Below are 101,179 nucleotides of genomic sequence, written 5' to 3' on the forward strand. Positions count from 1 at the left end.
ATGACAGTGGCGGGTGGCTCGTCACCGTGTAATACGCCGATACGTGGTTTCAACCCCTCCTTTTTGCGAATCGCAACATCCGAGCGCTCGTAAATATGGCAGTCAGGAAATTCGCTACGCAGCGCGGTGACCAGGTTATCGCGTTGGGCATCCGCGCCGGCGCTCAGCAATTGGCACACTAGGTAGTTATCGTATTTATCCACGGTAATGCCGGGCACACCGTCTGACTCGGCGGCCAATAGACGGTAACCGGTTAAGCCATCACGCTCGGCGAGCATGGTACGCAGTGGCTTAGCCGCACGAATACGGGCGAGGAAAAAGTCACTGTCGATGACGGTTTTCTCAAAGCACCACATGCGTACCCGAATTTGTGATTGCGGCGAGAATGCCCCTAGGCCTAAAAATTCGCCTTGATGATCACAAACAGTGACAGTGTCACCTAATCCGGGCTTGCCTTCAACGCGGGTGATTCCTCGCGAGAAAATCCAAGGATGGCGGCGTTTGATTGATTTATCGCGGCCTTTGGCGAGATACACAGTGGCAGTCATGATGGTTCCTAACAATGGGTGGTGCAAAACACGTCAAAATGCTGAGTGAGGCACCTGCATCATGACGTGACTTGCGGATAAAGCAAAAAGGGCGGGTATTGTCGAGCAAGGCTGACGGCATTGCAATAAAAACGCGCCCAGAGTAGGGCGCGCGATAAGGGGAATAATGGAATCAAGCTATGGCGTTAGGTGCGAAGCCCTGCCACTAAGGTTTTAAGCTGGTGGGCTTGTGCGCCAAGTTCGCTCACTTCGGTAGCGGAATCACGCAGCATTTGGGCAACCTGGGTAGACTGGCTGCGTACTTGCTCCACATCTTGCGAAATCGTACCCGCAACATTACCTTGCTGCTCAGCAGCGGCGGCAATTTCGGTGCTGCGATCGGCAATGGTGCCACTGCGCTCAGCGATTTGGCTGATCTCAGTATCAATCTCTTGCACCGCCGCTTCACTGGCTGACGCATTTTCAACCGTGCCTTCCATCACCCGGCGTAGCTCGGCGGTGTGCGTTTGCAGTGACTCAATCATAGATTGAATATCAACCGTCGATTCCTGGGTGCGGCTAGCCAGTGTGCGCACTTCGTCTGCGACCACGGCAAAGCCACGACCTTGTTCGCCGGCACGCGCGGCTTCAATCGCGGCGTTGAGCGCCAGTAGGTTAGTTTGTTCACTAATACCGTTAATGGTGGTTACCACGGTACCGATTTGCTCGGCGTTTTTGCTCAGCTCGCTGACTTTATCTGCCGCTTGAGCTATCTCGCTGGCAAGACCATTAATCGCGGTCATGGTTTGCTGAACTTGCTGACGCCCCAGATTTGCAGCTTCTGTGGCTTCTTGTGTTTGGGTTGATGTCTCGGTGGCATGCGTTGCGACCTCCCGAATTGAGCTCGCCATTTCTTCGGTCGCGCTGGCCAGCGAATCAAGGTACTGACGCTGGCTCTCGCCCACAGCTTCGCTTTCATTGCTGCGCTGCTGCAAACTTGCGGACAGGCCGTCCATCATCTCTGCGCTTTCCTGGATCGCTTTTACCAAACTCTGTTCACGCTCGAGCACTTGATCGATAGTAACGGCAATTTGGCTAAACTCATCACGGACCGGGATAAAGTTCATCCGGTAACTTAGCTCACCATCTGCTAGCTTTAATAAAGCTTGGTTCATGGTGTACATGGCGCCGCCGATAAAGGTCATGATGTAGTAAATCAGCACTGCAATGACTAACACCATGCCAAGCAGCAGGCTCCAATCGGTGGCGCTCATATGGCTAAATAGCGAGCCGTCGAGCTGATAGATAAGCTCATTACCATTGAACGTAAAACCGGTTTGCTGGCTATTGAGCAGGGTTTGCACCTCGCCTTTCGGGAGGTCGTATTTTTCAACCATGGCTTGAATGGCTTGTCCTTCCGCTTCCATCTTGTGTGCCACACGGGTATCCGAGGCTGCATCTAAGGTAAGCGCAATCACAACCATTGCGAGTAAGGGGAGGAAAAAGATAAGGTAAAATTTCTCTTGGAGCCGAAGGTGGATGAAATATTTATCAATCCATCGAAACGCAACTTCTTTCATGACGTAATCCTGTCAAACGACTTGTCTCATGTAGCGTTATACAGGTGTCGTTTTGCAATGGGAATACAGTAGAGGTGACCGATGTCTCAAAAATGTATTAGGGCCTATGTCACAGGTCACGTTCAGGGGGTTGGCTTTCGTTATCAGACCGCCCATGAAGCGATAAAGCTCTCATTGACCGGGTATGCGAAGAACTTACCGGATGGGCGTGTTGAGGTACTGGCATGTGGCCGCAATGAATCGGTGGATGCCCTCATGGCGTGGTTAGATAAAGGGCCGCCTACCGCGGGTGTTGATCAGGTCGATAAAGAAGACGTGGAGTGGCGCGCCGTAGATGGCTTCGCAATACTATAGCGACTCGATAGGACCATGTCGTCTAGGTAACAAGTCGTGTTTAGCTAAAAAACAGCGCCTAGGTAACAAATAGCAATTAGCTAAAACATGTAAGCGCCGCGGTGGGTAGTGCGGCGCTTATAGGCTGGCCATCGGTACTAAAGACATTTAGCCGGCTTAGGTAAACCTGCCAGTTTTGTTGCCTGTTTAGCGGGACCTTTCGGGAACAGCTTGAACAAATACTTGCTGTTGCCTTTTTCTGGGCCGTATTCTTTTTCCATCGATTTAACCAACAAACGCACCGCCGGTGAGGTGTTGTATTCTTGGTAAAAGTGGCGGACAAAGTGAATCACTTCCCAATGGGCCTCGGTAAGGGCAATGCCTTCTTGCTCTGCAAGCATGGGAACTAATGCTTCGTGCCAGTCGTCCACATTTTTTAAATACCCCTGCGCATCCGTCGCAATGGTTTCACCTTCATACACCAGCATAGTCTTACCTTTGTTCGTCATCTGATCGGACGTTATCGCTGTTATTAAAGCTGCAAAGCATAGCGAGCAGGGAGGGCGAGTGCAACTGGCGTTCAACCGTGACTCCGTGCTGCGCGCCGCACTGAGTGGGTGCGCCATTTAACGACAAAAAAGCCGGCGCGTGCCGGCTCTTTGTGTTTGTTACTGACTAAACCCTGGGGGGTTAGTCGTCGTTCATAAAGCCAAGAATGCTCAGCATATGAACGAAGATGTTGAAGATGTTCAAGTACAGCGACACGGTGGCGCGGATGTAGTTGGTCTCGCCGCCATTAATGATGTTGCTGGTGTCATACAGAATAAAGGCTGAGAAAATCAGTACCGCGATGGTGCTAATTGCCAGGCTCAACGCTGGGATCTGCAAGAAAATATTCGCGACCATTGCCACTAATAGGGCAATCACACCGGCAACCAAGAAACCACCCATGAAAGAGAAGTCTTTCTTAGAGGTAATGGCATACGCCGATAGGCCTAGGAACACCATCCCTGTGGTGGCAAGCGCCTGCATCACAATGCCTGGGCCGCTAGAAAGGCTCAGGTAGTAAGTCAGGGTTGGGCCGAGTGAGGCACCCAGCAAGCCGGTGAAGACGAATGTCCACACAATACCGGCAGAAGAGTTCATGGTGCGTGGTAGCACAAAGAACACGATCGCCAACGCACCTAGGGTCATACCTAGCGACATCATTGGGCCGATGCCGACAGCGATAGCGATAAAGGCCGCGATAGCACTGGTGATCAGTGTCATCGATAGCAGTGCATACGTGTTACGTAGCACCTTGTTTGTAGATAACGCACTCTGCTGTGACTGGCTGTGCGAAACGATACGATCGTTCATAACGTTCTCCCGGTTGGGTTAACAATCCATTTTTATATACGACAGTTATGCGGGCAGTCGTTCACTTTTTCAAGCTGCCCACGTCCTTAATCTAAACCACGACTGGCTTTTATAGGGTTAATAATACCTTATCCGCGCCTAACACCGATGGTGAAGTTGTAAAGGGATGTTAACCCAGCCCTTAAAGCGCGAACAAGGTAAAGTTTTTTACATCAACCACTTCCACCAGACGAACACGGCCAAGAAACCAAACAAATAGACCAGCCCGGTGATTGCCAATGCGCGCATCGCCTTGCTCATGGTCACTTCGGGTGGTAAACGGTGCTTGGTCACCAAAATATAGTTCAATAGCGCGAAAAAGGGCGTGGTGACAAATGCCGCGACCATGGCAAAATCAAGCATGGTCAGCAGCGCCCCAGTCCAAAATGCTACGATAGCCAGTGCCAACACAGCGATCAGTACCATCCAGCCTTGTGTAACTGCGGGTTTTGCTTCTGCTTCTGTTTGCTCGCGTAATAACCGTTGCGATTCGGACACCACCCGCGCATAGCCATCGATTACCGTGATGGTGCTGCCGAAGATACAGAAAAAGGCGACCACCGCAATCAAATAACGTGACCACTCGCCAATGGTGGCGGCATACAAACTCACCAATTGATGAGAAAAGCCAATACCGGATTGTTTCAGTTCCACCCCGCTGCCGTGCAGAAGCAGGGCACCCAGTGATAAGAACACAATCGCCAATAGCGCGGTGCCAATGTAGCCGACGTTAAAATCAAACAGCGCCGCTTGGGCATTGATTGGCTCAGATTGCGCTTTGCGCTTGAGCCACACCGACGTAATACTAGAAATTTCAATCGGGGCGGGCATCCAACCCATGGTGACCACGATAAAGCCAATCGCTGCTACGGACCAAATCGACGGCGCATTAAAACTAGGCTCGACCGCGACTGGGTTACCGACCGCAACTGTAACCGCGACCAAAGTGGCGCAAGTTAGCGTTGCCATGATTACTTTAGCAAGCAGATCCAATGCCTTGTAGTGGCCAGCAATTAATATCACCAGGCAAGTGATCACAATAATGGTCGACAACACCGTTAGTGACAGATCAAACGGCACAAAATAGCTTAATAAGCTGGCGCTAAATAAGGTCAAGGCAGCGGTGTTAATAACACCAGACACGGCACTCAGTGCAACAAACAGCCACAAGTAAGGGCGGCCTAAGCGCGCATAGCCTTCTACCAGCGTTTCGCCAGTGCCTGCGGTATATTGTACGCCTGCTCGAAAAAAGGGGTATTTAAATAAGTTAACGAGCAGGATCAATGCTGCGAGTTGCCAGCCATAAATAGCACCGGCTTTGGTAGACGCAACAAGGTGAGATCCGCCTACTGCCGCCGCGGCCATCATTATCCCTGGCCCTAAAGCGCGTAGGCGTTGCATCACCGACAAGCTGGGCGCTGTCTGGTGCGAAGAGACGGTTTGCATGGTTGTTTCCTTTATAATAATTGCGTTGTTGTGTTTGCTTAATTTTATGATTTAACGCTATTGCTTTTATATTTTACGCGTAAGGCCGATTTTTATCGTTTTTCCTTCAGTGTTTGTGTCAATAGCTACCCATGAATAGCATATGAGTTAAACGTGTCAACCAGTCTTGCCATATTTATTCAGCATAGGCGTCACGCTGGGTGCGAATGACCAACACCGCTAACCTGACATAAATATAAAGCGATAAACATCCGACCATTGTCTGAGAGAGCAGACAGCGCCGGAAAAGATCTTAGCAGGGTGCAATCAGGGCTGAATAAGTGTGATCTAAGATCAAATTCTGCTGGAAATGAGACTCCAATCACAATAGAATGCTCGCCCAACATGCGCTCTTTGCTCAGTGATAGGCAAAGAGTGGCTGTGTCGCGATTCGCGGCTGAAGAAAAAGCGTCCAAGGTAGGGCCCACCTTCACCGAACCCGCGGTACGATGTAACGCATGATGGAACCTCTTGCCTCCCCGGCAGCGTGTCGTACTCATCCGTACCGCAAGTGCAATACAACACGGCAAGGTAATCTATTTATGCAACTCCTCTATAGTGCGGCAGGTCTCGTCGCTCTGGTTCTGTGCGCGTGCGCATTTTCCACTAACCGTAAAGCCATCAATTGGCGTACCGTGCTCGGCGCGTTTGGTTTGCAAGCCGGTTTCGCGGCGTTAGTGCTCTATATCCCCTTTGGGCAAGCCATGCTGGGCTCAATGAGCAATGGCGCGGCTAAGTTGTTATCGTTCGCCAACGAAGGCATCGAATTTGTATTTGGTCCGCTGGCCAATGATGGATTTATCTTCGCTGTTAAAGTTTTGCCGTTAATCATTTTTATCAGTGCGCTGATTTCTCTCCTTTATCATCTCGGCATTATGCAGTGGGTTATTAAATTGCTCGGCGGGGGCATACAGCGATTACTCGGCACCAGTCGAGCTGAATCGCTGGTAGCCACCAGTAACATCTTTCTTTCTCAGGGCGAATCTCCTTTGGTGGTTCGCCCTTTTCTTAGCAAAATGACTCGCTCAGAGCTATTTGCGGTGATGGTCGGCGGTATGGCCTCGGTGGCCGGTAGTGTGCTTGGCGGTTATGCCGCGATGGGTGTAGATTTAAAATACCTGATTGCGGCGAGCTTTATGGCGGCACCGGGTGGGCTATTGATGGCCAAAATCATCGTCCCAGAGACCGAAACACCGGCCGAGCAAAGCCAGGTTGAGATCAGCGATAGCGACCAAGCAAACGCGATTGATGCATTGGCTAGCGGTGCGATGAACGGCATGAAAGTCGCGGTTGCGGTCGGCACCATGCTGGTGGCCTTTATCAGTGTGATTGCGATGCTAAACGCCGGGCTGAGTAGTTTAGGGGAGCTGGTCGACATTGACGGCTTAAGCCTAGAAATGTTGTTTGGTTACCTGTTCTCTCCCCTGGCGCTGCTTACCGGTGTACCCGTGCATGAAGTGTTTGATGTCGGCAACCTCTTGGGACAGAAGATTGCGCTTAATGAGTTTGTCGCCTTCTTATCCTTTGCCGATATTAAAGCCAACCTGTCGGTGCAAAGCCAGGTGATTGTGACTTTTGCCTTGTGTGGCTTTGCCAATATCGGCTCGATTGCCATTCAACTTGGCTCGATTGGTGCCATGGTGCCAGAGCGCCGCAAAGATGTGGCAAGCTTAGGCGTGCGTGCGGTGATTGCTGCCACCTTTGCCAACCTAATGAGTGCGGCATTGGCGGGTATTTTTATCGCGCTATAAACATTGCGCGGTAACGAGACTCGGTTAAAGTATCTCAGTAAAAGCAGGGCGATTGGCGGCAAGCTAATCGCCTTTTGCTAACATATTCGCCAAGCTGATCACAGCTTGAGCGAACAGACAAGAAGCGGTAAATAAAGGGTTTACAAGCCACAGCGAACCCAATAATATATGCCGCGTTCCGGAGAGATGGCTGAGTGGTTGAAAGCACCGGTCTTGAAAACCGGCAAGGGTTAATAGCCCTTCTAGGGTTCAAATCCCTATCTCTCCGCCACATATAGAAAAGCCGCTGCCCAGTCAGCGGCTTTTTTGCGTTTATCCCCCCACAAACTCCCAAACCCTGACCGCGCCAACATTTTAGACCCCTTTGCCTAAACACACTGCCCAGCATCTGATAACCTAGCCCGCAAAAAATCGCCCTGTAAGGCCTTTTGGACGCCGCTAACCAGAGGGCGGTAGCGTGGGGGCAGCCGAGCCTATCACTTCGTTCCCACGCTCCTGCGTGGTAACGCGTTATGGGTTAGGTGGTACTGTTTCGGGATAATGTGAACGCTTCAACCATGATAGGCGGCATGCACACTTTCGCAGACGAGTTGATTGCTTCAAGGATTAAAAGTATGTTTAATAACAGAAAGTTACATAAAAAACCGTATAACGGCTTTGACAAATCGAGCGCGCGCACTAATACAATGTTAGAACTATGATCGAGCGTATGACTGAGCAAGGTACTCTCTGCCATATCCATCGGCCCAAAGATTCCGGCCAAGTTGGCTTCGTATTTATCTGCCCCGGCCGCTTTGAGGAGAGAGAAGGACGGCCTTGTGCTGGCCAGACGGGAAGGGTGCTGGACGACGGATTGTGTCACCTCGTACAAATGCGAGGCGACCTTTTTACTTCTCGAAATCGGTACGATTACCTGATCACAAATGCATGGCCACAAGTCGAATATAAGAAAAGTACAAACAGGTCGGTGCCAAATTGTATTGAAGTTACGTCGAAACAGAACATTCAGCGGTTGTTTTCTGAAATTAATGGGCTCTCCCATGTCGTAGCATGCGGTGAACTGGCACACCTTGCTGTGCGCATTTGCGTTGAATTTTTGAACTTTTCGGGAAACGTCGCCTATGTCAAACACACATCTCGTCAGTCTATGGGCTGCCCAACGAAAGAGCAGTACGACAGCACAGTCAGGGATTGGGCAAAAAGTGTTATTCAACAGTTCTAACAAGGCGCAGCAGTTCGCGGCCGATGGCCGCCGGACGCCCTTTACGTGGCTCCTTCGTCGCCACTCCAAGGTCGCCGCTGTGCTTCGGCGTTAAGTGCCATGAGGAAATAAAATGAATTGCAAACTTTGCGGGAAAGAAAGCGTACTGCAAAAATCCCATATAATTCCCAAATCGTACTTAAAAGGGTTAAAAAAGGGTGTCGGTCAATTGGTGTCTGTCGTGTGTGATGAAGCGACTGCCCCTAAAAAAATCAATTCAGATACTAAGGAGAGGCTACTGTGCCGAAACTGCGAACAATTTCTAAGTGACAACTATGAAAAGTATGGGACTCGGTTGTTTAAAAGTAGTCGAGGAGTTAAAAAAGCTAGAAACTACATTGAATTCAATGGCTTCAAATATACAGAGTATTACCTTTTTCTAATTAGTATCCTTTGGCGTGCTTCGGTTTCAACATTAGACGAATTTTCTAGTGTTCAATTGCAAGAGAAATTTGAAAGCATTTTAGCTTCATCTATAAAAAGTAAATCAATTAAACTGCAAACATCTTTAAGGCTTGACCACTTCATTCGTATATCTGTGCTTCGTGTCGTTGACTCAAAAAATGGTATCAGTGATGACGTTATACGTAATGTTCTGCTGCATTTTGGTGTTGAGCATGGTGAAACTGCGCAAGATGGTATGGTTTATTACTTCATGATTAGTGGTTTCCTAATCTGCTACTTTTTTAGTGTTGGTAAAGACATTCACGATGTGCGTGTGAAGCGTATTGGAGGACAGTTAGTGAATCGTACACAAATTAAAATTCCTAAAGTCGAACTGAGTGACTTAAAGCAAGTGCATGATGGTTTCAAGGTTATTCATGAAAAGGCTCAATCGCATACGTTGTAAAGGCACTTAACAAACGAGTATGTCGTCAATCCTAAATTTTAGCGAGATTTTTATCCCACATCACGCCGTCTCTGAGCATCGAATTTAAGATCACTACCATCTTGCGCACACAGGCAATAGTGGCGATTTTTTAGTCATTCATCGCGTGAGTCTAAAAGTAGTGCTTAGCGAGATTAACGCTAAAAAAGAATGAGTAAATATAGCTACCTCCGGTATTAAAAGTCGCACCTCAGTGTGGAAGATATTCAAGAGGGTAACCCTGTCATTCGTTATACATTTAGATAGAGTAGTGCTAATGAAGTTTAAAATAGCAGATAAAAGAACAAGAAATTTGTATATAGGGCCGCTTAGTGTTTTTATGTTTTGGCCTTCTTTGATGTTTTTGGGTTCATGGTTTATGGGTGATGTAATTAGTCTTGAGCATCTCCTTTATGTTTGCCTGTTTTGCTCTGTTCCTGCGCTATTAAACTATAAAGGAAGATGCGATTTTAAAAACTACGCTGAAAATCATGCCATTGAAGTTTCAGACAAGGGATTAATTTCTTATGAGCCTGACACCCAAGAGATCATGGAGTGGGAAAGCGTTAAAACGATCAAGGTTAAGCGTTCAAAGGAAAAGGTAAAATCTATAAAAATCTTTGGTAACCATGGGTTAACGGCTGATTTGTCAAGATACGAAGGTTTAGATAGGCTCTATGATGAACTGAAAAAAGTGATAGAGGCAGGGCGTTGGAGATAGGTGTATAGTGGGTTAATTGGACTCCCGCTCTAAACAAACCACTCTTTAGCTGATTGATTAGTAGCGGGGATAACAAGAGTCGCAATACGATTGTCGGGTTTTATTTAGCTACCGAACCTGCTGATTATTCTTTGGTTTTGATCGTATTATTGCCCGAGGTATTATCTCTACGGCTATTCATTGCTATTCTGAAATTCAGGGTATTGCTCAAGAAACTCAACCATATCGAAAGGCATGACTTTTGGTTGTCGTTTGTACCAATTTACAAGCGGTTTTACATCCAATGCATGAAAATCACGTTTAAAGTCACTACTCCGATATACATTCGATAGCTCGATCCACTCGTCTAAATACTGGGTGTCTTTAGATTCAGAAGTATACGCTAATAAAGCAGAGTTGTAGGAAGATAGCTCTTTTCCCCAGCAATCATTTTCTGCTAGATGTTTAATATAACCAGTTGCTGCTACTTTTTCGCTTCGACTGAGATTAACAAACCAGCTTTCCTTGATTGGCTCTAATGGTTGACGATTTTTACGGCAATTACTTGCTTTTTCTTCTAGTGCAGAATAAGTGCTATCCATTTCGGACTTTAAAAATTCTTCCCATGTAAGGGCATGGCCTACTATAGGAAGGCTTATCAGTAAAAGTAAGGTGGTTTTTCTACAGAGCATTAGAAACACATCTCCAAAATTCGTAATCTTTTCCTGTTGCATTTAGTGCTGTCATATCAGCGTGATCTTGCAGTCTACGGCGCCGAATAATCCCTACACTTTTAAATGCATCAGCGAAACCTTTCCAGTCATATATACTAATATTAATACCTGTGGATACTACTGATGCTGAACCCTCAATAATAACTGAACCATTTGCACTTCTTGATGCAAATAGTTGAAATAGTGGAACACCAGATAAGACTGCTTCAAGTACATTGGCAGTATCGATTATCCTGTTCATTTCCTTGATTCCATCAAGGGTCTGAGCGCTAGGCTCAAAGCTATCTATATTGCAAAAATCACCTTTAAAGCTTGAAACCGGCATACTTGTTCCCTGAGAGTCATTATCTAGGTATTTAAAAGTAAATACTTACAATAGTCACAGAAAGCCTTATGATATTGGAGCATTATCACGTAAATATCAATTTTTGGGATACCCCATGCACCTGACTTTCCGTCCCATCAATCTTGAAACCGATTTTGCTAATTGCGTAGCTGCACGTCGGGATGCTTTTGTGTGTAGCTTTGGATCCGATGCGGGGTTTGAAGACTTTCTGGCCGGCTATTTTGAACGAGTAAGCGAACGCATGAATCAGCCCGAATGGTTTTATCGGCATATCTTTGTCGATGGAGAATGGGCTGGGCAGCTTGAATTTCGCAGCACGTCGCCAGAGCCTGAGACGGGTTATGTGCATCTCATCTACCTTGCACCTGCCTTTCGTGGGCGCGGGTTTGCCCCTTTGCTGCAGCGTTATATCGAAACTACCTTAACAAACGCGGGGTGCCGCCGAGCAATGCTTTCTGTAAGCCGTGATAACCATCGTGCGTTAGCCTTTTATCGCCAGCACGGCTGGGAATTTGTTCGCGCTAACCCCAAACATGCGAAGACCGATTTTTATCAGTGTTGGTTGCCGGCGTAGATACTTATTCGCGCCAATATGCGATTATTACGCGATAGAATGTTTCAGTAGGCGAGTGGTTTATGACTCTGATATGCCGGTCAAAAAGGCTCACTGTGCGACAATTTACACTCGACGATGCGCCGTTTATTGTGGAGCTGCTTAATGATGCGTCGTTTATACGCTATATCGCGGATAAAAAGGTGCGTACTGAACAAGATGCAGTCGAGTATCTCCGTCACGGGCCGCTCGCGAGTTATCAAGCATATGGCTTCGGTTTAAATCTGGTAGAACGGCGAGAAGATGGTGAGCCCATCGGCATGTGCGGCGTGCTCAAGCGTGACGAGTTGGCATATCCAGATTTAGGCTACGCGTTTTTATCGCGTTATACCGGGCAAGGATACGCCACAGAAGCCGCCGAGGCGGTGCTTGAAGCAACTCTGTTAGCGAGCGGACTGAATACCGTTCAAGCAGTGACCTTACCGGACAACCAACCCTCCAATCGCTTGCTCGAAAAGCTCGGGTTTCAGCGACAACACCCAATCATGCTTTATGGGCATAGCAACAATCTGTATGAATATACCCGTACCTGAGCGCCGTCAGGTGTTACTGAGCACTGTCACCCTGAACCGTGACGCGGTGCAATCGTCTGGGCGTGTCGCCATAATCGGTTACTGCGTAGTGTTGGGTGGCGCGATTGTCCCAGATTGCCACCGAGTGTTTTTGCCAGCGAAAACGAACGTGATATTTCGATTGGCGTGCTTGACTGAACAGTGTCGCAAGCCGTTGTTGGCTGTCAGCCTCTGGCCAGTCGGCAATCGCGCGAGTAAATTGCTCGTTAATAAATAGTACTTCTTGGCCGGTTTCTGGGTGGGTTTGCACCATGGCACGGCGAATGGGTGGGTAGTCTTGAGCGCGTTTCGAGACCACACTCTGGCCGTCGGCGTCTTGATGATCGTAACGACTGCCTTCAAAGGCGTGCAGTGCGTGAATGGTGTCGAGCTCGCGTAGCTCGATTTTTTCTTTGTCGGTTAGATCGGCCCATACTGCTGCCATGTCACACCAAATCGTATCCCCGCCATGTTCTGGTACATACTGCGCGTGTAAAACCGAGCACTTGGGCGGCACCGCTTGCCATGTCATGTCGGTGTGCCAATAGCTTTGGCTGGGTGGATTACCGCGGCTGGTTTCAATCACGACCACTTGGTCGTTGTCGGGTAGGTGCGGAAAAAACGGGTGAGGTGGCTCAAGCTCGCCGAAGCGTTTTGCCAGTGCGACATGGTCGTCGGTCGAGAGGGGCTGCTCGCGAAAGAAAAGCACTTTGTAGCGTAAAAATGCTTGGTATAGCGCCGCAAACTCAGTGTCTGACAGCTGGGATAAATCGATATTATCGACTTGCGCCCCTAACGTATTGCCTAAAGGGGTTATCTTCATTTGAACCATACCTTACCGCCAATGAATTTGTAGGCTGGTGTGCCTCGCATTAGGGTGTCACGCGCAAAGGGCTGTTGGCACTGAGGGCAGTGACACGGCGTGGTGGTGGCATCCTCAACAATCCTTTCTTTAAAGCACTTTACCAAAGCGCCTTTACCGCCTTTGCGATATTTAAATAGTGGCGCATTACAGCGTTTACAGAAAATATCGATGGTTTTAGTGGGGCCTTTTTTATTCGGTTTTGCCATTTTGATTGCTCGAGCGTCACTACATGCCGAAAGCTTGATAGTGACGAGTCGGGCGTAGGCTGTCAATCAGCTATCGTTTAATGACGCTTTACGTTATTAACGCTTGGCAACCATAAACAAAAGCCAACACGGGTGATCGTGCTGGCTATCGTTCCCGCCTCACAGCCAATGAATGTAAGTGCAAAGGGCTTTTTTTGCTTAGTTCGCGATTTTCACGCGGATTTTGCTCTTTGCAACGCTGGCCAAGTTCAGTGCGGCAATTGCAGCGTTGGCCTGGGCATCGTCAGGCATAGTCACAAAAGCAAAGCCTTTGGATTCGCCAGTCTCTTGATCCAGCACCAGATTGCAGTCGGTGACTTCGCCGTGTTCAGAAAACAGCTGACGGAGTTCTTGTTCGGTGGTGGTGCGTGCAAGGTTGCGAGCTAAAAGTTTCATTGTTGTACGTTAATATCGAGGTAACAACACCGATTGTCTCAGTAAAGGATGCCACGACCAAGTAATAGTTTGGCTTTCTTATCGATACGTTAGCCTTGAGTGCTGCTCAGCCGACGTTTATGCGTCACTTTCTCCTAAGTCATGATTGATTTTATCCAGCAGCGCAATAAGTTGCTGGGCTTGCTGATCATCAATGCTAGGAAACTTACAACGAATCTTTTCAGGAATTTCCGCTGCTTGGTGCTGCAGCTCAATGCCTTTGCCCGTCAATGTTACCCACCGCTTTCGTTTATCGTCTTCGTCTTTCACTATGGTGAGCAAGCCTTTATCGCCCATCTTTTTCAAAATCTGCGTCATCGCGCCACCATCAATGCCGGTTTTCTCAACCAGATTTGCGATCGCGAGTCGGTCAGTTTCCCACAGCGCCATCATCACTACATATTGCGGGTAGGTGAGATCAAGCTCGCTCAACCAGGAACGGTAGGCACGCGAAATACCGTTGGAGGCCTTGTATAAGCGGTGACAGATTTGGCTATTGAGCTTCAATTGGGGATAGGTCATGGGTTTTCATTTTCAATGTGTCTGAGAGCTATTTTATTTTGTGCGCAAAGTATTTGCAATGCTGGGTCATGCGATCTAGTATTTTGCATGCAAAATAAATAAACCTGATGCAAGCGGCTTTACCGTACTTGCTGAGTGCGAAGCAGTGAGCCGCAAGCGGACTGGAACACAGGAGAGTGAAATGAAAGAGCTACAAAGTGTTGCCTATACAGCAAAAGCCACCGCTACCGGAGGCCGCGAAGGGTCTGCAAAATCCGATGATGGGCGTTTAGATGTTGCGCTTTCAACCCCTAAAGGGCTCGGTGGAAACGATGGCGAAGGCACCAACCCTGAGCAGCTTTTTGCTGCCGGCTATGCGGCGTGTTTTATTGGTGCGCTGCGTTTGGTGGCCGGTAAAGCAGGCGTGACCTTGCCGGAAGACACTCACATTAACTCAGAAGTGTCGATTGGCCCTATTGATGGTGGTTTTGGTATTGCCGTGAAGCTGGCAGTGTCTGTTGGCGATCTGGATAAAGAGACCGCGCAGTCATTGGTTGAGCAAGCGCACCAAGTATGCCCGTATTCCAATGCGACACGTGGCAATATTAAGGTCGAGCTGTCAGTTATTTAACATCGCTAGCACGCTATGATAGGGAGCGCTGTCAATCAGGGCTCCTTTTTTATGTCCGCTCTTTAAGGGAGCAGCGCGTTGTTGGGTGCTCCCTGAATAGAAGTGCTGAGCATTGACCGCTCAGACTATTGACCACTAAAACTAGCGCACAAGACCTATACCAATAACAAGGATGATGAGAACTGGTATGTCAGAAACCACCACTAGTCAGCTCACCAAGATAAGCGTCGTTCCACTGACTGATCAGGATATCGACGGTGTTCGCCAGGTATCGTTGCCTGATCAACAAGTAAAGTTTGCGGGGACCGCTGACGAATTTCTTGCTGAGCCCTGCGAGACTATTCACCGCCATGTGATCAAGCGAGCGGGCAAGACGGTAGGCTTTTTTAAACTCGATACTGACTATGCGTCTCAGTATGACTTTTGCCCGCCAAAGACGTTGGGTCTGCGCATGTTTGTAGTGGATGCGCGTTATCAAGGGCAGGGCCTAGGCACCGGTGCGGTTAAAGCCTTGCTTGAGTATTTTCCCGTTGCTTATCGTGATTTCAATTGGGTGTATCTAACGGTGAACTGTCAAAACCCGGCCGCTAAAGCCTGTTACCAACAAGGCGGCTTTACTGATACAGGCGAGCTGTACTGGGGCGGCGCGGCAGGGCCTCAGCATATTATGTATGCTGCGATTGACGCCGATAATAAGGGCAAAGCGCAATGAGAAAGGGCAGAACCACAACGTTTGGTCATACGCGACAATGGCTTAGGGCAGGCTTAGACTTGCACACGATGTGCCAACAGACAGCTCGAATCATGAGTGTGTTGTTTGTCGGGGGGCTATCAACGGGGGCTTATGCGCAAGGGTTGGATTTTCGTGTTGAAACCGGCGGGGTGACGTTTAGCAAAAATGATGTCAGCATCCCCGGAGATACTGGCACTCGCTTTGATATGACCGATTTAACCGGCCGATCCGCAACGCCTTACTTGCGTTTGTATGGCACGTATCAGTTCAATCCCCAGCACGCGGTGCGCCTAACCTTTGCGCCTCTATCTGTCGATGGTCGTGGCACGCTGTCAAAAAGCATCCAGTTTCAGGATCAGCGCTTTGCCGATGGGCAAGCGATTGACGCGGATTATCAATTCAATACCTATCGTGCGACATACCGCTGGACGTTTTACGATCATGGCCCTTGGCAGTGGGGCGTTGGTGCCGCAGCCTTGGTGAGAGATGCTGAAATCACCCTCGCGCAAGGTGAAACAAAAGCAACGAAATCCAACGTTGGTGTAGTGCCCTTGCTGCATGGGTATGGGCAATATCGCCTGTCCGATCGCGCGGCGTTGATCTTGGATGTGGAAGGCGCGTGGTCACCCATGGGACGTGCGGTTGATGCGGCGCTGATGTTGGAGTATCACCTTGGTGATGGCTGGTATGGCGCTCTGGGATATCGCACCCTAGAAGGTGGGGCGGACAACGATGAAGTCTATAACTTTTCTTGGCTTCACTATGGCCTAGCCAGCCTCCGGTACCGGTTTTAAAGATTCAAGCCTGATTGTGGGCACGAGTGGGCTATGTCTGGTAGTTTAATGATCATGAGGCTGGCTGAAAAGTAAGCGTGAAGGTCAGGCCGCCTTGGGCGTTGGCTGCAGCTCGTATTTTACCATTTATATCCCGCACGTTATTGGCTGTGATTGCTAATCCTAACCCAAGTCCCTCACCGATTTTCTTCGAGGTGACAAACGGCTCGAACATGGTCTCCAAAGCCTCTTCTGACGCCCCGCAGCCGTTGTCACTCACCGTCAGTTCGACTGCCTTTTTGGTGGGCGTGACCACAAACACCAAAGTCGGCGAAGCGGTATTTGCCATCGCATCGCATGCGTTAGATATCAAGTTTCCTAGGATTTGTAATAACCTTTGTCCTTCACCGAGTATCATGGGGGTGTCGTGAGGCATACGCACCCGCACATCAATGTCTGCCAACTGAGCTTGATGCACACGCAAGGTTTCGTTGAGGGCATCGGGTAAAGAAACGGCATGCAGGTGGTGCGGTTTGTTGTAGGCGAAGGTTTTGAGTTGGCTGGTCATATTAGTCATACGATCAATCAGCTTTTGCACCAGCTGGTTATTGGCTTTAACTTTTTCCGTCTCGCCGCGTTCAGCGAGCAAGGTATTGGTGGTAAGTAAGGTGCGAAGGCCGGTGAGTGGCTGATTAAGCTCATGAGTAATAGCACTGGACATTCTCCCTAAGGCGGCCATTTTGCTGGTCTCAATCAGTTGCGCTTGTGCTTGTTGCAGCGCTTGGGTGCGCTCTTCCACGCGCTCGGTGAGTGCTTGGTTCATCTGCTGGAGTGACTGTTCGGCTTTTTTGCGTTTGCTAATGTCAATCAACGTCGCTAGGTAGTATTGCTCATCATGCCAAGGGAAACGGGTGAGTGAGAAAAGCGCAGGAAAGACGCTACCGTCGCTGCGACGTGCCATGGTTTCAACCGCATTGAGCTCAGCCAATTCATCGTGCTTGTCGAGATTTTTCAGCAAGGTGAGGGTGGTGGAGTGTGGATTGCCGGTATCAAACAACTCCCAAGCAAAAATGCGGTGATGATTGTTTTCTGGCAAGCCAAATAGCCGCTTGGCCATCGGGTTAAGATCATACAGCGAGCCTTGTTCGTCAATGAGCAATAAACCGACTTGGGTTTTATCAATCATTTGTTTCAGTCGGCGCTGCGACTCTTGTAATAGGCTTTGAATTCGCTGCTGGTGACGGTGTTTCTGCCGTCGTTGTTGGCCGATGATCAACAATAGAATGACGACAAGTAAGACGGTTGCCACTCCCCATGCGAACAAGTTTGCGGTGTCTTTTATCGGTTTATAGGGGGTCAGGTAACTCACTGACCATTTAAGATCGTCCAATTTTACCGTGTGGCCCAAAAAAGGGGTGGCATTGAAGCGCCACTGGCTAATGGCGGTACTGTCGTAGAGGTAGCGCGTTTGTCTCTTCACTGTTTGTTTATTGTCTTGCGTTGATGCTTGTGACCCGTTCAGTCGGGCTGCGTTCAGTCGGGCTGCGTTCAGCTGGGCTGCATTCAGCCAGTCTGCACTGTACTGGCTGCTGCTTGAGAGGAAAAACCGCTGTTGCCGATTTTGCAGCAGAATGAGGTCATCACTGGCGATGGGTTGCTCAGTAAGGAAGCTAAGGTCAATTTGTACTACCACAATGCCGGCGATGTTGAGGTCATCAAAAACAGGGGCAGAGAGGTAATAAAGCGGCCCATAGCCTTTGGTTTTATTCACCAATGACACACCTTCACCTTGACGTAGCACTTGCTCGACGATTGCCAACCGGTCGGGACGGCTAAAGCGCTCATCAATTAGGCTAGAAGCGAGCACGTCACCTGATGTTGAGAGCAGTGTCCAGCCTTCGGTATTGGCCGCTTTATCGAGCTGTGTCAGTTTCACTTGAAAGGCGGCGGTCTCGTGGCGCTCTCCTTTCACAATTGCCAGGGTATCAGGATGGTTGGTCAGCAAATAAGGCAGATGATAAAAGCGCCTTAAGGCACGGCGAACGTCACCGATATAGTTTAAAAGCTTGTTCTGTACCTCGGCGTGTGTTTGCACACTTAATCCCTGATAGGCTGCTTCGCGGCTGATCCCATAAAAGAAAAGCACCAACACCCCAGCGAGCAACAGCATTGCCCAGGTTCTCTTGCTGTCTTGGTGGGTGCGGTGATGATTCTGCATAGTGTGCTCTGCTCTGACTTCCGCTTTAGACTGCGGTGAATAGCAAAAATGTTAAAGCAGTGTGATGAGAAAGTGAGAGCTAGCTCCTTTTCTGCTGCGTGGCTTTTGCTACCGTAATGAGTCACTTATCACGGATGGTTTCCTCATGACGGTACAGACACTCCCGCGCATTGCCTTGATTGAAGATGACGATATTGTTCGTCACACCACCTGCCAGTGGTTAGAGTTGGCAGGCTTTGAGGTTGAGTCATTCAGCACGGGCCAAACAGGGCTACAAGCTGTATTACAGTATCCGTTTGATGCCGTGGTCAGTGACGTCAAGTTACCGGATGTTGACGGCTTATCTATTCTTACCGAGCTAGACCAGCATCAGGTCGCGACACCTGTGCTGTTTATTACAGGACACGGTGATGTTGATATGGCCGTAGGGGCGTTGCAAAACGGGGCGTTTGATTTTATTGAAAAGCCTTTTGAGCCCGAGCGTTTGTCTCAGCGCGTGACTGAGGCCGTCGACAGCTACCGCCAACATGCCTCGACACAAGAGCGACAAGCCTATTTATCGCGTATTAGTGGATTGGAGAAGGTACTGATTGGCCAAAGCCGAGTGATGCAACAACTTCGTGAGCAGGTGGCGAAGCTGGCGCGTATCGACACCAATGTGATCATTTATGGGGAAACGGGGTGTGGCAAAGAGCTGGTGGCAACCAGTTTACACAATGAAAGTGCGCGACAAGCCCAGCGTTTTGTGCCGATAAACTGCGGCGCGATCCCGGAAAACTTATTTGAAAGTGAGCTGTTTGGCCATGAGTCAGGGGCATTTACCGGCGCCAATCAGCGTCGTATTGGTAAGTTCGAATATGCGCACAAAGGGACCTTGTTTTTTGATGAAGTCGAGAGCATGCCGGCAAGTATGCAGGTGAAAGTGTTGCGCGCGCTTCAAGAGCACACCATTGAAAGAGTGGGAGGGAACCAGTCGATAGCGATCGATACGCGGGTGATTGCGGCCGCTAAAGCCGACCTCAATGACCATGAAACCTTCCGACAAGATTTGTACTACCGTTTGAATGTGGCACAAATCCACCTTCCATCCTTAAGAGAACGTGAAGATGATGCGTTGATCTTGTTTGAGCACTTTACCCGTCAGACCAACCCGGAGACACGCCTGGCCAGTGAGGCGGATCGGCACGCCATTTTGTCTTATTCCTGGCCGGGTAATATTCGTGAGCTGCGCAACGTCGCAGTACGGTTTGCCTTGGATGATGGTATTTCAGTGATGGAAATACTGTCCAATCGCCCTTCATCGACCATGGAAGCCGTTCAATCGAATGTTCCGCTTTTAATCCAGCTACATAACTTTGAACGCAAGGTACTACACGAATGCTTGGTGGCACATCAAGGGCGTATTCATGAAGTGATGCTGGCGCTCGATTTACCTCGCCGTACCTTGAACCAAAAAATGAAAAAGTTTGGCTTACACCGTGCTGACTATACCTAAGTGAATCGGCAAAAAATTGCTCAAGGCGAAACGCGCCGCGTTTAAGCGTTGATCACACTTTGGTTACATTTTGTGATAGCTGACTGCCTAGTGAGGCGCTATCATCAGCAAGATTTTGCTTATTGACCCAGCCATAAATGAGAAAAATCTTGCTGATTATCCATGGCCTCTTCTTATATTTCCTTTTATAACAGGGGTATAAGATTTGGCATTCCCTTTGCTATCCATGCTTTGCTGTTAAATAATTTTGTAATTTATGTAAACCAATAATACAGCCCTACATGGAGAGTAAACATGAAGATCAATCAGCTATTTAAAGCACTGACGTTTGCCGCGGCCTCGTTTAGCCTCGCCTCGACCGCTGTCGCAGAAGACCGAAGCTATATCCTCGCAACGGCTTCAACCGGTGGCACCTACTATCCCGTTGGTGTCGCGCTGGCGACGCTGAGTAAGGTCAAGCTTGCCCCTAAGCACCATTTTTCGTTGTCGGCAATCAGCTCCGCTGGCTCCGGCGAGAATGTGAAACTGCTCAATGAAGACGAAGCGCAATTTGCGATTTTACAGGGCTTGTATGGTGCGTGGGCCTGGTCCGGCGAGGGGCCGTATGCAGAAAGTGGCCGCCAAGATCAACTGCGCTCTGTGTCTATGCTTTGGCAAAACGTTGAGCACTTTATTGTGCGCAGTGAGCTGGCAGAAACAGGCACCGTGAGTGATTTGAGTAACCTTGAAGGTGAAAAATTTTCGATTGGTAAGAAGAATTCAGGTACCGAAAACTCAGGTCGTCAGATTATGAAGGGACTAGGCGTGGATCCGGAATCCTTTAATTTGGCTTACATGGGTTATGGTGGCAGTGCCAGCGCACTACAAAATGGCACCATTGATGGCATGAATACCCCAGCGGGGGTGCCGGTTGGCGCAGTTACCCAAGCGTTCGCCGCACTGGGGAATGATATCTCTATCCTGTCTTTTACTGACGAACAAATCAAAGCGGCTAACGGTAAATACAACCTTTGGACCAAGTACGAAATTCCTGCTAATACCTATCCTGAGCTGGATAAGCCGGTCACCACCATTGCTCAACCTAACTTCTTGGCCGTGCGTAAAGATCTTTCCGATGAGGATGTGTATCAGCTCACCAAGGCTATTTACGAGAACTTGTCTTTCCTTCAAGGCATTCATAAAGCCACCAAAGCGATGGCGATTGAAAAAGCGATCGCTGATTTGCCTGTGCCGCTGCATCCAGGTGCAGCACGCTATTACCAAGAAGTGGGTATCGATATCCCGTCTGAACTGGTAATGGAATAACGCGATAGCGCTCCGGGATAGCTCGGAGCGCCTATCGAGATCAAATACTGCATGGAAACGCGGATACTGCTTGGAGTAAAGGGATGAGCGAGCCAAGAGAGCACGAGCCTGTTGAGCAAGGACCTGATGAAACAGCGCTGGAGAAATTTGAATTACCCACGCGCGATGATTTTCCGTGGGTGACCACCACCATCACTGTGCTGGGCGTGGTGTTGTCTGTATTGCATATTTGGTTCAATACGCTATCAACACTACCGGAGTTATGGATTTCGGCGACCCACTTTGCGGGGTTTGCGGTGATTTGTGCACTGTGGTACCCGGCACATATCTCTTTGAAGCGGAATAAAATAGCGCTGGCGGTCGATATTTTTATCGCGTTAGGTGCAGTGGCTTGTCTGCTGTATATCCCTTATGCCGAAGATGCGTTATATGCGCGTGGGGTAAAATTTGTCACTGCCGATTGGGTGTTCGCCAGCTTAGCGATCATCATTGTGGTGGAGCTGATTCGTCGTACCATGGGGTGGTTTATTCCCATTCTGATTATGGTGTGTTTGAGCTATGTCGTGCTGTGGGGCGAGTGGGCGTCGGGGATTTTTCACTTTCCCGGATTGAGCCTTGAAACCCTGTTATATCGCAGTTACTACTCCTCGGAAGGCATGTTTGGCGCGATTACCCGGATTAGCTGGACGTTCGTGTTTATGTTCATTTTATTTGGCGCCTTTCTTGTCCGCTCTGGGGTTGGAGATTATATCATCAACGTGGCCCGTGCGGCCGCGGGTAAGATTATTGGCGGGCCGGGTTTTATTGCGGTGATTGGCTCTGGGTTAATGGGGTCAGTGTCAGGCTCGAGCGTAGCGAATACCGTATCGACTGGGGTGATCAGTATTCCTTTAATGCAAAAAGCCGGTTTTCCGTCGCGCTTTGCTGCTGGGGTCGAAGCATCGGCTTCAACTGGGGGGCAATTAATGCCGCCCGTAATGGGGGCGGGGGCGTTTATCATGGCCTCGTATACCCAAATTCCTTACGTGGATATTATTGCCGTATCACTGGTTCCTGCGCTGATCTACTTTCTCTCGGTAGGCTTTTTTGTGCGCATTGAAGCAAAGCGCAGTGGCGTGCAAAAGGTTGTCACCACCGAGGACTCTTTATTGATGGTGCTTCTCCGCGGTTGGCATAACCTTATCCCGCTTGCGGTGCTTGTCACCTTGCTGATTAAAGGCTTCACGCCCACCTATGCTGCGGGTATTTCGATTATCTCTGTCATTTTCGCTTCCTGGTTTTCCAAAGAGCACCGGATGGGGCCGAAAGCGATCATCGAGGCGCTGGCGCAAGGGGCAAAAAATATGGCCACCACCGCTATCCTGCTCGTGGGTATTGGTTTGGTGGTGAATGTGATCAGCACCACGGGGATCGGTAATACTTTCTCGTTGATGATTGATGGTTGGGCGAACGGTGATCTGTTTATGATGCTGGTGCTAATTGCTATCGCCTCGTTAGTGTTAGGGATGGGATTACCAGTGACCGCTGCCTATATCGTACTGGGCACCTTGTCGGCACCTGCTCTGTATAAGCTGATTGCTGAAAACCAATTGTTGGAGCTTTTAGTATCAGGCCAGCTTCCTGAGCAAGCCAAGGCAATATTTATGTTGGCGGCTCCAGACAAACTCGATCTTTTAAATGCGCCCATGACCATGGAAACCGCCAAGCAAATGGTCGCCTTAGTGCCGGCTGACTTTATGGAAACCTTRTTAGAGCAAAGCTTAGGGCTGGAGACGGTCAGTTTGGCTCTGCTCGCCGCCCACTTGATTATTTTTTGGTTATCGCAAGACAGTAATGTGACCCCGCCGTTTTGTTTGACGGCATTTGCGGCGGCCACCATTGCCAAAACGCCGCCGATGCGCACGGGGCTGATGGCGTGGAAAATCGCCAAAGGCTTGTATCTTGTTCCTTTGCTCATTGCTTATACCAGCCTGGTCAGCTGGGATATCGCCTCGGTGTTAGAGGTTGGCTTTTTTGCCATTATTGGCACGTATGCCTTAATTGGCGCGATTGAAGGGTATCTTGAAGGGCCGATTAACTGGCTAAGCCGCCTTTGCTTATTAATGATTGGTGCCTTGTTAGTGTGGCACGATATTCCGCTATGGCTTCGTTTGTTGAGCGTCGTTGGGTTTGTTGGCCTGTTTGTATACAGTGGGCGCAAGTATCAGTTGCAACAATCTCAGCTGCCAGTGTCATGAGGCGTGTATGAAATCTGTTTATGATTATGTAATTGTCGGTGGAGGTATTGTTGGCGCGTCTACGGCTTGGCAGTTAAAGCAGCGTCGTCCCGATTGTGCTGTGCTGCTGGTGGAAAAAGAGGCGAGTGTTGCCCAACATCAAACCGGGCATAACAGTGGCGTGATCCACGCGGGTGTCTATTATCCACCAGGCAGTTTAAAAGCCGATTTCTGTAAACGAGGAGCGGCGCTGACCGTTGAATTTTGTGCCAAGCACGATATTGCAGTCGAAAACTGTGGCAAGCTATTGGTCGCCACCAACGAGCAAGAGATGGCTCGGATGCAGGCGCTCTATGAACGTTGCTTAACCAATGATATCGACGTGCGCTGGCTGGATGCGGCGGAGCTTCATTCGCAAGAGCCCAATGTTAAAGGTTTAGGTGCCATTGCGGTGCGCGCGACCAGCATTGTTGACTATCGGCGGGTGACTGAGCAAATGGTGTGTGAATTTGAAGCGCTCGGTGGTGTCACCCAACTCAGTACAGAAGTGATTGGAGCCAGCGAAGCGGCTGAGCAAGTGACCTTGCACTGCCAAGCAAGCGGGGAGCCGCTAACGATTCATTGTCAGTTTGTGGTGACATGCAGTGGGTTGATGGCAGATAGAATGACCCAAATGATGGGGATCCCAACCGCGTTTCAAATTATCCCTTACCGCGGTGAGTACTATCAACTTGCGAGCCAGTACCAAGGCTTTGTGAATCACCTTATCTATCCGATTCCCGATCCCGACTTACCTTTTTTAGGCGTCCATCTCACGCGGATGATAGACGGCTCCATTACGGTGGGACCTAACGCGGTGCAAGGCTGGAAGCGAGAAGGCTATGGCAAGGTCAATCTCAGTCTAGAAGATACCTGGCAAATGCTAACGTTTGCGGGCTTTTGGAAAGTGACCATCAATAACTTAAAGACTGGCTTGGTCGAGCTGAAAAACTCGTGGTGGAAGCCGGGCTACGTCAAACAAGTAAATAAATACTGCCCGACAATCAAAGCTAAGGATTTGAAGCCTTATCCAGCGGGGATCCGAGCTCAAGCCGTGCTAAATGACGGCACCTTGGTACACGACTTTCTGTTTGCCGAAAGTGCGCGGAGTTTACACGTGTGCAATGCGCCATCGCCAGCCGCGACCTCTGCGATGCCGATTGGTGAATACATTTGTGACAAGGTGACGCAAAAACAGCAGTGGCTCAGTAGTGAGGCTGATTAGCGTTACATACTGGAAAGTGAAAGCCAGCGCCTACTCGTGGCCGCTGGCTCTTACTTTGATTATTGGTAACCCACAGTAAATGCTTGTTGCAAATGCTTAGGGATTTCGGCTTCATCAAGCATGGCGACCGCGAAGTCTTCCATCGAAATGCGAGATTGTCCGTCACTATCTGTCACTAAGGTGTCTGTCCCCAATGTGTACTGACCGGTGCGTGTGCCAGGTGCGATCATGGCGGCAGGTGAGAGGTAACTCCAAATCACATCTTGGCTGGTGAGGCACWGCTCATATTGCACTTGGCACGCGCGCGCAATCTCAACCGCTGAAGCAGGGAGAAATCCTTCGGCGTTTAACACGGTTTCACCGTCAGTGCCCGGAATCATCAGTCGAGCGGCACCGCCGACAATCAGAACGCGCATTTGATGGTGGGCTGCGCCTTGAACGACTGCTTGGGTTAACACAGGTAATTGCGCTTCTTCGCCTGTCGGTGGACGTAACGCCGTAATGGCAAGATCATGACCAGTCATCACCGATGCCACATTGTCCGCATCGCTCAAATTGGCGGCGACAGGTTTTACGCCGTCGGGTAGCCTGCTTAATGCTGCCTCGTTACGTGTCACTGCCGTGACCTTATGGCCGCGTTGCAACGCTTCCGACACAATTCGACTGCCAATATCGCCCGTGGCACCAAATACGATTATATTCATTGCGTTAGTCTCCATGTTATGAGTCCTGTGTGTCCTTTTGCCGCGCAATAGCCAGTAAAAAGGTGGCTGTCATACGCTTTTGGTTAAACCATGCTGAACTGATTAAGTTGTGATTAATTATTTATCTTGATGTAAAGATAAATACCAAAAGTCTTCACGTCAAGATAAATATGTGGATGTTTTTTTATTGAAGAAGACAGAGGGGAGCCAATGGAGATAGCGATCCGGCAAGGATGGCCGCTTGAGCAAGCACAAAACGTCGCTGAGCTCTATGAGCAGGCGTTTGGGATGAAGTTCGCACGGGCAATTCCTAATCAGGCAGCACGCGTGGCGGTGTTGTCTCAGTGTTTTGTCCCAGACTTTTCGTTTGCCGCTATGCAAAACGGCAAGGTGGTGGGGTTGGCTGGGTTTCAAACTCAAACCGGCGCACTGACACAGGGCATGGGCGCGAAACAGTTGATCGATAGTTTGGGGACCATCAAAGGCATTTGGGCCTGCGCGATATTGGCGCTGTTTGAGCGTAAAGCGGCACACAATGAATTGGTGATGGATGGCATTGCTGTTGATAGCGCGATACGAGGTCAGGGGATTGGCTCCCAATTATTGGATGCCATTATGGATTATGCCCAAGCGCATGGCTTTGAAAGCGTTCGATTAGATGTCATTAATAGCAACCCCAGAGCCCGCAAGCTTTATCAAGCCAAAGGCTTTGTCGCCACTAAAGAAGAGCGTTTTCCGCACCTAAAATGGCTGGTTGGCTTTTCAGGCGCCACCACCATGGTCAAGGCGCTGAACTAAAACAACAAGAGAGACAAGGATGTTTATTTCTCAATATCAATGAGATAGCCTAGTTCTATGATAGGAATAGGAACAAGCACATGGAATTAGTCGTCACCACACTCAATCACCAAGCAGCCTTTACGCGCTTTTATGATGATTTTGCTCAGTTTGATCCCGAGAATGCCGATTACTATCGGCCGGGAAAAGATGATTTCGCCACTTACGTGACTCGGTTAACGGATGAGTCATTGGGTAAAAACCTTCGTAAAGGTTATGTGCCGTGTAGTCATTTTTGGCTGCTTGATGCTGAGCAACAAATCATTGGCGCGATTCGGATCCGCCATCACATCAATACGCCATTTCTATCTCAAGAAGCCGGACATATTGGTTACGATATTGCGCCGTCATATCGTGGACGTGGATATGGCAAGCAAATGTTAGCCTTAGCGCTGCCCAAGGCGAGCGAGCTAGGGATCACTCGCGCCCTAATTACCGCGAATGAAGACAATATGGCATCGCGCAAAGTAATTGAAGCTAATGGCGGCACGTTGGAAAACATCATTAATGGCGAAGTGTTCAATGAATCATTGGCGCGGTACTGGGTGGACATTAATGGATGATTCCCCGCGCGTGGACCAACTGGACAGTGACCGTCTGTTGCTGGTGGCGCCTAATATGGCACATCAGCCTTTAATTTTAGAAGCCGTGTTGGAAAGCCAGCACACCCTTGCTCCTTTTATGGATTGGCTGCCGCACGCGCTGACCGAATCGAGCTCGATTGAAAACACCCAACAAGCGATTGATGACTTCGACATGTTTATTAATGAGCTACGCTACTCGATTTTTGAAAAATCGACGGGGCAACTGGTGGGTGTGATCAGTCTAATGATCCGTAATATCGCGATTCCTTATTTTGAAATAGGCTATTGGCTGCGGAGCTCCAAAGAAGGCCTTGGCTATATGAGTGAAGCGGTGCGAACGCTAGAGCGGTATGCGTTTAATGACCTTAATGCCAAGCGTGTCGAAATCAAAACCGCCTACGAAAACACCCGCAGCCGCGCGGTAGCCGAGCGTTGTGGGTATCATCAAGAAGCGATGCTTACCAACGACCGTATCCTACCTAGCGGCACGATTTCTAGTACTGTGGTATACGCCAAAGTGGCGGCATGTGAAGTCGAGGAGAAATGATGATCCCAGTGAATACCTCTGTGGTTTCTGGCGTGGCGCTCTCTCGTATTGAGGGAGAAATAAAAATGCTGCTGATGAAGCGAGTGAAAGGTGGCTTCTGGTGCCATGTTGCGGGCTCGATTGAAGCGGGTGAGACCGGAGTGGACGCCATCGTCCGTGAGTTTAGCGAATAGACCCAGATTACGGTGGCTGACTTGTATAACGCGCAGTTTTTGGAGCAGTTTTACGAAGCGTCAGTGAATGTGATCGAGCTTATCCCTGTGTTTGTGGTGATGTGTGATGATAACCAAGCCATCACGCTTAATGATGAACACACCGAGTTTCGCTGGTGCTCACTCGATGAAGCAAAAGCCTTGGCGCCGTATCCAAATCAGCATGCGGTATACGACCATGTGTGGGCTTATTTTGTTGACCGGCCCATCAACCCGTTATATCGCGTCAACTTACCTAACCGTCAGGAATGAATGATGAGCATGGAACGCTTTTTTACCCAAGATGACATTATGTTGCACGGTGACACGGTTTCCTTGGTACCTTTGTCTGCATCGCATGCGGAGGCTTTGGCCGAAGCCGCCGCGGATGGAAAGCTATGGGAGCTCTGGTATACCTCCGTCCCGAACGCTGAATCAGTGGAACACTATATCGCTAGCGCCTTGGACGAGAAAGCGAAAGACAAAGCATTGCCGTTCGCCGTGGTTGAGAAAGAATCGGGGCGAGTGATTGGGTCAACGCGATTGGCCAATGCGGATGCCGCTAATAAGCGCGTGGAACTTGGTTACACTTGGTACGCTAGCCGTTATCATCGTTCGTCGGTGAACACCGAGTGCAAGCGATTATTACTCGCTTATGCATTTGAAATCTTGGGGGTTATTGCGGTTGAGTTTCGCACTCACTGGTTGAATCAGGCATCACGCGCGGCGATTGCTCGCTTAGGGGCCAAACAAGATGGTGTGTTGCGAAACCACAAGATCGTTAATGGTGTGTTCCGCGATACGGTTGTGTTCTCGATTATCGAAAGCGAATGGCCGGCGATTAAGCTAAACCTTGATTATAAGCTGGCGCGCTACCGGTGTTGATCTCGCCTTTTTTTTCATCGTCACGTAAAGTAGCGCTTTTATTGGCTAGCGAGGCTAGTCGTGTACGTTGTGCGCCCAACCAAAACGTGAGAACGAGTATGCAAGAACAACCGAATAACCCACTTCACGGACTTAGCTTACAAACCATTTTAACGCGACTGGTAGAACACTATAGCTGGTCCGGTCTTTATCAGCGTATTCGTGTGAATTGCTTTCATAATGACCCATCTATTAAATCATCGCTTAAATTTTTGCGCAAAACGCAGTGGGCGCGAGATAAGGTCGAAGGCTTGTATATTGATACCTTTTGCTAAGGGTAAAATCGATAACGCCGAGTGAATGTGCCTCGGCGTTTTTGTTTATCGCCCGATAACGGGTATGCTCATTAAGATGCCGCTTGTCGCTGCTGGAAGCGCGTTGCGTGCTCGACTAGGCCCTTAAACAGCGTACGCTGACAGCCAAGGTAAAGCAAAAATTCTGGATGCCACTGTACGCCCAGTGTATAAGGGCGGTTGGGCGACTCTATCGCTTGTACAATACCATCTAAATCACGTGCGCTTACCGTTAAATCCTCGCCTAACGCGTTAATCGCTTGGTTGTGTAGGCTGTTTATTTTGCGTCTGCCTTGCCCCAATCGTTGCTGTATATGGCCGTTAACATCACGCAATATACACAAGGTTTTCATCGGGAATATTGTCCAGCGATGAGAGGTTTTCTTGCGCTGTTCGCGTAAGCTTTGGTGCAAGGTGCCGCCTAAGCAAATGTTGAGAAGTTGCGCACCACGGCAAATGCCCAAAAGCGGCTTTTGACTGGCTAACGCGCTTTTGATTACTGCGCTCTCTAGTTCATCACGTTCGGGATCGTAGTTTGGTTTCACTTCGGGCTCAGCAGCATACAGCACAGGTTCAACATCGTGGCCGCCTGTGATCACCACACCGTGATAATCATCAGGCTTAAATATTGAACCTGGCCGCAACTGTAGGGGCTGCCCGCCATAAAGACGCACCGCGGTGGCAACGAAAAAACGCGGTAAGAAGGCACCTTTGTCGGGGCCGGTTATTGCGATAACGGGTCTACCCATAGCGTATTCACTTTCTCCGCCCAGTTATTGGTAATGCGTGATAATGGATCGTTTAAGTGAGCAAGATAAGCATCACAGCAAGCTGTCAGTCGTTTTGGATCTGCGGCAAGTTTCTCTACTTCTACCCAATCATTCCATGCCTCATGGATCCCCCATTGTGGACGACTTACTTTGCTATCCGGTAAACGATAGTGAAACGTGGGGCGCGCTTTTGTCAGGCCATCATTGAGCGCCTGATTCACTTGTTTCTCATCGAGGTGAGTGAAGAGTGGCAGCATATCTAGCGCACGATTACGCGTCGGATTATCAGCAAGGTAATCTGCAATCAAGGTGTCGCGATCGGGCCAATAATCGTGCGCGAGAACACGCGTGATATACGCTTTTGGAAACGGATCGACATAGCTTGTGAGACGACGGGATAAATCAATATCGGCACGTTTAATTAGCCAATCATACAAGCATAAAAATGCTTTCAGATGCGCGTTAATAGTGTGAGCGGATAAGTCGGGCAGTTCGGGATTAAGCTGCATCCCAAATGCATAGACAGGGCTGTCCTCTGTGCCTTCTGCACCTTGTTGTCGCAGAAACTCAATCAGTCTATCGACGTCTTGAAGTCGATCAAGCGGAAGCGGTGGGCTGACTATTTCGACCGGTACGACCATTTTAGCTGCCCAAGCTAAAACTTCTTCCGCGGATTGGTCAATTTGATTGGCGAGAGTCTTCTCACTTCGATCGTTCCGTCCAAGGCGTTTTAGCTTGGCGTAATCAAGCTCTATGATCCAATCACCCGCATTGTCACCGGTTAGTTTTCGGTCGTAACGGCCGCCATGCTCAACCGTCAGGGATAAATGTTTTGCAACGAGCTGTGCAATGGTGTCTAGCTCCATACCACTCAATTCAAGTTCAACACCGACGCAGCGCGTTTCTCCCTCTGCATTGGTGGTATGAGGGGGTGTTTTTAACGGTGAAGGGGACGCATTCATCAATGGAGCCTCACTTATCGGATAAACATATGAAATACATGGGGGTCACGATGCGCTGATTAAAGGGAAATCGCCTCGATTTGTTCGGGAATTAGCCTAAACAAATCGCAAATATAATGCTCTTTGGCTTTCATCAGCCAATACGATCTGCCGCCCAGCTTGTTAAAGCCATTCGTTTTACATCGGCAATGGCTTCATCTGGCAGTGAGCTTTTTATCCCGACTTGAATGGTGTCGTCATGATAAAGATAAAGCCGAGAGAGAAACTGCTCAAAAGGTAGCGACGCTTCGCCGTATTGTTCGCCTTTTCCTTGGGTGGAAACAACCACTTCATTCCCCCAATCTTGGCCACTGTCGTTATTCGGGTTATAAAAATAGACCCGCATCACGTTGTCTTGGTCGAATGCGACACGAATCAAAGTAACAGCGTGCCATCCAATAAATCGCCCCTGACTGCTTGTCACTGCAATTCCAACGGGTTGAGGATGAATGACAGGAATGTTGCCATTGTATAAAGGATGATAGCTACGATAAAAACGCTCGATAAAGCAATCGAAATCTTTGAGTAGGCCTGTTTTAACGTCAACCGCAATCATAAATTCGCGCCCGACATACCAGCCGTGAAATTCGGGGTTTATCCATTTGTGGGGATCTTGCTCTCGACTGACGCAGCAACGGCCCATTTCAATATAAAGCTTGTCGAGATGAGGGACGAGGACCACGGACACAGGATCGGTGTCAAACGGCAATGCTGTGCTTAGGCCTTGTAGCAACGTGTGTGAGTCCAATGTTTTACCTTCAAAGTGCATGCGTAAGCTTGTATTACAGGCGACTTGAACGATACAGTTGAGTAGATAATCGGGATCATTATAGGCCCACATTGAGATGGCTCGAGCAGATTGGCAAGTTGGATTGTTTCCTTGTGCCACACCAAGCGGTTGACCAAGCACTGACATCACGCCTGCAAGAAGATGTACCCGCGCCGGCAGTTGATCGCCAAACGCGAGGGTTAGGCTGGCGGCAACATCCGGATGTAAATTTAAATAAATTTGCCGCCATAGACTCGGTGCGACGGGCGCGTCAAACAATACCCCACGCTCAAGCAGCATCGCCAGCCCATAGACTGCTTGTGCGGTCTGCGGATAGACAGCTTCTTGAATTAATGTGTGGACCAATTGACGATAGGTCACGAGACAATCTACCCCTGTATTACTGAGCCCTAGCGCGGTGGGGAGTATATCACTGCCTTGGTTGTCGAGTAGCCAGCGTAAGAAGGTGGCGTGATAGTCAGACGCCAAGCCGACATCGTGCATCGCGCGTGCAAAGCCCATCGCCTCCTGTTGGAGGGAGTTGTTATCCATGGCGTTTAGTCGTTGGCAATAGGCATCGAGCCCCGGATCGTCATAGCAACCTTGAGTCGGGCCATATAGCGCGCTTACCAGACGGTCAATCCCGAGTTTTGCTTCACCAAGGTTGACTTGCTCTTGAGACACGAGAATGGATATCTGGGTGATCATCGCTTTTATCGGATTGACCTGAATAGGGCGTTGGGCGAGAACGCGCCAGACTTCATCAACTAACTCACTAAGAATGGTTTCGTAGCCTAAATGCGTGAGAAGAAACCGGTATAGTGAACTGATAGCGGGTGCCATCTCACCAAGGCGGATACGACTAGTTTCGTCGGTGATCCCCATGATGAGTGACAAATTAAGACTGAGTACTTTGGCAAGAAACTGATGAGCCTCTTGGGCTGAGAAAGTCGAAGGGGGGCTCTTACCCTCAACAATAGCTAGCATTCTTAATTGGCTGAGGCAATCTAGTAGAACGGTGGCTTTGTCCGCATGTGCGAGTGTTGCCGGCACTAAATTGGGTAATAGGTATTCTGGGTGATCCCAGTCTGTACCTTCAAAGAGACCAGCTGCATTGAGCGTATGGATACGCGTATATAGAGCGCTAATGCCGTCCTCTTGCGTCAGGACTTGCTCACAGATATCAATCACGTGAAACTGGCAGCTTGGTTTATCAATTGAACTTGCCTGATCAAGCTGCACCACAGCATGATCAAGGTTTTTTAGTAAGCTCGACATATCAATGATGTTCTTTCCTGCGCTGTATCAGTGGCGCTTGCCAGCCCATGGATAGGCATGTGTTAACTACCTTCACCTGGGTTGGTCGTCAGCCTACAACGTCCTTTTGTGCCTGATTATAGTCAAACTACTATTACACACTTCAGAGAAAATAGTAACCATAAGCCCCCTTGACCACTATCGCTACTGGCGCAAAGCTTGTAACTTAAGGGTGAAAATTCAACAGTTTTAACAACAAAACAAAAAATAACATCATTCAGGGAGTGAAGTATGACGAAGCAGGTCGTGGTGTTAGGGGCCGGAATGGTCGGTGTATCCGTGGCTTGGCATTTACTTAAACGAGGGTATGCCGTCACCTTGATCGATCGCGTGCCTCCAGGGCAAGAAACATCGTTTGGCAATGCAGGCATTATTCAACGTGAAGCCGTTCGGCCCTATGCCTTTCCGCGTGATCTCACCACTTTGCTGCGGGTGTTGCCGAACCGTGCGGTGGATATTCGCTATCGTCCTAGCAGTGTGATTCGAGCGGCTCGCGCGTTATTGCAATATTGGCATTACTCCAGTGATAAGCATTATCGAAAGCTTGTCCCTGAATACGCAGCCTTGATAATGCAATCACTCGATACGCATGATGAGATGATACGGTCTGCGGGGGCGGAAGCGTTAATTCGCAAAGCCGGTTACCTTAAACTGTTCCGTACCCAAAAAGCGCTTGATGAAGAACTGACAAAAACAGCGTCTGACAGCGCGCTATTCGGTGTTGAGTTTGATGTGTTAAACCGTCAACAGCTTGCACAGCGAGAGCCGAGTTTGTCTCCGTCTATTGTGGGGGCGATTCATTGGAAGCAGCCTTGGACCGTCACCGATCCCGGCGCTTTGGTCGAAGCTTACGCCGCGGATGTAAAATGCAAAGGAGGAGCCATTAAACATGCTTCGTTAACAGGCTTAACACGGCAAGGCTCGGGATGGCTCATTCAAACCACCAAAGAAAGCCTACACGCTGACCAGGTGGTGATGGCGATGGGGCCTTGGTCATCGTATTGGTTGGATCAATTGGGAATTCAGGTGCCTTTGTTTGCTAAACGCGGCTACCACATGCACTATGCATGTAATAAAAAAGTACCACTGAATCATTGGCTTATGGATGCGGAAATCGGGTACCTCTTGGCGCCGATGCGCGCTGGTGTTCGCCTGACGACAGGCGCGGAACTGACAGCAGTGGATGCGCCGGTTAATGAGAGCCAACTTAATGCCGCTGAACAGGTCGCGCGTTCGCTTTATCCGCTTGGTGAACGTCTTGATGCATCCCCTTGGAAAGGTGGGCGTCCTTGTCTACCCGATATGAAGCCCATGATCGGCCCGGCGCCAGACCAAAAGGGGCTGTGGTTGGCATGCGGTCATGGTCATCAAGGTTTTACCTTGGGCCCTGTGACCGGAAAATTGTTGGGACAAATGATAGATGAGGAGCACACGGATATTGATATGCATCCGTATCGTGTCGATCGCTTTTAGTGGTCGGCTGCTGAGTTTGTCATCATTCCCACGCCATGAGGGATCGAAAACGCTTAAGTCGACGTAAACCCGTTTGCTTTACAGGCTGATACTGTAAGACAATGAATAGCTTGGCGAATCCTTTTTTGAGTGACAATGACGATAAATAGGGTTCAGCCATTGATGTGACGTGAACGTTTAGATAGGACCACTGATGCACCAGGCGTTTTTCTCCAAAACTAAGCCCGCCATTGTCGTGCGCGGCCCAGAAGACCAGTCATTTATCGCGCTACTCGAAGCTCGGCTGCGAGATCACGGCTGCGATGTGACTGTGATTGGCCCTGATGATCCAATGCCCGATTGGGATGCTGTGCAATTGATTAGCTGGGTGCCTGAGGGAGAGGCGCAAATGACAACCTTGCGCTGGTTGAGCGAGCAGTGCCCGTTTATTGCTTTAATGGCAAGTCAAGCGGCGGCTGATCGCGTGGCCGCGCTGAATTCTGGGGCGGAAGATGTGCTATCTGCCCCTATTGATATTGATGAGTGTATGCTGCGCACCGCGATTGCGATGCATCGCCGCCATGCGATGGTGGTGATCAAAGAGTCATCAGGCCAGCTGCAAGTTGATAATCTCTGGATGCACCAAGACACATACCAAGTCAGAGTGGATGACCAAGCGGTCAAATTAACACCCATACAATTCGAACTCTTGTGGCTTCTTGCGCAGCATAAAGATACTACGTTAAGTAAGTCACTCCTTTATCGTCAGGTGCTTAAAAAAACGTTTACGCCTGATGATCGCAGCCTCGATATGCATTTAAGCCGTGTTCGGAAAAAACTCGCTGACGCTGGACTGCCGCCTGAGCGCTTGCAAACCGACCACGGCAAAGGCTATTGCTTTATTTAATGGCGTTTAAGCTGAGCGTGACAGCGCAAGTCGCCAGCGACCAGGATGGGGTAAGCGAGGCAACAGCAAGCCGGCAACAACAATCGCAATCCCTAATACTTGGATTTGGCTGACCGCTTGTCCCATCAAGAACGCGGTGAGTACTGCAAACACCGGTACAAAGTTAAAGAATAGGGCAGCATTGGCTGAGCCAAGGTGACGTACACCGTTAAGCCAGAGCAAATAGCCCGCGACGGTGCCTAGCACACCGATATAAAGTAATTCTGAAACCGTGATTGGGCTGGCGGTTATCACCTCACCAAAGGGATGTACATTTGGTGTCATCGCACACATCACGCCGATGACCGTGGCGCCACTGAGCATACCCAAAAAGGTATAGGGGATGACAGGCATCCAACGACCAATCCCTTGGCTGAAAAAGGTATAGGCACTCCACGCGAACATGCCGGTGAAAATCATCTGATCACCTTGATTAAAGTTGAGGTTGCGTAAAACATCCCACTGTCCGTCGGTGATCACCAATAATACCCCCGATAAACTGACCACCAAACTGAAAACTTGCCCTTTGCGCGGAAGTGCGCGTATTGCTACGCAGGCAATGAAAGAGGTGACTAACGGGCTGAGCGCCATAATTAATGAGCCGTTGGTGGCTTGGGTATATTCAAGCCCGGTAAACAAGCAAAGATTTAACCCTCCAATGCCTACAGCACTGACGGTAGTTGCCCATAGCCATTGTTTGCCACTGAGATGGGGGATCTTGGCTCGGGTTGCTTTGAGGTACAGACCCAGACAAATGGCCGCGATCCCAAATCGCCAAAAAACAAGCGTGAGTGCACTGACCTCATTCAAAGCATCCTTACCGATGGGAAAGGTGCTGCCCCAAAAAAACGCACATAAAATGAGTAGGGCGATGGCTTTCCAAATCGACGTTGTATTCATATTAATACCTGACTTATTAAACGATGTGCGCTAGTGTATAAGTTTCAAAATTTGAATAAACCGGCAATATTAGAACGGTAAATGCCAATAATGAAACTTAACTATTCGCTAGACGATTTGCGTTACTTTTGTACTGTTGCCCAGTTAGGCAGCTTTAAAGCCGCAGCGCAACAGCTATCGATGCCTCAATCGACCTTAAGCCGGCGAATTCGTCAACTTGAGCAGGATCTGGCCTTGCGGTTACTCAATCGTGATGCCCATCGTATCTCGCTCACGCAAACGGGTCATCGCTATTTCGAACGCGCTGCGAGTCTTTTTGATGAACTGAACGCGGTCAGTGATGAACTCTTGAGCGAAAAGCAGCATCCTAAAGGTAAGATCCGTGTTAGCGCCCCTATTAATGCCGGTAAACAGTTTTTACGCGCTGTTTTGTTTGATTTTATGCGCGCCTACCCAGAGATTCAGCTTGATCTGAGTTTTTCTAACACACTGGTTGATATTGAAGGCGAAGGAATGGATGTGGTGTTTCGGGTCGGTAATCCGGTCGTGGAAGATTGGATCGCACGGCCATTAACCGATATTCACTTTATTGTCTGCGCGAGTCCAGGTAGTGATTATGGTCAGCTTCAATCACCAAAAGAGCTGGTGGGCAAACCTGTCGTGCTGTGTCACCCAATGACCGTTTGGCAGCTAGAGCACGACACAACCGGTGACGCTTATGACTATCAAGCCACGACGGGTATTCGGGCTGAAGTTGACGAAATTCAAATGCTGACCCATGCCGTGCAGGCAGGCTTTGGGATGGGCTACATTCCTGACTACTCCGCATTACCGTTGATTGAACAAGGAGCGCTACAACGGGTGTTGCCATCATGGCGGAGCCAAGCACGAACGCTGTTTTTGTTGTATCGCGATCGGGAGCACGTGCCGCTGCGGGTGCGGTTGCTGGTGGAGTTCGTGCTCGCGCGGTTTGTTGGATAATGAAATCAGGCCACAGTGTTTTGCGCTGTGGCCTGATGTGGGAAGGTTAGGCGTCGTGGTTTGTTTCCGTTGACACCATATGTTCAGTTGGCGTCGACGTAATCGCTTTGGCTAAGAACAAGTACATCGCGGGTACCACGAACAGGGTGAACAAGGTGCCCAGTGTCATCCCACTGGCAATCACTAACCCCATGGCAAAACGCGCGCCTGCACCGGCTCCTGAGGCAATCAAGAGCGGGATCATGGCGAGAACCGTCGCGGCCGTTGTCATCAAGATAGGGCGTAAACGGATCGCTGTCGCTTCTTCAATCGCCTCGCGCTTCGTGCGCCCATCTTGCTGTAACTGATTGGCGAACTCGACGATTAAGATACCATGTTTTGCAATTAGCCCCACCAAGGTGAGCAAACCGACCTGGGTATAGATATTCAGCGTGGTAAAACCAAGGCTGATAAATATCAATGCCCCACACACACTCATGGGGACCGTGACCAAAATAATGATCGCGTTTTTAAACGACTCAAACTGCGCCGCCAAGATTAAGAAAATCACCACCAGGGCAAAGAAGAAGGTGACGACCAGTTGTTGGCCTTCGCTCATAAATTGCCGCGATTGCCCTGCATAATCGACACTGAACCCAGCTGGTAATTCGGTTGCGGCGATCTCTTGTAATACACCTAGCGCTTCGCCTAAGGGGACACCTGGACGTGGGACGCCCGAGATTTTAACCGCATTGAGTTGTTGAAAGCCTCGCAGCGCTTGTGGCTGAACGCTTTCTTCTAAGGTCACTAAGGTCGAAAGTTGGATCAGCTCACCTTCTTGGTTGCGGGTATAAAACTGACGCAGTTGATCTGGCGTAAGACGCTCACTACGCGCGACTTGTGGGATTACACGGTATGAGCGGTTATCCAGTGAAAACCGTCCAGCGTCAGCGCCGGATAACAGTGAGCCCATGTCGGCCGCGAGCTGTTGCATGCTCACACCCATCAAAGCGGCCTTTTCACGGTCGATGTTGACCGTTTGCTTTGGACGGTCGATACTTAGATCGGTATCCACAAAGATAAAGCGTCCACTTTGCATCGCTTTGCCAACGATATTATTAGCGACTTCATTGATGGCTTCATAAGGTTGGGTCGAGCCAATAATAAACTCAACCGGTGTCCCACCGCCTGGAGACGGTAATGAAGGTGGCACCAATGCAAAGCTACTTAAGCCTGGCTGGCTCTCCATAAAGGGCTGAATCTCGTTTTCTAAGATGGCTTGGGTACTGCGCTCACGCTCATCCCAAGGGGCAAGCACAATACCAGCGATGGCATTATTGGTGCCGCCTGAGCCATTAATAATAAAGACATTATCAATTTCTGGCACATCATCAATGAGCCGGTTTAACTCGTCTGTGCTGGCAGATAGCGCGTCCAGTGTGGTTTGGCTATCGGCCTCCAAAATAGAGAAGACGAACCCTTGATCCTCTGCCGGTTCTAATTCAGAGGGGCTGGTGATAAACAAAAAGTAGCAGGATACCAACACAATTGCGCCAAAAGTAAGCACAACGCCGTTAGTATTTAGCAAACTATGTAGGGTACGTTTATAGCGACGGTATAAACGATCAAATTGTTTATCTAACCAATGTTCAAGAGAATTCTCTTTCGCCGCTTTATCGGCTTGATAAGGTTTGAGTACATAGGCACACATCATCGGTGAAAGTGTTAGTGCGACCACTCCCGACAAAATCACCGAGGCGGCGAGGGTAAACGCAAATTCGACAAACAAGACACCGGTTAACCCGCCGACAAAGCCAATGGGCAAAAATACCGCGACGAGCGTCGTCGACATGGTAATAATCGGCCAAGCTAGCTCACGTGCCCCCTCAATAGCGGCCTCTGTTCGACTCTTTCCTTCTTCAATATGGCGGTGGACATTCTCCAGCATGATAATCGCATCATCGACCACCACGCCAATCGCGAGAACCATTGCCAACAAGGTGAGTAGGTTGATGGAAAAGCCTAATAGAAACATCAAGAAGAAGGTGCCGATTAATGACACCGGAATGGCGACCGCCGGAATAATCACCGAGCGCAATGATCCTAAAAAGCCATAAATAACGAAGACCACAATCGCTAAGGCGAGAATAATCGATATCACCACCTCATCAATGGCATTATCAATATACTCGGTGGAATCATAAGCGATATAGGCCGATAAGCCTTGCGGTAGTTGGGGGATAATATCCGCGTCCCAAACCTCATTGACTGATTCAATAACATCAAGGGCATTGGCATCCGGGGACACTTCAATGCCGATAAAGGTGGCATCTAATCCGTTAAAGTTAACGGACGTTTGATAACTTTCTGCACCTAATTCAACCGTCGCGACATCCTCTAAACGTACTACCGATTGGCCATCGCTGCTGATCACCAGATCTTCAAATTGTCTGACGTCATGAATGTCTGTGGCAGCGTTTAAATCTATCGCGACATCTTGGCCTTTGGTGCGTCCAAGCGTTGCCAGAACATTATTATTGCGCAGTGCAGCAACGACATCCGTGCCGGTAAGATCGTATGCAGCGAGCTTGACCGAATCGAGCCAAACCCGCATCGCAAAGCTGCTAGCACCGAGTACATTGGCGCGTTGTACGCCGGGAATCGTAGAAAGTTGCGGCTCAACCACACGCACCAAGTAGTCGGTAATTTGGTTATCACTGAGTACCTCAGAGTAAAAGGCGAGATACATCGCCGCCACGGTTTCACCGACTTGCAAGGTGACCACGGGTTCACGCGCATCTTCAGGCAGCTCAGACCGTACCTTGTTGACCTGTGCGGCAATTTGCGTGAGTGCTTCATTAGGGTCGTAATCAAGACGCAAATACGCCTCGATGGTGCTGACGCCTGCCGTCGACGTCGAAACCAAGTAATCAATCCCTTCTGAGGCAGCAATCTCGCGCTCCAGCGGTGTGGTAATAAATCCTTGAATCAAATCGGCATCTGCACCGATATAGGTGGTCGACACGCTGATAACCGCATTCTTAATTTCCGGGAACTGGCGCACATTCATGTCGGTGATGGCGCGTAAACCTAGCAAGATAATGAACAGGCTAACGACGGACGCTAATACGGGTTTCTTGATAAATACGTCGGTAAATCGCATCGAATAGCTCCTATTGATTCACAACGTTGGGATCAAGATCTTCGCTGGGCTGAACACGCGGATTATCACTGATCTTCACGTTACTGCCGTTGCGCAGCTTGAGCAGTCCGGAAGTCACGATGCGATCGCCGCTTTCCAGGCCACCCTCTATCACAATCATGTCACCGCGGCGTGCGCCGGTTTGAACAAAACGCTGTTGCACCGTCAGTGCATCATCTTGTTCTTGGATCACGAAAACGGCGTTGCCATAGGGGTTAAATTGAATCGCGGTTTGTGGCGCCAGTAAGACATTTTGCGTTTCTTCACCTTGATCAAGACTCACGCGTGCAAACATGCCCGAGCGTAAAATGGCGTCTGGATTGTCAAAGGTGGCCTGAATGTCGACACTGCGGCTCGATTGGGTAACGACAGGAGAAATAGCGGTGACTGTGCCAGTAAACGTTTGTTCAGGTCGCGCCGTGATAGTGGCTGAGACTGTTTGGCCATCTTGCAGGGTACTAAGCTGTTGCTCGGGCAGGGTAAAATTAAGATGAATCGGATTCACTGAGGTCAGGGTTGCGACCACTGAACCTGGAGCAATTAATTGACCAAGACTGACTTTACGAATGCCAATAATGCCATCGAAAGGGGCGGTTAGCGACTTTTGTGCAATGCGCGCTTGTTGGCTATCAACTGCTGCATTTGCTTGTTTAGCCTCACTTTCTTTGCGTTTGAGTTCCGACTCTGATACGTTTTTATCTCTGTAAAGGCGTTGGTAACGTCGCATCTCTAATTGTGCTAGTTCAGCCACCGATTCGAGTCGGCGCAACTCTGCTTGATCAACACTGGCATCGAGTGTCAGCAGCCGTTGCCCTTTTTTTACTGGGGTCGCATTATCAAAGAAAATATCATCGACAATGCCGTTTGCTTCGGTGGTCAACTGGGTTTCATTAATCGCGGCAAAACTACCAATAGTAGTTTGTTGTTCACGCCATGGGTGCGTCGACACTGTGGTGGCTGTGACAGTCGCCGTCGGGGCAGGCATATTGTCAAAAAATTGATTCATAAAATGATCACCCACCATTTTGTAGGCAAAAATCCCACCAAATACGAGCGCACACGCGACTAACATCAGAATTAAACGCTTTGTCATAAAAAGTCCCTGAAAAAAAATCCATCACCGACCGTGGTCAGCGCATAAAACGCAAACGCAAAAAGGTAGGCTTACCTTACAACGGTACGTCGAATTGACTAATACAAACCATATCACTGTTTGGTTCATTGGTTGGGAGTAAATTGATGATTTTGTGGAGCTGTTCAGGCTAGAGTCATAAACCTAAACGAATGAGGAGAAAGCGGATGCTACTCAACGCAAATAGCAACGTGGATGAAGCGACATTGCGTGCGATTGCCCATATGCCGACGCTTAGTCTACCTGTACTGATGGACGCTCATTTTTGCACTAAGTTAACAGATACTGATTTTATGAGGATCGCGGTACGCCTTGCAGAAAAAAGTGCACAAGAAGGCGGCTGTCCCATTGGCGCGGTGATTATTGATAATCACACGCGCCAAATTGTGGGTAAGGGATACAACACGCTGGTGCAAGAAAACCATCCTTATAATCACGGCGAAACAGCTGCAATGCGTGACGCTGGGAGAATCGATTTTAGCCAAACGACCTTATTCACCAGTTTAAGCCCTTGCGATGTTTGCGCCACATTAATCTTTATGCGTGGTTTCGCGCGAGTGGTGGTCGGCGATGTGACCAGTGCGAGCGGTAACGAGACGATGCTGCAAGAGAAAGGCGTGACGATCGATGTGCTAGAAGATCCGCTGGGCATTGCGCTGTATCAGCAATTTAGAACCGAGCACCCCGAACAAGAGTTAGAAGATTGGCAAGGTGTGAGTGCGGTGAACGCAAAGAAATAAGAATTTTGATAAGAGTAGCCTACGAGGATTGGCTGGGCCTTTTTGTGTTGTCGCCGCCATATCGACTTAAGTTGAATAGCGCATGCTCGATGACATGCTAACGTGATCTAGTTATCTAGACACAGTCAGCAAGGAGTGCGTTATGTCATCTAATAATATCTACGATCTTGGCTTGGACAAAAGTCCAGCCAATTATCAAACACTGAGCCCGCTTTCTTTCCTCGAGCGAGCCGCCAGCGTCTATCCAGATTATCCGGCCAGCGTTCATGGCCATTTATGTTGGAGTTGGCAGCAAGTCGATCAGCGTTGTCGTCAATTTGCATCGGCATTGACTCAAGCCGGCATCGGGCTGGGTGATACGGTATCGGTGATGGCCCCCAATCTTCCCGAAGTCTTTGAGTTGCATTTTAGTGTGCCGATGACAGGCGCCGTACTCAATACCATTAATACTCGGTTAGAAGCGGAAACCGTCGCCTTTATCCTCGAACACGCGGAAAGCAAAGTGTTTATCGTCGACAAGGAAATGACGGAAGTGGCTAAGCGGGCGTTAAAGATGATTAAACACCGTCCGTTAGTGATTGCGATTGATGATCCCTTGTATCCGCATGGCGAATGCATCAGTGAAACTACCTACGAGACGTTTTTAGCAAAAGGGGATGGTGATTATCAGTACGCATTGCCAGACGATGAATGGCAAGCCATTTCTCTTAATTATACATCGGGCACCACGGGCAATCCCAAAGGGGTGATGTATCATCACCGTGGCGCCCATCTGAATGCCGTGAGTAATGTGCTGTCTTGGAACATGGATGCGCATCCAGTGTATCTTTGGACGCTACCCATGTTCCACTGTAATGGTTGGTGTTTCCCATGGACGGTGGCCGCAACGGCGGGGGTGAGTGTCAGCCTACGGCATGTGCGGGCCGAGCCTATCTTTGATGCGATAAAAACCCATAAAGTCACTCATTTCTGCGGTGCGCCCATTGTCCTTAATATGATCAACAGTGCTGATCCGGCGTTAAAATCTGGCATTAAGCATACCATCAAGGTCATGACCGCAGGCGCCGCGCCACCTGCCTCTGTGATTGAGGGCATGGAAGCGATGGGCATTGCTGTGACCCATGTTTATGGGCTTACCGAAACCTACGGTCCTTGCGTGGTGTGTGATTGGCAGCATCATTGGGATCACCTCTCCCAACAAGAAAAAGCGCGGATGAAAGCGCGCCAAGGCGTACGCGCGCCGATGCAAGGGGATCTGATGGTCGCCGATCCGGTGACGTTTAAACCGGTTGCAAAAGATGGTGGCACACTCGGCGAGATTTTTGTCCGCGGTAACATCGTAATGAAAGGCTACTTAAAGAACCCCAGCGCGACGGAAGATGCCATGAGTAACGGCTGGTTTCGCACTGGCGATTTAGCGGTGTGGCATGCCGATAATTACATTGAAATCAAAGATAGACTGAAAGATATCATTATTAGTGGTGGAGAGAATATTTCCAGCATTGAAATTGAAGATGTCTTGTATCGTCACCCCGAGATTGATGAAGTCGCGGTGATAGCGATGCCCGATGAAAAATGGGGTGAGGTTCCCTGTGCGTTTGTCAAAACGACCGAAGCATCAGCCGTGACCGAAGCAGACATTATTGCTTTCTGTCGTGACCAAATGGCGCACTTTAAAGCGCCTAAAAAAGTGATCTTTACAACACTCCCAAAAACGTCGACAGGGAAAGTGCAAAAATATGTACTGCGTCGTAACGTGAGTGAAAAGTCAGTGTAATAAAAAACGGTGGCGTCATCCCGTCACCGCTTATTAAATCACGTTCAGGCCGTCAGTTGGGCGAGTTATCGCCTAACATCTGGCAAACCTATAGCTGCTTGAGTACGGCCTCAGCACTGGAAACGTCAAAGCTTTTCGGCGGCTCAACATTAAGCTGGGTGACGGTGCCATTTTCAATGATCATGGCATAGCGCTGTGAGCGAACACCGCCAAACTTACCTGAATCCATTTCTAGTCCTAGCGCCTTGGTAAAGCTCGCATCACCGTCGGCCAGCATATGAATCTGATTGGCATTTTGTGCCTCGCCCCAAGCCTGCATCACAAAGGCATCGTTAACCGATACGCAGGCAATCATATCGACGCCTTTTGCTTTAATCTCATCCGCTTTCACCACAAAACCCGGTAAGTGCGACTCTGAACAGGTTGGGGTAAAGGCCCCCGGCACCGCGAACAGCACAACTTTCTTGTTGGCGAAAAGGGCAGGGATGTCGTGGGTTTGCATGCCCTCAGCGGTGAGTTCACTGAGGGTGGCGTTCGGTAGAGGTTGTCCTTGCTGAATCATGATGACTCCTTTAATCGTTGTATTATATTTCAGTCACAGCATAACACGCGTAAACGTTAGCAAACACATCAGTGCCTATTCGAATTACCTTACAGGCTGAACCTGTTTATCACTGGATGCTTGGAGTAAACTATTCTTAATTCCATTGTATTCAATCAAATGATGCTTATGTCTTCTAATCACTCTTTTGCCAATGTTCACCAGGCTTACCACGCCCATGTCTACTACGAAGCCGACACCGAAGCGCAGGCGGATGTTATCTATCAATCGGCCGCTGCATCGTCACTGCCCATCGACCTTGGCCGTTTTCATCGCAAATGCGTCGGTCCACACCCAAAGTGGAGTTTTCAGATCGCCTTTGACAACGCCGCGTTCGATGAGGTGATGGCATGGCTTGAAGCGCATCGGGGCGATTTAACCGTCTTTTTGCATGGCGTGACGGGCGATGATTACATTGATCATACCGATCATGTGGGTTGGTTAGGGAAGTCAGTGGCACTCAAACTTGATATATTTAAGCCCAAGTCATGACCACGTATATCAACTATCCTGCGCTACTGATTTGGCAAGGGGATGACGAACTATCATACGCGCCAGACTCGGCGTCGCTCGGTCGACTGAGTGAAAACGTGATCACAGAAGATGATCGGCTGGTGGATAGCCAAGGCGTTTGCTGGTTGAGTCAAGACGGTGGTCAGCACTGGCAGCCAAGCGGGCAGACCATGCCGCTTGTTCAGCTCGTGACACATATCCAAGCGCATTATGCGCAGCTTGGTCAATGCTGTGTGGGAAAAATGCAATTTAAAGATAGGGCCGCCGCCATGGCTAGTTTGGCGGTGCACTAGATTCGTGCCATCCGGCAAGGAGTGATTGATGAGATTAAGATTAGGGTTCGTGTTTCTGTTATCGACGATGTTAACCGGCTGCCTTGGTATGCCTAAAGATGTGACGCCGGTAACCAATTTTGACCTCAACCGTTATTTGGGAACATGGCACGAAGTGGCAAGACTTGATCATTCGTTTGAGCGCGGCTTATCCGATGTGACGGCAACTTACTCGTTGCGTGAAGACGGTGGCGTCAAAGTAATCAACCGAGGCTTTAGCCGCGAAGAGGGCAAATGGCAAGAAGCAGAGGGTAAAGCGTACTTCGTTGAAAATGATAAGACGGCGTATCTGAAGGTTTCGTTCTTTGGGCCTTTCTATGGTTCTTATGTAGTGTTTGAGTTAGATGATGACTACCAGTATGCCTTTATTTCAGGCCCTGATCATGACTATCTTTGGCTGCTCTCTCGCACGCCGACCGTACCTGAGTCTGTCAAAGAACGTTTTATCTCTGAAGCCAAACAGCGAGGCTTTGCCACGGAAGAACTGATTTTTGTTGATCACTCCCGCACTGATCCTAAGCAGCCAGTTTCGAGTGATTAAACTGGATAATCTGATGGCGACAAACAATCTTCTGGAGACCAAAAAGAGATAATAATGCGAAAAACCGATAAAAAATACGACAATGCTATCCGCGAAGCACTGACTGAGGTGTGTGAGCAGACCATGAAACAGGTCGATGGTTTTGAATGGCTAACGCATGAGGTGAATTATCAACGTTTTCCGCAAAGTGTGATGATCCGTTTGATGTTTACGGATCGGCAAAGGATCGCAGATTTTAAAAACAGTCATGAATACAATGTGGCGTTAATGGCGATCCAATCACACTTATCAGCGGCAGGGATCTCACTGAAAAATATAGCAAACCATGTGCAACTTAACACCGCGTAGTTACCCAAAGATGTAAGCTAGAATCAACACCACGGAGGAAGTATGGAAGCAAGGATTAGCATCATTACATTGGGAGTTGCCGATTTATCACGTTCGTATGAATTTTATCGCCAACTAGGGTTTCCGACCCATAATCACCCCGAAGAAGGGATAGTGTTTTTTAGTACAGCGGGAACGCGTTTAGCGTTATATGCAATCGACGCTTTAGCCGATGATATAAAGCCCGGAATGCCTGTTAGCGACGCTGGTTTCAGTGGGATTACGCTTGCGCATAACACGCGTTCAAAAGAAGAGGTCGATGAGGTGCTTGCGCTGGCTAAAGAATGCGGCGGTCGAATTGTCAAACCTGCTCAAGATGTTTTTTGGGGCGGCTATAGTGGTTACTTTGCTGACCCTGACAACTATTTGTGGGAAGTTGCCTATGGAGAGGCTTGGCAGTTTGATGACAATGGCAGCTTAGTGTTGGACTAAACATACTCTTAGTATTGGACTAAACATACATTGTGATGCAAACGTTTGAACGAACACTGGCTCAGTTGATTGCAGCATCTGTGTGAGCGAAACTCAAAAAGAAAAAGGCGCTTTATGGCGCCTTTTTACGTTGTGAGAAGCGAGCGAGTCATTTATGCCGTTGCTAGCGTCTGCGCTTGACGGTTGGCATGCCAGACTAAACCAAAGCCGATAATCACCACCGCGCAGGTTGATAGCATCACGGTCGTGACCGCGAACAATCCTGAGGCGGCAAACGCAGAGACCAAGGCGCTCGCGACAAAGCAGATAATCATCTGTAAGAAGTTGAGCAGGCCCGCCGCTGTCGCGCTACATGATTTAAAATCTTCTAAGGCTCGGTTTACCACGAGTGGATAAATGGCACCATTGGCCGCTGCCAAAAAGCAGAATGGCCCCAAGATTGACCAAATATTAGTGACATCAGTGCGCCAGCTAATTAAAAAGATTACCACCACACTGGCGACAAACAGTTTCAGTAACCAAGGAAGGATGCTGTGATCTTTGAGTTTATTCAGTGCATAACGACAGGCATATCCGCCGACAACAAACGCGATTGTTTGTGGAATATAGCTCAGGCCAATATCGGATTCTGTGTAGCCCATCGCTGACATGATAAACGGCGATCCAGTCAAATAGGCAAAGAAAGCGGCCGAGCAACCAGCAAAGATAAGCATATTTCCGATGAACTTTTTTGATTTAAAAACTTGCTGATAATCAGTCTTCAGTTTATCAATAATTTTAGTATCTTGTGCTGGCTTAGTTAAGCTTTCTTTCTCTCGTAGAGTCAGTGCAATAAAAACGACCCCTAGGGCAAATAAAACCACAAAAATACTGCGCCAATCAAAATGCTGAAGTAAATAGGCGCCCAGTAGAGGGGCTAATGCCGGCGATAGCGCAACGAGCGGCATAATGGTCGCGAACATTTTTTGCCCCAACTTGCCTTCGTAGCGATCAATCACCACCGCTTGCCAAATCACAATCGCGCTGCACGCGCCCAACGCTTGAACAAGGCGCGCACCGAGTAACAGATAAATATTATCTGCAAACAGACATACCACGGTCGCAACGCTATAGAGACTTAAGCCAATTAACAGTGCAGGTTTACGGCCAATGCGGTCGGAAAGGGGGCCATAAACGAGTTGACCACAGGCCATACCAAGCAAAAAGATACTCAAGGTTAAACCGATATTCGCCGACGATGTCGCAAAATCGATTTGCATGGCCTCAAAAGCGGGCAAATACATGTCGGTGGCTAAGAAACCCAGCATACTGAGCCCTGCAAGCCAAAATAGCGTGATAAATGGCACTTGTTTGTTCATTTTTTATCTCTTGATACAAAGATTAATGTAACGAGCAGTTTATGACTAACAATCCATGCTGTGAAACGGTATGATTTGAACATACCTTTCAAAAAATTTGATGTGAATGTTTTCTTACCAAGATTTTCAGGTGATTGAGGTGGTCGCGCGCCGAGGCAGCTTTTCAGGCGCGGCCGCAGAGCTCCATAAAGTACCCAGTGCGGTGAGCTATACAGTGCGGCAAATAGAGGACAAATTGGCGGTGGTACTGTTCGAACGTCTTCATCGCCAAGTAAAGCTGACGCCTGCTGGGGAATACTTTGTTGAACAATCACGCGAAATGCTGAAAGCGATGGCTAATATTCGTCAACAAACACAACGGGTTGCGAATGGATGGGCGCAAAGTGTCTCACTTGCACTCGACAATGTGGTGCGTGAAGACAGTGTCAACACACTCGTGCGCGACTTCTATGATGCGTTTCCTGATGTGGAACTGTTACTGACCATGGAAGTGTTCAATGGCGTATGGGATGCACTTGCCGATGATCGAGCAGATATCGCGATTGGTGCGACCGCCGCCGTCCCCGTCAGTGGTGCGTTTCGTTATCGAGAAATGGGCACCTTGCGTTGGCGGTTTGTTGTCAGTCCATCGCACCCACTCATGCAGTGCGAACAACCGCTAGACAACGATCAGCTCGCAGCGTATCCCGCCATTTGTTTAGAGGACACCTCGCGCCGTTTGCCGCGCCGTACCACTTGGCTATTGGACAACCAGCGTCGTCTAACGGTGCCGAATTGGCACAGCGCCATGCAATGTTTTAAGGCCGGCTTGGGCATTGGTGTGATGCCTTCTCACATGGCCGAAGAGGCTATCGCTCGAGGTGAGCTGGTGGAGCTAACGCTTGCGGATCCGCTTTTAAGCAGCCCATGTTGTATTGCTTGGCGTTCAGATAAAGAATCGCCACCGATAAGCTGGCTGCTCGATTATTTGGGTGATAAAGAGCAATTACAGCAGCAGTGGCTATAACGTGAGCGCGCATGAGATAGTGTTGCTAGCGTCCTTCAATGTCACGTAGCGTATGGTATCCAGCCCAGACGCGACTGGAAGCGGTGACCAAGCACGCGATGCCAAATACCCAAGCAATCCACGCCATGTAAGACGGGAAAAGACACATCAAGACAAAGCTGGCAATGGTCTCGGTGCCTTCGGTGATCCCCCCGATGTAATACAAGGATTTGTTTGCATACACGGGGTTGTCGATTTGATGCTTGCTCGCCATTGTCGCAAAAGCTAAAAAGCTGGCCCCGGTGCCCATAAAACAAAAAAGTAAAAAGCTTGCCGCTATCGCATTATTGGCTGGGTCCGCGAGCGCAAAGCCAAACGGAATGGATGCGTAGAAAATAAAATCAAGCGTGATGTCCAAAAAGCCTCCCGCATCACTGAGGCCCTGCTCGCGCGCGATCGCACCGTCAAGGCCATCGAAAAGCCGATTAATCACAATAAAGCTAAGCGCAAGCCCATAGGCTTGAAGCGCCAGAGCAGGCAGCGCCAGTAAGCCAATGAAAAACCCGCTCAAGGTCACCGTGTCAGGTTTGGCTCCCCACCGACTGAGTTGGACCGCCGCTTGTTTCAATGGCCAGCGGATCACGGCAATCGCATAACGATCAAGCATTTGCTGGGTACTCCTGTGGTGTGAGGGGCGTTTCTGGGATTGGCCAGTCTAGGCGATGATCAGGATGCGCAATATCTTCGCTATCGTGGGTCACAATCACCGCCGGGATTTGCCTTTGTTCAATTTGTCCAAACACAAAGGCGCGAAAATCACGGCGTAGCGGCTTATCAAGCTTACTGAACGGTTCATCCAACAAAATCGCATCGGGCTTAGCGAGTAACGCGCGTAGTACACTGATACGCGCACGTTGTCCTCCCGATAGTTGCGACGGTGCATAGTTAGCCAGTGCAGCGAGGTGGATTGCGTCGAGTGCTGCCAGGGTATGGTTGTATTTGTCTTTTTTATTCATCGATGAGGGCAGTGCAAAGGCCAAGTTCTGCCAGACGTTGAGATGCGGGAAGAGTAAATCATCTTGAAATAAAATCCCGATACGGCGCTGCTCCGGCGGTAAGTGATCAAAAGGCTCACCATTTAAGGTCAGTTGGCCGCTGTAATGCATTGGCGGTTGGATGTGTCCCGCCAATACGCTCAATAGACTGGATTTTCCGCAGCCACTCGGCCCCATCACGGTGAGGATCTCGCCAGGCGATACGCTGAAAGAGACATCGTGTAATAAACACTGATCAGGCGCGTTTATGCTGAGTTGATTGACACACAGCGTCATGATTATTTGCTCCTGGTTGCGTCGCAACCGATTGATGAGGTGTCAGTCGCCGTTGCATGACACGACTGAGAAACGTTGCCAGGACGAAAACCAGTAAGGGGATCAGCGCTTGCATCAGGCCGTATAGGCCGCTAATCCGTCGATCCAACCCACTGGATAAGCTCACTGCCTCGGTTGTTAGGGTATTGATCCGACCCGCCCCCAATAATTGCGTAGGAAGATATTGGGCTAAGCTCACACTGGCGCCCACTGCCCAGGCGAGAATAATCGCCGGTAACAGTAAGGGAAGTTTGATACGCAGCCAGGCTGCCATCGCACTGACGCCTAAACTGCGAGCCGTTTGGATAAGCCGTTGATCAAACTGTTGCCACGGGCCATCTAATGCTAAATAAACATAAGGAAAAGCAAAAAAGATATGCGCCCAAATAGTCGCGGGTACATGCCATTGTCCCGGTAAACTATACACAGCCACTTGGATCCCAAACAAAATAGACAGTTGAGGTACCAAAAGAGGAATGGCAATCACGGCTTTAGGCAGTGCTCCTTGACGAGGAGACACCGCGCGCTCAAGGCAGCCCATGGCAAATATGACGGCGACTGTCGCACTGATCAACGCCAGTAAAACACTATTCCCAATTAACGCCCCAACGTAAGCAAGCTCTTGACTCCAAAAGCGCAGCCCATAACGGCTGGGGAGCCAATCGGGAAATGACCAGCGTAAGGCGAACGACCAAATGAACAAAGCCGGGATTACCAACAAGGGAACAATCACGACGGGCCACCAGAGGTGTCTCCCTGGTAACCAAGCACGACGTGTTCCTGTGAATTGCCAACGATTAAAGCGCTCACAAATCAACCATTCGAAAAATCGATAACTAATGAGTACCAAGGCACACAGTAAAAACAGGACCAAAGCCCCTGCCGACGCTCGGGGGAGTAATGAAAGATCAGGGTCGTTAAACCACTGCCAAACTAACACAGCAAAGGTTGGTGGCGTGTTTGGACCTAAAATCATCGCTACGTCGACGACCGAGAGGCTATAGGCCACCACGGCAAAAATAGGAAAACGCATTTTGGCGAACCAAAGTGGAAAAATCACCTTGATCCAGGTACTTGTGCGATCATAGCCGAGGCTGGCAGAGACCATCGTTAAGCGATGCACATCAATTTGGCTTAGCACAGAAAGGCTCATTAAAAGCAAAAACGGCGTTTCTTTCAGGGTGAGGGCTAGGGTTAAGCCCAGCACATACGGATCCTGTATTAGTGACCAAGTCGGTGGCATGTCTCCGGTTAATGGGCTAGACAGGCGAAATAGCCACCCTGAAGGGGACAAAAACAACACCAGTCCAATAGCAAATGCAACATGGGGCAGGGCCAGTAAACCGGGTAAGCTACGCGCGATGCGTTGCCAAAAGGGCGTCTGCCACGTGGCTTGCAAAATAGCGAAGCTCAACATCACTGCCAATAAGCTACTTGCTAGCCCAGAGAGCAGTGTGAGCCAGAGTGAGTGAGATAAGCCTGGCCAGGCAATGAGTTCACGCCAACCCGAGAGACTGGCTTCAGCCAGCCCCAAAGCAGGTAAAAACGCAAATGCACTGGTTAACAGGCCTCCCAGCCCAGGAAGTAAGGGCAGGCAGCACACCGCCAGCGTGATGGCAAACAACAAACGTGCCATGACGGTCTCTTTTATTGTCCGTAACGTTTAAGCCAAGCGCTTTCGAGAGCGGTTTGCCAACTGGGATGCGGCTCTGGCTGGGACTGAAAACGGCGCGTTTTAGCGGTGTCAGGCAGTTTAACCACCGGTGGGTCGCCCCAAATATCAGTCTGAGCTTTGCGCAATTGCGCCTTCTCACCCATCAAAAAGTTGATCGCTATCTTGGCGCCGGCTTTTGCATTGGCATTGTAGGGGATCGCCAGAAAATGGATATTAGATAAAGCCCCCTGCTCAAAAGCAAAGGCGCGTGCCGTTGGCGCTAACGTCCCTGAGGCGATGGCGGATTTTGCCGCATTGGGATTAAAAGCGATCCCGATTAACAGCGCACCGTCATCGACAAGCTGCATGGTGTGCGCGCTGCCTGAGGGAAATTGCTCCCCATTACGCCAAGCGACTGGGTGCAGTGCATCAAGGTAGTCCCATAGCGGTGCAGTTATGGTCTCAAAGTCTGCATCGTCGACGGGCTGATACAACGCCTGTTGATTGTTTGTCAGCTCAAGCAATGCCGCTTTTAAAAAGCTGGTGCCATGAAATTCGGGCGGTTTCGGATAACTGATCCGACCGGGATTAGCTTTTGCGAGCTGTAACAATTCAGCAAAAGAGCTTGGAGGATTGGCGAGTGTTTTTTTATCGTGAATAAACACCAGTTGCCCGACCCCCCATGGTGCTTCCAAGCCTTTGGTAGGTTCAGTAAAGTCCTCTGTCACGGGCAAGGTTTTATCAACGATTTGCCAGTTAGGCAGCGCCTCGACAAAGGGGCCTTCAAGTAACCCGTTTTCCTTCATCGATTTAAAGTTCTCGCCATTAATCCAGACCATATCGACACTGCCGCCGGTATCTTTTCCCGCCGTTTTTTCAGCCAATAAACGATTCACTGTTTCTGCAATATCAGCCACTTTAACGTGTTTGAGGGTCACACCGTATTCACGTTTGAGTTCACGCCCAGCCCAACGAAGATAAGCATTGATTTGCTGATTGCCGCCCCAGGCATTGAAATATACGGTTTGCCCGTTCGCGTCTTGTTCGACTTGTGCCCAATCCTGCTCAGCGGGAGTGGCCAAGGCATAGCCACTGGTGATTGCGAGCGTTAGGGCCGCTATCCATTGTTTCATTGTTCTTCCTTATTGATTAGTGACGCATCCAGCGTTGATATTTTTCGACCCACTGTAGGAGTTTCTCCGGTGCATGCGCCTGTTTCCACATACCCGCCGTATATTTAACCGCTTCACTCATGGTGGGATAAGGATGAACAGTGCCGAGTATTTTGTTCAGCCCCAAGCCATGGCGCATCGCTAAGGTGAACTCGGCCAATAAATCGCCGGCATGTTCTCCCACGATGGTCACTCCCAGTATGGTGTCTTTTCCCTTTGGTGTCAGCACTTTAATAAAGCCATGGTCATTGCCATCGGCGATGGCGCGATCCAGGTCATCAATGCCGTAATAGGTCACTTCGACGTCTTGTTGGTTGGCTTTGGCTTCTTTTTCATTAAGCCCAACACGTGCAACTTCTGGGGACGTGTATGTTGCCGCTGGCATCACCGAGTAATCCGCTTTAAAACGCTTAAATTGGCCAAATAACGCATTGACCGCGGCATACCACGCTTGATGGGCACTGGCATGGGTCAACTGAAAGGGCCCTGCCACATCACCCACTGCATAGATATTGGGGTAATTAGTTTGTAAATAGTCATTGACCTGAATGGTGCCACGCTCGGTCACTGGAATATCGAGCTTTTCGAGACCAAAGCCTTTGGTGTTGGCGCTGCGTCCTAACGCGACCAGCACCGCATCAAATGTGACGGTTTTCTCACCGTCAGGGCCGTCGAGTAAGGCGATTTGCTCATTGCCACGCTGTTCAAATGCTTTGACCTTGTGCTGTGTTAAAACCGTGACACCGTCACGTTCTAGCGCGCTTTCAACCAGTTGAGCAGCGTCTTTATCTTCACGGCTTAACAATTGATCCGCCATTTCAGCCAGCGTCACTTGGCTGCCTAAACACGCAAAACTTTGTGCCAATTCTGCGCCAATGGGACCCCCGCCCAAAACCAATAACCGTGGTGGCAGTTCAGGCAGGGACCAAATCGTATCCGAGGTGTAATGTGTTACCTCAGCCAAACCGGGAATGGGAGGGAGCATGGGGCGTGCGCCTGTGGCTATCACGATGTTGCGGGTAGTGAGGCGTTCGCCGTTGACTTCAACTTCCCATGGCGAGACGATGTGTGCTTCGCCTTGCACGCACTCCACGCCGAGCTTGGTGTAACGCTCGACCGAATCATGGGGCTCAATGTGGGTAATCACCTGTTTTACCCGCTCCATCACTGCTGGAAAATCAACGACTGGCGCTTGGGTATGAATGCCAAACGCCTTGGCCTTGCCGATTTCTCGCATGGTTTTCGCCGCGCGTATCAGCGCTTTAGAGGGAACACACCCGGTGTTTAGACAATCACCTCCCATCGAACCTTTTTCAACTAGCGTGACTTTTGCTTTCACCACTGCCGCGATATAACTCGATACCAGTCCGCCTGCACCGGCACCAATTACCACCATATTGCGATCAAACTGATGGGGCTTGCGCCAACCTTGATAGCGTTTACGACGCGTGACCCACGCCATGATCCATTTTGCTAGCAGCGGGAACAGGCCGAGTAATGCGAGCGATCCAAGCACCGAAGGCGACACCACATCACCAAGTGAGTCGATTTGGGCGAGTTGAGTCCCTGCATTCACGTACACAGCTGTCCCCGGTAGCATGCCTAGCTGGCTGACCCAGTAGAAGGTGCGCGTTTTTAAGGGCGTTAACCCCATCACTAGATTAATTAAGAAAAAGGGAAAAATGGGAATGAGGCGTAGCGTGAGCAGATAAAAGCGGCCATCTTTTTCAATGCCACGGTTAATGGCATCTAATTTTTGACCGAAGCGATTTTGTACCCAGTCTTGGAGTAAAAAACGACTGACCAAGAAGGCGAGGGTGGCACCAATAGAGCTGGCGAAAGAGACCAGAATCAGCCCCCACCAAAATCCAAACAATGCGGCGCCCAATAAGCTCGCTACCGCGGCACCGGGGAGTGATAGGGCAGTCATCACAATATAGCCAAGCAAGAAAAATAGGCTGGCTTGGGTAAAATGCTGAACGATGTAATCGTTGAGTATCGCCTGTTGCGCTTTCGCATTGTCGAGCGTGAGCCATTGGCCGAGGTCGAAACTAAACCAGAGCGCGACGATGGCGGCAATCACTAGACCAACAAAAAGTTTTTTTACTGACATATTAGGTCTCGTCGCTAAATTAAAGAGGGCCAGCTATTACTTTAGAGTACTTTTGTGGACGGTTGGCAACTAACTGGCTGATTTATCGGTTGCATCAGCGAACTGTGCTGTCGATCTTACCTCTGACAAGACCGTATCGATCGCTAAAAACTTTCAGTTAAACGAAAAATCGCCAATTAAATCAAAAAAACGCCGATTAATCTCCACGAACTAGAGTCGACGGAAAGAAAAGCGCACTCGATAAGATGATGACGCAAAAGGAAGGGCATAGAGACATGTCAATGAGTTAATAGAATAAAGCGACACCGCCAGAAGGCGGTGTTGAACGCAAACATTGCTCACAGGAAAATTAGTAAGTCATACAGAGGTGACTGTGAGAGGTTATTTTTCTAAGTGTTGTAATAATTCTTGACGGCGTTGGGGTGGCACTACCGACCAGTGTTTACCGGTAATCGCCCCTTCTAACGACCACAAAAGCTCGAGACTCAATTGTGTTTCATGAGCAGATCTCAGTGCTTTATAAGCGCCGACGGCACCGTGCTTTTGCAATGTTTCTGGCGAGTCTATGCCTGCCTTTTTAAGCATTCGTTCGGTGGCCAATCGTAGATTCGGGAGATCTTTGAGCCTTGACGGTGTCGCTGCCGATTTCATAGAACGATCCTGGATAGCAACGTCGAGAGCATTTTTCGCTTCGGCCAATAATCGCTCTGGATCGTCCCACCAAGCGCTAGGAATAGCAAAATATTTGGTGACGACCGGGAATCCACGTTTTTTGTACACATATGGCGTTAAGCCTTGCTGTTTGAGTAAGGCCTCGTTTTCTATACCGGCACGAAGGTGGAGGGTGTTATTGACCACTAGGGCGAACATGGTGTCTTCACAAAAAAGTCCAAATCCGCCGAACATGGATCGGGATTTGATATTGCCAAACTCGGCAAATAAACGCATCGCGTCTTTTAAAGCAGGTTTATCCATTTAATAACAATCTCGATGAATGTGAATGCCTAAAAATAAAGTCGCAGTCTAACAAGGCAAACAGACAAGATTGTCAACGAAGCATCAAATATTCGATTTGATCCGTTCGTTTGCTGACACTTGATTCAGCAATAAAAACAACAGCGCTGGCAGCCCCGCTACCATTGAATCCCTGACAGTGACGCCAGAATCATTAGGCCGGAGGCTTTGCGTCCCATGCTTTCGCGATGGTTTGCCTTGTTCAAACGTTGTCCAGGATATAATAATTGGACACAGATGTCGCCCTCTCTACGCATACAAAATGTGATATTGGTTCAATAAGTATGTAACTGATAATTTAAAGTAAAAGCTCTTATCCATAGGAAATCAAAAAAGCCACGACCGTCATAGGGGCGTGGCTTTACATAAAAAAACGCGATAAACCATTAGGTTAGGTTTTTTACAGAGTCTCGACTGATTAATGATAAATCCATTTCAAACACTTGCTGCTGCGTATCGTTATCATTAATCCGGCTGAGTAAAAGTTTAACCGCAGTCTTGCCCAGTTGTCGTTTAGGTTGATGGACAGTTGTCAACGGTGGTGAGTAATATTCAGTCAGATCAATATTGTCATAACCGATGACAGAGATATCATCTGGCACCTGAATACCCGCCTGGTTGAAGGTGCTGATCGCCGCTAACGCCATGATATCATTAAAACAAAAAACTCCCGTAGGACGGTTTTCCATGGCAATAAACTGCTGAGCGGCGACTTTTGCTTGATTCGCTTCAAAGTCCGCTTCAATGATCCAGTCTTGATTTACGGGGATATCAGCTTCTTTCAGGGCCCGATAAAATCCTGCAAGCCGTTGCTTACAGGTGTTCTTATCCATTTGCCCAGAGATACAACCAATTTGGGTATGCCCGTTGTCAATAAAATGTTTGGTTGCCAGATAGCCGCCTAGTTCCGCGTTATCTTCAATCCGATCGGTATCAATGTGGTGACTGCCCCAATCCATGACGACCATGGGTAGGTCACGCTTCTTCTCTAGCAGTAGCATGAGATCTTCATTGAGATCCGAGCACACCACAATTAAACCGTCGACACGCTTTTCTGACAGCATACGCAAATAGTCGCGCTGCTTTTCAAGGTTGCCTTCGGTATTACACAAAACTAGCGTGTAGCCTTGCTCGTAGCAATAGTCTTCTACACCGTGCACGAGCTCGGCAAAAAATGGGTTGGTCGATTTAGTGACCAGCATTCCGAGCGTACGTGTCGTATTACATTTTAAACTACGAGCCACAGCACTCGGTGCATAGTTCAGGTCTTCAACGGCTTGCCAAACCTTTTCTGTTGTCTTTTCGGCGACAAAGCGGGTCTTATTGATAACGTGTGAGACCGTGGTGGTTGAAACACCCGCGAGACGCGCGACATCTTTAATCGTTGCCATCTTAATTCTTCTATATTGTGAAGCCTTGGGATCGTTACTCGCGACCTTACAGAAAAACGCCGCTGATACGCAGCGGCGCTGTCTTTCACAATCCCGGCCCATCAGACGGTTGCGAAGGTAACGAATCCGATTTCATCCATTCTCATAGCTAATCGGTTGCGGTCTCAGTTTACTTAGGTTGCCGCCTAGTCGCAATTGGTCTGATGAGCGAACGATCATCAACAGACGGTTTTGTGACCCAGCTAGGCGGTTATCAATGCAAAAGTCTCATGGCGACGCTGGCAAGATCCCACCTTGATAGCAATAACTCAGGCACTAGGTCACGATCAATGGGCAGGCATGCTCTGGGTGCTCAATGACCTTAAGCGGATACTGATAAATCTTTGCGACCTGTTCACTCTCAAAACATTGCCATGGGGTACCCGTTAATACCATCTCTCCTTGTTTGAGAAAATACAGGCGATCCGCGTAGCGACTGGCAAGATTGAGGTCATGCAGCACTAAGACCACTGTCATCCCTTGATCGGCAAGCGATCGACAGCGTTGTAGCGTGTAATGCTGATGGGTAATATCGAGCGCCGATGTAGGTTCATCGAGTAGCATGATGGCCCGCGTTGGATCGGTTTGGACTAACTGCAAAGCAATGCGCGCCATATGGACTCGCTGTTTTTCACCGCCTGACAATATAGGATAAGGCCGGTTAGCAAGATGGGTGATATCCCACTGCTGTAACTGCTCATCGGCGAGGGCGGCAATTTGCGCCTGATTCGCTTGTAACGGTGTCGCCCCCATTTGAACCACTTCTTTGACCGTAAACGCAAAGGTTAAGCCACTACTTTGGGGAAGAAAGGCGACCTGTTTAGCAAAGCGCTCACCATGCCATGCGGCTTTAGGCATGGCCCAAAAATCAACCTGGCCTGATGGATGACTGTCACTCATCACTTGTTTGAGTAAGGTGCTTTTCCCCGCGCCATTTGGCCCGAGCAACACATGTAATTGGCCTGCAGCAAAGGAAACATTGATGCGATTAAGTAGTTGGCGTCCGTTAAGCGAGTAACTTAAATCACGAACATTGAGGGCAATATCAGACATTAATGCACCACTGCTTGTCGTTGTTGGATCAAAAGCCATAAAAAGAAGGGTGCCCCCATAAGTGCGGTGATGATCCCCACTGGCAGCTCTGCCGGCGCAACAATGATTCGTGCGATAATATCAGCAAGCGTCAATAAAAGGGCGCCCAATATCGCCGATAAAGGGATCAGGGTGCGATGATCTGGCCCAGCCAATAGGCGGCCAATATGCGGAACAACCAAGCCGATAAAGCCAATTAATCCTGCGGCGCTGACCGACACCCCCATTCCAGCGGCTGTCGCAATGATCAATAAGCGCTTTAGGCGATGAACATTGATGCCAAGATACGCAGCTTCGTTCTCGCCAAGTAATAAGGCGTTGATATGCGGAGCGCAGCGATAGGCAAAAAGCGTGAGGGTAACGGCTGCAACGCCCGTTAACGCGATGAGTCCCCACGATGCGCCAGTGAGCGACCCCATTGACCACAAGGCGATATCACGCAATGTTTGGTTATCAGCAACGTAATTGATTAACCCGAGCGCCGCACCCGACAAGGCACTGATGGCAATACCGGCTAACAACATCACAGTAACCGATGTTCCCATCGATGTTGTGCCAATACGATAAACAAACAAGGTGGCGACCAGCGCACCCAAAAAGGCAAACAGCGGCACCGAGAGGGTAAAACCGACGTTAAGGCTGCCCCAGGATAACAGCAACAATCCCAACGCGCCGCCTAAAGACGCCCCTCCAGAGACTCCAATGATCCCCGGATCCGCAAGCGGATTGCGAAATAGCCCTTGCATTAATGCGCCAGATACTGCCAGAAGTGCGCCAACGAACAAACACAATAAGGTGCGTGGTAAGCGGACCTGTTGCACGATGGTCAAGATATGCGGTGCGACATCACTTTGCCAAGGGCTCAAGCTTTGTAAACTGACGAGCCACCCAAGTTGCCACTGTCCCACGGCTATCGACATCACAGTGACGATGAACAAAACAGTGATCAACACAGGGAAGAGCCGCTGATGCGTTTCACGAAAGTAAGCGTGCATTACTATTGGTTTCCGGTTAAATGGGTTTGAATGCGCAGGGCCTCATCAAGAGTATTCAGACTTAATCCACCCACTAATACACGGCCATCCACAGCGATGATGCGATTGTTTTTATACGCTCGTGTGCTTGATAGCAACGGGACGGCGTTTGCCAGCCCTTGCATACCACCAAGCTGATCGAGTGAGCGTTGCATGACCAAAATAAAGTCAGGATTAAAGCCAAGCAGCGCCTCGGGTGAAAGTGGCTTATAGCTGGTGACGGATTCAGCCGCAGGGTTCGTGGCACCGAGCAATTCAATCAAGGTATTTGGAGTGGTATCAGCGCCGGCGACACTGGCAGGTCGTCCCTGGTGAACCAAGAGAAAAAGACCGTTGAGCGTGGATGTGTTTGATGCTGACGCTCGGGTTTCTAGCTTGGCTAATTGGTCATCCATGGCGTTGATCAATGGTTCGGCATTCGCTTGTGTCGCCGTTAACTCCGCCAAGGTATGAATACGTTGCTTGAGGGCAGCGACCGTCGGGGTACTCGATAACGTCACCACCTTGACCCCGGCATCACGGAGTGTTGATAACACCGGTGCTGGGCCCATTTCTTCTGAACCAATTAAAAGATCGGGGGATAGCGAAAGTACACCTTCCGCCGCGAGCTGGCGATGATAGCCCACGCTCGGCATGTCTTTCTCTTGTAATTGGCTGGTGGCATCAATACCAACAATTTGTGATTGCGCGCCAAGCTCAACGAGCAAGTCAGTCACACTGGCGCCCGCACTGACGATGCGTGGCGAGGCATGAATCGATAGAGAGATGAGGGTACTGAACAGAGCTATCACTCTTACTGCGGCGGTGGCCATGTTAAATCCTTATTTTCGCTTTATCAGTGGCTTATTGGTCAAAGGTAATGCGGTGTCATTGACAGTGATTTATCGTTCACTGCACATTTGTAATTATTAGTTACATGACTAATTAAGATCAATTATCGTTTACATTGCTGTTCTCGATCAATACAATCTTGCAAAAATAATGATGATTCTCATTTGTAGTTGAACCAGAGAGCACTGAAATGACATTGAAAAAGGATATTTTGATACCACGTCCGAGCCACCTAAACCTCGCTATCGGACTTGCGCTTGGCACATTAAGCCTCACTTCACCCGTCATGGCCGCCGATGGCGGGCAACAAAATGGCAACCAAACAGAAACGGTGTCTGTGTATGCCAGTCGTATGGACGCGCAAAAAGCGAATCGCGCTGTTGCCGTCAGCACGGTGTCACAGGAAGAAATAGAGAAAAGACAAGGAAGTAACGTCACGGATTTAATTCGGCACCTACCCAATGTCTCTGTGCTTGGTGGCGGGCGCGATGCCGCTCAGTCTGTGACTATTCGTGGATTAAGCAGCGAAAACGGCCGCGTGGTGCAGCTTGTTGATGGCGCACGTCAGAATTTTTCTGTTGGTCACCGCTCCAGTCTATTTATTGATCCTGAGTTACTCCGCTCGGTAGAGGTGGTCCGTGGCCCATCGAGTACCCTGTGGGGCTCCGGTGCTTTGGGAGGCGTGTTTGCCCAAAACACCAAATCAGCCAGCGATTTTCTTTCCGGTGATCAGGCCTTAGGTGGTTACCTTAAACAAGGATTCCACAGCAACAATAATGCCTCACGCACAAGCGGCGCGGTGTTTGGACGCACAGAGACGGTTGATTGGCTGGTACAAAGCTACTATCACGATAGTGATGATAACCAACTAGGCAACGGCAAAACCTTGTCTTATTCAGCGGATAGAGAAAAAGGTGGTTTTGCTAAAGCCCGTTACACACCATCTTTAGATCACCAATGGACGTTCACTGCTCGTCAAGGCGAACTTAATGATATGTCTCCATCAAATCCCTCAGTCAAAGAGCCGTCAGGTTCTTATCCGTTAGTATACCGGGAAACAAGGGACCAGAGCCTTTCCGTTGCCTACGATTATAGTCCCGCCAGTCATTGGGTCGATATTAACTCTCAGTTGTATTTCAATAATACTGAGATGAAAGAGCACCGTGTTGCACCGCAAGAACGTGACAATAATGAGACTCAAACCATAGGTTTCTCTATCACGAATACGTCCAACATAAAAAATATCGATTTAATTACAGGTCTGGATTTATATCGCGATAGTTATGAAACGAAACGTGATGACAGCAGTGCACCTGGAGAGCGTCCGGCAGGACAAGATGCAAATGCAGAAAGTATAGGGGCGTTTGGTCAAATAAATATTCCTGTATTCGACCAGATTCGTTGGCAAGCGGGTGTTCGATTTGACTCTTACAAAGGTGAAGATAATCGACCGACATCACTGGATAGTGAGAGCCGCGATCATGCGTGGTCCCCATCGACGGCATTGACATGGAACGCAACCGAACAGCTAGCATTGACTGCCAGCTATCGCGAAGCTTTTCGTGCACCGAGCTTAGAAGAAATGTATGCCAGTGGTACTCACTTTGTGGTTCCTATGGGGCCTACAAAGTTGATCAATCGATTTATACCGAATCCGGACTTGAAACCTGAGCACAGTGCCAATAAAGAATTAGCCATCACGTACCAATTTACACCGACGAGCTATTTCGACAATGCTTATGTTGATGCGCGCCTGTTCCGCAACGATGTTGACGATTTTATTGATATGAACGTTGACTTCATGGGCGGCACTACAACGCGTGAAAACGTTAAAGATGCCAAACTGGAAGGCATCGAACTAAGCCTTCATCACCAACTCGGTGGCTTTACCAATAATCTAAGCTACAGCCAAACCGAAGGCAAGAATAAGAATGATGGTAGCTATCTCGATAACATCCCAGCTCACAAGTTTGTTGCTGAAACCGACTATGCGCTGGCGACGTTACCAGTGAGTGTCGGCGGTCGAGTCTCTCATTATGCCGATCAAAACGACACTAACGATGCCAACACTTACGACGGCTACACCCTGTGGGATGTGTATGCAAGCTACAGTCCCAATGGCGCTTGGGATGGCGTGAAGTTTGATTTAGCGATCGATAACTTAACCGACGAGCAATATACCCAAGCTTGGGCGCAAGTGGCTTCACCAGGGCGCGATATCAAATTTAATGTTCGTTACCAATTTTAGCTCGTTACCAACTTTAACGACTCGTACAAAGGGCAGGTGAACGCCTGCCCACACTGATAGAACCTATCACAATAAAAATAGGCTGGGAGTGATCAATGACAACCACTACGTTAACGGAGCAGGTCAGTGCGCTACTGACCGAGAATGCCTCGATGCTGCCTGCCGATATGGCAGCAACGCTAGGTGTGAGTGAGGGGGAAGTGGTACGCGCCATGCCCGCAGATTATCAAACTTGGGTCGATGGGCAACATGCTGAAACCGTGCTCATGCAGGTGGCCGGATGGGACGGGCCTGTGACGGCGATTGTGCATTCCGGCGGCTCGATCTTTGAAGTAAAAGCGCCGTTCCCCAAAGGAAAAATCGCTTACGGCTATTACAACTTAATGGGTAAGCCCGGCGAAATGCATGGCCACTTAAAGTTAGAGCGCATGGCGGGCATTGCTTTTGTCAGCAAAGCCTTTCGCGGCAAGACAACGCATTACATCGGCTTTTTTACCGAACAAGGCGATTCGATTTTTAAGATCTATCTCGGGCGTGATGAAAAACGTCAGCTTTTAGACCATCAGATTGATGCCTTTAACCAACTAAAAACGCAGTTAGCGACCTCACAACAAACAGAATCGGAGCAATAACTATGGATCAAGCGACTAAACAACAACGGCTACAAAACCGCCTTGGCCCTGAAATTAAAGAATTTCGTGCAAACTGCCGGACATTACAGCTTGCAACATTGGATACAAAAGGCAAACCCAATGTCAGTTATGCCCCCTTTGCTCAGCGTGAAGATGGCTTTTATATCCTGATCAGTGAAATTGCCCGTCACGCACGCAACCTGCAAGAAAACCCAAACTTGTCATTGATGATGATCGAAGATGAAGGGAGCGCGAAACAGATTTTTGCTCGTCAACGTCTTAGTTTTGATGCACGAGCTGAAATGGTGGAACGTAACACCGCGACTTGGCAAGTTGGCATTGATGCATTGAAAGCGCGGTTTGGCGATATTATCGATAATTTGAGTGGGTTAGAAGACTTTCGCCTCTTCCGTCTGGCGCCAGAAAACGGTCTGTATGTGAAAGGATTTGGCCAAGCGTTTCAGGTTGGCAGTGACGACTTTGTTGATATGGTGCACCTTGATCAAGGCCACCGTAAAATCGGCGAAGACAATGACATTAAAACTACCGATGAGCTCGTCATTAACGGCTAATCGAGTTGATGAAGGGTGAGACGGCAATGTGTTTCGCATTGCCGTTTTCTCTTTATTATCGGTATTGGGCTTGGTAACAACCTCGCTGCAATTATGGTAAAGTGAACGCCATTACCAAGCCGATAACCACGAGCAGCATGAATTACATCCCATTATCTGACTACAAAAGAAAGTGGATTTTCACCCATCAATCTCTCCCTATCCCAGAGCAAGATCTTGCTGAGATTAAACCCATGACAGAGACGCGTGCGGCGCAGTTGTGGCAAGAATTTATCAGTAAAGATAGCCCGACACCGGATCATTTTGGTAAGCAAGATTGGCCCACCCATCAAAACGTTTGGACTCAACGGCTGGTCTGGCAACATGCGTGGGACAACGATGATGATCTGCCTGAAGACTTTGTGTCCAATTTTCCTTGGGAAGACAATATTACGGTCTACTTTTGTTACGACAAACATAATATCGTCGAAACTCGCTGGGGCGTGTTCAAGCAATATTGGAAAAACTTTCTATTCTATGATGACAAACCCATCTTGATTGGTCGTCGTCGCAAAGAGGTTGCGATGTTTGAGCAATCAGGTGAAGTAGTGATCGGTCAACGTGACTGACGTTCAAGTCATCAACGACGTGGCCGTTAATAGAAAGATAAACCGCATGTCCAATCCATAGCGTCATCGTATAGGGATCAGAGATGATAAAAATAATCGCTGCCGTGTGTTTGTCGGTCTTACTGGTTGGGTGCTCGTTACCTAATATGTCGGATCTGTGGCGCAATTACAGTACCATTGGCTTAAACGAAGCATTACGGGGAGCCGAGCAAGATCTGATTCATTGTCGCTATGATAATACGCTGGATACCGCGCAGCGATACACAGTGATTGGAACCGCGCGAGAAAAAGCGCGTGCGTTCGAATTAATGGGGATCGCGTATAGCGAGCAAGAAAACACTGCTGAATTTGATCATACCTTGCAACGCTTTTTATTTTCAGAGCCAGGGCGCGCAATGACAGCGCCACAGGTGCAAATACAATGGCAACAAGCCCAGCTAGACATTGAGCATCAGCGTGAGACGGCGCTAAGCCAGACGCACTGTTTGCAGTCAACCAATATCCCCAAAACAGGACCGCTCAAATAATTAGGCAGCCACTGAATGTGACTGCCTGCGCACGCCGCAATGTTTGGCTAGCTCTTTAGAATACTGTCTGCCAAGGTGATCAGTCGCGGATAAGCGAACTCACTTTCTTGCGCAATCGCAGCTTGTTCAACTAACACCTCGTGCAGAATATCTTGTGTGGTAAGTGGGTTAGCAAGTACCACCCTAAACACTGTAGTCGTCCGCCGCTGCCACTGCTCTGGCGTGAGACGCGTCCGTGAGACGAACGTTTGACCTGATTCACGCTGGCGTTTTTGCACAAATTTAGTCAGATCATTGAGCAAGTTATGAATCAAATCGACTTGCTCTTCATTAGCCACCGCAAGGGCCGCTTGCACACGAGCGGGAACAAACCGATAGGTCAATAAACAAAGCTCTGGCTCTGAGATCAGCTCAAAATCCGGGTGTTGGCTAATCATCTTGGCAAACGCAGCTGCTTTATCGATACTTTGATCAATCAACAGCTCATAGCCACGGCGAGAAATAATATTCATACAGGCAAATACCAACATCGCCATACCGCTGCGAGAGCCTTCAAGCGTATGACTTCCGAGGTCTTTTGCCCCTTTACGGAGAATATACTCGGCGTGGTGCTCGATAGATGCGACCACGGAAGGATCTTTAAACAGCACCATACCGGCGCCCATAGGGACATACAGCTGTTTATGGGCGTCAATGGTCACCGAATCAGCACGCTCAATACCGGCCAGCTTATGGCGCTGGTTATTCGACATTAACGTGGCACCACCCCAGGCGGCATCCACGTGAAAATGAATGCCTTCTCGCTCAGCAATATCAGCTAACGCATTGAGTGGATCGATACTACCGGTTTCTGTCGTGCCAGCGACACCCACGATGGCCACCGGTTTGATATTATCGCGATTCAGTTGCGTAATAGTGTCTTCGAGTGCATCAATGCAAATGCGATTTTGGTTATCTGCGGGCACGGAGATCAATTGGTCGCGGCCAATTCCTAGCACATCGGCGGCTTTTCCCAATGAATAGTGGCCCCGTTCAGACACTAAAATGGCCAAATCGCGATAACCATAGTGACGCATTGCACCAAACAAGCCTGCTTTGTTAATGCCAGGAAATTCACCATCAGGCTTAAGGACGTTATTTCTCGCCACCCATAGCGCGGTAATGTTGGCGACTGTTCCCCCCGAGCAGAATGCGCCCAGCGAGTGGTTGGCGCTGTGCATCCAGCTTTGATAAAAGGCATCATCTTGCTGATAAATCAGATTATGCAGCATGCCAAGCACTTGACGCTCGAGCGGAGTAAACGCTTTCGAGGTTTCGATCTTGACCGTATTCTGGTTAAGGCCAATCATAATTTTTGATAACGGCATTAAAAAATACGGCAGGGCAGAGGTCATGTGGCCAATAAATCGCGGCGAGGCGGTGTGAACGGACTGGGCCACCAATTTATCGAGTAAAAACTGCGTGTGATCCGACACGAAGGCAGGATCTTCAGGAATTGCGGGATTACTAAAATCACTTTCGATATCTGCCAGCGAACGCTCGGTAGCCGTAATGTGATTTTGTAAAAATCGATTAAGATTCTGCGAGATTTCTTGCTCAATTTGACTGAGCGTTGAGTCTGGCGCTTCGGGGACAGTGAAAATCCGGTGTAAGGTTTCGGGCGTCGCGTCCGCGGCTTTATTATGTATGGCCATGACGTTCTTCTTTTATCTGCTTAGCTGTTCAAACGGTGAAAACCCTGATCAAACAAAGGCTATGCACACGATCACTTGCTGAAAAATGGCCACAACATAGCAAAAAAATGCGCGGCAATCAGGCTTTTTTATCGTTTGATGACAGCAAAAGCCGCATAAGCAACGAATATGATGACGGTCAGAGCCGACAACTGCCGGCTCATTGTTGATTGATGCAGACTTACTGACATTGACGATCGTTAATGCTTACCATCTGATCGTTATATTGGTTCAATGGTTTGTCGATTTCTTTAGGGTGGCTGAGAAGGTCGGCGAGGGCACTACGTAGCGCATAGTTACCTTCCATTGACTCTCCTTGACGAAAAGCAAACACGTCTTTCGCCAGTGACGACGGCGGCAGTGAGCTTTGCGACAGGGTTTTAACATCTTCTTGCGAGAGCATTAGCCATGATTCAACCGGCGCATCGAGATTGAGCTTGGCGCTGTCATTATTTAAATAATAGTCAAAAGCTTGTGCGTTCAGATTAAAGTGGTTGGTGCGGCCGCGTAAAAACCAGTCGGCTACCTCATCCAAAGAGGCGTCTTTTTCAACGGTCATCTCCACTAATGCTTGATACCAGTTAATTGATGCATCAACGTAGTCATGATATTTGGCTGAATAACAGTCTGCGTTTTCTACCGGTGCCGCGTGTGACATCATCGGCAACAAGGCTGCGACCAGTGCAAGGGCATAGCGTTTCATAGCATTTTCCTAATCGTTATCGTGTTTGCGCTTAATAATTATACGCACTAACCATGCGAGGTGCGCAAACAGTGAGGTTTGGGCATCATTATTATGATAAAACGCCCACATTGTAGAACGACCTACCGACAAAGTTAAATAACACATTGATATAAAAAGCCCTGTAGCAGAAAAGCTGTGAAGCTGCCCTCAGTTAGTCGTTGCCCTCAGTGACGAAAGTAAAAAAGATCGGCTTAGCGCACTAATGATAACCAGCAGGATGCAAATTCAGCGAAGCCCAGCCCACCTGGTGCCTCTGTGATCCAGGTGGGTGGGGTATCGAGTGCAGCAAGGTGGGGGGCAATATTGGCGACGCCAACACTGAGCGGAAAGTAGGCAAACATGTCGTTATCGTTGCGTGAGTCACCAATAAAGGCAACCTGTTGAGGGGCGGTCTTTTCTGTGACACCGTAACGCAAAAGCCAATCCAGCGTCGCTTGTTGTTTATTATGGGTACCCAACCATGCGTTAATATGAATAGAGCTAGCCGTTGCTTTGGCACCATATGCGTGGAGTGCCTCAAGCAATGCATCGACTTCGGATTGTGGCGCACGTTGGGTATGCTGACCAATATCAATGGCCACTTCACAGTGGCGGTAGGCTTGATCGGCGCTGAGGGTACGATTTGGATACTGCTCGAGTAAGTGATCAATCCAATCGCGCAGCCCCGGTTGTGCTTGCTTGGCGGTGTAGCTGATTTTTGTCTGTCGTCGGCCATTTTCATGCCACATCACCACGCCACCATTTTCACCGATGACCGCATCGACAGGCCAAGCGTTAATGATGTGATCACACCAACCTGCACAGGCCCCTGTCACGGGTACTACACGGATCCCCGCGTCACGCAACTCGGTTAATGCCTTCAGTGTTTGCCACGGAAGTGCCCCTTGCCACGTCAAGGTGTCATCAACATCGGTAAACAGCCACTGAACATCGCGCCAGCGTTCGGCGTGTTGATGTATCGATGACAAAGGCAAACACTGAATTGGCATGACGCTATGCTCCTAAAGTATGCTCCTAAAGATTAAATCGCCACAACCCGCTCATCGCTAAGCGCTTTCACATCAAGCGTCAGCCGTTTACCGCTTTCAGCCGCAAAGACATGCAAATTATGCGGATCAATTGCTAACGGTAGCTGATCGCCCTCCATCACTTTACTATGGCCTTCTAAGCGCAAGGTGATCAGACTATCCGTGTCCGCGATGTGACCATAGACCAACAAATCGGCCCCTAACGCCTCCGTTAAGGTCACCGATAGCGTAAATTGCGCCTGGTCGTTAGGGACGATTTTTAAATGTTCAGGCCGTAGCCCAACACACACTGATGATGCGGTTGTGCCCTCGCAATAAGCCAGTGCGTGATGACCGATGGATAGGGTGTGGTTGTGGATTTGTCCGTCGACGATGTTCATCGCCGGAGAGCCAATAAAGGTGGCAACAAAGAGGCTGGCAGGCGCATCATAGACCTCCAGCGGTGTACCAATTTGCTCGACGTTGCCGCCATTTAACACCACTAACCGGTCGGCAAGCGTCATCGCCTCAACCTGATCGTGGGTGACATAGACCGCTGTCGTCTTGAGTTTTCGTTGCAGGCTTTTTATTTCTAAACGCATCTGAACACGTAGCTTAGCATCCAGGTTGGATAAGGGTTCATCAAACAAGAACACCTTGGGACGACGAACAATTGCACGGCCCATTGCCACGCGCTGACGTTGGCCACCAGACAGTTGATTGGGGCGTCTATCTAGCAAGTGATCAAGCTCCAACATGGTCGCGACTTCGTTGACTAATGTTTCAATCTCCGCTTTTGGGGTGCCGCGATTTCTCAATCCGTAAGCCATGTTATTAAACACACTCATGTGCGGGTAAAGCGCATAATTTTGAAACACCATCGCGATATCACGCTCACCCGGCTCCAGATCATTTACTCGCTTGTTGTCGATAATTAAGTCGCCATCCGAGATAGCCTCCAGGCCCGCAATCATGCGCAGTAATGTGGATTTACCACAGCCACTTGGGCCGACCAAGACAATCATCTCGCCATCTTGTACGGCCAAGTCGACACCATGAATAGCTTTGAACCCATTCGGATAGGTTTTTTGAAGTTGATCGAGGGTTACCGTTGCCATTTACTTCTCCGTCTCCACTAAGCCTTTAACAAATAGTTTTTGCATGCCCAAAACCACCAATACAGGCGGTAGCATTGCCATTAATGTAGTTGCCATGACGCGGTTCCATTCCACTTCACCGTCGCCAACAGACAACATGCGCTGAATACTCATCACGATGGTGTAATACTCGTCATCCGTGGTGATCAGAATGGGCCATAAATACTGGTTCCACCCATAGATAAAAGTGATCACAAACAGCGCGGCAATATTGGTGCGCGATAAGGGTAATAAAATATCTTTAAAAAATTTAAACGGACCTGCACCGTCCATGCGGGCGGCTTCCAGCATTTCCCCCGGCACGGTCATAAAGAACTGCCGGAATAAAAAGGTCGCGGTGGCGCTGGCGATCAGTGGAATCGTTAGGCCCGACATGGAATTCAACATATTGAGGTCGGCAATGACCTGGAATGTCGGCATAATACGTACTTCAACGGGAAGCATTAAGGTCATAAAAATGATCCAAAATGCCAGCATGCGGCCAGGAAAACGGAAATAGACCACCGCATAGGCCGACAAAATTGAAATAACCAGTTTGCCGATGGATATGCCCATCGCCATTAAAAATGAATTCCATAACATGCCTGCTACGGTGATATTTAACTCACGCGATGTCCCTTCGGTGAGTACTTCTGTAAACACAGATAAGCCTTTGTCACCAAACCATAATGGGGTAACACCACTCACAAACGCGCTGCTATCATGAGTGGCGGCGGTGAGCGCAAGCCACACGGGCAACGCAACAGAGGCCACACCCAGAATCAACACCAGATGCGAGAACACAGTAAGCCAAGGGCGACGTTCAACCATTAGTAGGCCACCTTCTTTTCAACATATTTAAACTGAATCACGGTTAATGCACCGACCAAGATCATCAGCACCACCGACTGGGCCGCGGATGAGCCCATATCGAGCCCAACAAAACCATCGGCGTAAACTTTATAAACCAGCGTGGTTGTCGATTGACCTGGCCCGCCTTGGGTCATGGCGTGAATAACGCCGAACGTTTCGAAGAAGGCGTATACCAAGTTAACAACCAAGAGAAAGAATGACGTGGGTGACAGCAGCGGAAAAATAATGGTCACAAACCGTTTCCCCGGTCCAGCCCCGTCAATCGCGGCCGCTTCAATCAATGATCGTGGGATCGACTGTAATCCTGCAAGAAAGAACAAAAAGTTATAGCTGATCTGCTTCCAGGTGGCGGCAATAATGACCATGGTCATGGCATCCCCAGAATGAATAAAGGGATTCCAATCGAGCCCAATGGCTTCAAGCGCATGGGCCAGTACACCCACGGTGGGGTTGAACATAAATAGCCAGAGCACCCCAGCGATAGCGGGAGCAACCGCATAAGGCCAAACCAATAAGGTTTTATAACCCGTCGCGCCTTTGATCACACGATCTGCCATCACCGCGAGCACTAATGCCGAGAGAAGAGCAATAGCGGCGACTGAAAAACTAAAAAACAGCGTAGTGAAAAAGCTACTGTAATAGCTTGTATCACCAATGAGCGCGATAAAATTGTCAGCACCGACGAACTCGGTACTGAGTCCAAAAGGATCTTCAAGTAGCATCGACTGCCAGACCGCTTGTGCTGCTGGCCAAATAAAGAAAACAAACGTAATGAGCAGTTGCGGTGCGAGTAATAAAATGGGAAACGCACTGTGGTTAAATGTGGGTTTATTGGACATAGACTTTCTCAATAAAAAGAGCGGGCTCAGCGCACCGCTCCATAATACAAGGCGTAATTATTTGTTTGCTTTAGCAAACTTAGCGAGCAATCCGTTCGCACGTTCAACGGCCTCATCCAACGCTTCTTGCGCTGACTTATCGCCCGACCAGACAGTTTCAAGCTCTTCGTTGATCACATCGCGAATTTGCACGAAGTTACCCAAACGAATACCTTTCGATGCAGGGGTGGGCTCCACTTCTGTCATCTGATTAATCGCGACATCTGTCCCCGGGTTCTTAGCGTAAAAGCCTTGCTTTTTACTTAGCTCATACGCACCGTGAGTGATCGGCAGATAGCCAGTAAATTGGTGCCAATCAGCTTGGATCTCTGGTTTTGATAAGAACGAGAAGAACTGAGCAACGCCCTTGTACTCTTCTGATTCATGACCTTGCAGAACCCAAAGCGTGGCGCCGCCAATAATCGTATTTCTTGGCTGCTCAACGGCTTTATCCCAGTAAGGCAGCTTGGCAACACCAAACTCAAAGTCTTTCACGCTCTCACGCACGCCCGCATAGGACGCTGAAGTGTTCATATACATGGCACACTCGCCACTATAAAAAAGTGGTGCACTGTCAGAGCGACGGCCGCCATACTCAAAGATCCCAGCTTGTTGCCAGTCTGCCATTTTGGCAATGTGATCAACGAAAGGTGATTGGTTAATCAGCATTTCGTTATCCACACTGCTAAAGCCGTTATCATTAGTGGCAATCGGGGTATTATGACGTGCGCCGAGGTTTTCGATTTGTACCCAAGACTGCCAGCCGGTGGTGAAGCCACACTGGGTGCCATTGGCGAGAAGCTTTTCGGATACTTGCTCGACCTCTTCCCAAGTCTTAGGTGGTGTCACCCCCGCTTTGGCGAACAAATCTTTGTTGTAATAAAGCACCGGTGTTGAGCTGTTAAACGGCATAGACAACATGTTGCCATTTTCGTCTGAGTAGTAGCCGGTCACAGAAGAGAGATAATCAGACTGGTCGAACGGTACTTTGGCGTCTTGCATTAACTCATACACTGGGTAAATGGCGCCTTTTGCCGACATCATGGTCGCCGTGCCTACCTCAAACACTTGCACGATATGAGGTTGTTTGTTGGCGCGGAAGGCAGAGACCGCCCCCGTCATGGTTTCGGTATAGTTGCCCTTATAAACGGGCTTCACTGTGTAGTCGTCCTGACTGGCATTGAACTTCTCGGCCATTTCATTCACTTTTTCACCGAGATTTCCGCCCATTGCGTGCCACCATTCAATTTCGGTTGCAGCGTTGGCGGAAAACGAGGCCAACAACAAGGCCGAAGAAAGCGCGGTTAAGCGTTGGGTTTTCATGCGTCACTCCTTTTGAGGATGGGGTAATGTTCATCTGGCAACTTAATGAACAAAAATGAACATAATATGAACCTCACCGAAAAGGGAGATGACAATTGTATGACTTTTGACCTCGATCTCGTTGGTCGTGAAAAAAATGTTAATTAAAGCGTGTTTTATCAATGAAAAGCATGAAATAAAAGGTAGTAGCAATGTAACAAATCTGTCACCTTTAACGGGGGGAAATGAAGTCCTGGTTGGCTTACAATAGATTTATTTAAGATAAAGAGATGTTCATATGAAAACCGAGCCCGAGAAGTCAGTTTTATCATCTACTCCGGTATCACCTCAGAAATTATGTGGTCACCGGGGCGTCGCCGCTCAAGCGCCTGAAAATACTTTAGCGTCGATCGCCCGCGTGCGTGAACTCGGCTTAAGTTGGGTGGAAGTGGATGTGCAATTAACTCAAGACGGCATTCCTGTAGTCTTTCATGATCAAACGTTATCCCGGTGCACGAATGGGAAAGGGGCGTTGAAAGACACCGCCTTAGTCGATTTACAGCAATTGGATGCGGGAAGCCACTTTTCAGCTGACTTTGCTCAACAACGAGTGCCGACATTAGCGGCCGTATTGGCACAAGTTCATCACGATGATCTGCACCTTAACCTTGAGATAAAAACCTATGCCGATACCGATATTGCTGCATTATGCGACGCGGTATTTGATTGTTTATCGACAAGCCCTGTGAATGAGCGGCAGGTCTTAATCTCGTCTTTTTCTTTGGATGCGTTGCGGCATTGTCGCGATCAAAAACCGAGCCTCGCCCGGGCGATTTTATGGGAAACCATCCCTGACAATTGGCATGAGTTTCGCGATTTAGCCACACTTAGCATTCACTGTAACTATCGCCACCTCACCCAAGAGAAAGCAAAATCCGTTAAAGATTCAGGTTTAGCATTGAAGTGTTACACCCCTAACGATCCGCACGCCGTGGTACCTTTATGGGAGTGGGGCGTGGACATGATGATCACCGACGCCCCTGAGCGTTATTTATCGATAAGTTGATATCGACAAATTGAAAAATAAGGAGGGAGTGTTGGTGACTAACGATTTGGGATTAAACTGGCGACAGCGAGATATTCTCAGCCAATTAGCCGATGTCGAACATTTAGAAACTGACCACTTGGCCGCGCATTTTTCCGTGACTACGCAGACTATCCGTCGCGATATTAATCAGCTTTGTGCGTTGGGACTCGCCCGTCGTCATCATGGTGGGATCAATATGCCCTCCGCACAGGCAAACAGTGACTATCAGCGTCGGCTTGAACGCCATCGTGGGATTAAAACTGCGATTGCGCAGGCTGTTGCCGAGCGTATTCCTGACGGGGCCACCGTGATGTTGGGCATTGGCACGACCGTCTCGGCGATTGCCGAACAGCTACTCACCCGACGTGATCTTCGGGTGATAACCAACAACGTACAAATCGCCCACATTCTCGGCGCTAATTCTGACCTAGAAATTTGGCTGGCCGGCGGAAAGTTACGGGCCAACGATCAAGATATGGTGGGCCATTCGGTGATTCAGTTTTTATCCCGCTTTCAAGCCGATATTGCCATTATTGGTTGTGCGGCGGTGAGTGAAGAAGGGTGGGCCTGCGAGTTTTCCCCGGATGAAGCCGATGTCAGTGACACCATGTTGGAAGCCGCTACTGCGCGTTGGCTGGTGGCTGATGGTTCAAAATGGCAGCGCAGTGCGCCGGTGAAAGTGAAAACGCTCAAGCAATTTGACTATGTGTTCACCGATCATACTGAGCTTGCCAGTGACATTGCCTTTGTTCCTTGTGCGTCTTAATCATGGCGAGTTAGACCGCAAGGTGTGATCATGCTTGCGCCGATAAGATCGCCCGATAGAGTGCTTCTGCGGCCTCACGCGGGGTTTGCTTCGGGTCGTAGAAAAACTCGTCAATCACATCAAAAATGGCACTTTGCACATAGCGTGTGGTCGACAGTCCATGTGACATACTCGGACTTAAGGTGCCGTGTTCTTGCGCATAAAGAAACGCATCGCGCGATGCGTGGGCGCAATGATCATCCTCAGGCAATGGCACATCAAATCGAATCGGCAAAGAGCCTTTATAACGATTAAAATCGCGTTGAAATTGCGGTGTCAATAAATACGACGCTATAGCCGCCTGGCTTTGCCGCTCGTTTTCATTGTTGGGTTTAAAAAACACAAAGCTGTCGACGTTATAGCTAAACGCGTGTTTAGTGCCAGGGACGGCAACACAGGTAAACGCCTTGCCTTCTTGCTGATTAGCTGCAAAAAATTCACCTTTCGCCCAATCTCCCATTACTTGCATGCCTGCTTGATTATTAATCAGCAGCTGCGTGGTATCGCTCCAGTTTCGGCCTTGACCCTTGTCATCGACATATTTGCGCATTTTGGCGAGTAAATGGAACGCTTCAATGACGCCGTCACTCAGTAATGCGTTGCGTTCGAAATTAAGAAACGCCCGCTGATAAAGTTGTGGTCCCATGACGGACAGGGCCAAGCTGTCAAACAGCGTCGCCACTTGCCAGGGCTCTCCGCCCAGGGCAAGGGGAACATAGCCTGCCTGCTTAAGTTTATCTGCCGCAGTAAAAAAGCTATCAAAGTCGGTCGGGATATCAGCATCCGCGGCCTCAAACGCACGTAAGTTAATCCATAGCCAATTTACTCGGTGGATATTAATGGGCGCGGCGACGTAATTGCCTTGATACTGCATCACATCTCGAAGTGGCGCAGGGATCTTGGCTTCCCACTGCTCGGCATCAGCAATATTATTAAGATTACGCAAAAAACCGAGTCTCGCCCACTCCGTGATCTCTGGGCCTTTGATTTGTGCGGCCAAAGGTGGATTGCCACTAATCGCACGAATTCTCAGTGTATTCATCGCACTGATCCCAGCGCGACCTCCTACCGCAAAATCTTGCCATTGATAGCCTTGTCGCTCCATGCCCTGACGTAATACCGAGGCGGCTTTGGCCTCTCCGGCTGAGGTCCACCAGTGAAGCACTTCAACCTTGCTTGCAGCGGCGCTAACGCTGTAGGCTAACAAACTGTACGCAAGCAGCGCACCCGATAAAAATCGTGTTGTTCGACGCATTATTCTTCTACCCGCGGGAAACTGATATCAACTTGTAATCCACCCTCACGATGATTACTGAGCACCATATCACCACCATGGGCATGAATGATATCTCTGGCGATCCCAAGGCCTAAGCCCGAGCCGTCACTGTCATCATGCAAGCGCACATAGGGATCGAACACTGACGTGAGTGCTTCTTCTGGAATACCAGGGCCTTCATCGATCAAGGTGATATCTAAGGTGTGCGTCGCGTCCATCACATAAATGGTTACTTTTTCGCCATACTTAACCCCGTTATCAATTAAATTGGATAGGCAACGTTTAAACGCGAGCGGTTTACAGGTAAATGGCGGCACGGCATCGCTTTCAATCTGCACCCGCATTCTGGTTTGGTTGTGGGGTTCAACAATCATCGCTAAAAAGTCGATCACATCAATCGCGGCCATATTCTCGTGAATATCGGTATCACGCACGGTTTGAACCGCGCCTTTCACCATCATTTCAAGATCGTCCAAGTCTTTATTTAATTTTGCCGTTTGTACCTCATCGTCGATCAGCTCCGCGCGCAGGCGTAACCGCGTAATAGGGGTTTTTAAATCATGCGACATCGAGCGAAAAAGGGTTTCCCGCTCGCGTAGATGGCGTTGTAAGCGTCGCTGCATCCGGTTGAAAGCTCGGGTCACAATCGCAATTTCAGCCGCGCCTTCTTCTTTAAGCGGGGGTTGCTCAATGTCAGTACTGAATAAATTAGCGGCCTTTGCTAATCGCTTTAGCGGCCGAGCTTGTTGACGAATTAAGATGTAGGTAAAAAATAGCAGCAAAGCGGTAATGACCACGATAAAGACCACTTGATCGGCGGTGATCAGCGTATCGTCGAGAGTCACATAGGGCGCAGGAAGTAGGGCAGCGATATAAACCCATTCACCGGTTTTAAGCTCCATTTGCACCACCAGAATAGGTGGATTGAGTGGCTCTAAGCTTAAGGTGTGATGTGCCCAAGACTTGGGTAAATCTTGCAACAAAATATCGTTATTCAGCACCCGCAATGTTTCAGGGCGAGAAAAATCAACCTCGATGGTGTTTAACGCCGGTAGTTGTTGATGAAGAATGCCTGATACGGTATCGATAGCAACCTGTTTGGCTTGCGTGTCTTCGATCGGCGTGATGTGAATTTTTTCTTTATTGAATGAAACAAAAAACCGCGTGCCACCCATATTACGCAACTGATTCAATGCGACATGACGATACGCCACGGGTAAAGACTGAAAAAAGGTGGTGGTCGATGCAAACATGTTGGCTAAACTCGCCGATGCGGATTCTAATCCCTCTAGCTGGGTTCGCTTCGACTGAGTATACCAGATTGATGTCGCAATCCCTTGTGCCAACACCACCGATAGTAGCGTTAACAGCAGTGTTCTGGAAAGCAGAGAGCGTGGGATCAGTTTTTCGAGCCATTCATGATTCATACTGGATCTCGGCAACAAACATATAACCTGCACCACGTACCGTTTTAATTAGGTTCGCTTTACTGGTATCGCGTAAGCGTTGACGCAGACGGCTGACTTGAACATCAATACCACGCTCTTGCGCTTGGGCATCTCGCCCGCGTGTTGCCTGACTAATGGCGTTACGATCCAATAGCTGGTGCGGGTGATCGATAAAGAGCATGAGCAGTGCATAGTCAGAGGCAGACAGCTCGATTTCCATCCCAGTGACAACATGATGCAGCTGCTGCGTAGCTGGCTCAAGACGCCACTGACCAAAGCGGATTGCTTTTGGGCGTGATAAAGTTGTTTCTTGTAACTGTTGAGTACGGCGCAGTAACGCGCGAATACGTGCAATCAGTTGGCGAGGGCTAAAGGGTTTTGCAATGTAATCATCCGCGCCCAATTCAAGCCCGACAATTTGATCCGTCTCGTCCGACACCGCCGTGAGCATAATGATGGGGACACCCGAGTCTTTGCGGATACGTTTACATAAGGTAAAGCCGTCATCACCCGGAAGCATGACGTCTAAAAGAATTAAGTCGGGATACTGCACGGCCAGCTTAGATTGCATCTCATGACCATTTTGCGCGGTGACTACGTCATAACCGGCTTTCGCCAGATAAGCCTGAAGAAGTTCACGAATCTCAACATCGTCATCCACCACCAAGATGCGTTTGGCTGAAGCCATAGTGCTTTTGTCCTCGTTGCTATTTTGATCGGTCCATTATCGGTGCTTTGTGGCTAAGATGCTAGAAACAACCCCGCAGTTTGTGTAATTAATCAGCGACTAATAAAAAGCCCCCAAGCGATATCGAGCTTGAGGGCTGTTAGGCGTGTTTGTGTTGTCAAAACAGCGCCTACTTGCAGCAGGCGCTTCACATATTTTATTCACTATTACTTTGCATCGCTTTACGAATACACAGAGCGGCACCGCCCCATGTTACCGCTAAACCGATAAGCATCATTACGATTGCACCTGTTGTCATGCGTCTGTCTCCATGTCACGAGCGGGTGTGGTTGTGCTGTTAACAATAATGCCAACAACCAGCATGGCTGCCACCAAGCCCCAACCGAGGGTTAATAGCTCGAACTGCGCATAGCCACCATAGCCGTCGTTAAAGGTATCAATCAGGTTTTTCACCAAGATCACGGCCAGCATAATCGGGCTGATAAAGCGGATACAAATTTCCATCCACTGTCCCACATTAAATTCAGATACGCGATTCACGTATTGACGGATGTCAGACAGTTTCACTAGCCAGCCTACGACAATTAGTTCAAGCAAGCAGCTGGTTAACAATGCAACGTTGTTGACAAAGTAGTCGACTAAGTCAAGCAGCAACAAGCCACCGTTGGTAGCAAACGCCATTGAGACCACAAAGCCCACACCACAAACCGCGATTGCCGCTTTTTGACGTGTGACATTCAACTTATCCATGATCGATGATGTAACCGCCTCGATGATCGAGATATGCGAGCTTAAGCCTGCCACCACCAGCGCTAAGAAGAACAAGGGACCCAAAATATAAGGGATAGGCAACAGATTAATTGCGGCTGGCAAAGTGACAAAGGCCAAGCCGACACCACCGCTGACGACGTCAGTGATGCCCTTACTCTGTTCGGCGGCCATGTAGCCGAGAATAGAGAAGATCAACACACCCGCGACAATCGAAAAGCCGCAGTTAATCAACACCGTCATTAAGGCGTTATTATTCACATCCGATTTCTCAGGTAAATAGCTTGAGTAAGCGAGCATGATGGCAAAGCCGACAGAGAGAGTGAAGAAAATTTGCCCGTAAGCCGCGGACCAAACACTGGCATCTGTCAGTTTGCTAAAGTCTGGCGAAAACAAGTAGTTAAGCCCATCAAGCGCGCCCGGTAACATCACCACACGGCCAATTAGCAGCAGCACCATGATAAACAACAGTGGCATCATGATTTTGCTCGCCTTTTCGATCCCGCCTTTTACGCCACGGAATACGGCAGCAAACGTGATTGCCCACGCAATGATCATCGGAATCGCAATATGCCATTGCCAATCACCCAAGTTAGTGGGCGAGTTTTCACCCAGCTTTAGGTAATCTGAAAAGAAGAAGGCGTTGGTATCTGTGCCCCAATCTTGTCCAAATGAGAAGCCAAAGTACGAAATGGCCCAACCAATGACCGCGACATAGTAGATCCCAATCGTTGCCGCAATCAAGACTTGGAACCAACCGAGCCACTCAAACTTGGTGTTGAGTTTTGAGAAAACCACGGGCGATGAGCCACGTAATTTTTTCCCTAAACCAAACTCCATGATCATAAATGGAATACCGGCAGTGAGCATGGCGAAAAGGTAAGGGATAAAAAAGGCACCGCCACCGTTCTCATACGCCATATAGGGGAATCGCCAAATATTCCCTAGGCCGACTGCTGACCCAACGGCAGCGAGGATAAACCCAGCCCGTGAGCCCCATTGTTCTCTTTGCATATCTACTTACTCCTTTGCGAATTGCCCTTCTTGCGCTTATCCAAGCCCGCAGTGTTGTGATGCTGCGTTTTTTGGCCGATATGAAAGAAATAGCACATTCCCGCAATATTGATTTTTAACGTCCTGTTGCCCGAATGTTGATTTTTTTATCTAAAGCGGGCAGTCATTGCACATTAAGCACAGCAAGAGACTAAATCAATAGCCTTAAAACCAACAAGTTAGCAAAAAGATGGGGGTTAACCTGCAATAATGACGCTTTGACAGTTGTTGATGATAAAATTTTGTTGTTCTCTAGTGAAAAGAACTATCTTTTTTGTCAATAGGTGGTGATTCATGGTTATTTGGTGGTGCATGTTAATTGACGAAAAAAACAGCATTAACAAGCGCTTTTATTGTGCCACAGCGTGATGAAACATGATCCTGATAGCAGAATTGCAGCCCATAAAGGCGCACACTTAAGCAGGTTTTATACTGTTGGTGAGCTAATTAGCGAACCAGCTAACCCGGTAACAAAATTAAAAACGTAAACAGTAAGGATTCAGGCGATGAACACCACATTGGGCTACGCGTTAATCACCGCAGGTTGTGCGCTAGGCATGATATTTACCTTCGCTGCGGTGGCAGTGATGGGGTAAAAGTGAACAATGTAGATAAGTGTCAGGTTAGATGCTTACTGAAACACGCTCACTCATCCTTAACGGGGTAAGCGCTAGCGCAGCGTTATACGACGCGTTAGACTATGCGGCATCGTTCAATAAAAACAGATGCATAACGTGAGTGTGCTCGTAAGGGGCGAGTGTGGTAGACAGCAAGCAAGCCGTACAACCTAAGATGTTTGCGGCCGATACGCAGGCTATCGGTTTAAATAAGAGCCAGCCTTCGCGACCGCAAAGAATTTCCTTGGTCCTGCAAGGAGGTGGGCAGCGCGGTATTTTTACGGCGGGTGTCATCGACGCATTTTTGACTCGCCACTTTGATCCGTTCGAGCACTATTATGGTACGTCCGCTGGGGCGCTCAATATGAGCGCGTATGTCTGCCAACAATACCAATATGGCTACCGATTTATTACCCAGCTGACGACCCAAGAACGCTTCTTCCACTTAATGAAGTATGTGCGGCGTCAGCATCATATGGATCTTGATTGGGCACTAGAGACCGCGCTACCCGGAAAAGAGACGGCATTGGATATGGAGACGGCACGTCGTCACCTGCAAAATCGATATGCTTATGCGTGTGCAACCGATGTCGATATCTTGAAACCTGCCTTTTTCTCGCTATCAGAAGATAATTGGCCTGATGCGCTTAAGGCAACCTGTGCCATTCCACTGTTGTATCCACACCCGGTTAATATCAACGAACATCGGTACGTCGATGGTGGCGTAACTGCTGCAATCCCCGTAAAAGAAGCGTTTGCGCGCGGCGCGGATATCATTGTGGTGATCCGTACAGAGCCTGATGTAGAACAGGAAAAACGCGTCGATGATAGCGGTCGCTTTCTTGAAACACTGCGAGCACGATTTGAAACCCACAAACCCCAATTTAAAATCGCGGATTACCTCACTAACTTTGAAGAAAAATATCGACTAGCGCGGTTTGAAACCTTTCAAAAAGAGCTGAGTAAGCAGTTAGGAGAGTTATCGGAACGCTATAAGTCGAGCCGAGAGCAGTGGGTCAGTCGAGTGAAAGACAGTATGAGAGAGAAGGCGATGCAAAATGGCGGACGCTGGCTGTTCGGTGGTGACACCATTTATCGGCTACAATCGCTATCGGGTAAGCCACTCAGTACCGACATGCTGAAAATGTTCACCACCCACTATCAAAGCTATCAAAGTGAGCTACAGTTTTTGGCCAACCCACCTGCGCGTGCGCAAGTGCTACAAATTGCGCCGAATGAGCCGCTGCAAAGCAGTGCGTTGTTGAGCAAATCTGAAGCCTTGGAGGCGGATTATCAATTGGGCCTAACATTGGGCAATCAGTTTCTAGATCAATATGGCGATGCGCTGGTGGCTTTGTCATCGGTCGATAACTCAGAGTTTGAGTCGACCTCGGCTCCCATGCCGCATCAAGGATAGGTGGATGACGGAATTTGAAAAAATGCAGCGAGGCTTGCCGTACTGTCCTGCCGATGAGGAACTGACGTTGTTTCGTTATGCGGCGCGCCGACTGTGCCAACAATTTAATCGACTGGATCCAGAGGATGCCTCCAGCTTAAATGTGGTCACCACTAAACTGTTTGCGCATATCGGTGACAACGTCGAAATCGATGCGCCCTTCTTTTGTCATTACGGTATGAACATTAGTATCGGCAGTAATGTCAGTGTCGGGCCCAATTGCACGATTCTAGATGGCGCGCATGTCAGCGTTGGCGATAATGTCAGCATTGGCCCGAACGTTGGGATCTATACCACCCGCCATCGCGTATTACCGCTAGATATTGCCTGTGGTGAGTGTGAGTCTTCTCAAGATGTGATTATTGGTAACAACGTCATTATTGAAGGCAATACGGTGATTAAAGCGGGCATTGCAATCGGTGAGGGGGTCGTGATTGAAGCAGGATCTGTCGTGGATACAGACATTGAGCCTTTCTCTATTGTCGCGGGTAATCCTGCCGTTGTGGTGCGCCGGTTACAATAAACACACTCAATATCTGAATATATAATGTTATAACATAACCCTTTTGTGTTATATTATAACATCTTCTCATTGGCATCCGATCGTGGGTGTAGTAATGTTAGCGCCCTGAATCGGGTATCAGCAGTAAGAGATAAACGCATAATGGTTAAAGTTAGGGCCCGAGTGCCGTTGAAAGTCGGGGTGGGAAGCGAGATCCCCGCAGAGATCCTTTCCTTCCATGGATTACAATCCGAACAAGAGCACGTCGCGCTGATCTTTAAGCAGGCCGATCACACGGCTAATCCACCGCTAGTACGTATGCACTCTGAGTGCCTAACCGGCGATGTCTTTCACTCCTCACGCTGTGATTGCGGCGAACAACTAGAAGAAACTATCCATAAAATGGGTGAAGATGGCGGGATTATTTTGTACCTCCGTCAAGAAGGACGAGGAATTGGTCTGTACAATAAGTTAGACGCCTATAAGTTACAAAGCGAAGGCATGACAACTTACGAAGCCAACAATCACCTTGGCTTTGCTGACGATCTGCGAGAGTTTACCGAAGCGGCGCAAATGCTCAAAGCGCTTAATATTGATTGCATCCGCTTAGTGACCAATAACCCGAAAAAAATCGAAGAATTACAAGCCGCAGGTATCACCTTAAAAGAAGTGATTGGCACCAAAGCCCACCTTAAAGATGGTAACCGTAATTATCTGAAAGCCAAGATCGAACACGGCAAGCATCGTCTCAATCTTGAGCAAGACTGAATATTAAGCGTTAACGCCTCGTAATATGTCAAAAAGGCAGTGACAGTGGCTGCCTTTTTTGGTTAGAGTTTCGCTATTATATCAGTCATCACTCAAGGACGWGTTATGCGTGTACCGGCTTGGCGTTATCTCTTTCCCCCTTTACCTCCCGTTGCCATGTTAGCGGCAATTGGCGGCGGGCTTGCATTAACGTATTACTTTCCTTTTGATATTAAGCTAGGCAGCCCCAGCTGGGCGATTGCACCGTTTGTCGTTGCCTTAGGGCTATTGCTGGCGGCAAAATGGGCGTTTCATCGTCATCACACCACTGTCGATCCGCTACAAGCCCCCTCCGCGCTGGTCACTACAGGCATCTACGCTTATAGCCGTAACCCAATGTACTTGGCGATGATATTGATCATTGTTGCCGCCGGGTTCTACTTTAATGCGCTATGGTGCTGGGGGATGATCCCTGCTTTTATGGCTTACTTGTCTGCCACATTTATTCCTGCCGAAGAGTATCGCTTGTTGAGCCAATGGCCCGATGAATTTGAAGCCTACAAAGCACAGGTGCGTCGCTGGATTTAGGATTAGATAAACTAATCTTTAATATAACAAAGAATCGGGGTGGTGACGCTAAACGTCGATTGCTTACCTTGCCTGCAAAGCCTATCATTCGCTCACCGTAAACAAGGTGTTCTCGGAGGTTATGTCCTTAACCTCAATCTTGTTTCGTTTTTCAATGTTTATTTCGCATAATAATTTTTAGGAGTGTTGGTATGTCCTCGGCAATGCCTATGGGCAAGCTATTGCTATTGATCGTGATGTTGGCAGCGGTTGGGCAAATGACCCAAACCATGTATGTACCTTCTATTGGCGTGATGGCGACGGACTTTGCGGTGTCACCGTCACGGTTACAAGCAGTCATGGCCTGTTATTTGATTCCGTACGGATTATCGCAGTTCATTTATGGTGCCGTGTCTGACCGAGTAGGGCGTAAACCCGTGATATTGGCCGGCCTGGTACTATTTTTAGTGGGTACAGGCGTAACCTTACTGGTGAGCTCATTTAACGGTTTTTTGATTGGCAGCGTCGTTCAAGGTGCTGGCATTGGCTGTGGCGGCGCCATGGCGCGTACACTCCCGCGAGACTGTTTTTCTGGTGCTAAACTGCACCGCGCTAATAGCCTTGTCAGTATGGGACTGATTTTCTCTCCCTTACTTGCGCCGCTACTCGGGGGATTTTTAACCGAAGCATTAAACTGGCGCGCGAGCTACTTTTTCTTGCTCCTACTAGGCATTGCCGTGTATGCGATCATGACGCTGCGATTTACCGAAACATTGCCACGTGAGTCACGTCAACCCGGTCACTTTGGTACACGTTACCGCCATGTCATGGGCTCACGTCGCTTTAGAGGCTATCTGCTTTGCCTCGTGACTGTGTTTGCCGGTGTCTCTCTGTTTGAAGCAGCGGCAGGTGTGATTATGTCCGATACCATGGCGTTATCACCGCGTATGATTAGTTTGCTTTTTGTGGTACCACTTCCTGCTTACTTAGTGGGGGCGGGACTATCTAGCCGATTCGCCGACAGCCTGGGCTATTATGCCACGTTGGCACTGGGCAGCGTCCTCGCTCTGATGGGGGCAGGATTGATCACCTTACCTGGCCTAATGGGTGAGGTGTCACTTTATGCATTGATTGGCGGTGGCTGTGTTTACTTTGCCGGAGCAGGCATTCTGTTTCCCGCGGCAAGCACCGGTGCAATTAGCCCGTTCCCTCATCATGCCGGAACCGCCGGCGCGATTTTAGGCGGTACACAAAACCTTTTGGCAGGGGTAGTCACCTTGGTGGCAAGTCAGTTGGGCGTGGCAAGTCAACTCTCTCTGGGGGCAATCATGCTGATACTCGGCACACTCGCGACGATCGGGCTATTCATCAGCTATCACGCAGAAACTCATGGCGATGATCACGCTTCGCTCACCGCGCATTAATCGGTCAGAATATCGTGATTACCCGCAAAACCGACAACAACGGCAGTGAAAGGGCTGCCGTTACGGCTAAGTTTGAATGCGCTTGAGAGCCTCAAGATAAGTGTAAGGACATTAATGCAACTGCTTTCCGTTTCGGTTCCACAGCATATGGCAGAATTTATTATCGATATCGCGGCTAATCAGCATGCGCGCGAATACAGGTTTAAGCACTTCGTCGCCGGCCAGTCCAATTTGCACTTCTGCACACTGAGATAAATCTATATCAGCGCCCACGTGTTCAGGCCAGTCACTGTTAACCTCGACCACAATCGCACCGCCTTCGTCTTCAAACCGAGATTCAAAAAGCAGCAAATCGTCATGCTCCAAGTTGTCGGGGGCCATTTCGGCAAAAATATCAAACGCGGTCTCGATTATATCCTCTAAGTTAAGCAGGTTGTGTTGCGTCATAATTATCTCTCGTTGGGGTGTGCATGGTCGCACTATAACATGCGCAAGGTGGCATCTCAGCTATCAAAAACGCCAAGAGTGGGGCATGGCTCTAGAGATTCGTATGGCACCCCCTAAACCATGCACATAGAACCACTCTGGTGATTATCACAGAGACTGACTAAAATTGAAGCAGAACCGTTGTTAGAGCGTTGATTTGTTAATGCAGATGACCAACAATAGCGCGCCTGTTCAACCGTGTGTAAAAGTCGTGACTCAGTTGCAATCTCGAACCGCGTATTTACCCGAGCCCGATCGGCGTGCGCCATTCCAATCTGAATTTATTCCCGTGATGATCAAAGCGGTGAAACAGCTGCGTGCTCTGCTTGGCAAGCGGCTTCACGGTGTGTATATCAGTGGCGATATTGTCTGGCGCCGTGCGGTCGTCAAAGAAACGGTGTTATCACTGACCGTTGTGTGCCAACAGGCGTTAACGCTTGATCAATCTAATGCGTTAAATACCTTGTTGTGGCGATTGAAAACCAGCCATAGCAAAGTGATCAGTGATTGCCATATCGATATAGTGACAGTGTCACATGTTAGCGATCTGTCGCAAGTCTTCCATTGGGGCTTCTTTTTTAAGCACAGAGCGATTTGCCTGTATGGACAAGATCTCTCTCTTAGTTTTGGCTTGTTCGAAGCCAGTTGGGAAGTGGCAAAAGCCATGAATCCAGACGTATCGGAAAAGCTTGCGCGCGCCAAGCAAAAGGTGACCGCCGCGACAACTTGGAATACCCAGCTCAACGTCGCACAATCGATCGCCGATACTTTAATACGCGCCGCATTTGGGTTAGTTATGCATAAAGAATCACGTTGGAGTGAGTCATTAGAAGAGTGTGCCGACGCATTTATCAAACATTATCCTGCCCAGAAAACCGCAATTGAGCGACTTTTTATACTACTAGAACGCAAACCTGTAAAAAAACGTGCTGTTATGACCCTCCTCAATGACTTTGGTGATTGGTTGATCAAAGAATATGCCCGTATTGACTTTAAAATTGGTTAACAGGCATTGAAGGCAAGTTTGCGCCTTATCGGTTGATTATATTTAGGCTTATTCTGTGAGCTAACCCATCTCATACCCTACAAATGAGTAACAGAATCTGATCTTGGTCAATAAAACGGTGTAACAAACTTTTCACAAAAGAGAGTTTGTTGAACTATGAAACCAGAAAATGGCATGGCGAATCGACTTTTACGATGTATTTATTCAGTATTTATGACTAAATAGTTATTTACATCCTATGTGTGATTCGATAATCTGCATGCCAGTCAGTCACAGTGAGTGAATAATTAATCGCCAAAGTGGTTGGTTTTCGCTGTGAGATAAATAAAAATTCAGGATTCAGACGTATGCAAAAAACTGACACACTCTCCAAGAAGGCACCTTCGACGAGAAATATTCTGATGTTCGCGATCCCATCGCTGCTTGGGTTGCTGTTTTTCATGACACCCATTACTTTCGGCGACAGTGTCACTATCCCTATTGCGGTGATGGCCAGCACTGTGTTGGACTTGTTAGGTAATAGTGCAACCGCGGTCGTCACTGCCTTAGTGGTGTTGAGTGCCGTTGTTTCAGTATTGGTTACCTTGACCAAACCTGCCGTGATCACACGTCATGGCTTCCTTAATGGCTTATTCAACGTAACCCCCATTTGGTTGGCAACTCGTATATTTGGCGCTGTTTTTGTCATCATGGCGTTTTATGGGATCGGTACGCCAGTGATCATGGGCGAAACCACCGGGGCGTTTGTGCTTAATGAATTGCTGCCTACCTTGCTTTCGGTATTCATTTTTGCCGGTTTATTGTTACCACTGCTAACCAGCTTTGGTTTATTGGAGTTGTTGGGCGCGGTGTTCACCAAAGTCATGCGCCCACTGTTTGGTTTGCCGGGGCGCTCGGCCGTTGATTGTGCGGCGTCTTGGTTGGGCGACGGTAGTGTCGGCATTTTGATGACCAGTAAACAGTATGAGCAGGGCTTTTACACCCAGCGAGAAGCGGCGGTTGTCGGCACTACCTTCTCAGCGGTATCGATCAGTTTTAGCTTAGTGGTGATTGCACAAGTTAATTTGATGCATATGTTTACCTGGTTCTATCTCACTGTATGTTTAGCAGGGATTGCGGCGGCAATAGTGGTGCCACGTTTGCCTCCTTTATGCTGGAAAAAAGATGCGTTAATCGATAACTCAGAGCGACAAGGTGACGAGGAAACATTACCAGAAGGGTATTCTACGTTAAGCTATGGCCTGCATTGTGCCCTCAACCGTGCCGAGAAAATCCGCTCGGTGAACAGCGTGCTCAAAGAGGGCGCCCAAAACGCTGTCGACATGGTACTCGGTGTCTTGCCTGTGGTGATGGCAATCGGAACCGCGGCACTGATGGTCGCAGAATATACCGAGGTCTTTAGTATTCTTGGCGCACCTTTTGTACCACTGCTTGAATTGCTGCACATTCCTGATGCGGTGAAGGCGTCCGAGACCATGGTGATCGGTTTTGCTGATATGTTTATCCCGGCTATTCTTGCGGCAGACATTGAAAGCGAAATGACCCGCTTTGTGATTGCAACCGTGTCGGTCACTCAGCTGATTTATATCTCCGAAGTAGGTGCACTCTTGCTCGGCAGTAAGATTCCAGTAAAACTGTGGGAGCTGTTTGTGATCTTTATTTTGCGTACCCTGGTGACGCTTCCCGTTGTTGCAGGTATCGCCCATTTGATTTTCTAACGGATGATAGCGCGCGAGTAAAACACAATGACGTCTCACTCGATGAAGGGTGAGGCGTTTTTTTTAAAAAGGGAGACGGGATGAAAATTGTGACATTGCACGGCTTATACATGCACGGCATCTTTTTGATCCCCCTGTGTGAGCGGCTGGAAAAACAGGGCCATCAGGTGCTGAACCTTTCGTATAACACCTTGAACCCAGACTTCGATGAGATAAACGCTAAAATTGATGCGTTTATTGGCCAAGCGCCCGCCATTCTTATTGGTCACTCAATGGGTGGGCTGATTATTCGACGCTACCTTGAGCGTCAAACCGAGCGCCTCTCGTCGGGCACGATAAACGTTCGTGCGGTGATCACCTTAGGGACTCCGCACCAAGGTGCCCAACTTGCTCGTTTATTTGGTGACCTTGGGTGGGGCGGCTGGTTATTTCAACGTAGTGAGCACCTGTTGATCCCAGATACCGTTACCCCTTGGGTCGACTTGCCACCGTTACACAGCCTCGCCGGAGATTGTCCCTTCGGCCCCGCGGCTATGCTGTTAAAAAAACAAGTCTGTGATGGCACCGTGTTGGTCGAAGAAACAAAAATCGAAGGCATGACTAGCCACGATGTGTACCCGGTTACCCACATTGCCTTACTATTCTCACGCCGGGTGAGCGATAAAGTGAGCGCGATTATTGAGAGCTATCGACCCGCCTGCGAAAAAGCCGGCGAGCCGAGGGACTAAGCGAACGACGTTTTACTGGGTAGATGAATGGGTAACTTGGTAGATAAGTGAGTAGTATCGGATTATCCTCACCATCAATACAAGGGCTCTTCATTGGTTAGCCATTTGGCGACAAAGCTGCCATCAGGATCGTATTGCGCGGCTTGCTTGTCGAGATTAAATCGGCGGCTGCCGCGGGGATCAGCCCCTACACCCGCCAAATATTGCCAATTGCCATAGTTGGCCGCCACATCAAAATCAATCAGCTGCTGCTCAAAATACGCCGCGCCATAACGCCAATCGATCCCAAGCTCGTGAATTAAACAGCTGGCGACTAACTGGCGACTACGGTTAGAGATCCACCCAGTGTGTTTTAACTGACGCATGGCGGCATTCACAATCGGGAAATCGGTACTGCCTTCGCGCCATGCCATAAAGGCTTCAGCATAAAACGTGGTTAGAGGACGTTTATTGGCGATACCTTTAAAGCGGAAAAAGCGCGCACCGTAGTGATACAGCATCCACTGAAAATATTCGCGCCATAACAACTCAAAATACAACCAATAGGTCGATTCATTCTGCTCGACATTGCGCTCATAGCGGTTTAACTCCGCTGCCGCCCAACGTACCGACAAGCAGCCGTTGGCCAGCCAAGCCGATAAACGCGAAGAAAACGCCCACCCATCAAGACCATTACGCGTTTCTTTATAACGCTGGACCCGGTGCGTATCCCATAAGAAATGATTCAATTGGGCGCGGCCGGCAATTTCACCGCCTTGATACGGGGAAATGCGACGGTCGGACAGTGGTGCCGGCTCAGATGTCATGCCAGCCAAGGGCGCCGGTAATGACTCAGGCACCGGCAAGGGTAATCGCGGTTGGATCCCTTTCTTTTCGACCGCTTTACGAAACTGCGTAAACGTTGGCGGGATATCAGGTAAATCAAACGGCAACTGGTGTTGTGTAAACAGCGTATGCGCATCGGACACCACCACCCGCTGCGGAAAGCGGCTGACTAAGGTGTCTACCTGATGGCGCTCACGCGTACCAGGATGGTCGGTGACGCCAATCAGATCAAACTCATGATCCATACAAAGGTTCGCCACCACTTCCAGCGGGTTGCCCGTACGAATAATCAGCTTTTGCCCCATGGCATCTAAGGCGCGGTGCAGCTCCGTTAAGCTTTGCCACAAAAATGCCTCGCGCTGAGGGCCCAAATGCTTGCTTTGAAAATGATCTGCACGTGACCAGCTCGGATCAATCACAAACACACAGGTCAGCGTGTCACAGCTTGAGGCCAAATTAGCGAGCGCAGGATTGTCGTGTATTCGAAGGTCGTGGCGAAACCACATGAGTCCACGTTGCATACCAATCTCCTTTTTGTCACCAATACGCTGTGATACCAGTATCGGATTGCTTACACAGTATGGCTGCTTAGTAATTAAACAGCCATACGATAAAGTGGATGATCGGGCATCGCAGGGAAGGGGGCTGGGCTATCGGGCGGTTAGATTTGGCGCTGACGCTGCGCCCACATCCCGATAAAGATAAAGGTCGCCACTAAGCCGGCAAACAGCCAATGATCAGGCCATCCACGCATTTTACCCGCAAGCCACGGCGACACCGCTATAATGAAAGCGCCGTAACCAAAAGCATTGATTGCCACAAATACCAGAGTACGAACAATAAAATGGTGTCCGGTTAATAAACGGCGTAGGGTACGGTTAATGTCATTACCAAACACCACCAAAAGCGACGCGACAATAGCCATCGCAATATCATTTAGCCAAGGCGTTAACCACGCACCGGCCTGAGAGAGCCAAGAGATTAAAATATTCATAATGATAAACACTGTGTAGAATGCGGCTAGGTTACTGATTTCTGCTGGCGACTTCCAGCGCTGACTGAGGCGGCACTCGGTTGGGCCGCATCCGGTTGGGCTACAGCTGGCGCGCACGACGTAAGGAGAAAGCATGAAGATCGCATCGATCGGGCTTGGCGACATTGCCCAGAAAGCGTATCTACCCTTATTGGCCAACTGGCCAGGATTAGATTGGGTCTTGTGTAGCCGTGATAGCCAAAAGTTGGCTGCGCTCGCACATCAATATCGGGTGACGAACACGGCCACCGACATCCATGAATGCTTGGCGCTTGGTGTGGATGGGGTGATGATCCATAGCGCGACCGACTCGCATGCGGCCTTGATTCGTCCCTGCCTCGAAGCTGGCGTGCCGGTATTTGTTGATAAACCCGTTGCCCCTTCAGGCGCAGACGTTGAAACCTTATTTAACTTGGCTGAGCAACACCAAACGCCGTTGTTTGTCGGGTTTAATCGCCGTTATTTGCCACTGTTAAACACCCACCTGAACGATCAGCGTCCGGAAGATGAGTTAGGCACACCGTTGTTATCGTTGCGCTGGGAAAAACACCGCCATGCGCTGCCTGATGCACCACGCCGCTTTATTTTTGATGACTTTATTCATCCGCTCGACAGTATTAATGTACATGGCGACATGAGTATTGATGATTTAGACGTGTTCGCGCAATTTGGTGAAGGGTTACTCGGCCGATTAGATGTGCGCTGGCACCGTGATAATAGCTTGTTTGAAGCCAGCATGAATCGCCAATACGGTGCCACCAAAGAAACCATTGCCGCTGCGTATCGTAATGAGTGCTATTTTTTTGATGGCTTTACCCGAGGCGAACGCATGCAAGACAACGTGATCACTCAACTTAGCCTCCCAGATTGGACCGGTATGCAGGCGAGCAAAGGATTTGAGGCAATGCTAACTCACTGGTTTGAGGTGGTCAGCGCAGGCTGGGTTGAAACCTCACTGACTCAGCGTAACGTCTCAACCCATTGGACCGCCGACGATCTTGTGGTGTACTGCGACGCATTGCGCGATAGTGACTAAATCGAACATGCCGTTCCCGTCGCGCAGCAGGATTAAACTTGCGCTGTCTCAGTTTGTGGCTCGCCGGTTAAATAGGGCATTAACAATGCACGCACATTTAAGGTGACATCCAACTTCGCGGCCAGTAAATACAAGCCCGCAATTTTACGATGCAAAAACAACGCATCGGCCGGCGGCGTATGCCAATAGCCTTGCTCCATACTCAAGGCGACGCCGCGATTACGTAAGCGCGTGGCTAAGTCTGCTTGCCCAAACGCAAATGGCGCATCGGCAGCAATGGGCTCACAAGCGGTGTTCACCAGCTCAAGCACGCTGGCCTTTTGCTCGGGTAAAATATGCTCAGCAAAAAAGCCAATCTGAGTCAGCGCCGCTTCAATCCCTGCATTATCTTTTTCTATCGCCGCCAAAAACAGCTTGCGATAGCCATCGGTAAACGTCGGTGCATACTGACGCGTGGCGCCAAAATCGAGCAATACCACGCGGCCCGTGTCTGGCTGATACAAGTAGTTAGCGAAGTTCGGATCGGTTTGCACCTCCCCAAACATAAACACCTCTTCAAACAGCAATTGGAACAAACGACTTACCACCCGCTGGCGTACCGCTTCTGAAGCACAGTCAAGCTGCTCAATGGGTTCACCCGCCATATAACTCATGGTTAGAATGCGATCCGAGGTAAGGGCTGCATATACCTTAGGCACCACTAAGCCGTCAGCGTCTTTTAAATGGGTACCAAACCGGATAAGCGACTGCGCTTCTTTCAGGTAATCGGCTTCGTCATGCAACTGTTGCTTGGCTTCATCGAGCAAAGCTTGGTAGTTCGCCTCTTTGGGGATAAGGCCACTCAAACGCAGCAGAGTGATGACATTGTCGACATCGCTATCAATGCTGTCTTTGATGCGTGGATATTGTACTTTCACTGCCACTTTGTCACCGGCATCGGTATACGCTTCGTGCACTTGACCAATGGAAGCTGACGCGATGGGAGAGAAGCGAAAATGGGTAAATTCTGCTTGCCAATTGTCGCCCCATTGTTCGTTAAGCACGGCTTTAAGCTGTTTTGGCGGCATGGGCGTGGCATGATTACGCAACCGCGCGAGCAGATCGCTGAGCTCTGGCGGGATCAAATCGCCCGCATCCATCGACAACAGTTGACCCACCTTCATCGCCGCGCCGCGTAAATCTGCCAATTTATCGGCCACGTGGGCAATATTGGCCGGTGACATCACCAAATCTTTACGACTTGGCCGATTTCCCTGCGCAAACTGCTTCGTGCCTTCCCACGCAACATTCGACGCCACTCGCCCGGCTATTGAAGCCAACGCCCCAAAACGAGACCATTTACCATGCGGAACCTTGCTGCTTTTCATAACCATCTCCTTATCACCCACTAAATGTACGGTATAAACCGAGGAATGGTTTGGTTGGGGGTTTTGGTTGGACATTCCAACATTGTTTGTTCCTACGCTTCCACCCAGTAAGGTATAAGCTTCCCGGGTTGTTCAATATACCATCATCCGATTTGTAGTGTGATCTAACAACTGGAGTAGGAAATTGCCTACATATACACTTAGCCGCAACATAAAAGATGCCTCGAACAATACAGTCGCTATTGTGTACGAAGCCGGCTGATTTCTCGTTCCCGCACAGGTACGAAAGAAGGCATAAAAAACAGGAATGTTTATTAATATGGTTAAGAAAAACACAAGTATCATCGGCAAATTGCTGTTCGGCATTGCATTCTTTTTGAAATGGGCTTGGCTCTTAACGCTATTTTTATTAGGCCTATTCGTCTATGCGTTGACACCTTTCGAGGTTTTTGAATACGCCTTTTCTTTCACAGAGATCGATCTAATCGAGACACTGTTTTTAGTTTTCTTAGTGGTATTTTTTTATCATTACATAAAGCGTTGCCGGCAGATAGATGTACCAATCGTAAGAAAAATTATCACGCCGTGGGTGCATCAGGCTTATGTATTTTTACTAGTGGTTTCTGTGTTTGTGGTAAACAAGAAATATTTTCATTTTAATTGGGAACATTATGCCAGACTACCTTTGGTTGATTTATTATCTTATCTGTTGATGGCAGCCACCTTCCTTTATAGCTATTATCGAATCAACACGCTTGCCAGAGCTAAAAATCAAACCAGCGAAATTAACCGCGAAGGAGTTGCAGAATGAGAGTCGCTTGTTATTTAGTATTGTGTCTTTTATGCGTTGCTCAGCCCAGCTACGCGTTAATACATTCGGATGCTAAAGCAGGCAGTGCCGAATTTTTGGTCTCCGCCTGCCAAGAATATATCGAAATCTATGATAAGAAAGATGATCCCCATTTTGGTGCCTTTCTTACCACATCGAAGGAAGAAAGCTTCCGTGCAGGATATTGCTTAGGAGCACTCATGAATGTCGACAACATTTGCACTAGTTATGTCTCGCGGTCTGTTTATAGAGCCGCAGAGGTGGTCGCCTCTGTGGGGCTTGATGATACCTATTCTGAAGCTCGGTTGTTGGAGCGTGCTATATGTCGTTAATGAATACCAATGAAGCAGTGAAAAGTCTATTTGGAGTGGAAGGAAGCCAGAACCTTCGCTCAAAAGCGAATAGTTACGTGCGCAACAAGGTCATCCCGCCTGCGTGGGTGCGAAAAGAAGAGTTTAGTGACGCGAGCATAAACAAGCGTGGAAAAACGAATTTGACCTCGCAAGGGCAAGACTGCTTGTTTAACGCACTTGTGTTAGATGCTTTTTTTAGTGACACCAAATTCGTCAAAAAAGTATTTGAWGATTCCTCCGCTCGCACCGAAAGCGCCACCTTATGCGAAGAGATCTTGCTCAACGCGCAATCTGTTCAGTCGACTGCACATTTAACTCAGGCGGCACAGCAGTTTATCGGTGAGATGCAAAATGATGAGTTCAAATTGCGAGAACAGCGTTTAACGAGTCCCTTTCACGATCAACGCTTACCCAATGCGGATATGGAGATGTATAACACAGGGCTGCTTCATCAATTGCTTAGAGATCAGCGATTGTCACTGTCATTGAAAGAGCAAATTCTCTTTCACTGGTTCGAGCAAGATCTGACAAAAGCGGCACAACTTGCCGAGCAAGTCGATAGTGCCTTGATGGATCGTGATCGCGGTTTAGCTGCGCTGGTGAGTCGGGTGAATCAAGAGTATCAAGAGGCTCTGCGCTTTACGTCGTTGCTAAACAGTTTACCCGAGTAAAAAAAAGCTTTTTTGTGCATTGCACAAATCAACACTACTTCTGTCACCCAGAAGGAGTAGTGTTATGAACAAAGCAAATCAACTCGTTATCAATTACCACATTACTGAGAAGTGCAATTACGACTGCCATTACTGCTATGCAAAATGGGCAAAGCCTAATGAGCTCCACCGAAATATAGACGATATGCGGTCGCTGCTTTTCAAGCTAGCGCAGTACTTCTTTTCACCAAATCCTATTAAGAAAGAGTTACAGTATCAACGTGTTAGGCTAAATTTTGCAGGTGGAGAGCCTTTGCTTTTAAAGCAACGCTTTATTGACGCATTGGATTATGCCATCGAGTTAGGCTTTGATACATCTATTATTACGAATGGCCATTTAATTACAGACCAATTTATTGAGGCGCATAGCCACAAGCTCCAATTACTGGGAGTTAGTTATGATGCTTGCGACCTCGAGCGACAGCAGATTATTGGTCGCAAGACAGCTGCGGGTCATGCGTTATCTTCCCACCGACTAGAATCAATTTTTACCCAAGTAAAACACTACTCACCTCACACCGAACTCAAAGTTAATACTGTCGTCAATACGTTTAATATTGAAGAAGATTTCACCACTTTAATGGCACGCATTCAGCCCCATAAATGGAAGGTACTGCGGGTATTACCTGTGTTTGATTCAGTTCAAGCCATCACGGACCAACAATTTCAAACGTTTGTTGATCGACATCGTTCCGTGTCTTATTGCATGTCTGTTGAAGATAACGACTCAATGACCAATTCGTACCTTATGCTCAGTCCTGATGGTGCATTTTTCCAAAACGGGAATGATGGGCAAGGTTACTTTAAAAGCCGTTCATTGCTTACCACGCCTGTTGACGTTGCGTTAGCGGAAACCGGATTTGATGCCGAGAAATTTTCGCAACGTTATCAGTAGGGAGGGGAGCATGACAAAGGAAATTATAAGCGATGGTGTTAGCGTTCAAATCATCATGCCTAAAGCCTCTTCTCGAATACTCCATCAAGCTGAAGAGGTGGTGGTAAAAATATTGGATCACAAGATCTCGCCAGGCATGCACCCAAAGGTTATTCAGACGAACAAGGACTGGCTAAGTTATCGCGTTAATCGAAAATATAGACTGTTGGTAAAGCGCTCTTGCATTTCTACCGGCCCATATCACTGTATGAGCCATAAAGAATTTGATCGATGGGCGAGTAAACGTTGGATTAAAGCTCCGAAACGAAAGAAACTTCCCAGATACAGAGTAATATGGTCTAAATAACGCTAGTCCTGCTCGTTCCCGCATGGGAGCGAGCCAAACCCACACCACGATATGACACGGTTCCTGCCGGTTACATGACACTTCAACCAGTATCACAGCCTCGCTAATTAAGCGTAGTGTAATCGATATAAAACAGCGGGTTAGATTTTATCCTGTCTAGCAAAGTATTATGGATAGCGCGGTGAAAACCATTGCTGAAAGCGATCAAGAATGTCAACGCATGGCAACCACCTCGGCTGACACTGGCAAGCGAATCACCGAAGTCAGAGACCATTTACCATGCGGAAGCTTGCTGCTTTTCATAACCATGTCAGGTGCGTTAGCGAGTATTGAAGCGGCTTTAATGACTAAAGCTGCTGATGTCTCAATTAGCGTAGTCGCTAGTCGAGCTGTAGGAACAACATTAGCAGGTGTCACAGCTTCTTTTTATGCTGGGGCGATTATTGGTTTCAGCGTTGAGAGCGTCAACAAGAGAGACGTCATACAGTGGTGAAGAGCTTAAAAAAGCTTTTCAAGAGCTTGGTTTTGCGGATAATGCTTTACGCCAACCAAACAGCCACAACTTGCTAAGGAATCAATAACCATGCGCCGACTAAAGGATCGATCGTTATTAATCCTCGTTGCATTGATCGCAGCGGTAGGTGCTTATGCCTTTTGGAACACGTTAGGGGAGTTCGCGTTAATAATCTTCCCACTTATCGCGCTATATGCCTACGTGGTGGAACGGCCGAAGTTCAAACAATGATTTTTCGTGTCAATAAATACCCTCATAGTAAACAATACAGCGACCCAAGTTGAGACAGCGAATATTGAACTTGTTCCCTCGCAGGAGCATGGGAACGATCAGGAACAACCCTCTTCTCAATTCGCCTATTAGTTGTGATATTCTTTCGCTTTACAACGGTCATTTTAGCGGTATCATTTTCACGCAAACGTTTACGTGATTATTTTATACTCTATTGAGAGGGTTTCATGCTATCTGATGTCGAAATCTGTCGTAACACCACACTGACTTCCATTTCTACCATTGCCAAGCAAGCCGGTTTGCTTGAAGCAGAGTTTGAAACCCAAGGCAGCCACAAAGCCAAAGTCTCTCTCAATTGTTTGAAGCGCCTCGCGCCTAATCAAACTGGCAAGTTGGTCGTGGTCACCGCTATTACTCCAACGCCGCTGGGCGAGGGTAAAACGGTGACCACTATCGGCCTGGCGCAAGGGTTAGCGAAACTCAACCAATCCGTGACCGCTTGTATTCGTCAACCTTCGATGGGGCCGGTATTTGGGGTAAAAGGCGGCGCGGCTGGAGGCGGTTATTCGCAAGTGGCCCCGATGGAAGAGCTAAACCTGCATTTAACCGGTGATATTCATGCCGTCACTGCTGCACACAATTTGGCCGCTGCCGCGATTGACGCGCGCATCTATCACGAGCAGCGCTTGGGCTATGACGACTTTGAAGCTCGAAGCGGACTAAAAGCGTTAAACATCGATCCGAATCGCGTGGTGTGGAAGCGGGTCATGGATCATAACGATCGCGCCTTACGTATGGTTACTGTGGGCAAAAATGAGCCGGGAAAAACCATTAATGGCTATGAGCGAGAGGGCGGATTTGATATCTCGGCCGCCTCCGAACTCATGGCTATTTTGGCGTTGGCGAGCGATCTTCGCGATTTGCGTCAGCGCATCGGCCGCATAGTGTTGGCTTATAGCCATACCGGTGAGCCGATCACCACCGAAGATTTACAAGTGGCCGGCGCGATGGCGGTGAGTATGAAGGAAGCGATTGAACCCACCTTGATGCAAACCCTAGAAGGCGTGCCGACGCTAATTCATGCCGGCCCCTTTGCCAATATTGCCCATGGTAATTCGTCGATTATTGCCGATAACATTGCCCTTAAGCTGGGTGATTATACCGTCACCGAGGGGGGATTTGGCTCAGACATGGGATTTGAGAAGGCATGTAACATCAAAGCGCAAGCATCCGGTAAAGCACCAGACTGCGCGGTGATTGTGGCCACATTACGTGGCTTAAAAGCCAACTCAACGCACTATAACTTTTTGCCTGGGCAACCACTACCAGAATCACTTTTTGTGGATGATCATGAAGCATTGGTGGCAGGGTTTGAAAACCTGAAGTGGCACATCAACAATGTAAATCAATATGGTGTGCCGGCGGTGGTCGCAATCAACCGTTTCCCGCAAGATAGCGATGCTGAGCTTGCGACATTAAAAGCCATGATCGAGGCGTTACCCAACCAGGTACAAGTTGCCGTCAGTGAGGGCTTTGCTCACGGCGGCGAGGGCACGCGTGAACTGGCAAAGAAAGTCATGGCTCAATGTGCCGCTCCTTCGACCTTTAGGCCTTTGTATTCAGCCGATCAATGCTTAGAAGAAAAGCTGATGGCCGTGGCTGAAGTCGGGTACGGTGCAGGGAGTGTCACGCTCAGTGATGTTGCTAAGCAGCAGCTGCAACAATTTAAGCAACAAGGCCTTGATGATTTAGCTGTGTGTTTGGCGAAAACGCCGCTGTCAATTTCAACGGATGGCACGATTAAAGGCGCGCCGCAAGGGTTTGATGTACCGATCCGCGAGTTGAAATTGTGTGCCGGTGCCGGATTTGTCTATGCCTTATGCGGCAATGTGATGACCATGCCCGGATTGCCGGAAAAACCGGCGTTTATGAAACTTGACCTCGATGATGAGGGTAATATTGTTGGGTTGAGTTAATGGTGCCCCTCGCGAAAGCCGCTGTTATCAGCGGCTTTTTTGTTTTTGCTAGACGCGGCCACGTTTGTGATTTTCGTCACGGTAGCCTGATGTGGTATCCTCTTCGGCTTCAATTCTCCCACCGACTGTGAGCCTGACTTGAAAAAAATCGCGGTTTTTGTCGACGTTCAAAATATCTACTACACCACACGCCAAGCCTACGGGCGCCAGTTTAACTATCGCCAGTTGTGGCACACGCTGAGCCAAATGGGTGAAGTGGTTACCGCGTATGCTTATGCCATTCGTCGTGATGATGATCAGCAAATCAAATTTCAAGATGCGCTGCGGCACATTGGCTTTACCGTGAAGCTCAAACCTTATATTCAACGCGCCGATGGTAGCACCAAAGGCGATTGGGATGTGGGCATTGCCATTGATGTGATGGAAGCTGCGCCGGATGTCGATACCGTGGTTCTGCTCTCTGGTGATGGCGACTTTGATTTGCTGATGAACAAAATTCGCGAGCGCTATCATACCGAAGCCTTCGTGTTTGGAGTGCCTGCGTTAAGTGCCAACTCCCTCGTGAATAGCGTTGATCGCTTTATTCCCATTGACGATAGCTTATTGCTGTAGAGCCGATTAAGGCTGAGGGAATCCATTCCGTTTTGAATTTGATGTTGAGGTAAGTTGACGATGTACAAATTAATCGCCCTAGATATGGATGGCACCTTGTTAAACAGCGATAAAGAAATATCGGCTGAAAACAAACAGGCCATTGCCCGCGCGCGTGACAAAGGGGTGGCCGTGGTGTTGGCATCTGGCCGTCCGCTTGAAGGCATGCAACCTAAGCTGGATGAGTTGGATATTCATTCAGATAAAGACTTTGTGCTGTATTACAACGGCTCGATGGTGAAAAACGTGGGGACTGACGAGGTGATCTTGCAAAAGGGGCTAGACGGTAAAGCTGCCAAAGCGCTCGCTCTACATGCTGAAGCATTAGGTGCCTATGTGCATGCCTTTAGTACCGAGCACGGATTGATCACCCCTGCGCTCAACCCGTATACCGACATTGAGGCCAACATCAACGGGCTTGATATCACCGTGATGGATTTCGAGACTCTAAGCGATGATCACCCCATTATTAAAGTGTTGATGGTGGCGGAGCCAAGCAAGTTAAATGAAGTGATCAGTGCTTTACCCGCAGCGCTGCGCGAGGAGTTTACGGTGGTGCAAAGTGCGCCCTTCTTCCTTGAATTTCTAAACCCGGCAAGTCATAAAGGGGCGGGGGTCGCTGCAATTGCAGAACACTTAGGTATTCACCCCGACGAAGTGATCTGCATGGGCGATGCAGAAAATGACCATGCGATGTTGGAATATGCGGGTCTTGGAATTGCCATGGCTAATGCGATGGAAGCAACCAAGCAAATCGCGGATTATATTACCGAAAGTAACGATAACCACGGTGTCGCTAAAGCAATCGAAAAGTTTGTCTTAGCGGTAGATAGCTCAGTGGCGTAATTGTAGATACCATCTCTCCGAACCATCCGTAAAGGGTTATGTAACCACTTGCGGGTGGTATTCGCTTTGATGTTTTACAACACCAAAACAAATCTGTACCAGCTTGCGCATTCCAGCTCCTAAAGCCTGCATTTTACTTTTACCGTTTTCCATTAGGCGCTGATATTGTACCTGGATATCCGGGTTATATCTCAAGC

At 48.9% G+C, this 101,179-nt stretch carries 102 protein-coding genes, 1 tRNA gene, 2 pseudogenes and 1 riboswitch (1 of these 106 only partly in view); of the genes and pseudogenes, 57 read left to right on the top strand and 48 right to left on the bottom strand.

Annotated elements, in window-relative coordinates; translation table 11 throughout:
* Together BZG76_RS09190 and BZG76_RS09195 are read right to left on the bottom strand one after the other, a co-directional pair.
* On the bottom strand, positions 1–548 hold the beginning of the coding sequence (locus tag BZG76_RS09190) for a class I SAM-dependent methyltransferase (protein WP_077461089.1). The gene continues 640 nt to the left of window position 1, outside the view; the window shows 548 of its 1,188 coding nt (coding positions 1–548); it begins with the start codon at positions 546–548; its stop codon lies off the left edge, out of view.
* A gap of 185 nt (positions 549–733) precedes the next feature.
* Positions 734–2,107: a methyl-accepting chemotaxis protein gene (locus BZG76_RS09195; RefSeq protein WP_025744657.1), complete on the bottom strand. Its 1,374-nt coding sequence runs from the start codon at positions 2,105–2,107 to the stop codon at positions 734–736.
* A gap of 81 nt (positions 2,108–2,188) precedes the next feature.
* Between BZG76_RS09195 and yccX the strand changes: the two genes are divergently transcribed.
* Complete coding sequence (gene yccX, locus BZG76_RS09200; protein ID WP_077461090.1) at positions 2,189–2,461, top strand: acylphosphatase; 273 nt, start codon at positions 2,189–2,191, stop codon at positions 2,459–2,461.
* Between the two features lie 137 nt (positions 2,462–2,598).
* On the opposite strand, the gene BZG76_RS09205 is transcribed toward yccX, so the two are convergent.
* The 3 genes from BZG76_RS09205 to BZG76_RS09215 all read right to left on the bottom strand — a co-directional run bounded on the left by BZG76_RS09205 (position 2,599) and on the right by BZG76_RS09215 (position 5,284).
* A complete protein-coding gene (locus BZG76_RS09205) occupies positions 2,599–2,928 on the bottom strand; it encodes a TusE/DsrC/DsvC family sulfur relay protein (RefSeq protein WP_025744655.1) in 330 nt (109 codons plus the stop codon).
* Positions 2,929–3,130: 202 nt separating this feature from the next.
* Positions 3,131–3,799: a Bax inhibitor-1/YccA family protein gene (locus BZG76_RS09210; protein ID WP_046073363.1), complete on the bottom strand. Its 669-nt coding sequence runs from the start codon at positions 3,797–3,799 to the stop codon at positions 3,131–3,133.
* A 207-nt stretch (positions 3,800–4,006) separates the two neighbouring features.
* Positions 4,007–5,284: an NRAMP family divalent metal transporter gene (locus BZG76_RS09215; RefSeq protein ID WP_077461091.1), complete on the bottom strand. Its 1,278-nt coding sequence runs from the start codon at positions 5,282–5,284 to the stop codon at positions 4,007–4,009.
* 581 nt (positions 5,285–5,865) lie between these two features.
* On the opposite strand from BZG76_RS09215, the gene BZG76_RS09220 reads away from it, so the two are divergent.
* From BZG76_RS09220 to BZG76_RS09235, 4 genes are all read left to right on the top strand, one after another.
* Positions 5,866–7,074: a NupC/NupG family nucleoside CNT transporter gene (locus BZG76_RS09220; protein WP_077461092.1), complete on the top strand. Its 1,209-nt coding sequence runs from the start codon at positions 5,866–5,868 to the stop codon at positions 7,072–7,074.
* 180 nt (positions 7,075–7,254) lie between these two features.
* Positions 7,255–7,345 (top strand) — tRNA-Ser (locus BZG76_RS09225).
* A gap of 438 nt (positions 7,346–7,783) precedes the next feature.
* Entirely contained in the window at positions 7,784–8,296 is a 513-nt protein-coding gene (locus BZG76_RS15305) for a hypothetical protein (protein WP_131825322.1), read from the top strand.
* A gap of 112 nt (positions 8,297–8,408) precedes the next feature.
* Positions 8,409–9,185 (top strand): hypothetical protein, encoded by a 777-nt coding sequence (locus tag BZG76_RS09235; protein ID WP_077461094.1) that lies wholly within the window; start codon positions 8,409–8,411, stop codon positions 9,183–9,185.
* A gap of 31 nt (positions 9,186–9,216) precedes the next feature.
* Here the strand turns inward: BZG76_RS09235 and BZG76_RS15255 are convergent.
* Positions 9,217–9,315 (bottom strand): annotated as a pseudogene (locus BZG76_RS15255) (IS110 family transposase); the annotation flags it as partial.
* A gap of 165 nt (positions 9,316–9,480) precedes the next feature.
* Between BZG76_RS15255 and BZG76_RS09240 the strand changes: the two are divergent.
* A complete protein-coding gene (locus BZG76_RS09240) occupies positions 9,481–9,924 on the top strand; it encodes a hypothetical protein (protein WP_077461095.1) in 444 nt (147 codons plus the stop codon).
* A 173-nt stretch (positions 9,925–10,097) separates the two neighbouring features.
* On the opposite strand, the gene BZG76_RS09245 is transcribed toward BZG76_RS09240, so the two are convergent.
* Positions 10,098–10,637, bottom strand: coding sequence for a hypothetical protein (locus tag BZG76_RS09245; RefSeq protein ID WP_198532327.1), 540 nt, complete (start codon positions 10,635–10,637; stop codon positions 10,098–10,100).
* The gene (locus tag BZG76_RS09250) at positions 10,585–10,962 is read right to left on the bottom strand and encodes a hypothetical protein (protein WP_077461097.1); all 378 of its coding nucleotides are present in this window, start codon (positions 10,960–10,962) and stop codon (positions 10,585–10,587) included. The genes BZG76_RS09245 and BZG76_RS09250 overlap by 53 nt, the downstream gene beginning before the upstream one ends.
* A gap of 115 nt (positions 10,963–11,077) precedes the next feature.
* Here BZG76_RS09250 and BZG76_RS09255 point away from each other — a divergent pair, with 115 nt between their 5' ends.
* Together BZG76_RS09255 and BZG76_RS09260 are read left to right on the top strand one after the other, a co-directional pair.
* Complete coding sequence (locus BZG76_RS09255; protein ID WP_077461098.1) at positions 11,078–11,557, top strand: GNAT family N-acetyltransferase; 480 nt, start codon at positions 11,078–11,080, stop codon at positions 11,555–11,557.
* Between the two features lie 62 nt (positions 11,558–11,619).
* Positions 11,620–12,129: a GNAT family N-acetyltransferase gene (locus tag BZG76_RS09260; RefSeq protein ID WP_077461099.1), complete on the top strand. Its 510-nt coding sequence runs from the start codon at positions 11,620–11,622 to the stop codon at positions 12,127–12,129.
* Between the two features lie 13 nt (positions 12,130–12,142).
* Here the strand turns inward: BZG76_RS09260 and BZG76_RS09265 are convergent, their stop codons facing one another.
* From BZG76_RS09265 to BZG76_RS09280, 4 genes are all read right to left on the bottom strand, one after another.
* A complete protein-coding gene (locus BZG76_RS09265) occupies positions 12,143–12,970 on the bottom strand; it encodes a TauD/TfdA dioxygenase family protein (RefSeq protein WP_077461100.1) in 828 nt (275 codons plus the stop codon).
* The gene (locus tag BZG76_RS09270; RefSeq protein WP_077461101.1) at positions 12,967–13,218 is read right to left on the bottom strand and encodes a hypothetical protein; all 252 of its coding nucleotides are present in this window, start codon (positions 13,216–13,218) and stop codon (positions 12,967–12,969) included. The genes BZG76_RS09265 and BZG76_RS09270 overlap by 4 nt, the downstream gene beginning before the upstream one ends.
* A 198-nt stretch (positions 13,219–13,416) precedes the next feature.
* Positions 13,417–13,653, bottom strand: a complete 237-nt coding sequence (locus BZG76_RS09275) for an RNA recognition motif domain-containing protein (protein WP_077461102.1) — start codon at positions 13,651–13,653, stop codon at positions 13,417–13,419.
* Positions 13,654–13,770: 117 nt separating this feature from the next.
* Positions 13,771–14,214: a MarR family winged helix-turn-helix transcriptional regulator gene (locus tag BZG76_RS09280; protein ID WP_077461103.1), complete on the bottom strand. Its 444-nt coding sequence runs from the start codon at positions 14,212–14,214 to the stop codon at positions 13,771–13,773.
* Between the two features lie 181 nt (positions 14,215–14,395).
* Here BZG76_RS09280 and BZG76_RS09285 point away from each other — a divergent pair, with 181 nt between their 5' ends.
* From BZG76_RS09285 to BZG76_RS09295, 3 genes are all read left to right on the top strand, one after another.
* Positions 14,396–14,824 carry an organic hydroperoxide resistance protein gene (locus BZG76_RS09285; protein WP_069361329.1) on the top strand — a complete coding sequence of 143 codons (429 nt, stop codon included), beginning with the start codon at positions 14,396–14,398 and terminating at the stop codon, positions 14,822–14,824.
* Positions 14,825–15,011: 187 nt separating this feature from the next.
* Positions 15,012–15,536, top strand: coding sequence for a GNAT family N-acetyltransferase (locus tag BZG76_RS09290; RefSeq protein WP_077461104.1), 525 nt, complete (start codon positions 15,012–15,014; stop codon positions 15,534–15,536).
* Positions 15,537–15,628: 92 nt separating this feature from the next.
* Entirely contained in the window at positions 15,629–16,351 is a 723-nt protein-coding gene (locus tag BZG76_RS09295) for a hypothetical protein (protein WP_046073346.1), read from the top strand.
* A gap of 52 nt (positions 16,352–16,403) precedes the next feature.
* On the opposite strand, the gene BZG76_RS09300 is transcribed toward BZG76_RS09295, so the two are convergent.
* Positions 16,404–18,500, bottom strand: coding sequence for a sensor histidine kinase (locus BZG76_RS09300; protein ID WP_443216261.1), 2,097 nt, complete (start codon positions 18,498–18,500; stop codon positions 16,404–16,406).
* A gap of 193 nt (positions 18,501–18,693) precedes the next feature.
* On the opposite strand from BZG76_RS09300, the gene BZG76_RS09305 reads away from it, so the two are divergent.
* The 4 genes from BZG76_RS09305 (at position 18,694) to lhgO (ending at position 24,828) form a co-directional block, all read left to right on the top strand.
* A complete protein-coding gene (locus BZG76_RS09305) occupies positions 18,694–20,043 on the top strand; it encodes a sigma-54-dependent transcriptional regulator (RefSeq protein WP_077461106.1) in 1,350 nt (449 codons plus the stop codon).
* 294 nt (positions 20,044–20,337) lie between these two features.
* Positions 20,338–21,348 (top strand): TAXI family TRAP transporter solute-binding subunit, encoded by a 1,011-nt coding sequence (locus tag BZG76_RS09310; protein ID WP_077461107.1) that lies wholly within the window; start codon positions 20,338–20,340, stop codon positions 21,346–21,348.
* An 83-nt stretch (positions 21,349–21,431) separates the two neighbouring features.
* A complete protein-coding gene (locus BZG76_RS09315) occupies positions 21,432–23,585 on the top strand; it encodes a TRAP transporter permease (protein ID WP_077461108.1) in 2,154 nt (717 codons plus the stop codon).
* Positions 23,586–23,592: 7 nt separating this feature from the next.
* Positions 23,593–24,828 (top strand): L-2-hydroxyglutarate oxidase, encoded by a 1,236-nt coding sequence (lhgO, locus tag BZG76_RS09320; RefSeq protein ID WP_077461109.1) that lies wholly within the window; start codon positions 23,593–23,595, stop codon positions 24,826–24,828.
* A gap of 59 nt (positions 24,829–24,887) precedes the next feature.
* On the opposite strand, the gene BZG76_RS09325 is transcribed toward lhgO, so the two are convergent.
* Positions 24,888–25,532 carry an NAD(P)-dependent oxidoreductase gene (locus BZG76_RS09325; RefSeq protein ID WP_077461110.1) on the bottom strand — a complete coding sequence of 215 codons (645 nt, stop codon included), beginning with the start codon at positions 25,530–25,532 and terminating at the stop codon, positions 24,888–24,890.
* Between the two features lie 210 nt (positions 25,533–25,742).
* Between BZG76_RS09325 and BZG76_RS09330 the strand changes: the two genes are divergently transcribed.
* From BZG76_RS09330 to BZG76_RS09355, 6 genes and pseudogenes are all read left to right on the top strand, one after another.
* The gene (locus BZG76_RS09330; protein WP_077461111.1) at positions 25,743–26,330 is read left to right on the top strand and encodes a GNAT family N-acetyltransferase; all 588 of its coding nucleotides are present in this window, start codon (positions 25,743–25,745) and stop codon (positions 26,328–26,330) included.
* 80 nt (positions 26,331–26,410) lie between these two features.
* Complete coding sequence (locus BZG76_RS09335) at positions 26,411–26,932, top strand: GNAT family N-acetyltransferase (protein WP_077461112.1); 522 nt, start codon at positions 26,411–26,413, stop codon at positions 26,930–26,932.
* Positions 26,925–27,500, top strand: coding sequence for a GNAT family N-acetyltransferase (locus BZG76_RS09340; protein ID WP_236719561.1), 576 nt, complete (start codon positions 26,925–26,927; stop codon positions 27,498–27,500). Before BZG76_RS09335 ends, BZG76_RS09340 begins: the two co-directional genes overlap by 8 nt.
* Positions 27,500–27,964 (top strand): annotated as a pseudogene (locus tag BZG76_RS09345) (NUDIX hydrolase). The gene BZG76_RS09340 and the pseudogene BZG76_RS09345 overlap by 1 nt, the downstream one beginning before the upstream one ends.
* 9 nt (positions 27,965–27,973) lie before the next feature.
* Positions 27,974–28,576 (top strand): GNAT family N-acetyltransferase, encoded by a 603-nt coding sequence (locus BZG76_RS09350; protein WP_108743667.1) that lies wholly within the window; start codon positions 27,974–27,976, stop codon positions 28,574–28,576.
* A 98-nt stretch (positions 28,577–28,674) separates the two neighbouring features.
* The gene (locus BZG76_RS09355) at positions 28,675–28,890 is read left to right on the top strand and encodes a VF530 family DNA-binding protein (protein ID WP_077461114.1); all 216 of its coding nucleotides are present in this window, start codon (positions 28,675–28,677) and stop codon (positions 28,888–28,890) included.
* Positions 28,891–28,961: 71 nt separating this feature from the next.
* On the opposite strand, the gene BZG76_RS09360 is transcribed toward BZG76_RS09355, so the two are convergent.
* From BZG76_RS09360 to BZG76_RS09370, 3 genes are all read right to left on the bottom strand, one after another.
* Positions 28,962–29,657 carry a gamma-glutamyl-gamma-aminobutyrate hydrolase family protein gene (locus BZG76_RS09360; protein WP_077461115.1) on the bottom strand — a complete coding sequence of 232 codons (696 nt, stop codon included), beginning with the start codon at positions 29,655–29,657 and terminating at the stop codon, positions 28,962–28,964.
* On the bottom strand, positions 29,633–30,640 hold the full coding sequence (locus BZG76_RS09365; RefSeq protein ID WP_077461116.1) for an amidoligase family protein: 1,008 nt from the start codon (positions 30,638–30,640) through the stop codon (positions 29,633–29,635). The genes BZG76_RS09360 and BZG76_RS09365 overlap by 25 nt, the downstream gene beginning before the upstream one ends.
* 133 nt (positions 30,641–30,773) lie before the next feature.
* Positions 30,774–32,726 (bottom strand): hypothetical protein, encoded by a 1,953-nt coding sequence (locus tag BZG76_RS09370; protein WP_021023698.1) that lies wholly within the window; start codon positions 32,724–32,726, stop codon positions 30,774–30,776.
* A gap of 270 nt (positions 32,727–32,996) precedes the next feature.
* Here BZG76_RS09370 and BZG76_RS09375 point away from each other — a divergent pair, with 270 nt between their 5' ends.
* On the top strand, positions 32,997–34,238 hold the full coding sequence (locus BZG76_RS09375; RefSeq protein WP_077461117.1) for an NAD(P)/FAD-dependent oxidoreductase: 1,242 nt from the start codon (positions 32,997–32,999) through the stop codon (positions 34,236–34,238).
* A 193-nt stretch (positions 34,239–34,431) separates the two neighbouring features.
* Positions 34,432–35,124 (top strand): winged helix-turn-helix transcriptional regulator, encoded by a 693-nt coding sequence (locus BZG76_RS09380; protein ID WP_077461118.1) that lies wholly within the window; start codon positions 34,432–34,434, stop codon positions 35,122–35,124.
* 6 nt (positions 35,125–35,130) lie between these two features.
* Here the strand turns inward: BZG76_RS09380 and BZG76_RS09385 are convergent, their stop codons facing one another.
* Entirely contained in the window at positions 35,131–36,063 is a 933-nt protein-coding gene (locus BZG76_RS09385; protein WP_077461119.1) for a DMT family transporter, read from the bottom strand.
* 90 nt (positions 36,064–36,153) lie between these two features.
* On the opposite strand from BZG76_RS09385, the gene BZG76_RS09390 reads away from it, so the two are divergent.
* Positions 36,154–37,044, top strand: coding sequence for a LysR family transcriptional regulator (locus tag BZG76_RS09390; protein WP_077461120.1), 891 nt, complete (start codon positions 36,154–36,156; stop codon positions 37,042–37,044).
* Between the two features lie 46 nt (positions 37,045–37,090).
* Here the strand turns inward: BZG76_RS09390 and BZG76_RS09395 are convergent, their stop codons facing one another.
* Together BZG76_RS09395 and BZG76_RS09400 are read right to left on the bottom strand one after the other, a co-directional pair.
* Positions 37,091–40,186: an efflux RND transporter permease subunit gene (locus BZG76_RS09395; protein WP_077461121.1), complete on the bottom strand. Its 3,096-nt coding sequence runs from the start codon at positions 40,184–40,186 to the stop codon at positions 37,091–37,093.
* A gap of 10 nt (positions 40,187–40,196) precedes the next feature.
* The gene (locus BZG76_RS09400; RefSeq protein WP_077461122.1) at positions 40,197–41,318 is read right to left on the bottom strand and encodes an efflux RND transporter periplasmic adaptor subunit; all 1,122 of its coding nucleotides are present in this window, start codon (positions 41,316–41,318) and stop codon (positions 40,197–40,199) included.
* Between the two features lie 206 nt (positions 41,319–41,524).
* Between BZG76_RS09400 and BZG76_RS09405 the strand changes: the two genes are divergently transcribed.
* Positions 41,525–42,097, top strand: a complete 573-nt coding sequence (locus tag BZG76_RS09405) for a nucleoside deaminase (RefSeq protein WP_108743465.1) — start codon at positions 41,525–41,527, stop codon at positions 42,095–42,097.
* A gap of 142 nt (positions 42,098–42,239) precedes the next feature.
* Positions 42,240–43,874 carry an acyl-CoA synthetase gene (locus tag BZG76_RS09410; RefSeq protein WP_077461124.1) on the top strand — a complete coding sequence of 545 codons (1,635 nt, stop codon included), beginning with the start codon at positions 42,240–42,242 and terminating at the stop codon, positions 43,872–43,874.
* Between the two features lie 88 nt (positions 43,875–43,962).
* Here the strand turns inward: BZG76_RS09410 and BZG76_RS09415 are convergent, their stop codons facing one another.
* Entirely contained in the window at positions 43,963–44,436 is a 474-nt protein-coding gene (locus tag BZG76_RS09415) for a peroxiredoxin (protein ID WP_077461125.1), read from the bottom strand.
* Positions 44,437–44,604: 168 nt separating this feature from the next.
* Between BZG76_RS09415 and BZG76_RS09420 the strand changes: the two genes are divergently transcribed.
* The 5 genes from BZG76_RS09420 to BZG76_RS09440 are packed head-to-tail and all read left to right on the top strand — an operon-like array spanning position 44,605 to position 46,680.
* On the top strand, positions 44,605–44,967 hold the full coding sequence (locus tag BZG76_RS09420; protein ID WP_077461126.1) for a DOPA 4,5-dioxygenase family protein: 363 nt from the start codon (positions 44,605–44,607) through the stop codon (positions 44,965–44,967).
* On the top strand, positions 44,964–45,281 hold the full coding sequence (locus BZG76_RS09425) for a DUF4144 family protein (protein ID WP_077461127.1): 318 nt from the start codon (positions 44,964–44,966) through the stop codon (positions 45,279–45,281). Before BZG76_RS09420 ends, BZG76_RS09425 begins: the two co-directional genes overlap by 4 nt.
* Before the next feature lie 28 nt (positions 45,282–45,309).
* Positions 45,310–45,861, top strand: a complete 552-nt coding sequence (locus BZG76_RS09430; RefSeq protein WP_077461128.1) for a lipocalin family protein — start codon at positions 45,310–45,312, stop codon at positions 45,859–45,861.
* Positions 45,862–45,915: 54 nt separating this feature from the next.
* Positions 45,916–46,209, top strand: a complete 294-nt coding sequence (locus tag BZG76_RS09435; protein WP_077461129.1) for a hypothetical protein — start codon at positions 45,916–45,918, stop codon at positions 46,207–46,209.
* Positions 46,210–46,251: 42 nt separating this feature from the next.
* Positions 46,252–46,680 carry a VOC family protein gene (locus BZG76_RS09440; protein ID WP_021023717.1) on the top strand — a complete coding sequence of 143 codons (429 nt, stop codon included), beginning with the start codon at positions 46,252–46,254 and terminating at the stop codon, positions 46,678–46,680.
* 152 nt (positions 46,681–46,832) lie between these two features.
* Here the strand turns inward: BZG76_RS09440 and punC are convergent, their stop codons facing one another.
* Positions 46,833–48,038, bottom strand: a complete 1,206-nt coding sequence (punC, locus tag BZG76_RS09445; protein ID WP_077461130.1) for a purine nucleoside transporter PunC — start codon at positions 48,036–48,038, stop codon at positions 46,833–46,835.
* A gap of 106 nt (positions 48,039–48,144) precedes the next feature.
* Between punC and punR the strand changes: the two genes are divergently transcribed.
* Positions 48,145–49,044 carry a DNA-binding transcriptional activator PunR gene (gene punR, locus BZG76_RS09450; protein WP_077461131.1) on the top strand — a complete coding sequence of 300 codons (900 nt, stop codon included), beginning with the start codon at positions 48,145–48,147 and terminating at the stop codon, positions 49,042–49,044.
* 25 nt (positions 49,045–49,069) lie between these two features.
* Here punR and BZG76_RS09455 read toward each other — a convergent pair whose 3' ends face one another.
* The 10 genes from BZG76_RS09455 to BZG76_RS09500 form a co-directional block, all read right to left on the bottom strand.
* A complete protein-coding gene (locus BZG76_RS09455) occupies positions 49,070–49,690 on the bottom strand; it encodes a CDP-alcohol phosphatidyltransferase family protein (RefSeq protein ID WP_077461132.1) in 621 nt (206 codons plus the stop codon).
* Positions 49,683–50,354 carry an ATP-binding cassette domain-containing protein gene (locus BZG76_RS09460; protein WP_077461133.1) on the bottom strand — a complete coding sequence of 224 codons (672 nt, stop codon included), beginning with the start codon at positions 50,352–50,354 and terminating at the stop codon, positions 49,683–49,685. The genes BZG76_RS09455 and BZG76_RS09460 overlap by 8 nt, the downstream gene beginning before the upstream one ends.
* Complete coding sequence (locus BZG76_RS09465; RefSeq protein ID WP_077461134.1) at positions 50,314–52,029, bottom strand: ABC transporter permease; 1,716 nt, start codon at positions 52,027–52,029, stop codon at positions 50,314–50,316. Before BZG76_RS09465 ends, BZG76_RS09460 begins: the two co-directional genes overlap by 41 nt.
* 11 nt (positions 52,030–52,040) lie before the next feature.
* The gene (locus BZG76_RS09470; RefSeq protein ID WP_077461135.1) at positions 52,041–53,180 is read right to left on the bottom strand and encodes an ABC transporter substrate-binding protein; all 1,140 of its coding nucleotides are present in this window, start codon (positions 53,178–53,180) and stop codon (positions 52,041–52,043) included.
* 16 nt (positions 53,181–53,196) lie between these two features.
* A complete protein-coding gene (lpdA, locus tag BZG76_RS09475; RefSeq protein ID WP_077461136.1) occupies positions 53,197–55,332 on the bottom strand; it encodes a dihydrolipoyl dehydrogenase in 2,136 nt (711 codons plus the stop codon).
* 381 nt (positions 55,333–55,713) lie between these two features.
* Positions 55,714–56,307 (bottom strand): TfoX/Sxy family DNA transformation protein, encoded by a 594-nt coding sequence (locus BZG76_RS09480; protein ID WP_077461137.1) that lies wholly within the window; start codon positions 56,305–56,307, stop codon positions 55,714–55,716.
* 145 nt (positions 56,308–56,452) lie between these two features.
* Positions 56,453–56,554: riboswitch (cyclic di-GMP riboswitch) on the bottom strand.
* Positions 56,555–56,732: 178 nt separating this feature from the next.
* Positions 56,733–57,737, bottom strand: coding sequence for a substrate-binding domain-containing protein (locus BZG76_RS09485; protein WP_077461138.1), 1,005 nt, complete (start codon positions 57,735–57,737; stop codon positions 56,733–56,735).
* A gap of 315 nt (positions 57,738–58,052) precedes the next feature.
* Complete coding sequence (locus BZG76_RS09490) at positions 58,053–58,829, bottom strand: heme ABC transporter ATP-binding protein (protein WP_158009952.1); 777 nt, start codon at positions 58,827–58,829, stop codon at positions 58,053–58,055.
* Positions 58,829–59,863: a FecCD family ABC transporter permease gene (locus BZG76_RS09495; protein ID WP_077461140.1), complete on the bottom strand. Its 1,035-nt coding sequence runs from the start codon at positions 59,861–59,863 to the stop codon at positions 58,829–58,831. The genes BZG76_RS09490 and BZG76_RS09495 overlap by 1 nt, the downstream gene beginning before the upstream one ends.
* 2 nt (positions 59,864–59,865) lie before the next feature.
* Positions 59,866–60,714 (bottom strand): heme/hemin ABC transporter substrate-binding protein, encoded by an 849-nt coding sequence (locus BZG76_RS09500; protein WP_077461141.1) that lies wholly within the window; start codon positions 60,712–60,714, stop codon positions 59,866–59,868.
* Positions 60,715–60,923: 209 nt separating this feature from the next.
* Between BZG76_RS09500 and BZG76_RS09505 the strand changes: the two genes are divergently transcribed.
* The 5 genes from BZG76_RS09505 (at position 60,924) to BZG76_RS09525 (ending at position 65,320) form a co-directional block, all read left to right on the top strand.
* Complete coding sequence (locus BZG76_RS09505; protein ID WP_077461142.1) at positions 60,924–62,981, top strand: TonB-dependent hemoglobin/transferrin/lactoferrin family receptor; 2,058 nt, start codon at positions 60,924–60,926, stop codon at positions 62,979–62,981.
* Positions 62,982–63,076: 95 nt separating this feature from the next.
* Positions 63,077–63,613 carry a heme utilization cystosolic carrier protein HutX gene (gene hutX, locus BZG76_RS09510; protein WP_077461143.1) on the top strand — a complete coding sequence of 179 codons (537 nt, stop codon included), beginning with the start codon at positions 63,077–63,079 and terminating at the stop codon, positions 63,611–63,613.
* A 2-nt stretch (positions 63,614–63,615) separates the two neighbouring features.
* Complete coding sequence (gene hutZ, locus BZG76_RS09515; RefSeq protein ID WP_077461144.1) at positions 63,616–64,185, top strand: heme utilization protein HutZ; 570 nt, start codon at positions 63,616–63,618, stop codon at positions 64,183–64,185.
* 137 nt (positions 64,186–64,322) lie between these two features.
* Entirely contained in the window at positions 64,323–64,793 is a 471-nt protein-coding gene (locus BZG76_RS09520) for a DUF2947 domain-containing protein (RefSeq protein WP_077461145.1), read from the top strand.
* An 83-nt stretch (positions 64,794–64,876) separates the two neighbouring features.
* A complete protein-coding gene (locus BZG76_RS09525) occupies positions 64,877–65,320 on the top strand; it encodes a hypothetical protein (protein ID WP_021023734.1) in 444 nt (147 codons plus the stop codon).
* Between the two features lie 47 nt (positions 65,321–65,367).
* Here the strand turns inward: BZG76_RS09525 and panP are convergent, their stop codons facing one another.
* The 7 genes from panP to ugpB all read right to left on the bottom strand — a co-directional run bounded on the left by panP (position 65,368) and on the right by ugpB (position 73,015).
* Positions 65,368–67,014 (bottom strand): pyridoxal-dependent aspartate 1-decarboxylase PanP, encoded by a 1,647-nt coding sequence (gene panP / locus BZG76_RS09530; RefSeq protein WP_077461146.1) that lies wholly within the window; start codon positions 67,012–67,014, stop codon positions 65,368–65,370.
* Between the two features lie 220 nt (positions 67,015–67,234).
* On the bottom strand, positions 67,235–67,756 hold the full coding sequence (locus BZG76_RS09535) for a hypothetical protein (RefSeq protein WP_021023736.1): 522 nt from the start codon (positions 67,754–67,756) through the stop codon (positions 67,235–67,237).
* Positions 67,757–67,989: 233 nt separating this feature from the next.
* The gene (locus BZG76_RS09540) at positions 67,990–68,787 is read right to left on the bottom strand and encodes an HAD family hydrolase (RefSeq protein WP_077461147.1); all 798 of its coding nucleotides are present in this window, start codon (positions 68,785–68,787) and stop codon (positions 67,990–67,992) included.
* Between the two features lie 32 nt (positions 68,788–68,819).
* On the bottom strand, positions 68,820–69,923 hold the full coding sequence (locus BZG76_RS09545; protein ID WP_077461148.1) for a sn-glycerol-3-phosphate import ATP-binding protein UgpC: 1,104 nt from the start codon (positions 69,921–69,923) through the stop codon (positions 68,820–68,822).
* Positions 69,924–70,772, bottom strand: coding sequence for a sn-glycerol-3-phosphate ABC transporter permease UgpE (gene ugpE / locus BZG76_RS09550; RefSeq protein WP_077461149.1), 849 nt, complete (start codon positions 70,770–70,772; stop codon positions 69,924–69,926).
* Positions 70,772–71,653 carry a sn-glycerol-3-phosphate ABC transporter permease UgpA gene (ugpA, locus tag BZG76_RS09555; protein ID WP_077461150.1) on the bottom strand — a complete coding sequence of 294 codons (882 nt, stop codon included), beginning with the start codon at positions 71,651–71,653 and terminating at the stop codon, positions 70,772–70,774. The genes ugpE and ugpA overlap by 1 nt, the downstream gene beginning before the upstream one ends.
* A 57-nt stretch (positions 71,654–71,710) precedes the next feature.
* On the bottom strand, positions 71,711–73,015 hold the full coding sequence (gene ugpB, locus BZG76_RS09560; protein WP_077461151.1) for a sn-glycerol-3-phosphate ABC transporter substrate-binding protein UgpB: 1,305 nt from the start codon (positions 73,013–73,015) through the stop codon (positions 71,711–71,713).
* A gap of 277 nt (positions 73,016–73,292) precedes the next feature.
* Here ugpB and BZG76_RS09565 point away from each other — a divergent pair, with 277 nt between their 5' ends.
* Both BZG76_RS09565 and BZG76_RS09570 read left to right on the top strand, forming a co-directional pair.
* Positions 73,293–74,060, top strand: a complete 768-nt coding sequence (locus tag BZG76_RS09565) for a glycerophosphodiester phosphodiesterase family protein (protein WP_077461152.1) — start codon at positions 73,293–73,295, stop codon at positions 74,058–74,060.
* A gap of 46 nt (positions 74,061–74,106) precedes the next feature.
* Positions 74,107–74,847, top strand: a complete 741-nt coding sequence (locus BZG76_RS09570) for a DeoR/GlpR family DNA-binding transcription regulator (protein ID WP_077461180.1) — start codon at positions 74,107–74,109, stop codon at positions 74,845–74,847.
* Positions 74,848–74,875: 28 nt separating this feature from the next.
* Here the strand turns inward: BZG76_RS09570 and BZG76_RS09575 are convergent, their stop codons facing one another.
* From BZG76_RS09575 to BZG76_RS09590, 5 genes are all read right to left on the bottom strand, one after another.
* Positions 74,876–76,141, bottom strand: coding sequence for an ABC transporter substrate-binding protein (locus BZG76_RS09575; protein WP_077461153.1), 1,266 nt, complete (start codon positions 76,139–76,141; stop codon positions 74,876–74,878).
* Entirely contained in the window at positions 76,141–77,589 is a 1,449-nt protein-coding gene (locus tag BZG76_RS09580; protein ID WP_077461154.1) for an ATP-binding protein, read from the bottom strand. Before BZG76_RS09580 ends, BZG76_RS09575 begins: the two co-directional genes overlap by 1 nt.
* Positions 77,579–78,298, bottom strand: coding sequence for a response regulator (locus BZG76_RS09585; protein ID WP_021023747.1), 720 nt, complete (start codon positions 78,296–78,298; stop codon positions 77,579–77,581). The genes BZG76_RS09580 and BZG76_RS09585 overlap by 11 nt, the downstream gene beginning before the upstream one ends.
* Before the next feature lie 196 nt (positions 78,299–78,494).
* Complete coding sequence (locus BZG76_RS15260) at positions 78,495–78,596, bottom strand: MetS family NSS transporter small subunit (RefSeq protein WP_021023748.1); 102 nt, start codon at positions 78,594–78,596, stop codon at positions 78,495–78,497.
* Positions 78,593–80,080 carry a sodium-dependent transporter gene (locus tag BZG76_RS09590; RefSeq protein WP_077461155.1) on the bottom strand — a complete coding sequence of 496 codons (1,488 nt, stop codon included), beginning with the start codon at positions 80,078–80,080 and terminating at the stop codon, positions 78,593–78,595. Before BZG76_RS09590 ends, BZG76_RS15260 begins: the two co-directional genes overlap by 4 nt.
* A gap of 798 nt (positions 80,081–80,878) precedes the next feature.
* Between BZG76_RS09590 and BZG76_RS09595 the strand changes: the two genes are divergently transcribed.
* From BZG76_RS09595 to emrD, 5 genes are all read left to right on the top strand, one after another.
* Complete coding sequence (locus BZG76_RS09595; RefSeq protein WP_241824073.1) at positions 80,879–82,153, top strand: patatin-like phospholipase family protein; 1,275 nt, start codon at positions 80,879–80,881, stop codon at positions 82,151–82,153.
* A gap of 4 nt (positions 82,154–82,157) precedes the next feature.
* A complete protein-coding gene (locus BZG76_RS09600; protein ID WP_077461156.1) occupies positions 82,158–82,715 on the top strand; it encodes a sugar O-acetyltransferase in 558 nt (185 codons plus the stop codon).
* A gap of 141 nt (positions 82,716–82,856) precedes the next feature.
* Positions 82,857–83,462 carry a GTP cyclohydrolase II gene (locus BZG76_RS09605; RefSeq protein WP_021023753.1) on the top strand — a complete coding sequence of 202 codons (606 nt, stop codon included), beginning with the start codon at positions 82,857–82,859 and terminating at the stop codon, positions 83,460–83,462.
* A 105-nt stretch (positions 83,463–83,567) separates the two neighbouring features.
* The gene (locus BZG76_RS09610) at positions 83,568–84,029 is read left to right on the top strand and encodes a methyltransferase family protein (protein WP_077461157.1); all 462 of its coding nucleotides are present in this window, start codon (positions 83,568–83,570) and stop codon (positions 84,027–84,029) included.
* Positions 84,030–84,220: 191 nt separating this feature from the next.
* Positions 84,221–85,432: a multidrug efflux MFS transporter EmrD gene (gene emrD, locus BZG76_RS09615; RefSeq protein WP_021023755.1), complete on the top strand. Its 1,212-nt coding sequence runs from the start codon at positions 84,221–84,223 to the stop codon at positions 85,430–85,432.
* A gap of 111 nt (positions 85,433–85,543) precedes the next feature.
* On the opposite strand, the gene BZG76_RS09620 is transcribed toward emrD, so the two are convergent.
* On the bottom strand, positions 85,544–85,879 hold the full coding sequence (locus tag BZG76_RS09620) for an HI1450 family dsDNA-mimic protein (protein ID WP_021024513.1): 336 nt from the start codon (positions 85,877–85,879) through the stop codon (positions 85,544–85,546).
* 202 nt (positions 85,880–86,081) lie between these two features.
* On the opposite strand from BZG76_RS09620, the gene BZG76_RS09625 reads away from it, so the two are divergent.
* The 3 genes from BZG76_RS09625 to BZG76_RS09635 all read left to right on the top strand — a co-directional run bounded on the left by BZG76_RS09625 (position 86,082) and on the right by BZG76_RS09635 (position 89,370).
* Positions 86,082–86,924, top strand: a complete 843-nt coding sequence (locus BZG76_RS09625) for a hypothetical protein (protein ID WP_077461158.1) — start codon at positions 86,082–86,084, stop codon at positions 86,922–86,924.
* Positions 86,925–87,325: 401 nt separating this feature from the next.
* Positions 87,326–88,642, top strand: coding sequence for a YjiH family protein (locus BZG76_RS09630; RefSeq protein WP_077461159.1), 1,317 nt, complete (start codon positions 87,326–87,328; stop codon positions 88,640–88,642).
* An 80-nt stretch (positions 88,643–88,722) separates the two neighbouring features.
* Entirely contained in the window at positions 88,723–89,370 is a 648-nt protein-coding gene (locus BZG76_RS09635) for an esterase/lipase family protein (protein WP_077461160.1), read from the top strand.
* Between the two features lie 74 nt (positions 89,371–89,444).
* Here BZG76_RS09635 and BZG76_RS09640 read toward each other — a convergent pair whose 3' ends face one another.
* Both BZG76_RS09640 and BZG76_RS09645 read right to left on the bottom strand, forming a co-directional pair.
* On the bottom strand, positions 89,445–90,716 hold the full coding sequence (locus BZG76_RS09640) for a DASH family cryptochrome (RefSeq protein ID WP_077461161.1): 1,272 nt from the start codon (positions 90,714–90,716) through the stop codon (positions 89,445–89,447).
* Positions 90,717–90,856: 140 nt separating this feature from the next.
* Complete coding sequence (locus BZG76_RS09645) at positions 90,857–91,324, bottom strand: DUF3392 domain-containing protein (protein WP_241824075.1); 468 nt, start codon at positions 91,322–91,324, stop codon at positions 90,857–90,859.
* Here BZG76_RS09645 and BZG76_RS09650 point away from each other — a divergent pair.
* The gene (locus tag BZG76_RS09650) at positions 91,323–92,264 is read left to right on the top strand and encodes a Gfo/Idh/MocA family protein (protein ID WP_077461162.1); all 942 of its coding nucleotides are present in this window, start codon (positions 91,323–91,325) and stop codon (positions 92,262–92,264) included. The two genes, BZG76_RS09645 and BZG76_RS09650, sit on opposite strands and share 2 nt — an antisense overlap.
* A gap of 32 nt (positions 92,265–92,296) precedes the next feature.
* Here the strand turns inward: BZG76_RS09650 and BZG76_RS09655 are convergent, their stop codons facing one another.
* Complete coding sequence (locus tag BZG76_RS09655) at positions 92,297–93,637, bottom strand: ABC1 kinase family protein (protein WP_077461163.1); 1,341 nt, start codon at positions 93,635–93,637, stop codon at positions 92,297–92,299.
* Positions 93,638–93,950: 313 nt separating this feature from the next.
* Between BZG76_RS09655 and BZG76_RS09660 the strand changes: the two genes are divergently transcribed.
* From BZG76_RS09660 to BZG76_RS09700, 9 genes are all read left to right on the top strand, one after another.
* Positions 93,951–94,442 (top strand): hypothetical protein, encoded by a 492-nt coding sequence (locus tag BZG76_RS09660; RefSeq protein ID WP_131825324.1) that lies wholly within the window; start codon positions 93,951–93,953, stop codon positions 94,440–94,442.
* Positions 94,439–94,792: a hypothetical protein gene (locus tag BZG76_RS09665; RefSeq protein ID WP_077461165.1), complete on the top strand. Its 354-nt coding sequence runs from the start codon at positions 94,439–94,441 to the stop codon at positions 94,790–94,792. Before BZG76_RS09660 ends, BZG76_RS09665 begins: the two co-directional genes overlap by 4 nt.
* A complete protein-coding gene (locus BZG76_RS09670; RefSeq protein ID WP_077461166.1) occupies positions 94,783–95,484 on the top strand; it encodes a hypothetical protein in 702 nt (233 codons plus the stop codon). The genes BZG76_RS09665 and BZG76_RS09670 overlap by 10 nt, the downstream gene beginning before the upstream one ends.
* Before the next feature lie 64 nt (positions 95,485–95,548).
* Complete coding sequence (locus BZG76_RS09675; RefSeq protein WP_077461167.1) at positions 95,549–96,418, top strand: viperin family antiviral radical SAM protein; 870 nt, start codon at positions 95,549–95,551, stop codon at positions 96,416–96,418.
* A 55-nt stretch (positions 96,419–96,473) separates the two neighbouring features.
* Complete coding sequence (locus BZG76_RS15665; RefSeq protein ID WP_443216262.1) at positions 96,474–96,764, top strand: ParE family toxin-like protein; 291 nt, start codon at positions 96,474–96,476, stop codon at positions 96,762–96,764.
* A 181-nt stretch (positions 96,765–96,945) separates the two neighbouring features.
* Positions 96,946–97,257 (top strand): hypothetical protein, encoded by a 312-nt coding sequence (locus tag BZG76_RS09685; RefSeq protein WP_131825325.1) that lies wholly within the window; start codon positions 96,946–96,948, stop codon positions 97,255–97,257.
* A 479-nt stretch (positions 97,258–97,736) separates the two neighbouring features.
* A complete protein-coding gene (locus BZG76_RS09690; RefSeq protein WP_077461170.1) occupies positions 97,737–99,485 on the top strand; it encodes a formate--tetrahydrofolate ligase in 1,749 nt (582 codons plus the stop codon).
* 138 nt (positions 99,486–99,623) lie between these two features.
* Complete coding sequence (locus BZG76_RS09695) at positions 99,624–100,097, top strand: NYN domain-containing protein (protein WP_077461171.1); 474 nt, start codon at positions 99,624–99,626, stop codon at positions 100,095–100,097.
* Positions 100,098–100,157: 60 nt separating this feature from the next.
* Positions 100,158–100,982, top strand: coding sequence for a Cof-type HAD-IIB family hydrolase (locus BZG76_RS09700; RefSeq protein ID WP_077461172.1), 825 nt, complete (start codon positions 100,158–100,160; stop codon positions 100,980–100,982).
* The last annotated feature ends 197 nt before the right edge of the window (positions 100,983–101,179 follow it).

This window comes from Salinivibrio sp. AR647 (genome assembly GCF_001995415.1).
Classification (GTDB): domain Bacteria; phylum Pseudomonadota; class Gammaproteobacteria; order Enterobacterales; family Vibrionaceae; genus Salinivibrio; species Salinivibrio costicola.

Excerpts from the sequence above, each read along its gene's own strand:
- BZG76_RS09195 (WP_025744657.1), bottom strand. The coding sequence starts at position 2,107 with ATGAAAGAAGTTGCGTTTCGATGGATTGATAAATATTTCATCCACCTT.
- yccX (WP_077461090.1), top strand. The coding sequence starts at position 2,189 with ATGTCTCAAAAATGTATTAGGGCCTATGTCACAGGTCACGTTCAGGGG.
- BZG76_RS09205 (WP_025744655.1), bottom strand. The coding sequence starts at position 2,928 with ATGCTGGTGTATGAAGGTGAAACCATTGCGACGGATGCGCAGGGGTAT.
- BZG76_RS09210 (WP_046073363.1), bottom strand. The coding sequence starts at position 3,799 with ATGAACGATCGTATCGTTTCGCACAGCCAGTCACAGCAGAGTGCGTTA.
- BZG76_RS09215 (WP_077461091.1), bottom strand. The coding sequence starts at position 5,284 with ATGCAAACCGTCTCTTCGCACCAGACAGCGCCCAGCTTGTCGGTGATG.
- BZG76_RS09220 (WP_077461092.1), top strand. The coding sequence starts at position 5,866 with ATGCAACTCCTCTATAGTGCGGCAGGTCTCGTCGCTCTGGTTCTGTGC.
- BZG76_RS15305 (WP_131825322.1), top strand. The coding sequence starts at position 7,784 with ATGACTGAGCAAGGTACTCTCTGCCATATCCATCGGCCCAAAGATTCC.
- BZG76_RS09235 (WP_077461094.1), top strand. The coding sequence starts at position 8,409 with ATGAATTGCAAACTTTGCGGGAAAGAAAGCGTACTGCAAAAATCCCAT.
- BZG76_RS09240 (WP_077461095.1), top strand. The coding sequence starts at position 9,481 with ATGAAGTTTAAAATAGCAGATAAAAGAACAAGAAATTTGTATATAGGG.
- BZG76_RS09245 (WP_198532327.1), bottom strand. The coding sequence starts at position 10,637 with ATGCAACAGGAAAAGATTACGAATTTTGGAGATGTGTTTCTAATGCTC.
- BZG76_RS09250 (WP_077461097.1), bottom strand. The coding sequence starts at position 10,962 with ATGCCGGTTTCAAGCTTTAAAGGTGATTTTTGCAATATAGATAGCTTT.
- BZG76_RS09255 (WP_077461098.1), top strand. The coding sequence starts at position 11,078 with ATGCACCTGACTTTCCGTCCCATCAATCTTGAAACCGATTTTGCTAAT.
- BZG76_RS09260 (WP_077461099.1), top strand. The coding sequence starts at position 11,620 with ATGACTCTGATATGCCGGTCAAAAAGGCTCACTGTGCGACAATTTACA.
- BZG76_RS09265 (WP_077461100.1), bottom strand. The coding sequence starts at position 12,970 with ATGAAGATAACCCCTTTAGGCAATACGTTAGGGGCGCAAGTCGATAAT.
- BZG76_RS09270 (WP_077461101.1), bottom strand. The coding sequence starts at position 13,218 with ATGGCAAAACCGAATAAAAAAGGCCCCACTAAAACCATCGATATTTTC.
- BZG76_RS09275 (WP_077461102.1), bottom strand. The coding sequence starts at position 13,653 with ATGAAACTTTTAGCTCGCAACCTTGCACGCACCACCACCGAACAAGAA.
- BZG76_RS09280 (WP_077461103.1), bottom strand. The coding sequence starts at position 14,214 with ATGACCTATCCCCAATTGAAGCTCAATAGCCAAATCTGTCACCGCTTA.
- BZG76_RS09285 (WP_069361329.1), top strand. The coding sequence starts at position 14,396 with ATGAAAGAGCTACAAAGTGTTGCCTATACAGCAAAAGCCACCGCTACC.
- BZG76_RS09290 (WP_077461104.1), top strand. The coding sequence starts at position 15,012 with ATGTCAGAAACCACCACTAGTCAGCTCACCAAGATAAGCGTCGTTCCA.
- BZG76_RS09295 (WP_046073346.1), top strand. The coding sequence starts at position 15,629 with ATGAGTGTGTTGTTTGTCGGGGGGCTATCAACGGGGGCTTATGCGCAA.
- BZG76_RS09300 (WP_443216261.1), bottom strand. The coding sequence starts at position 18,500 with ATGCTGTTGCTCGCTGGGGTGTTGGTGCTTTTCTTTTATGGGATCAGC.
- BZG76_RS09305 (WP_077461106.1), top strand. The coding sequence starts at position 18,694 with ATGACGGTACAGACACTCCCGCGCATTGCCTTGATTGAAGATGACGAT.
- BZG76_RS09310 (WP_077461107.1), top strand. The coding sequence starts at position 20,338 with ATGAAGATCAATCAGCTATTTAAAGCACTGACGTTTGCCGCGGCCTCG.
- lhgO (WP_077461109.1), top strand. The coding sequence starts at position 23,593 with ATGAAATCTGTTTATGATTATGTAATTGTCGGTGGAGGTATTGTTGGC.
- BZG76_RS09330 (WP_077461111.1), top strand. The coding sequence starts at position 25,743 with ATGGAGATAGCGATCCGGCAAGGATGGCCGCTTGAGCAAGCACAAAAC.
- BZG76_RS09335 (WP_077461112.1), top strand. The coding sequence starts at position 26,411 with ATGGAATTAGTCGTCACCACACTCAATCACCAAGCAGCCTTTACGCGC.
- BZG76_RS09340 (WP_236719561.1), top strand. The coding sequence starts at position 26,925 with ATGGATGATTCCCCGCGCGTGGACCAACTGGACAGTGACCGTCTGTTG.
- BZG76_RS09350 (WP_108743667.1), top strand. The coding sequence starts at position 27,974 with ATGGAACGCTTTTTTACCCAAGATGACATTATGTTGCACGGTGACACG.
- BZG76_RS09355 (WP_077461114.1), top strand. The coding sequence starts at position 28,675 with ATGCAAGAACAACCGAATAACCCACTTCACGGACTTAGCTTACAAACC.
- BZG76_RS09360 (WP_077461115.1), bottom strand. The coding sequence starts at position 29,657 with ATGGGTAGACCCGTTATCGCAATAACCGGCCCCGACAAAGGTGCCTTC.
- BZG76_RS09365 (WP_077461116.1), bottom strand. The coding sequence starts at position 30,640 with ATGAATGCGTCCCCTTCACCGTTAAAAACACCCCCTCATACCACCAAT.
- BZG76_RS09370 (WP_021023698.1), bottom strand. The coding sequence starts at position 32,726 with ATGTCGAGCTTACTAAAAAACCTTGATCATGCTGTGGTGCAGCTTGAT.
- BZG76_RS09375 (WP_077461117.1), top strand. The coding sequence starts at position 32,997 with ATGACGAAGCAGGTCGTGGTGTTAGGGGCCGGAATGGTCGGTGTATCC.
- BZG76_RS09380 (WP_077461118.1), top strand. The coding sequence starts at position 34,432 with ATGCACCAGGCGTTTTTCTCCAAAACTAAGCCCGCCATTGTCGTGCGC.
- BZG76_RS09385 (WP_077461119.1), bottom strand. The coding sequence starts at position 36,063 with ATGAATACAACGTCGATTTGGAAAGCCATCGCCCTACTCATTTTATGT.
- BZG76_RS09390 (WP_077461120.1), top strand. The coding sequence starts at position 36,154 with ATGAAACTTAACTATTCGCTAGACGATTTGCGTTACTTTTGTACTGTT.
- BZG76_RS09395 (WP_077461121.1), bottom strand. The coding sequence starts at position 40,186 with ATGCGATTTACCGACGTATTTATCAAGAAACCCGTATTAGCGTCCGTC.
- BZG76_RS09400 (WP_077461122.1), bottom strand. The coding sequence starts at position 41,318 with ATGACAAAGCGTTTAATTCTGATGTTAGTCGCGTGTGCGCTCGTATTT.
- BZG76_RS09405 (WP_108743465.1), top strand. The coding sequence starts at position 41,525 with ATGCTACTCAACGCAAATAGCAACGTGGATGAAGCGACATTGCGTGCG.
- BZG76_RS09410 (WP_077461124.1), top strand. The coding sequence starts at position 42,240 with ATGTCATCTAATAATATCTACGATCTTGGCTTGGACAAAAGTCCAGCC.
- BZG76_RS09415 (WP_077461125.1), bottom strand. The coding sequence starts at position 44,436 with ATGATTCAGCAAGGACAACCTCTACCGAACGCCACCCTCAGTGAACTC.
- BZG76_RS09420 (WP_077461126.1), top strand. The coding sequence starts at position 44,605 with ATGTCTTCTAATCACTCTTTTGCCAATGTTCACCAGGCTTACCACGCC.
- BZG76_RS09425 (WP_077461127.1), top strand. The coding sequence starts at position 44,964 with ATGACCACGTATATCAACTATCCTGCGCTACTGATTTGGCAAGGGGAT.
- BZG76_RS09430 (WP_077461128.1), top strand. The coding sequence starts at position 45,310 with ATGAGATTAAGATTAGGGTTCGTGTTTCTGTTATCGACGATGTTAACC.
- BZG76_RS09435 (WP_077461129.1), top strand. The coding sequence starts at position 45,916 with ATGCGAAAAACCGATAAAAAATACGACAATGCTATCCGCGAAGCACTG.
- BZG76_RS09440 (WP_021023717.1), top strand. The coding sequence starts at position 46,252 with ATGGAAGCAAGGATTAGCATCATTACATTGGGAGTTGCCGATTTATCA.
- punC (WP_077461130.1), bottom strand. The coding sequence starts at position 48,038 with ATGAACAAACAAGTGCCATTTATCACGCTATTTTGGCTTGCAGGGCTC.
- punR (WP_077461131.1), top strand. The coding sequence starts at position 48,145 with ATGTTTTCTTACCAAGATTTTCAGGTGATTGAGGTGGTCGCGCGCCGA.
- BZG76_RS09455 (WP_077461132.1), bottom strand. The coding sequence starts at position 49,690 with ATGCTTGATCGTTATGCGATTGCCGTGATCCGCTGGCCATTGAAACAA.
- BZG76_RS09460 (WP_077461133.1), bottom strand. The coding sequence starts at position 50,354 with ATGACGCTGTGTGTCAATCAACTCAGCATAAACGCGCCTGATCAGTGT.
- BZG76_RS09465 (WP_077461134.1), bottom strand. The coding sequence starts at position 52,029 with ATGGCACGTTTGTTGTTTGCCATCACGCTGGCGGTGTGCTGCCTGCCC.
- BZG76_RS09470 (WP_077461135.1), bottom strand. The coding sequence starts at position 53,180 with ATGAAACAATGGATAGCGGCCCTAACGCTCGCAATCACCAGTGGCTAT.
- lpdA (WP_077461136.1), bottom strand. The coding sequence starts at position 55,332 with ATGTCAGTAAAAAAACTTTTTGTTGGTCTAGTGATTGCCGCCATCGTC.
- BZG76_RS09480 (WP_077461137.1), bottom strand. The coding sequence starts at position 56,307 with ATGGATAAACCTGCTTTAAAAGACGCGATGCGTTTATTTGCCGAGTTT.
- BZG76_RS09485 (WP_077461138.1), bottom strand. The coding sequence starts at position 57,737 with ATGGCAACGATTAAAGATGTCGCGCGTCTCGCGGGTGTTTCAACCACC.
- BZG76_RS09490 (WP_158009952.1), bottom strand. The coding sequence starts at position 58,829 with ATGTCTGATATTGCCCTCAATGTTCGTGATTTAAGTTACTCGCTTAAC.
- BZG76_RS09495 (WP_077461140.1), bottom strand. The coding sequence starts at position 59,863 with ATGCACGCTTACTTTCGTGAAACGCATCAGCGGCTCTTCCCTGTGTTG.
- BZG76_RS09500 (WP_077461141.1), bottom strand. The coding sequence starts at position 60,714 with ATGGCCACCGCCGCAGTAAGAGTGATAGCTCTGTTCAGTACCCTCATC.
- BZG76_RS09505 (WP_077461142.1), top strand. The coding sequence starts at position 60,924 with ATGACATTGAAAAAGGATATTTTGATACCACGTCCGAGCCACCTAAAC.
- hutX (WP_077461143.1), top strand. The coding sequence starts at position 63,077 with ATGACAACCACTACGTTAACGGAGCAGGTCAGTGCGCTACTGACCGAG.
- hutZ (WP_077461144.1), top strand. The coding sequence starts at position 63,616 with ATGGATCAAGCGACTAAACAACAACGGCTACAAAACCGCCTTGGCCCT.
- BZG76_RS09520 (WP_077461145.1), top strand. The coding sequence starts at position 64,323 with ATGAATTACATCCCATTATCTGACTACAAAAGAAAGTGGATTTTCACC.
- BZG76_RS09525 (WP_021023734.1), top strand. The coding sequence starts at position 64,877 with ATGATAAAAATAATCGCTGCCGTGTGTTTGTCGGTCTTACTGGTTGGG.
- panP (WP_077461146.1), bottom strand. The coding sequence starts at position 67,014 with ATGGCCATACATAATAAAGCCGCGGACGCGACGCCCGAAACCTTACAC.
- BZG76_RS09535 (WP_021023736.1), bottom strand. The coding sequence starts at position 67,756 with ATGAAACGCTATGCCCTTGCACTGGTCGCAGCCTTGTTGCCGATGATG.
- BZG76_RS09540 (WP_077461147.1), bottom strand. The coding sequence starts at position 68,787 with ATGCCAATTCAGTGTTTGCCTTTGTCATCGATACATCAACACGCCGAA.
- BZG76_RS09545 (WP_077461148.1), bottom strand. The coding sequence starts at position 69,923 with ATGGCAACGGTAACCCTCGATCAACTTCAAAAAACCTATCCGAATGGG.
- ugpE (WP_077461149.1), bottom strand. The coding sequence starts at position 70,772 with ATGGTTGAACGTCGCCCTTGGCTTACTGTGTTCTCGCATCTGGTGTTG.
- ugpA (WP_077461150.1), bottom strand. The coding sequence starts at position 71,653 with ATGTCCAATAAACCCACATTTAACCACAGTGCGTTTCCCATTTTATTA.
- ugpB (WP_077461151.1), bottom strand. The coding sequence starts at position 73,015 with ATGAAAACCCAACGCTTAACCGCGCTTTCTTCGGCCTTGTTGTTGGCC.
- BZG76_RS09565 (WP_077461152.1), top strand. The coding sequence starts at position 73,293 with ATGAAAACCGAGCCCGAGAAGTCAGTTTTATCATCTACTCCGGTATCA.
- BZG76_RS09575 (WP_077461153.1), bottom strand. The coding sequence starts at position 76,141 with ATGCGTCGAACAACACGATTTTTATCGGGTGCGCTGCTTGCGTACAGT.
- BZG76_RS09580 (WP_077461154.1), bottom strand. The coding sequence starts at position 77,589 with ATGAATCATGAATGGCTCGAAAAACTGATCCCACGCTCTCTGCTTTCC.
- BZG76_RS09585 (WP_021023747.1), bottom strand. The coding sequence starts at position 78,298 with ATGGCTTCAGCCAAACGCATCTTGGTGGTGGATGACGATGTTGAGATT.
- BZG76_RS15260 (WP_021023748.1), bottom strand. The coding sequence starts at position 78,596 with ATGACAACAGGTGCAATCGTAATGATGCTTATCGGTTTAGCGGTAACA.
- BZG76_RS09590 (WP_077461155.1), bottom strand. The coding sequence starts at position 80,080 with ATGCAAAGAGAACAATGGGGCTCACGGGCTGGGTTTATCCTCGCTGCC.
- BZG76_RS09600 (WP_077461156.1), top strand. The coding sequence starts at position 82,158 with ATGACGGAATTTGAAAAAATGCAGCGAGGCTTGCCGTACTGTCCTGCC.
- BZG76_RS09605 (WP_021023753.1), top strand. The coding sequence starts at position 82,857 with ATGGTTAAAGTTAGGGCCCGAGTGCCGTTGAAAGTCGGGGTGGGAAGC.
- BZG76_RS09610 (WP_077461157.1), top strand. The coding sequence starts at position 83,568 with ATGCGTGTACCGGCTTGGCGTTATCTCTTTCCCCCTTTACCTCCCGTT.
- emrD (WP_021023755.1), top strand. The coding sequence starts at position 84,221 with ATGTCCTCGGCAATGCCTATGGGCAAGCTATTGCTATTGATCGTGATG.
- BZG76_RS09620 (WP_021024513.1), bottom strand. The coding sequence starts at position 85,879 with ATGACGCAACACAACCTGCTTAACTTAGAGGATATAATCGAGACCGCG.
- BZG76_RS09625 (WP_077461158.1), top strand. The coding sequence starts at position 86,082 with ATGCAGATGACCAACAATAGCGCGCCTGTTCAACCGTGTGTAAAAGTC.
- BZG76_RS09630 (WP_077461159.1), top strand. The coding sequence starts at position 87,326 with ATGTTCGCGATCCCATCGCTGCTTGGGTTGCTGTTTTTCATGACACCC.
- BZG76_RS09635 (WP_077461160.1), top strand. The coding sequence starts at position 88,723 with ATGAAAATTGTGACATTGCACGGCTTATACATGCACGGCATCTTTTTG.
- BZG76_RS09640 (WP_077461161.1), bottom strand. The coding sequence starts at position 90,716 with ATGCAACGTGGACTCATGTGGTTTCGCCACGACCTTCGAATACACGAC.
- BZG76_RS09650 (WP_077461162.1), top strand. The coding sequence starts at position 91,323 with ATGAAGATCGCATCGATCGGGCTTGGCGACATTGCCCAGAAAGCGTAT.
- BZG76_RS09645 (WP_241824075.1), bottom strand. The coding sequence starts at position 91,324 with ATGCTTTCTCCTTACGTCGTGCGCGCCAGCTGTAGCCCAACCGGATGC.
- BZG76_RS09655 (WP_077461163.1), bottom strand. The coding sequence starts at position 93,637 with ATGGTTATGAAAAGCAGCAAGGTTCCGCATGGTAAATGGTCTCGTTTT.
- BZG76_RS09660 (WP_131825324.1), top strand. The coding sequence starts at position 93,951 with ATGGTTAAGAAAAACACAAGTATCATCGGCAAATTGCTGTTCGGCATT.
- BZG76_RS09665 (WP_077461165.1), top strand. The coding sequence starts at position 94,439 with ATGAGAGTCGCTTGTTATTTAGTATTGTGTCTTTTATGCGTTGCTCAG.
- BZG76_RS09675 (WP_077461167.1), top strand. The coding sequence starts at position 95,549 with ATGAACAAAGCAAATCAACTCGTTATCAATTACCACATTACTGAGAAG.
- BZG76_RS15665 (WP_443216262.1), top strand. The coding sequence starts at position 96,474 with ATGCCTAAAGCCTCTTCTCGAATACTCCATCAAGCTGAAGAGGTGGTG.
- BZG76_RS09690 (WP_077461170.1), top strand. The coding sequence starts at position 97,737 with ATGCTATCTGATGTCGAAATCTGTCGTAACACCACACTGACTTCCATT.
- BZG76_RS09700 (WP_077461172.1), top strand. The coding sequence starts at position 100,158 with ATGTACAAATTAATCGCCCTAGATATGGATGGCACCTTGTTAAACAGC.